Source organism: Shewanella sp. 6_MG-2023 (genome assembly GCF_030547195.1).
In the GTDB taxonomy this organism is placed as follows: domain Bacteria; phylum Pseudomonadota; class Gammaproteobacteria; order Enterobacterales; family Shewanellaceae; genus Shewanella.
This window is the reverse complement of the sequence record NZ_JAUOQU010000016.1, coordinates 1-107,470: the sequence shown is the minus strand read 5'-3', so window position 1 is coordinate 107,470 and position 107,470 is coordinate 1. Positions and strand designations below refer to the sequence as shown.

Sequence of the window (107,470 nt, the reverse complement as noted above, 5' to 3'; positions counted from 1 at the left end):
CACATGGTCAATGATGTTCCCGACATCATCATGACATTTCCCAAATCCCTATGGGTCAGATGTGAAAGAGCGACCTTATGTGCAGATACAACTGCGAGACGCTGCATTCTTTATATAAATCAAAAGGTCCCTGTAAGCTCTGCCAAAACAAATAACATCCATGTTAAACGGCCAGTTCGGCATCCATGCCTCTCGCTCAGAGCGCTTCACACTGTGAAACTTCGCCATGTTTTGGTCAAATTTGTTCCAGACAAATAATGACATTCCCACCATCCTTGGCGGTCAGAAGCTCGCTGCTGCATCTACACCGGGATTATTATCTCTTCGATTTGACTTTATTAGTGGGAATAAAAAGGCTAAAAAGCAGAAAATCTATTTGCCTCCGACTCAATTTGAATTGAGGACTTTGAAGAAAATAGCGTGAGATTGGCATGGATGCCAATATAGCCTCAGTTAAGCCATGGATGGCGCATCTGAGGCGTTAGCATTTTCAAATATGACCGAAGAACACTACAAGCGAAGTCAAAAGCTGGATCAATCCCCGTTGAAAACATGCGATTTTCAGCATTTTTCGTTGGGGCCTGAGGGTTTGTTAAGGGCTTATTTTGTAAAATGTGAGCGCTTTCCCCCTTGACTCTGCTCTTTGCAAAAGAAGGGGCGAAGCGCCACGACGTTAATCCAAACAAAGTTTGGAAAGACTTAAAGAAAACTTGCGATTTATAACTCGTATAAGTGAAGCACCACGACTTTTTTGTTCAAACTGGCAAACTAGATTTGGGTCACTAAATCGTTAGGGAAGTTTGCCGTGGTGAGTTCTGCCAACTTAAACAACTCATGACGTTTCGAACTTTGTTGTCTTAGTTTCAATCTTTATTGTCTAGTTTCAGACTTTAATGTACATCGACAGGAAAATGAATAACACCAAGCGCGCTTAAGCAAATAAGTGCCTTAGTAAGGGTTTATCCGCTGTGTCTCTACTTCACCATACAATGTTGGTAAATGTTCTCCCATTGCAGGTAAGTGAGCTCAATACTCGCTTCACTGTCACAACAGTAAGCGTCACCCTTTGGGCACACCTTTTCAGTGATATCAGCTAATTGCTCAGTAACACAGCCAGATAAGTACTCGTTACTTAATACCATATTGTTAAGTTGTTGCCGCTGCACAAGGGGAATAGCTAATGAATCCTGCGGCGCAATAACGCAATCAGACGACGCTAAAGAGAGTAACGCGGCAGTGATGAGTCCTTTCATATTAACTCCAATATAATTAAATCAATTATACGATAGCCATTGTAGCCACTGCACAGCAAGGTTTTATTCGAATTAGTTGATTATATCCTTTGCGCTAATCGAAAATTACTATAGTGTGGTTATTCAATTGTTTCGTCATTTATATTTTTCTAGATATTTGGCTTAGCTTTAGCTACCCAACTAGGACAAATAATGACGACCCCTGTACGCGTTCGCTATCACACCATTGAAATTGGTGACAACGATATTCACTTATGTACCCTTCGAGATAAACAGCAATTTAGTGACGATAACAACACAGCTAAAGACTTAGGTATTTCTTCGGCGCTATGGCCCATTTTTGGGGTAGTCTGGCCTTCCAGTATGGTACTGGCAAATCACATGCTTGATTATCAAACTCAAGGTAAACGCATTTTAGAGATTGGTTGTGGTATCGGCCTTTCAAGCTTACTGTTAAACCAAAGAGCCGATGATATTACCGCCACCGATTATCACCCTGAGGTTGAAGGTTTTCTATTAAGAAATACCCAACTCAATAACGACAAATCGATAAACTTTGAACGAGTCGATTGGGCTGATGACAACAGTGATTTAGGTCAGTTCGATTTAATCATCGGCAGTGATTTATTGTACGAAGATGAGCATATTGCCTTGCTGGCTTACTTCATTCAAGCCCATGCCAAACGCCAATGTGAAATTGTTATTGTCGATCCCGGTCGTGGCCGAAAAAACAAACTCACCACCAAGATGGATGAATACGGCTTTAGCCATAATCATATCAAACCCATTCACACTGATTATTTAACACAACAATTCAAAGGCCATATTTTGCGCTTTTCAAGAGAGAGCTAGTGCAGTTAAATTTCGCTTAGCAGTCTAGTATATACTCATAAAAAATCACGCTCTGCTCTGTAATGGCTTGCTGGGTAAAGCCCAGCTTTAAAAGTAATTTAGCTGATGCTTGGTTACTTTTGTCTACCCCAGCGATTAATTTACGCCATTGAAGTTGATCCCGGGAAAATTCAATCACTCCTGTGAGTAACTCGCTTCCATAGCCTTTTTTCCAATAATGCTCACCCAGTAAATAACCGATATGGGCTGTTTTTTCATCAGCAAGATACATAAAGACTAATCCCATCATTAAGCCTGTATCAGTCGCATCAACCCGACATAAACGGCTTTGTGCTAGCATTTCATCAAGCCAGTACTCGGCGGCTGGTAGTGAGTTTAGCTGCTGAAAATTAGCAGGAAGATGATTAACCACTGCAGGTGTCAACAACGCCATAAGCTGTATCAAGAGTGCGGATGACTGCGATGTTAACTCTGATGCAGACTCTGACGATGTCATATCAGAAGATATTTCCCTTATTAGCAGCCTCGCTGTTTGCAAATTTATCTTCACCTGATGGCTCCTATTTATGGCCATTAACAAAGCAAACCCCATTAATAATACGGAGTAACTGCAGGCTATCTTATCATTTAGCGCTATTAAAATTTGCTTTGGTTAGTACCAAAGTGACATCTAGCCATCATTAAGCTGCAATAATATGGCATTAACTCAGCCAATCACTACCATCCTCAGCCTAAGTAAGGTATAACGGCGCCATGAAAACTCCTAAACGTATACAACCACTGGTTGATGATGGCCTTATTGACGAAGTCGTAAGCCAATTAATGAGCGGTAAAGAAGCCACCGTTTATATGGTTCGCTGTGGAAATGAAATCCGCTGCGCCAAAGTGTATAAAGAAGCCATTAAACGGAGCTTCAAAAAAGCAGCGCAATATCAAGAAGGTAGAAAAAGTCGCAATAGCCGTCGCAGCCGTGCAATGGAAAAAGGTTCCAGCTACGGCCGTGAGCAGCAAGAAAATGCCTGGCAAAATGCCGAAGTAGATGCCTTGTATAAATGTGCTGACGCCAATATTCGAGTGCCTGTCCCCTATGGCTGCTTTGAAGGTGTGCTGATAATGGAACTGATCACTGATGGTCAAGGTGATGTGGCCCCGCGTTTAAATGATATTGTGTTAAGCGCAGAACAAGCGTTACAAGATCACGCCACCATGATGGGGTATGTCACTCGTATGTTGTGTGCCGGCATCGTCCATGGTGACTTATCGGAATTTAATGTACTGCAAGATGACCATGGACCTGTGATTATCGATCTGCCCCAAGCCGTCGATGCTTCAGCCAATAATAATGCCAAGGTCATGCTAGAACGTGACGTTAACAATATGACCCGCTATTACTCGCAGTTTGCACCTGAGCTTGCTTTAACAAAGTATGCCAAGGAAATGTGGAGCTTATATGAGAAAGGCGACTTACTGCCTGATACCAAGCTTAGCGGTGAATTTGAAGAGGATACCAGCGCTGCTGATGTCAATTCAGTGCTAGAAGAAATTCAAGCAGCCTTTGAAGAAGAACTAGAGCGCCGCGAACGCATTAGTGAGCCTGAAGAGCTTTAACGCCCTCACACTTAATTTCGACTGTAAATAAAAACGGCGCTGATAGCGCCGTTTTAATACTCAAGAGTTAACTCATCGACCTAGTGGTCGTTTTTACCCCACAGCCATGCTGCACCACGCACCCCAGATGATGCGCCATATTCGTTTTTAACCACTAAGGTGTCGCACTCGCGGCCAACCACATACTTAGGTAATACTTTTGGCAATTCAGTGTATATCGCATCAATATTAGATACGCCGCCACCTAATACAATCACATCAGGGTCGAGCATATTAATCAGGTGTGCCAATGAGCGTGCTAAACGATCGATAAAGCGCACAAATGCTTGGGTCGCTAACGGATGACCATCAGCCATCATTTGCGAAATTTGAATGCCACTGTCAGCTTCACCACCAGCACGGCGGAAATCACGAACAAAGCCAGTGCCTGAAATAAAGGTCTCGATGCAATCTTTGTTGCCACAAAAACACGATGTAGAATTAAATTCGTCCGAAGTCATCCACGGCAAAGGATTATGACCCCATTCACCACCAATGCCATTACCGCCGCCATGAACTTTACCATTTATCGCTAAACCGCCACCGCAGCCTGTACCAATAATCACCCCAAAGACCACATCTTTGCCTGCGGCTGCGCCATCAACAGCTTCAGATACCGCAAAACAGTTAGCATCGTTTGCTACCCGCACTTCTCTATCAAGACGAGCGCTTAAATCTTTATCAAGTGGGTGACCATTAATCCAAGTTGAATTCGAATTTTTAACCAAACCCGTTAACGGTGATACCACCCCTGGGATCCCCACACCCAAACTGCCAGTTTGCTGAGTTTCGGCTTCAGCATCATTAACTAAGCCTACTATGGCATCAAGGGTTTCAGGGTAGTTTTTAGGTGTTGGAATACGTTTACGAAATAGCTCTGAACTATCTTCGGCTAGCGCCACCACTTCAATCTTTGTCCCGCCAAGGTCAATACCCATGCGCATCATAGTAACTCTCTCCATATCGTTAGAATCTGTTATTCACCAAAATGAGTGTGCCGCAATAGCTATTATTGAGCTGATAAAAGGCTAACGGTTTCAAGTTAGACACTTTTGCAATGACTCGTTTATATAGCTACCTTGCAAACCATGCTGGTGACGCCGCAATAAAATACGGATTTAAAATATTTTCTTTTTGGTTGTAATCAAGGGACGTTAATTCAGGATAACGCACTACCTGACCACCAGCGCCTTCAACGACAGCTTGCGCTGCAGCGGTATCCCACTCACTGGTTAGCCCCAGTCTTGGATACACATCAGCAATGCCTTCTGCCACCATACAAAACTTTAATGAGCTACCAACACTTTGTATTTGGTGCTCGCCCACATCCTTAAGGAACTCTTCAAGCCCAGGGCTGATATGGGAGCGACTGCCCACCACCACAGGTACAGGGCTGACTGTTTGTTGGCTAATATCTAACTGTTGCTGTTGCCCTTGATACTCAAGCCATGCGCCTTGACCCACAATGGCTGAATAACATTTGTGTAATACCGGCGCGTATACCACTCCTACCATAGCGCGGCCTTGATGAACTAAGGCAATATTGACGGTAAACTCACCGTTGCGCTTAATAAACTCTTTGGTGCCATCTAGTGGGTCAATTAACCAATAAGTTTGCCATTCTTTACGTTCTGACCAAGGGATATCAGCGGCTTCTTCGCTCATGATCTTAATGTCAGCAAATTGCTGAGCTAATGCGTTAACAATCACATTATGACTGGCAATATCCGCAGCGGTCACTGGGCTATCATCTTGTTTTTGCGTTACTTGCAAGTCGGTGTCTGAATACACTTGCATAATTGCATCACCAGCCAATTTGGCAATCTCAACCACTTTAGTGAGATGCTGCTGGGTAAACAGCGGTTTCGTAAATGGCTGCTGCGCATCATCTTGCTCTGAAAAACTAAATACCTTCAAGGTTCATCCTTATGAATACGTTAACCTGTGGTTAACTCAAATCACTTAGCGCTATTATGCCAGTTGCTCACAAGATGATTTATAACTATTTAGTTTGTCTTAGAAATAACAATGTTAGTTAACTTTTCACTAGCATAAATATCAAGGTAGCTCTGCCACGCCTCTGAGTTAATTTTTGCTACTAATATGCAACATCGTTTACAGATAGTAAGCCAAGTGCCCCTTGCATAAAAGGCACAATGGCTTAGCTGCATTCGTATTCAAACTGATTTAAAACAATGTTATTTAGTTAGCTGCACATTATCTACTTGCATAACCACCCCATTTTGATTGCCCCAAGCCGGAAAAATCACTAATGGGGTATCAACTTGGGTTAAATCTAAACTTGAGCCAGCATGGCTAAAAAGGTCTGCAAGCGCTAACTTATAATGGGTCCAAGTGGCAATATCGGGCGTAGTAATGGCAAAGTCACCAGAGCTACAGGGATGGCCACAATCGACCTTGATATTAAAGTCGCGCTGGCTTCGAGGATCTGTCAGCACATTGACATCAAACTCAACAAAACTAAATTGGCTAACATCTTGACCTAATCCGGTGCTTTGGTAATAAACCACGGCTTCATCGGTATTAAAACTAAATTGAGTTACAGCGCCATAATCACCACCAGCATCAACTTGAGCGATATCGACTGAACCATTAGCGGCGTAATGTCCTATGCTATATGGCGGTTTTACTTCATTGTCATAAATAACCAACTCATCCACTTCAACTACTTGATATTCATAGCGCACATTATCAATTTGCAGGCTGATGTTACCTAGCGCTTCAATCACAAACGGATTCACTACCACAGCTAAGTCAGCCACGCTGCCAGGCGAAAACCGATTGCCACTGGCGACTAATTCTGCGATAGATATTTTTACTTCAGTCCAAGTATTAAGCTCTGGCAGAGTGACGTTAATATCACTGACATTAGGCCAACCACTGTCAATTTTAACCAGCAGCTCGACATTATCGTCGATAGATAACAGGTTAATATCAAAGACTAAATAGCCATTATTGGCCCAGTGAGACAAATCGGCTGTGGGAGGGTAAGAGAAATAAGCATTACCCGTCGCGCCCACTTTATCCATTTGCAGCACCTCACCGCGACCTTCTACTGTCAGCGTCTGCAAGGTAATACTGCCATCGGGGTTATAGCTATCAAGCGCTAACCCTTGGGCTAGTGCATCGTCAAACATGATAAATTCTGGTCCTGCGCCAATGTCAGTGCTGGGGGTCGTGATCGCTGGCGGCTGATGGCCTTCTACCACTGCTGCGGCCTCATCAATAGTGGCACAACCACTGCCTGTTGTTGGCGCGACACTGCATTCATACACGCGCACATAATCCACCTCCATGGTTTGTGGAAATACCGACTCATCCACCCCAGTGTTGTTGACATTACCCGCCCAAGTACCGCCAACGGCAAAATTGAGGATCATGTGAAACGCTTGATTGTAAGGTGCATCTTCAGGGGCTTGTTGTAAAATCCCCTCAGCATCAGTGTATTGACTGTACCAACCCGTTGAGCGCTGAGTGGCAAAATGCACATCATCCACATACCAGCGAATTTCATCTTGCTCCCATTCAAGGGCATAAACATGAAAATCATCGGCAGGATTTGCGCCGTGTGGCAAACTGTACTCTGCGCCAGAATAGACATTGCCAGGCCAAGCTTTACCATAATGCAAAGTGCCATGAACCCGGCTTTCAGGTGTCTGGGACTCATCGCCATTGGTGATCACTTTCAGATTAACCGCTTCCATAATATCGATTTCGCCAGAGCCTGCCCAAGGACCATAAACCCAGTCAGTGGGCAACATCCAAATGGCCGGCCAAGTGCCCTGACCTTGTGGCATTTTGGCTTTAATTTCAAAGCGGCCATATTTCCAATCGCCTTTATGGGTCGAATCTAAACGCGCCGAAGTGTAAGGCTGCTGTTTTGAAGTGTCATTGGCATCGTAATTAGGATCGCCCAATGCTACTGCAGGGCCATTAAAATCTTCCCGCAGAGCGGTAATCACTAACTTACCATCAACCACTTGGCTGTTATCAGCGCGCTGGGTATAACATTGTAATTCTTCGTTGCCGCCGCCATAACAGTTATGGGCTAAATTCCATTTAGTGGCATCAATCTCAGCGCCGTCAAATTCGTCACTCCACACCAATGACCAGCTTGCGTTTTCTTGCCCTGAACCCGTGTCTGAATCAGAGTCTGAGCCAGAGTCTACTGGCGCTTGCTCTGATTCAACTTCAGGCTCAGTTTCAGTCTCATTATCTGAGCCACATCCTATTAGCAGCAGCGCAGTTAAACTCGCCGCGCTAATGACTTTAGCGGATGAAAAAGCCTGGCTTAGAGCCAAATTTAACGGTAATTTTCTATTGAACATTCTTGATTCCCCAATCGCAAAATATCTAAAAAATTCCAGCAAAATGCCCTACAAACTCAATTGTAAGCTCAACGTCATTGGTGGATTAACATGCCCGCTAAGAGGATCTTAGCGGGTTAACTCATTCAGGTTTGATAAATACTTAAACCAGAATGCCTACTGCCGCTAACGATTACTGCTCGTTAGTGGCACATGAAATAGTGGCTTGTTCAGCGCCATTTGGCACTATAACTAAATCACTAAAACTCACTTCTGCTGCGCCTACCGTTGAAAGGTAAAACGGCGTATTGATTTTGCCAAAGTCCAGTTGCTGCTCTTTAAAACATTGCAAATCAACACTGATGGTTTGCCATGTATCAATGGCGACGCTATTAAGCTGCTCGGTAATATCAACATCAGCGCGGCAATCTCTATCGCATGCCATACCCAGTAATAATGGCTGCTCAAGTTTTTTAGCAGTTTTAATCATTACGCTCAGGGCGGCATTGCTATTCGAGTAAGCTCGTAAGTCCCGCGGGAAGTTACTAATTAACCCCACAAAGCCTAATCCTGAGCCGTTAAAGCTAATTAAGCGGGCATCTTCTTGAACTTGCTTATCAAAGGTGCGCAGCGTAACCACATCATTAGACTGAATACTACTACTGACTGTATCCATTGACGTTTCTGTGCCTATCATCAAGCGCCAAGGTGCTTTTACAGCACGTTCAAATAATGGTAATGCTTCAAGCTTATCATCGGTAGCAAAGTTATCTTCAGATAAGGTGTTAGCGACCACATTACTCGGAACCTCAGTGTTGATGTCAGCGCCATAATGCAAGCCATAGCCATAGCCAAATAAAGGCGCGTAGTCTTTATCAAACACATTCACTTTGGTTTGTTGCGGGCGAGTCGGCCAAGAGAAAGACAATTTACCTGCAAAGTTTTCATTAACCTCGCCATTAGCTTGGCTCAATAACACTTGAGCCACCCCGTCACCTTCAGTACCAGGAAGCCAAGCTGCCACAAATGCATCAGATGCATTTAACTCAGCATTGACCCACATAGGACGGCCACTGATAAACACTGCTACCACAGGAATACCTTGGGCTTTAAGCGACTTTAGTAAAGCTAAATCACGTTTATCACCACGCTGATATTCAAGGTTATCAATATCACCATTGCCTTCGGCATAAGGCTCTTCACCAAATACCACAATCGCTACATCGGGCTTATTCGCAGCCTCAAATGCACCATCAACGCTTAACCAAGTTTGACCACCTGCAGCTTTAACCGTTTGCTCAATACCAGCATAAATTGAAGTTGCACCAGGAAAGTCTTCATTTAAGTTATCAGTACCCTGCCAAGTAATACTCCAGCCACCCGATTGCTTACCGATGTTGTCTGCAGCATCACCTGCCACTAAGATTTTGGCACTAGGCGAAATAGGTAAAATGTTATTATTGTTTTTCAGCAACACTAACGATTCTCGTACAGCTTGTCTGGCAACGTCGCGATGCTCTTTGGCACCAATTAACTCAGTTTTACCTGAAATGGCACGATTAGCAGGGCTTGGTTTTTCAAATAACCCAGCGCGGATTTTTACCCGTAAAATACGGCGCACCGCATCATCGATACGAGATTGCGCAATCACACCGTTTTTGACTTGGGCAATGGTATTTTCATACAAAGGCTTCCAAGCACTGGTTGGCACCATGTACACATCTAAACCAGCATTGACGGCCTGTGCGCAAGACTCATTGGTGCAACCTGCCACTTGTCCGTGACCATTCCAGTCACCAACCACAAAACCATCAAAGCCCATTTTGTCTTTTAATACATCGTTTAATAGATATTTATCACCATGAATTTTACTGCCATGCCAGCTATTAAAAGATGCCATCACCGTTTGTGCTCCTGCAGTTAAGCCGCCCACATAACCTTGGGCATGAATATCAAATAATTCCTGCTCAGTCGCTAGGTTATCGCCTTGATCGATACCTTTTTCAGTGCCGCCATCGCCAAGGAAATGCTTTACGGTTGAAATAACATGCTGGTCTGATAAAAAGTCTTCGCCAACGGCGCCCTGCAGGCCTTCAACAATTGAATGAGAGTATGACTTTACGATTTGTGGGTCTTCAGAATAACCTTCATAAGTACGACCCCAGCGGTCATCCCTTACAACGGCCACTGTTGGCGCAAATACCCAATCAATACCGGTTACCATGACTTCTTTGGCGGTAATGGCAGCTATTTGCTTAATTAACTCAGGATTATTGGCTGCGCCTAAACCGATATTGTGCGGGAATAAAGTCGCGCCAATGACATTGTTATGGCCATGGACTGCATCTGTGCCCCACGTAGTAGGTATCGCAATACCATCTACACTGTCATCCATCGACGCTTGATACATTTTTTCAGCAAGTTCAATCCAGTCTGATGGCGTGGCATGTTTATCATCATTTGGATAAGCACCGCCGCCATTTAAATAAGAGCCGAAACCGTATTTACGCATATCTTCCACAGTAATGTCGCGAATTTCAGGCTGGATCATTTGCGCGACTTTTTGCTCTAAGGTCATGGTCGCCATCAGCTTATCGATACGCGTTTCAAGGACAACATCTTTAGCAAATGGAATAGCAAGTGTTGGCCAAATATCAATATTGGTTGCCGCTGTTGCTTTTATGATAGAAGCTTGTGCCACAGTTTCCGCTGCGCTAGTAACTTCGCTACTAGACTCTGTCGTTACGGGTTTGACTTCATCTTGACCACACGCACTTAAGCCAACCAACACCGTCAAAACCTGCGCGGGCAGCGTTAATCGCTTAAATGTATTCATTGAGTTTACTGTTCTCATAATCACGCCTTTTAAAATCGTTTTTTATGTAATTTGTTTATGTAAGTTTTTTGATACAAATCATACAGTTCTAAAATCAAACGCTTTGTGGTCGTGTAGCCTTGCTACCCACTAAGCCGTAATAAGCAATAAATGCATAACAAATTAACGGCAATGCAAATGCTAATTGAATGCCTAAGCTGTCAGCCATAATGCCCTGCAGTAATGGCACTATCGCGCCGCCGACAATAGCCAGGCACAACACCCCTGAACCTTGGCTGGTATATTGCTTTAAATCTTGTAGCGCTAAACTAAAGATGGTTGGGAACATAATCGAGTTACATAAGCCCACTAATAATAAGGCCCACATCGCCGTGGTGCCTTCTGCAAACATGGCAACAGCGACCAATAGCACCGCACAAGTGGCATTAAAGGCCAGCACTTTACCTGCTGAGATTTTTTGCATCACTAGCGCACCAATAAAGCGACCCACCATTGCGCCGCCAAAATAGTAAGCAATATAGTTAGCCGCCTCTGCTTCAGTAAAGCCGCCAATATCTGGCTGAGTTAAAAAGTTAATTAAAAAGCTGCCGATACCCACTTCTGCGCCGACATAAACAAAAATACCCACAGCCCCTAAGACTAAATGAGGATATTTCCACGCACTGCCGCTACTTGTCCCTGAGGTATTTGTTGGTTTAATCCCTAACACTGGTAATTTTAAAATCATAAAGACAACCGCTAACACACATAAGGCACCCGCTAACATCAAGTAAGGCACCTGAACGGTGCTGGCATGATGTACTGCTTCAATGGCAGGATCGCTGTTGTGAGTTAAGCTACTTAAAATTAACCAACTGCCAAAAAATGGCGCCACTGTGGTACCAAGAGAATTAAAAGCTTGAGTCATGGTTAAACGTGATGATGCGGTTTCAGCAGGACCTAAAGCACTGACATAAGGATTGGCTGCAACCTGTAAAATGGTAATGCCTGACGCTAACACAAAAAATGCGCTTAAAAACATCCAGTAAGATGCATAACTTGCTGAAGGGTAGAACATTAAACAACCAACACAAGCAATAGCTAAGCCGGTAACAATCCCTTTTTGATAACCAATTTTTCCCACCAAATGCCCTGCGGGAATTGAGACAATAAAATAGGCGCCGAAGAAACAAAACTGCACCAACATTGCTTGGGTGTAGTTAAGTTCGAACATATCTTTCAGGTAAGGAATAAGAATATCATTGAGGCAAGTTAAAAAGCCCCACATAAAAAATAATGACGTTAATGCCACCAGCGCAAAACGAAAATTTCCTGTTTGATGAACATTGCCAATATCACTATTGATTGGTTCAGCAACCCCATTTGAAGGTGCACTAGCCATAACATTTCCTCATTTATTGTTATTTATTTTGGGTAAATGACTATCAATTAAATTAACATTTTCATTGATAGGCACACCAAAGATTGTGTAAATCAATTATTGACCTTTTGTTAATTAATCACTAACCTCGATGTAAGCGCTTTCATTTTTAACATACCGATAACGAATGTCAACGATTTTTCGCAGTAAAAATCGGATTTTAAACTGCTAAGCACACTGAGACTCGCACTTTTAAGTCACTCTGACCTAAACACGCGAAAAACTTATTAAGCGAATGAAAAATATGAAAATATCTTTACCATCAAATTCAAAAATGCACACAAAAGAGTTCACTTTTGGGGTGGCAACTGCTTCTTTTCAAATTGAAGGCGCCGCCGATACCCGCCTCCCTTGCATATGGGATACCTTCTGTGCAACGGCCGGTAAAATTCGTGATGGTTCAGACGGGAAACACGCTTGTGAGCATGTGGCATTATTCAAAGATGATGTGCAATTAATCGAATCTTTAGGCGTTGATGCCTACCGATTATCAATTTCTTGGCCACGAGTCATTAAGCAAGATGGTAGCCTCAATCAACAAGGTGTCGACTTTTATATCAACTTAATTGATGAGTTAAATAGCCGCGGTATAAAGGTTTACGCCACCTTGTATCATTGGGACTTACCGCAGCATATTGAAGATCAAGGTGGCTGGCTCAATCGTCAAACCGCATACTTATTTGCAGACTACGCAGATAAAATCACCCAAGCTTTAGGTGACAAAGTCTATTCTTACGCCACCTTAAATGAACCTTTTTGCAGTTCATACTTAGGTTATGAAGTGGGTGTTCATGCCCCAGGGCTTGCCAGCAAAGCATTTGGCCGTCAATCAGCCCATCACTTATTACTGGCCCATGGCTTGGCTTTAAAGGTCATTCAACAAAATTGTCCTAATGCATTAAACGGTATCGTGCTTAATTTCACCCCTTGCTATCCATTAACTGACACTGATGCCGATATAAAAGCCGCTCAAACCGCCGATGATTATTTTAACCAGTGGTATATGAAGCCAATAATGGACGGTGAATACCCTGCAATTATTCATGATTTTGATGATGCAGATAAACCTGACATTCAAGCAGGTGACATGGAGATTATTAAGCAGCCACTGGACTTCTTAGGGATTAACTTTTATACCCGCGCAGTTTATAGCACTTGTGATAAAAATGAATTTGTTCAAGTTGATATGAAAGATGCCCCTAAAACCGATATAGGTTGGGAAATCTACCCAAGTGCATTTACTGACTTACTGACTAGTTTAAATAGTACATATACATTACCGCCTGTTTATATCACTGAAAATGGTGCCGCCATGGACGATAAAATTGTTAATAACCAAGTTGATGATTTAGATCGTCTTGAGTATTACCAAGCTCACTTAAACGCTGTAAATGATGCAATTAACCAAGGCGTTAATGTCGTCGGTTATTTCGCTTGGAGTTTAATGGATAACTTTGAATGGGCTGAAGGCTATTTAAAACGTTTTGGAATCGTGTATGTTGATTATCAAACTCAGCAGCGCACCATTAAAAGAAGTGGCTTAGCTTATCGCGACTTTATCAGTCAACGTCAATAAAGACTGTGGGTTAACTTTGCACCACATCTAAGTTAACTAGAACAATATTTAAAGCCGATAACTAAAAACAGCACAACCATAATAATGACCCGGAAGAGGTTCGCATGATTAGCGTTAAAGAAAAAATAGCCTATGGATTAGGTGATACCGCCAGCAATATTGTGTTTCAGACCGTAATGCTATTTTTAACTTTTTTCTATACTGATATTTTTGGCATTTCACCGGCCTTTGTCGGCACCATGTTCCTAGCAGTTAGGGTAATTGATGCGATTACCGATCCTTTGATGGGCGCCTTAACCGACAGAACCAATACCCGCTGGGGTAAGTTTAGGCCTTACTTACTGTGGTTTGCGCTACCCTTTGGATTAATCAGTGTGCTGGCTTTTACGACACCTGATTTAGCTGAAGAAGGCAAAATGATCTATGCCTTCGTCACTTACACTGCGTTAATGATGGTCTACACCGCCATTAACATTCCCTATTGCGCTTTGGGCGGAGTGTTAACTGCCGATCCTAAAGAGCGTGTGTCAGTACAATCTTATCGTTTTGTTTTTGCCATGCTAGGCGGATTAATGGTGTCAGGATTGACGCTACCATTAGTTGAGTTTTTCGGCCAAGGCGATCAAGCCAAAGGTTATCAGCTGACCATTGCCGCCATGAGTTTTCTTGGCGTGATCATGTTCTTACTGTGTTTTGTCGGCACCAAAGAGCGCTTACATCCTCCGCAAGATCAAAATTCGACGCTTAAAGCAGATTTCAAAAACCTATTAAAAAATGACCAATGGCGCGTGCTTTCTGTGGCAGCAATTTGCTTATTATCTGGCATGGTTTTAAAAACCAGTTTAGCGATTTATTACGTCAAGTATTACCTCAACTTACCAGACATGATCACCTGGTTTATTACTTTAGGCATGATTGGAAATATTTTCGGCTGTATTTTGGCGCAACCACTCGCTAAAAGAGTGTGTAAAGTAAAAGCCTATATCACCATTCAAATCATTGCCGCCATTTTATGCGTCGCCGCGTATTTTGTCTCAAGTGAGCAAGTGGAACTCGCCTTTGCGCTTTATATTCTATGGGGCTTTACCTTTAATATGGGTACCCCGCTACTATGGGCCAAAATGGCTGATGCGGTTGATTATGGCCAATTCAAAACTGGGGTAAGAATTACCGGGATGATTTATTCATCGGTTATTTTCTTCATCAAATTAGGGGTGGCAATTGGCGGTGCTGCTGCGGGTTGGTTACTGGCAATGTATGGCTATCAAGCTGATACTGAGTTAACTGAAACCACTAAACAGGGCATTTTAATTTCATTTACCTTATACCCTGCTATTGGCTCAATTATCGTGGCTGTGGTTATGCGCTGGTACACTCTTGATAATCAGGAAGTTGAAAGAGTGCATTTAGCCATCACTAAATAAATAGCTAAATAAGAAGTAGTTAACTAATTAGCTACTTCGAGATATTGAATATCGTTAACTGCTTCTCGATAATGATGAATACAAATATCAATATAAAATCCGTATTGCTGAAGGTTTAAGGCTTTATTGCCACATAAAATAAAGAATTAAGCACTAAGTGAAGGTTTTTTTAGTGATTATGCTAAATAGTTCATGGTAGGCTAATCGCCGCTTAAATGATTATCTAATACGGAAAGCTTAAATAGGGATATATGGCAACAATATATGATGTATCTGTCTTGGCGGGTGTTTCACTTGCGACTGTGTCGCGAGTGATGAATAACAACACCAAAGTCAGCGACAAGACCAAACAAAAAGTATTAAGCGCAATGGAGCAATTGGGTTATCGACCTAACTCTATCGCGCAGTCATTAGCATCTAACCGCTCAAACAGTATTGGGGTGTTAGTGTCTCAATTAGATGGCCCCTATTACGGCCCTATGATGACCGAAATTGAAACAGCCCTCAGAACGGCCAATAAACACGTTATTATTGCCGCTGGTCATAGTGTCGAATCCCAAGAAAAAGAAGGCGTTGAGTTTTTAATGAGTCGCGGTTGTGATGCGTTAATTCTTGATGTTGAAGCTGTAGACGATGACTACCTTATAAAGCTTTGCCAAGGCCCAACGCCCATTGTATTAATTAACCGCTACATTGAAGAAATCAGTGATGCCTGCGTTTACTTAGATAATGAACTGGGTGGCTATTTAGCCACTAAACACATTCTCAGCCATGGACATAAAGCTATTGCTTATATCTCAGGCCCTAAATTTAAACTCGATGCCAAGGACCGCTTGCGTGGCCATCAACGGGCATTAACAGAATTTGATCTCAAGTTTGATGAGCAATTGTGCTTTGAGGGTGACTTTAAAGAGCACAGTGGCAGTTTGGCGATGGAACACTTACTTAGCGTCAATAAACCCTTTACTGCTGTGGTATGTGCCAATGACCAAATGGCCTCTGGTGCTATTGCTGTTTGTCTTGAACGCGGCATGAAGATCCCCCAAGACTTATCTTTTGTGGGTTACGATAATATTCCTTTCCCGCAATATATCTCCCCGAAGCTCACCACGGTTAATAACCCAATCCACGAAATGGGTAAAATGGCGGCATTTTGGGTATTAAAACATGTTTATAATAATACCAGCGCCAATGTAGAAAATACCTTTACTCCTCAGCTGGTGGTTAGAAACTCTGCGACAGCGCCAATCAAATAGATGATAACTAAAGCACAGCATATTAATTGTTATCAGTGGTGATATAGCCACTGATACAACTGGGTTATAACCCTCCTAGTACCCGCACACGCTAATCTTTTAAACCTATAAGTCAGCAATCCTCAATAGTAAGCTCATTAATCGTCAGCCCTATCGCTAATGCTGCCTGCCAAATACCGTTTTTATCGCTGCAATTGCGGCATTTTTTGAGCTTTTTAATTATCAATCTAGATTACTCTTTTTACTCTCTAACAGCCTAATTAACTGATAAAAATCCCCCCTAAAGCCAAGCTAAACACTGTTCACTAAAGCTGCAATTGTACGTTTTTAAGAATCAGCTTCCATTTATGGCAATAAACAGCTCCCAAGCACATATTTTTACAAATTTATGTAAGCGCTATCACAAAAAATATTTTTATCTAACTATTTTAAAAAAGCAATAGAAACACAATTTACCAGATTAATAACAATAACTTACTGGAAACCCCTAACATTTTCACAAAAAAAATGGTTAATGAGTTGTAATCTTTATGCTAAATAATGTTGACGCTGTTAACAAATTAATCTAGTTTTATGTAAGCGCTTACATAGTGTTTTACACAAAGCCTTAACCAAGCGCTAACAAAATGATGAATAAAGAACGTTACGAATTAATCGTAACCCGAATAAAAAATCAGAGAGTAGTAGCCTGAATTCGAAGTCGAGGGGAGACTTAGATGAAACCTAGAACATTTAGAAAAACCAGAATTGCCACTAGCTTGTCGGTAGTACTGAGCGCAAGTACCATGATGCCAGCATTTGCAGCAGATGAAGTTGTTGCCGATGAAAACATCGAAGTACTTAAGGTCACTGGTATCCGTGGTAGCTTAATTAAATCGATGGATTTAAAACGCAGCTCTAACGGTGTTGTTGATGCAATTAACGCAGAAGATATTGGTAAGTTCCCGGACAGTAACTTAGCAGAGTCTTTACAACGTATTACTGGTGTATCAATTGACAGACAAAACGGTGAAGGTAGCCGCGTTTCTGTGCGTGGTTTTGGTCCAGACCAAAACTTAGTGATGCTCAATGGCCGTCAAATGCCTGTGACAACCGGTTCTCGTTCATTTGATTTTGCCAACATTGCCTCAGAAGCCATTAGCGCTGTTGAAGTTGAAAAAACTAGCCAAGCTAAAAACTCAACTGGTGGTATGGGCGCAACAATCAATGTTCTAACTCATCGCCCGTTAAGCTCTCCTGGTTTAAAAGCCAGTTTCGGCGTGAAAGCCGTAGATGATACTTCTACCGATGAAGGCTCTATCACGCCTGAACTTTCTGGTATTTACTCAAATACCTTTGCTGATGGCAAATTCGGTATCTCAATTTCAGCCAGTTATCAAGAACGTGAAAGCGGTAATCAGCAAGCCCAAGTGGGTACCGGCTGGCGTAGCTTCCCTGGTATTGTTGACCAAGATTGGGGTGGCAGCAATGCTGAGTGGGGCGGCGTACCAAAAGATGACAATCAAATTAACCGTCCAGGTGAAGGCGATGTTTACTCGGTACCGCAAACCACAGTCTACCGTTTTGAAGAGCAACAACGTGCCCGTACCAACGGTCAGTTAGTATTGCAGTACGAACCAATCGATTCTCTTCGTGCTACGTTAGATTACACTTACATGCAAAACGACATCGATACTCAATCACATGATGTATCGGCATGGTTTAACTTTGTTCCAACTCAAGAAAGTACTTGGTCTGATGGGCCAGTATCTTCGCCATTAGTTTACTCTGAAATCTATCCTGATGGCGGCGCCGATTTATCTATGGCGGCAGGCGATTATGGTACTCGTGATGAAAGTGGTTCAATTGGCTTTAACTTAGAGTGGGATGCAACTGATAACTTATTCTTATCATTGGATTACCATAGCTCTGTGGCAGAACGCTCACCGAACAATAAAAACGGTAGTAGTAGTAACTTAAGTACTGCAGCGTTTATTCGTACTAGTGCGGCAACTGACTTTACTGGTGATGTACCTGTACTTGCTGTCGGCGGCGGTAATCAAGTTCGCCCAGAAGACATGCGCGTAACTGGTTCGGTATTTGGTAATGCTCGTAATAAATCAGAAATTGACCAATTACAAATTAATGGTACTTACATCTTTGAAGAAGCCGGTAGCATTGACTTTGGTATTGCAGCAACTGACGTAAACAACCTTTCGCAATCCGTAAACGTACAACGTAATGACTGGGGCGGCGTTGGCGCTGAAGGGGACTTTGACCCAGCTTGGTTCCCAGCAGGCAGCGTGCAAGATAAATTTGACGGTTCACAAGGTGACTTCTCAGATTATCAAGGTTCAGCATCTATTGACCCACAAGATGTGATTTTCTTATGGGACTTTGAAGCAGTTCGTGCCCGCGCTGCTGAATTATATGGTTCAACTGCAATTGGTGATTGTGGTAATGGTTTCTGCCCATCAACAGATTACGCCAGCGATACTAACCGCTTTACACAAGAAGAGTCTCAATCAGCTTATATCCAATATAACTACGAAGGCGACATAGGTGACATGCCGTTTGACGTTCACTTTGGTGTCCGTTATGAGCAAACAGATGTTGAATCAAACTCTGCTGTTTCATCATATGATGAAGCAACTTGGATTGCGGAAACTGAGATTGCCCTTGGAAGCAGTGGTTCTGGGAATGACAATCGAGTGACTCAAAACCAAACGGGTGAATATGATTACTTCTTACCCAGCTTTAACTTCAATATTGAAGTGGTAGAAGATGTCATGTTACGTGCTGCGTACAGTGAAACAATTGGTCGCCCTGATTATATCTCGATACAAGGTGGTACCACAGTTGGCACACTTGCAAACCGTGGCGGTGGTAGTGGCGAAGCAGGTAATCCAAGCTTGTTGCCGTTAGAGTCTGAAAATATTGACTTTTCAGCTGAGTGGTACTATGACAATGCCAGTTATGTTTCAGTAGGTTATTTCAGAAAAGATGTGACTAACTTTATTGATAATAACGCTTATAACTCTGACATTTATGAGATTCCAGATCCATCAAATGGGGTATACGTTCAAGAAGCCATTGCTGCAGGGGCAACAACAGCGAATGAACAACGTCAGTGGATTTATGACACTTACGGTGCAACAGATCCAAACGTTACGATAAATCCTGATAATGGCAATATTGAAATTACCGGTAATCCTGGTGACCCAAGTATAAACTTCATTATCACCGCGCCAACAAACACCAATGAAAGCTCTGTGATTGATGGTTGGGAATTTGCAGTACAGCACTTCTTTGGTGAGTCAGGCTTTGGTTTACAAGCTAACTACACCTTAGTTAATGCCGGTGATGATTTTGATAATACTAACTTAGGTCGCCCTGACAGTGTCTCTCGTGCAGCTGATGCGCCACAAAAAGTATTAACGAATATCAGTGATACTGCCAACATTGTTGCTATGTATGAAGACTATGGTTTCTCAGCACGTTTAGCGTGGAACTGGCGTGATGAGTTCTTAAACTCTACCGGCAATGATACTGGTGCTAACCCCACTTATACTGAAGAATACTCACAACTTGATTTTAATATCGGTTATGACATTGCGGCAGTAGAAGGCTTAACCGTGTTCTTCGAAGGTCTTAATATTACCAACGAAAACACCCGTACCCATGGTCGTTCGTACACAGAAGTACTTAACTACACCCAAACAGGTGCACGTTATAGCTTAGGTGCGCGTTACACATTCTAATGTGTATGTAAATCTATCAAAAAGTAAGGTCGTTTGAGGTGACCCCATGGTCACCTCTTTTTTTAAGCTACATCCATTAGCAACAAGGACGTTGCACTTTTTTATCAAACTACTGAATACAGATTTCACTAACTATCCCTTGTAAGTGACTGAAAATTATTCGATGCTGTTTAAGTTAACAACTAAGCCTTAAAGATATTAATAAAAACAATAGGCCCTTTTATGGAACAAGCGATAAATCATATAGTCATTGTCGGTGGCGGCACTGCAGGTTGGATTACAGCAGGTATTCTGGCTGCTGAACATAATGCTGATAATGGCAAACTATCGCCCTCTCCCAAGCTCAACATTACCCTTGTAGAATCCCCTGATGTTGCCACGATTGGCGTTGGCGAAGGCACTTGGCCTTCAATGCGCACCACCTTAAAAAAAATCGGTATCAGTGAAACAGAATTTTTAATCAGTTGCGATGCCAGCTTCAAGCAAGGTTCACGGTTTATTAATTGGACCCATTCGCTGACTGAAAACCACAGCAATAACCCAAGCAATAGTCCAAGCAATAGTCCAAGCAATAAAAGCAGCGATCATTATCTACACCCGTTTAGCCTGCCGATGGGCACTAACGAAATTGATTTATGCCCCTATTGGTTACCCCACCGTGACCAAGTCAGCTTTGCTGATGCTGTCGGTCAGCAAAACCAACTGAGTCAGCTATTTTTAGCGCCTAAGCAAATAACCACTGCTGAGTATCAATTTCAAAATAATTACGGTTACCATTTAAACGCCGGTAAATTTAGTCAACTGCTACAAAAGCATTGCACTGAAAAACTCGGCGTCAGCCATATACGCGATCACGTCACGGCTATTCATAAAAAAGACAACGGCGACATTGGCTATTTAGCCACTAAACACTCAGGTGAAATTGCAGCTGACTTATTTGTTGATTGCACTGGGGTGAAATCATTACTTTTGGGCGAGCAACTTGAAGTGCCATTCATTTGCCAAAAGGCAGTGTTATTTAATGACTCAGCCCTAGCGGTACAAGTCCCCTACCCTGAGCCTGAAACAGATATCGCTTCATGTACCCATTCAACCGCGCAAACTAATGGCTGGATTTGGGATATCGGCTTACCCACACGCCGCGGTGTTGGACATGTGTACTCGTCGAGTCATACAACGCAAGCTGAGGCGGAGCAACAACTGATCGATTATCTAAAACCGACCGCGGGGTTAGATGTTGATAATCTCAACATTAGAGCGCTTTCCATCGCCCCAGGTCATAGGCAGGTGTGCTGGAAAAACAACTGTATGGCTATTGGTATGGCTTCAGGCTTTATTGAGCCCTTAGAGGCATCGGCATTAGCCTTAGTTGAATGGAGCGCTAATACCCTTGCGCAGCAACTCCCTGCTAACCGTCAGGTGATGGATATTGTATCGGCTAGAGTGAATAAGCGTTTTCAGCAACATTGGCAACAAATTATCGAGTTTTTGAAATTGCATTATGTGCTGAGTAAACGCAGTGACAGTGACTATTGGCATGATCATCGTGAATCATCCACCATTCCTGATAGCTTGCAAGAGCAGTTACAACTATGGCAGACCCAGCCTCCAAGCCGTCATGACATTCAACATACTGATGTGCTGTTTCCGGCTGCGAGCTTTCAATTTGTGCTTTACGGAATGGGCTTTGAAACACAAATGCCAAACCAATTAAAACCTTCTTTACAAAATAGAGCTCAGCAATTATTTGCCGACAATATCAAACGTACCCAAGGTTTAAAGCAAGTATTACCGAGTAATCGAGAATTACTTAATAAAATCCAACAATATGGGTTATCTCGTATTTAGCACCCAACCCATTGATAAATTATAACGACAACATAAACAGCAATGACTGTACTTGATTAGGATGTCAGCATGAACAAACCAGTATTACTCAATAGCGTCGACCACAAAGATTTGAAAATCAACACTGAGCGCTCAGCAAAGTACGGTGATAATTTATGGTACACGGTAACTTTCCCGTTAGAATTTCGCAGTGTGCAGGCTAATTATCCGATCTTTTTTCAAAAAGACAGCCAAACGGGTCAATTCTATTCGGTGGCGTTATTTGGCTTCCAACACAAAGAAAACCTGTTCTTACAAGATGGTAAATGGAATGCATCATATATCCCACTAACCGTGCGTCGTCAGCCATTTCTAATTGGTCAACAAAAAGTGACTGAAGATGGCGTTGAGCAGATGCAACGAGTGATCCACCTCGACCCTAACCACCCTCGGATCAATGAAACTGAAGGCGAAGCCTTATTTTTCCCTTATGGTGGTAATACCCCCTATTTAGATGAAGTAGGCGATATGCTTGAGGCGATTCACCATGGTTTAAGTGACAGTAAACAGTTCATCGATACCTTAATCAAATTAGAATTACTGGAGTCTTTCACCCTAGATGTGCAATTAGATAATGGTGAAAAACATCAAATGATTGGTTTTTATACCATTAATGAAGACACCTTAGCGGGGTTATCAGCAGAAGTGCTTGGCGAGTTGCATCAACATGGCTATCTCAATGCCATCTATATGGCGCTGGCATCACAATCTAATATCAGACAATTACTTAATTTCAAAAATGCCCAAAACAGCTAAATCTCATTAAATTGGATTTACAACAAAAATTAAGTTCTTGATAGGATGTAAGGTAATGAGCATGGCACTAAATCAGACAGCAAAGCAGACGGTAAAAGTCATAGATGATTGTCCATTAGAAGATATTCAAGCTGTGATTGAGGCAATGAATATTGAAAACACCGTTCAGCCCGTTATCTTTAAAGGTGCTTGCCGCCATTGGCCGCTGGTTCAGGCAGGTTTAGATTCTGCTAAATCAGCCGCTGACTACCTGTTGTCTTTTTATCAAGAAACGCCGGTTACTGCCTATTATGTTGCGCCTGAACATAAAGGCAGAGTTTTTTATAATGAGCAGGTCAATGGCTTTAATTACCAAGCCAGCCAACTCAACTTAAGACAAGTGATTGATAAGTTATTTGCCCACCAAGATGATCAATTGCCGCCAAGTATTTATATGGGCTCCACCGAGATAAACCATTTTTTGCCCGGACTTGCGGCTGAAAATAGCGTTAATATCGACCCCATAAAACCACTCACCAGTGTCTGGCTTGGTAATCAATCTCGCATCGCTGCCCACTTTGATTTTCCACAAAACCTCGCTTGTAATGTTGTCGGAAAACGCACCTTTACTCTTTTCCCACCTGAACAGGTGGCCAATTTATATATTGGCCCGATGGAGTTTGCCCCCGGCGGACAAGAAATTAGCATGGTGGACTTCGATAATCCTGACTTTGAGCGTTTCCCTAAATTTACCCACGCATTAGCGGCCTCACAAACCGCTGAATTAGAAGCTGGTGACGTACTCTATGTTCCAAGTATGTGGTGGCACCATGTGGCGGGTAATCAAGCCTTTAATGTGCTTATTACCCACTGGTGGCGTGACAGTCCAGGTTATTTAGGTAGACCCAATAATGCCCTAGCCTTGGCGATGCTGAGTTTACGCTCATTACCAAAAGCGCAGCGCCAAGCATGGAAAGCCATGTTTGAGCATTATGTTTTTGACCATGATGACGACGATGTAGCGCACATCCCTAAAGAGGCTCAAGGGATGCAAACCAAACCGCTAGATGAGCTCAATGCACGTAAATTAAGAGCTGATTTAATCAATAAATTAAAACGCTAACCGCTTTTGCCAAGCAACTTATTTTAGCAAATACGTCTTTAATATCATGATATTACAAGCAAATACAGTTTAAGGAATGCCAATGAACATACCAAATAAACCCATTAAAAAGGTCGTCATCGCCGGTGGCGGCACCGCAGGTTGGATGACAGCTGCGGCATTAACTAAGTTATTAGGTAAAAACCTTGAAGTAGTATTAGTTGAGTCTGATGAAATCGGTACTGTGGGTGTCGGTGAAGCAACCATCCCAACACTGCATATTTTTCATCGCTTATTAGGCATTAAAGAACAAGATGTCATGGCGGCCACCAATGCTACCTTTAAACTGGGCATTTCTTTTGAAAACTGGCATGACGTCGGCAAAGATTATATTCACTCATTTGGTTTTTTAGGCAAAGATTGCTGGGCTTGTGGCTTTCAACATTTTTGGCTTAAGGGTCAGCAACGTGGGCTAGTCAGTGAAATTGGTGATTATTGCACCGAACATTTGGCCGCCCGCGAAGGTCGATTTGCCGTGTTACCTAATCAAGATTACAACCATGCCTATCATATGGATGCCAGCTTATACGCCAAGTTCTTGCGGGTTATTGCAGAGCAGCACGGTATTAAGCGTATTGAAGGCAAAATATCAGCGGTACAGCAGCACCATGATAATGGCCATATCAGCGCGTTAACACTGATGTCAGGTGAAGTGATTGAAGGTGACTTATTCATTGATTGTACCGGCTTTAAGGCCTTATTAATCGAGCAAACCCTTAATGCAGGTTTTGATGACTGGAGCCATTGGTTACCTTGTGATAGCGCCATTGCGGTGCAAACAAAAACCACCAGCAAGCCCATTCCCTATACTCGTTCAATTGCCCGAGAATCCGGCTGGCAGTGGCGCATCCCGCTACAAAGCCGCACTGGCAACGGTATTGTGTTTTGCAGTAAATACATCAGTGATGATGAAGCTAAAGCCACCTTAATGGAAAACATTGAAGGTGAACCATTAACTGAACCACGAGTGATAAAGTTCCGCACCGGTAGTCGCCGTAAAACCTGGGATAAAAACTGTGTCGCTATTGGTCTTTCTTCTGGCTTTTTAGAGCCTCTAGAGTCCACCAGCATTCATTTAATTCAGCGCGGTATTGTACGTTTACTGCAAATGTTCCCTTCACAAGGCATTGTTGAAGAAGATATCAATGAGTTTAACCAACAGACTCGCACAGAAACCGAGAATATTCGTGACTTCATTATCTTGCATTATAAAGTCACTGACAGAGTCGATACACGTTTTTGGCGTCATTGTAAGAGCATGGACGTACCTGCCTCATTGCAACATCGTATCGATATGTTTGATGCTTCAGGTAAAGTCTACAAACACGGTAATGAGTTATTTGGTGAAAGCTCTTGGATACAAGTAATGATGGGCCAAGGTCTAGCGCCGAAACAATATCACCCGATTGTGGATATGATGGAAGATGCAGAACTTGAAAGCTTCTTAGGCAATATCAAAGCAAAAGTGAAACACAAAGTGGCTAATTTGCCTGATCATTATGAGTTTGTGCAGCATTACTGCAAATCAAAAATGCTTTAACTCATTCTAATCGCTTGATAGGTATAGATAACGGATCCGCATATTATGGTCGATGTAACATCAGCAGCACCTAAGTCAGATAAACATATGCCAGATAAACATAAGCCGGCTGGCAGCAATAACTTAAATGCTATGGTGCTGGTCAAAAAGCCCATCAAGCCGCAAGTGGTTTATATCGGTGAGTTAAAAACACCGGTGATTGTGATTGATGACTTTACTGCTGATGTATCTGAGCTTCAGGCCTGTGCCAGTCAAATCGATTTCAATCTCGATATGGGGTCTTACTACCCTGGTGTGCGGGCAAAATTACCTAAAGACTATGTTATTGAAGTGCTTAATCATATATTCCAGCTAATTTATGATGTGTACAAGGTGCCAACCAATTTACGAATTAAGCCTCAAGCGACCTATTTTTCGTTAATTAACCGTCAGCCAGAAAGCTTAACCACCTTGCAGCGGATCCCCCACTTTGATACCCCTGCGCCCTACTATTTTGCCATTTTACAATATTTGAACGACCAGCCCCACGGCGCCACGGCGTTTTTTAAACATAAACCCAGTGGTTTTGAACGTATTACTCAACAAAACATGCAGCAATATTTTAATGCTGCCGAGCCCTATTTACAGCAAATAGCCCCTAAACCTGCCAAGTATTTTGTTGAAAGTAACGCCTATTATCAGCAACATCATCAAATTGAATACAAGCAACACCGTTTGGTGATTTACCCCGGTAACCTATTACACTCGACCTTGGTAAACCTTGATACTGACATTGACAGTAATCCTGATACTGGTCGGCTAACCGCCAATATTTTTATCAATATTGAATAATATCTACAGTAATTATCCGCCAAGTCAGTGATTGAACAAGCCGTATGCCTTAATACCTAACAAACTAACATTGTACAAACGAGTACATGACTAAAACATTAATAGCAAAAGCCAATCCAGCAAGGAGCCTGTGATGACACCGAAAACACCAACAGCTATGAAAGGGCTTACAAAAAAGGTTCAGCTAGCGTTAACACTTACTGCGGCTGCAACAAGCCTTATCAGTGTTTCAACAAATGTTGTTGCATCTTCGGTGAATGCCTCATCACAGTCTCAAGCTTCATCACAAACTCATGCCTTATCGGTTTTATCAATAAGTGAACAACGTCGCTTACAACATCGTTTGTCCAATGTAGAAGCTGAAATTGTGCGCCTTTTACCGCAGCTTACTTTAGAAGAGAAAGTTTCACTGGTGCACGCTGGCGGTAAATTTCATATCCCTGCTATTGAGCGATTAAATATTCATGAAATGTGGATGTCAGATGGCCCCCATGGCGTCCGTTATGAAATTGACCGAAACTCATGGGCGCCTGCTGGCTGGACCAATGACTACTCCACTTACTTGCCGCCATTAACCGCTGTTGCAGCAAGTTGGGACCCGCACATGGCAAGCTTACACGGCAATGTTTTAGGCGCCGAAGCCCGTCATCGCAACAAAGATTTAATCCTCGGCCCTGGGGTTAATTTAGCCCGTTTACCTTTGTATGGGCGTAACTTTGAATACATGGGTGAAGACCCATACTTGGCTGCTACATTAGTCGTGCCAACCGTTAAAGCCATTCAAGCTAATGATGTCGGTGCAACTGTTAAGCATTATGCGTTAAACACCCAAGAGTTAAACCGCACAGGCGTTAACGCCATACCCGATGAGCGTACCTTACGAGAAGTGTATTTACCGGCATTTGAAGCCGCAGTAAAGCTCGCTAATGTGCACGCGATTATGGGCGCTTATAATGAATTTCGTGGTACTAATGCTAATCAAAGTAAGCATCTCATTAAAACCATTTTAAAAGGTGAATGGGGCTACGAAGGCGTGCTTCTCACAGATTGGAATGTTGATATCAATACCTATGACGCCGCCATGAATGGCCTTGATATCGAAATGGGTACTGACGTAGCCAGTTACGATGAATACTTTTTAGCAAAGCCGCTATTAGAGATGATCAAAGCGGGCAAAGTGCCTGAGGCTGAATTAGACGATAAGGTTCGCCGTATTCTAAGAGTTCAGCTCAGTATCGGTATGATGGATAAACAACGTTTATCAGGCGAGCGCAATACCCAGGCCCATCGTGATGATGCAAGAACCATTGCCACCAACGGTGTTGTCCTATTAAAGAATGATAATCGCGTATTGCCACTGGATAGCAACAAGGTAACAAACATTCTGGTTTTAGGCCCTAATGCCGATAAGCGTCATGGTTTCGGTGGCGGCTCATCAGAAGTCAAAGCCCTATATGAAATAAGCCCACTTGATGGTCTTAAAGCTAAGTTTGAGCAAGCAGGAAGCAAGGTAAAGATTGAACATATGCGCCCTGCCAGTAGTCAATTTATGCCCATTCCCAATGATTACCTCACCACACGACATTGGACTGGCACGCCGTCATGGCAGATTAATTACTTTACCGATACCAAGATGGAGCAATTAAGCAGTGAATCATGGATTGCAGACCCACAGTTTGATTCCAAGGGCAAAGCGCAAATCATCGAAATCAAAGCTAACATTAAGCCAATGGAAACGGGCAACCATACCTTAAAGATTAAAGGTAGCGGCACAGTATCGTTAACCATTAATGATAACCGCTTAGTCAGCAGTACTCAGGTCACTGATGCAAAAGTGTTAAGCCAAGATATCAAGCTAACCGCAGATGAAACCTATGCATTTAGCCTAACTTATCAAGGTGATGAAACCGTCACTTTAGGCTGGGAAACACCTAACAACTTATATAACACAGAAAAAGAATATCTCGCCGCAGCGAAAAACGCTGATGCAGTAGTTTATTTTGGTGGTTTGAGCCATGCTGATGATCGTGAATCTATTGATCGCCCTGATATGAAGTTGCCAGGTCAACAAGATGAAATTATCGCTAAGCTATTAACAGCTAACCCAAATACCGTGGTATTTATGATTGGAGGCTCAGCGGTAGAAATGCCATGGGCAGATGATGCCAATGCTGTGTTATGGGGCTGGTATGGCGGTATGGAAGCTGGACATGCTTACGCTGACATCCTATTTGGTGATGAAAACCCCAGCGGAAAGATGCCGATAACATTACCGAAAAAACTCGCTGATACCGCGCCAATTGCCCTAAATGATTATAACGAAAAGGAATCACGTTATAGCGAAGGTGTATTTATTGGTTATCGCTGGTTCGAGCAACAAAATATCACCCCACAATTTCCTTTTGGCCACGGTCTATCCTATAGCGATTTCACCTACTCAGACATTCAACTTTCAACTGATAATATCAAAGCTGATGACACGATTACTGTTACTGCAACAATAACCAATAGCAGTAACATCGCTGGCGCTGAAGTGACTCAGTTATATTTGCATGATCTTAACGCCAGTGTCCCGCGACCTGCCAAAGAGTTAAAAGGCTTTAATAAAGTGTGGCTCAAAGCCGGTGAAAGCAAACAAGTGAGTTTCAACTTAACCACACGAGACTTATCTTTTTGGGATGTAAAATCCAATGATTGGCTCGCTGAAACCGGTGAATTTGAAGTGATGATTGGCGCGTCTGTCGCTGATATAAAGTTGCGTAAAAAGTTTACCTACACGCAGTAGCAAGCTGAATTAAATAACGACAACTGATAGATATAAAGGGTGAGCAAATAGCTCACCCTTTTATTATATTGTTGAGTTTACGCCTTGAGATTCAACTGCTGCAATAATAGCGCGGTAATTTCAGCGGCCAGCTCGTTTTCTCCAATCTCATTGAGTATTTCAATCGCGCACTCTGCAGTGCATAACCCCCCTTCTACTTGATTGCGCCTTAATTGATATAAAGATGCATGTTTCGGCGTTAAGCTGACTTTTTCAAGCGCCTGTAAATAAGGGCTGCGGTTATACATTTTGCGCGCTTCTTGCCAGGTGGCATCGATGATCACTAGCGCATCAAACTGAGCTAAAGCTGACGGTTTAGAAGTAGTAGATGAAGGGATAACTGCAGCCTTAGACGACTTTTCTGAAAAAGCCTCATCATCAACCTTTAACGGGTTTGTCTCCTCTTCAGATGGGAACACTAAAGCCACTTTTCCTGAGGCGATCATTTGCAATAACTCATCACTTGGGGATTTACGTTGCCAAGTGATCACCGGCGCAGCATCAGCCAAGACTTGCGTAACCCACTGGCCAGTATTGGTTGCTCTGGTTAGCTCTCGCTCATGGGTTAATAACACTATTTTCATATATAAGGTTTCACAGTTTTCAAAATATCGAATCTCTGCCAAACTGTTCTGGCAGCTTAATTTTACTAGCTTACAGGATTGCATATTGCAGGCCTACTGCTCTGCAGCCATTCGCTGCTTGCGCTAATCATTGACTAATTATCAATTAATACAAAAAATTAATCCTCAGGCTGCATCAATAATTTTTGTAACTAACTGGCTATCTTTGTGCCGCGAGGCTTGAGTGTTTTGTAACATTCAGTAAAAATTGCTTTTCTCAATACGTTAATTACACAATTGGCTGTTATCATAGCGCTAACAACTAACTTTTATCATTTGGTGAGTCATTTCACCCCAAAGAGCATTCAATGAAGTTAAAAATACTAGCAGGGATAGCACTATTTACTAGCTTTTCTACCCAAGCCGCTTGGTGGGTGGAACCTACAGACTTGCCGCTTAGAGCAGATATACAATTACTTTCTGATACTGGCGTTATTATTCAGCCTGTGACTACCTTTCCTTTGATGTGGTCTGGGATAAAAAAAGATTTAGATAATGCTGCTGACAGCCCAATGTCGGTGCATCAAAAAGATGCTTATCATCGTGTGATGCGCGCTTACAATAAAGATCATCAAGCTGTGACTTTAGGTGCCAGCTTAAGTGGCGCCAATGAAAAAGCTCGCTTTATTGGTTACGGTAATGACTATCGCGACAAAGCTGAAGTTGAATTTACAGCAGAAGTCACCCAAGACTGGTTTAGTGGCCGCTTAGCAGCGAGTTACCATTACGACTCAGCAGATGGCAATGAAACTCGCCTAGATAATAGCTTTGCAGCAGTCAAACTGGGTAACTGGATTGTCACTGGCGGCGCAGTGCAAAAATATTGGGGCCCAAGTTGGGACTCAGGTTTAATCCAAACCACCAATGCCAGACCTATGCCAGGCATTACCTTTTCTCGTAATGACAGTAATGCCTTTGAAACCCCTTGGTTAAACTGGGTTGGTCCGTGGACCTTTACCACCAGCTTTAGCCAAATGGAAAGTGATCGCTATGTGCCTGACACCCTGCATTGGGGCGCTCGTGGTACCCTAAGACCCATTTCAAAATTAGAAATTGGCTTTTCTTGGACCATGCAATGGGGCGGTGAAGGCTACGGCAACAGCTTGTCTGATTGGTGGGATGGCTTATTTAATGGCGGGATGTCTGAAGGTGAGCTTGAAAACGGTCAAGAAAACATGCTCGCAGGTTACGATTTTAGATGGTCTGATACCGCTTGGGGCGTACCTTATGGTATTTACTACGAGCGCATCCACGAAGACTATCACAATGGCAAACATAAGCTGATTAACGCCTCAAACATGGGTGGGGTTGATGTTTTTATTGCCTCACTTAACACCCGTTTTTTTGCTGAATACTCAGATACTGCAGCTGCCTGTGGCGAAGACTCTAACGTCTACAACTGCATGTATGAACACGGCTTTTATAAAAGTGGTTATCGTTACTATGGCCGCAGCTTAGGCAGCACCTATGATAATGATTCTCGCGTTGTGGTGTTAGGTGGTATTACTCAACTACAACATGGCCAAAGCTTATCGACTAAGTTTCGTTATGCCAAACTTAACTTTGATGGGGTAGACACTGGTAACCCAACTGGTGGAAATCCGGTATCCCCTGGCCGTTATGAGCGTTTGTTGCAGCTTGATGCCAGTTACCACCGACCATTTTATGAAGGTAAGTTAAAACTTGGCGGCACTGTTGGCTACAGTGAGTATCCTGAAGTTGATACCAGCAGCGATTGGGAAACCACCGTTTACGCTGGCTGGGAACGTGATTTTTAATTGCTAACCACAATAGCAAATTAACACACTGAAATATAATAAAGCCCATCATTTGATGGGCTTTTCTGTATTTCCTATGTAACTAAAGCTAAAACAGACTCTTTAAACTACAAACCTTTATCTTCCCATTGCTGCTTTTTACGATAGATAGTCGAAGGGCTTACATCTAATAAACCCGCGGCTTTTGGAATATTACCGTCACATTGCTCAATAGCGGTTTCAATGGTCATTTTTTCGATTAACCACAATGGCTGTATATCATCATCAACGACCTGAGTTTGTTGATTAGGAGCTGTTTCTGTTGTTTTTTGTAGGGCCTGTTGAGCCGCATTTTCAAAGCCTGACTCGCTTGCATAATGCGCCTTTGCCTCTACTGGTGCGGCTGAGGTGTTTAAATCTGTCATCGACAATGACACTGCGGTGCTCATTTGCGCAGTCATTTGCGCAGGTAACATGGCCAAAGACACTTCTTCGGCTGTGTTAAGCACTACAATTTGCCTGATCACATTCTGCAGTTGACGCACGTTACCTGGCCATGGGTAATTGACAAAGCAACGTTTAACTTCGGTAGAGAAACGTTTAAAAGATTTGCCCTCTTCTTTGCTGTATTGCTTCAACAGCTTTTTAGCAATAGACATCACGTCTTTGCCCCTTTGTCTTAAAGGCGGCAGTTCTATAGGGATAACATGTAAGCGATAATATAAATCTTCCCGAAAGCGTCCTTCTTGCACTTCTTTCCATGGGTCTCGGTTGGTGGCACTAATAAAACGCACATCAACTTTTTCTTCTTTAGTGCCGCCTACACGCTGAAATACCCCAGTTTGAATAAAGCGTAGCAATTTACTTTGCAACTCTAAATCCATTTCACACAGTTCATCAAGAAACAAAGTGCCACCATCAGCACGAGTTGCTGCGCCATCACGATTACTCACAGCGCCAGTAAACGCACCTTTGGTGTGACCAAAAATTTCGCTTTCAATTAAATCTTTCGGAATTGAGGCGCAGTTTAAAGCAATAAAAGCTTCTTGTGCTCGTGTTCCTGCTTGATGGATCGCTTGGGCGCAAACCTCTTTACCTGTGCCACTTTCGCCCATCACAAACACTGACGCTTTACTGTTGGCCACGCAATCAATGGTGTTATATACGGTTTGCATGGCTAAGGAGTCACCAATAAAGCCATGAAAATTGGTTTTTGGGAGGCTATTTTCATAATTGGTCACAAGTGCCAATAAGTCTTTTTGCTTCAGAGCATTACGCACAGTAATTGCCAACCTTTTACTATCAAAAGGCTTAACTAGAAAATCAAACGCACCGGCGCGCATGGCATCTACGGCTAAATCAATGGTGCCATAAGCAGTGATCATAATGACGGTGATCTGCGGGTAGTCTTGCTGAACTTTGGTCAAAATATCCATTCCCGACATATCCGGCAATTTAATATCTAACACTAATAAGTCTGGTTGTTTACGGGCAAGTTCTTTTAATGCATCTTCACCAAAATTAACCAAGGTGACTTCGGCGCCTTCGGCACAAAGGTATTCGCTGTACAATGCGCCTAATGACATACTATCTTCTACAAGAACGGCACTAAATCCCATGGGTAACTTCCTTATTTAATTATTTATGACCGATATCAAATCGTTGCTCAATTAACGTCAAGCTTTGCTCAGCAACCACAAATATCTGCTCAAATAATGCGGCTAAAGGTTCATCTTCGGTTCTGGCTGCGGCCTCAAGTAAAATGGCTACTTCAGATAACTTTTGCGCCCCAAAACTGCCTGCACTACTTTTAATGGTATGAACTTGATCTTCAATCTCTGCTCGGCTTCCATTGGCAGTGATGGTTTTTAAAATATCGATACGCATCTTAGTTTCATTATGAAATACCTTCATCATTTTAACTAAGCTTGCTTCACCTACCGCTTTTAGTAACTCATCAAACACCTGCTGATCCAACAACACATCATCAGCTATTGTTTCATTTATGGTTTCAGTTATAGTTTCATGTGTGGTTTCAGCTATTAAGCCATTTGAGGTGTCAGCTAATAGGATTTCATTTACCTCAGCTGTTGGCTTAATGTGAGTTTCTTTCTCTGCAGCAATATCACTAACCTCGTCACTAACCTCATGAGTTATTTCCATCGCGTCATTAGCATTGCCCTTCACCTGAGTTAACCAGTAATTTATCCCAGAGATCAAATCCTGCTTTTTAACCGGCTTACCAATAAACCCAAGCATGCCGGCGTCTTTACATGCTGCAACCTCTTCACTGAATACGTTGGCTGACATGGCCAAGATAATTTGATCAGGCTTACTGGCTAAAATTTTACGGCACGCTTCAAGGCCATCCATTTCAGGCATACGAATATCCATCAAAATTAAATCAAACTCTTGCTTTAACCCTATCTCTACCGCTTCTACACCGTTATTAGCATAGGTCATGACTGCGCCGCTATTGGTCAATATCGTACCTGCGACCATTTGGTTTACTGGGCTATCTTCTGCGAGTAATAATTTACAGCCATCAGGCAGGGTTAATTTACTTTCAATGATCTGCTTATCACTCTTTTCTACATTACTGGCATTACTGGCATTACTGATTAAGCTTAGTAATATCTCTCGGCTTAATGGCTTGCTGACAGACTCGACTATGCCTAAGTCAGTACTGCGCGCCTGCACTTGTGTATTCACCCCAGATAACAAAGCCGTGATATAGCCTGTCTTAGTCAAATAGCGATTTGATAAGCCCTCTACGCTTTGATGTTCACAGTCTAAAATACAGCTTTCATCGAGCATGATGACATCAAATTGGCCGTTGTTGCTTGATTGACTATCAAGCTCGCTGAGCTGATGCGCAAAGCATGTCTCGACGCCATATTGGCGGTATTGCTTTTCAATTAACTCACAAAGGGTCATATCGGGGTGAATCACTAACACCCGAGGCGCTGTTGATAAAGCAATATCAACAGTTGTTATTTCAGCAGGTTCATCAAGTACCACAGTTAATGTAAACTCACTTCCTTGGCCTAGTTGGCTTTGAACGCTGAGGTTGCCCCCCATCATTTTAGCCAGTTCAGAACATATGGCTAAGCCTAAGCCTGTACCTGCATAACTGGTGGTATGCGTGTCATGAACCTGAGAAAACTCTCTAAATAACTTCTGTTGTGATATTTCACTGATCCCAATGCCTTGATCTTTTACCTTACAGCTCAGTTGCACCTTGCCGTTATCGCGGTTGATAATCTCAATCTCAACAGCAATACACCCATCGGTTGAAAACTTAATCGCATTATCCACCAGGTTTTGCAGCACTTGCCTAATACGCTGCGCATCTCCGATTAAAATTTGAGGTACATCTCGGTCAATAACACTGCCAAGATGCACTCCTTTATCATGGGCTTTATGGGACAAAATCTGTAACACTTGCGCGACTAACTTATCAGGTTGAAACTCTTTAGCTTCCAGTTGCATTTGCCCAGCTTCAATCTTCGAGAAGTCCAAAATATCATTAATGGTACTTAACAAGACTGAGCCCGCTTCTTTAGCCGCGCGAGCATACATGCGCTGGCCCTTTTCAAGTTGAGAGTCTAAAAGCAAATCAACACTGCCAAGTACGGCATTCAGTGGTGAGCGAATTTCATGGCTCATAGTGGCTAAAAATCGTGACTTAGCTTCACTGCCCGCCTCTGCTTGCTCTTTGGCTAATCTTAATTCTTCTTCTCTGGATTTTTGCTCTGAAATATTGCGTAAAAAAGCGGTGAAGAACATTTCATCACCTAATTGAATGGGGATCACCCGCAATTCAACCGGAAACTCCTCGCCAGCTTTATTATGGGCAGGAACTTCGATGCGATTATTCAGCACAGGCCCTTCACCAGTGCGGCGGTGATGCTCCATGCCATTTTTATGGGCACTATGGAAACCTGCGGGAATAATTAAATCTTCCAGCCTTTCACCTAATGCCTCTTCGCGCTCATAGCCAAACAGTTTGACCGCCGCAGCATTAAACTCAACCACTCTGCCGCTAATATCAATAGAGATTAACGCATCATGGGTGGCTTCAATGGTTGCCACCAAAATAGATTGAGTTCTGGCAGCGGTTTGTTGCTCTTTTTTAAGTTCGGTTAAATCTTTGATAAAGCCTAAAAATAGAATCTCACCATCAATTTGCATTTTTGAAATGGTTAGCTCGATAGGAAATAAGCTGCCATCTTTATGCTGCGCTTTTAACTCACGACTGTTACCAATAATTTTTGCATCACCCGTTGTAAGATAATGCTTGATATAGCCATCATGCATAAAGCGATCTGCCATCGGCATTAAAATAGACACATTTTCATCAATAAGCTGTGCTTTTTCATAGCCAAATAACTTACTGACGGCATTATTCACTTCATTAATCACGCCGTTAACATCAATAATGACAAAGCCATCAGCCGCTGAATCTAATATGGTATTTAAGCGAACATTGGCACCTTGTAAATCACTGCGTTTTTCATCCAAGTTTTTAAGCATGGCATTAAAGGCGTTAGTCGTATCGGTGATATCTTGGGTGCCGGGCTCAACCACTTGCACCCCTGATTCCCCTTCAAGCACCCGCTTTGAGGCATGCTGAATATTAAAAATATGTCTGATGAGCTTAAGGCCCTGATACCAAGATAAAAATGAAATCAAAATGATCACTAAAATCATTAATGCGCTATATTTCAACGCCACTGCTTCAACGCTATTATCAAATTCATCGGTATTAACAAGTACGCTTATTTGAATGCCAGTGCCATTATTAGATACTGCCACCACCTCAACCGTATGCTCTTTTGGGGTCACAGCTTTAATGATCTCAAACATGCCTTGGCCATTACGCTGAGCCGAATACAATAGCTTATCTGCTTTGGATACTTCGATTGAATCAATATGGCTAATGTGGTGGGCTTCTAAAGATTGTTTAAGCAGTAAGATGGACTCGCGGGCCTTATCAGGGTTAATACTATTAGCCACCAGCTGCGCTGCAAGTTGAGCTTGCTGCCTTGCTTCTTGCTGATTGGTCTCTTTGATAACAGCTAAACTATTAACAATTAGCATCAGTAATAGTACGACTTGCATTAATCCAATGGCAATTATCGCTTTTAATCTAAATGACAAATTCCTTCTCCTGATGCATTTTGCAAACAGCGCTGTTTAACCCTGTCAAAAATCTATTCCAAAGCAAATGTTTACTACATTATTACTCACTATGAATTACCTGTTCGCATTTTGCAAAAAATTATTCCCAATCTGAAAATGCAAATAGTAATTCTTACTAGAAAGCTGCTTAACCACCTGATTTTATCATTTAAAAATTATGGAACAGCTTTTGCTTTAATAAGTTATTAAACAAACTTAATAGAGAATCGCCATGCAAAATGCTAATGCGTCAACGTCGACTATCTCCATCCTGTTAGTGGAAGACACATTCAGTGAACGCTATTACATTGCCAGTTTAATTCAAAGTTTTCAGCCGGAAAATGTACAGTTTGAGATGGTGCAATGTGAAGATGGCTTAACGGCACTGGAGAAGTGCCGTACCCAGCAGTTTGACTTAATTGTCAGCGACTGGCGCATGCCTAGGATGAACGGTGTTGAGCTGTGTAAAAGACTAAAGACCAAAACAGATCCCGGTTACTTCTTGCTTTTAACCGGTAACGATCAAACTCAAGACATGATTTATGCTATGGACTCAGGTGCTGATGATTACATTACCAAACCTTTTTTGGCCTCAGTATTAAAAGTCAAAATTCAAGCTGCAGTAAGGCTCATTCAAGCAAAAAAGTCGGTACTTGAAAGTAAGCAACAGCTGCAAAGTTTACTTTCTCAAAAACAGTCTGAACTGACCCAAGCTGCGATTTTGCAGCAATCCTTACTGCCAAAAAATAATTTAGCCTTCAATAATTGGACTATCCGACATTATTTTGAACCCGCAGAGGAACTTGCAGGCGATATTTTGCAATGCTTTGAAATTGATGAACAGTGGATAGGCTTCTATGTTATCGATGTATCGGGTCACGGTGCCAGTGCTGCTATGCTCAGTTTTACCCTCGCCCAAGGCTTATCACCCCAAAGGATGAACTGGCAGCAATCGCCAGAAAAGGTCATGAATGCCTTAAACAATCTCTTTGATGATCCTGGTAATTTGGGCCAGTTTGCCACTGTAATGATAGGTAAAATCAATATAAACACCCATGAATTACAACTGTGTAATGCAGGTCACCCATTACCATTAATCATTTCTAAACTCGATGTGCAAAGCATCGATGTGCCCACAGGTATGCCAATTGGTATTGATAAACACTGCCAATACCAAAGTGGTCAATACCAACTTTACCCGGGTGAGCAACTACTGCTGTTTTCAGATGGCGTGTATGAAGTTAATCATCCAAAGTTTGGCATGTTTGGCTTAGAGCGCTTAAAACAGCGCTGCTTATCAGCTAAAGCCATGCCAGCGGCGAATTTATTGAGTCACTTAAGTTACTTACTCAACCTTTGGCAGCAGTCGCAACCCCAAGATGATATGTCACTGCTACTATTTACCGCACCCGATTAAAAAGTTATAGCAATCATTGTGATGATAACTGTATGCCAATTATTGCTGATTATAGAGTTAGATTTAGAACGAAGATAAGCACTTAAATTAACAGCTTATATTTTTGAATTAACCCACAGTGACCCACAGCTTAAGGAGTTAATATGAATAACACTCAATTGAACATAAGCATCAATTCAATGACAGCAGATCAAGTTTATGACGAACTAGAACAGTTTTTGATCAGCAATAAGGTTGAGCCATTACAACGCTTCAAACTCATCAGTTGTGCACTCGAAGCCACCAATAATGTGCAACAGCACAGCGCTGATGACGCTGAAGATATTAAGCTGTTATTACAGAAAAACGATAACAAGTTGATTATTGATATATTAGATAACTCAAACTTTACCCCACTAGCCCCCCCTAGCACTTGTCCTAACAAACACAAAGCCAACGGCCGCGGCTTATGGATAATGCATCAATGGATGGATCAGGTGCAGCAACAGGCAACGGTATTAGGCACTCACTTGAGATTAAGTATAAACTTGGGCTAATGCTTTGGGCTGAATGTAAACCAATAGCGACACAACTTTTATAAGCATTAGCGATAACAACATAGTTAATCCAGCTTTGCATGGCTAAGGATGCCAATTCGCCGATTTCAACTTACTGAATAATGTTCAGTCCATTCGGGTAATAAAGGTTTGCTCGTCATCCACAAAAGCCACAAAGCCGCCGTGATAGATAAATACCCGACCACGCCCCTCAACTATGCAGGCAAGTTGTGGGTTCAAATCTTCTTCGTTATCCTGACGTTGAAAAGTGCCAGTATCTGTGATTACGCCGCTGAGTGCAGGCAAATATCCATAAGTGCGCTTGGCTTGATCAATCAGGTTCAATTCGCTGGCGGTTGAGAAGCAAAAGGGGATCGCACCAGCTTCTTCAATAAATAAAGTTTTAAGTTCTTCAAAAGCTGTAATCACCAGCCAGTCGATGCCGTTAACATGATGGATAAACATAGATTTTCTCGGTTATTCTAATGCGGATATTTTATCACTACTAGGAAAGAACCTAGTAGATATTTAGTTGCTAAAGTTATGTCCAGACATTCATAAACCAACTTGAAATACGTCTTTGCCCAAATACAAGTTAGCAAACACTCTATATCAAACAATCCATATCAAACAATCTATATCAAACCAAAGCCGTTTTATCGAAAATTCATATTATCTGTACTTAGGCTGACCCTTCCCTGCAATATAAACTAAATCAATACTGCGAATTGCAAATACTAGGTCGTGAATTTGTAATCAGTGCTTTTGCATTCTGCAACGACATAGTTTTAAACCGCAATTAAAGCTTAGCAATAAGCAACACACAGCCAGACGACAGCAAAACAAAACCTCAAACCACTGATTAATAACAACTAAATAATTGGCACGCATCCTGCTAACTATAGATTAAGCAGAGGATAAATGATTAATCCACCCATTCAATTTTAGACGTCATTTATCTCATCACAATTTAGTTAATCAAAGTTAGCGCATCAATAGATGTTTAGGAGCAGGTTATGAAATTTGAAATCAAAGTAGCCCAACATGCAAGTGTAGTAACATTACCTATCAGAATGTTTATGGCTCATACCCCAACTTACCGAGCGGCACTGGTTGATTATATTGATAGAGGCCATACCCGCTTAGTTATCGACATGCAGCATTTAGAGTACATCGATTCAAGTGGCTTATCTGTGCTTATCTCCGCCCGTAATCAAGCGCTTAATTATCAAGGCAACATCGTATTACTGTCACCTAGTCCTGCGGTACGTTCATTAATTGAATTAACGCGCCTACACCATATTTTTGAGATTTTTGAAACTGAGGCGTTAGCGTTAGATTTTTTGCGTCATAGCAGCATTGTTGAACCCTCTGACTTTGATGAACAAATCATCTCAGAGTTAGCAAGCTAAGCAGGAACCACTAAATCACGGACGTAAAGGGGAACAGAAATGAACATATTCAAATCACTACTTTCTATCGCTATTATCGCAGGCTTAACCGCTTGCGTGACCCCTATGCAACCAGCTGAGCAAGATGTTTGTGATTTAGAGCAGCAACTCACTAGCTGCCATTACTTTGGCCAAAAAACGCCTTATAACAGAAAGGTCAGCGCTGTGACCTCAAACCATACGACTTTCCCTACTGCGCCAATTTTCGGTAATAAGTCGATGGTGGTTGATACCCAGCAAGCGTTGTCATTATCTGTAGGGGATAAAATTTCGGTAAAAATACTCAATGGTGATGAATTTAGTAAAGATGTGGAAGTAGATGCCGACGGCAATATCTATCTGCCTTATTTACCGCCAATTTCAGTTACAGGACTGACTCTTAATCAATTAAACAATCAAATCAGAAACATATTAATCGATGAAAATCTGATGTTGGCCCATGCGGTGCGTATCAGTATATTACCTATTAGCTGGGCACCTATTGAAATCACCACCTCTGGCGCAGTATTTGAGCCAGGTCAGCACATGATCAACAAAAAACTCCCCATTGAACTTAAAGATGATGGCAGTAACTTTGCTGGTGACCAAGCCATTCAGCGTAATGTAGCCGCCGCGGTGAAGTCTTCTGGTGGGGTGCGCCCAGATGCTGATATTTCAGCAATTAAGGTCATCCGTAATGGTCAGGTTTTCAATATGGATTTACGTGGTATGCTAACGGGAGAGAAAGTACCAAACATGACTTTAATGGCTGGCGATCATGTACATGTTCCTTCGACGCATTCATTTAATGATCAATTAGCCAGACCTTCTCAGTTGACAACACCAGGGATCAGGGTATTTATGTCAAACTTAACGCAACCTGCAAGTTCAAATAGTCAGTCAGCAGTAGACCGTGAAGCAACACGCTTTCCTTACGGCACCCGCTTGCTAAATGGCGCCATTGCGGCCAACTGTGTCGGTGGTGCCCAAACCACCAATGCCAGTCGTTACGTTATCCTAGTGACTAAAAATCCATTATCTAATCAAATAGATATTGTCGAACGCTCAATTGATGGCTTAATTCAAACGGCCTGGAATAATGAATCAAACCCAGTATTACTCCCCGGTGATGGACTTGCCTGTTATGACTCTCGCGTAACTAATATCCGTGAAATAGCCAGAACAGTAACTGAATTGGTCGTGCCAACAACCCTTATCGGATGGTTGTAAGGAGACAATAATGAGCCAAGGAAACTGCAAAAGCGGCAAAGGCGAACAGAGCCAGAAACAAGCAGACTCTGGGGCAGGGGCGCACACAAGCTCCAGTGCTGATACTGACGTTAAGCTTGAAAATGAAACCCAAAGCGCACAAAACACTGACATCGAAACAGAGCAAGATTACGCCAGCTTTTCAGAACTTGCCTATTTATATTGGATTAAACGCGCCACATTAGAAGGCAGCCACTTAACCCCTAAAGCCCGTAAACGCCTGTACATCAAAACAGCCTTGATATCACTGCTCATTGTCTGGCTGTTGGTGGCTGTTTTTATCGCGCTAACCCCCACCAAATACGAAAGTAAATGGGTGGTCATATTACCTGGGGTCGCAGCGGGGTCTTCCCTAAGCCTTGACAGCCTTGGTCAAGCAAGTAGCTCCAATAGCTCGCCTTATATGAGCTCGGCCATTGATCCAAGAGAGAATTTTAAAGCGATTTCCATGAGCAGCTTGCTGATGCAAACCGCTGCGTTTTATTTAAAAGTGCCTAGCAATGAAATACCAAAACCCAAACTTAAACTCCCCAGTCAAACGGGCTTAATGGAGTTTAGTATTAATGGCGCATCGCCAGAGCAAGCTCAAAAACGTGGCTGGGCTATGTATCGTTCTTTACAAGACATTCTTGATGATCTGCGTTTTGATGAAAATAGCCTGCGCGAGCGAGGTATTCAACGTAGCCTGAAAAGCTATAACGCCCGAGTAAAGCAAACACAAAAGCAATTACTGGATTTTCAATCTGAGCGAGGCCTAATAACCCTTGATCAGTTTAAAGAGTTAGCCATCACCATTGAGCGCTTACGCCATAGTAAAGTGACCCTTTCAGCGTCACTGCAAGGTTTAAATGCCAGCTATGAACTCTATGAAAAACACCTTGGCATTAATGACTCACAAGCTGCGATTTTACTCAAACTCAACAATGATAAGCTGTTTCAGCAGTTACTTGAAAAACACAACACCGCCAATACCACTTACATTGAAAATGCTGGGCGCTTGGGTCGTCGTCACCCGACATTAGTCACCCTAAAAGCAGAGTTAGACAGTATCTTCGATAGTATGAAGCAGCGCTTTAATACCATTATTGGATTTCAAGATGAGAAAATTTTAATGATGCTAACGGTGGATGATGTTGATGGCCGCGCAGTGATGATGCAAGAGTTCATTACCATAGCCTCAAAACGACAAGCGACGCAATCAGAAGTAGATTCACTGATCGCGCAAATTGATCAGTGGGAGCTACGCTTGCAGCACAGTAACGATGATGCCGCCAAGCTTGCAGATTTACAACGTGAACACCAGTTAGCCACTACGGTATTAACCTCTGCGATGGCAAAATTGGATGTGGGTAAATCAGATATCTACTCGGCTTACCCCATGTTGCAATTATTTTCGCCGCCGAGTTTAGCTCATTCTCCCAATAAATTAGCCAGCATACTAATTATCTTTGGTGGGTTAAGCGCTTCTTTCATGTTACTGCTAGGGTTGAGCATTTTATGGATCCGCAAACCATTGTTGCGCAAAATGTTGACGAAAAAATAATATACAACAGCATTGTTTATAGTTATTTATTTTGGCTGTTTGGTGCTTTATATGTCATTGCACCTGTGATTGCATGGGTGCTATTTGCACGCTTACTTTATAAAAAAATTTCAGGTCAGCAAACATATAGAATTAGCATCAGCCATTATGTTTGGGTGTTTGGCATGTTGTTCATGCTTATTGCCTTAGTGGTCGGCCACCTCGATTTTGGCTTAGGTATTGGCAAATTAATTAAATCATCTATTGGCTGGGCCAAAGGCTGGGCCTTACTGGCAATATTTCCGCTTATTGGCTGCTTATCTATTCGGCCTGAAATTATTTATCGCGCCTGCTGCAGAGTCTGCAAACATACTATTTTGCTGTTCCCGCTGTTTTTAATTGCTTGGAAAGTTGGCTTGCCCAGCACCTTATATGTGTCGCCACTGAGCATTATTGGTGGCCCAGGGCCTGAGTTTTTCAGCGTCAGTTTATATGAAATCGACCCTGGCAGCGGCGTTCCCCGCTGGCGTCTGTTTACCCCATGGGCACCGGCATTAGGCATGCTAGGTAACTTATATTTTATTTTTGCCGTACAAGAAAAGGATTCACGTTGGAAAAAGTGGGGCATTGCAGGCAGCTTACTGATGGTATTAATGTCGCAATCCCGTCTTGGCTTGGTGTGTTATTTCGCCTTAATCGGCTTTTTCACCCTATTTAAACTTGTGCGCTCACCTTTACTGTACTTTTTACTTAGCCCGTTAATGTTACTTATTGGGGTTGTCGGTGAAGCCACTATCAACAAAATACAAATCAGTATTGCCGCCATAAAAGCTGCCCGCGCCGATTCAACTCGCGTTCGTCAAGCTTTGGCTGATATTGCCGTTGAAAGGTGGATGAATGAAGCGGTGATCTTTGGCCATGGTATCGTTGAGCGAGGGCCGCACATGGTGGAATACATGCCCATAGGCTCGCATCATACTTGGTATGGATTATTGTTTGTTAAAGGCGTTGTCGGCGCTGTAGCGTTAGCAATTCCGATGTTAGTCACCTTCTTGATATTATTGATCCGATTATTTAGTCAGCCTATGGCCAGAGTCGGCATGGCAATTTTACTGATGTTAAGTTTATATACCTTCGGCGAGAATTTAGAAATTCTAGCCTATTTATTTTGGCCGGGATTAATTGTATTAGGTATGACGCTGCGAGCTGAAGAGCCAGAAGCCGTACTCAAAAAAGCCGCTGCCTTGAAGGACTAATCATTGTGTTTTGTTACCTAAGTGGTAACAAAACACTGTCATCACAGCGGCTATGGCTTACGCCATTAAATAATTTTTATCACTTGATCAAATGCAAGACGCGACTTAGGTAAGCTGGCATTGTAATCTTCATCACTATGATGGTAACCGATAGCTAAACCAACATAGCATTCATAACCATCTAATTCTTCGGCAAAAATATCACCGATAAGTTTACTATCAACCCCTTCCATTGTGGTCGAGTCGATACCTAAACGGGCTAAAGTATGCAAGGTGTTACCCAGTGCAAGATAAGCTTGAGAGCGTGTCCACGCCTCGTTATTGCCCTGTGCATCGGTATTTAATTCAGCAAAAGAGTAACCACCAAAAGCTTGCTCGCGATTTTCAGGTTTTGTGCGACCATCTTCAATGCCCTTATCAACCACTTTGGCATAATCGTCACGGGTATAGTGAGGGTTATGGGCAAATAAAATAATATGAGAACAGGCTTTAGCATGGGGCTGATTGAACTGATATTTATTGGCGAAAGTGTCGTGCATTCTTTGTTTTGCTGCATCACTTTCAAGCACAATAAACTTCCAAGGCTGTGAATTAATTGAAGATGCTGAAAGTCGCATCGCCTCACAGATCACCGCTAAATCTTCTTTTGAAACACGCTTTGAAGGATCATAACGCTTTGCTGTATAGCGATTGTTTAAGTCTTCAATAATTGGATGTGTCATATTTACTGTCTCCACTTTCATTAATATTCCCGGCTTTCATCCACGGGATATGCAACTGCCGAATGCCATAAGTTATAAAGTATTCAATAAAATCATTACTTTGCTTAGCTAAGCTAAATAAACTCAAAACAAATGCTTATTTAATAAGTTACTTTTAACTTTTTATGTAAAAAACTATTATTAATTAAGCACTTTATATGGTTATAAGCTTATTTAACCCCGCCATAGCAAACAGAATTAAAATAACTTCCTAACGACATAAGAACGTTGATAATAGTCGCTAGGTCCCTATGCTTAAAGGGGCTAATAGTTGTTACATTATCAACAATTTTTTGGTAATAGATGATTAAACCCCATAGCATGCACAGCTATCACCCCTCTTTAAGCGCTAACCGCTAAAGTGACGCAGAAGTCAGCCCTTGATAAGAGCTGATAAAAATGGATAACACTCACATAGATAATGGCAGCTGGTTACTGAGATAACTTCTGCTGCACATACGCGCACCAAGCCATAGAGTGTCGATTTGGCACATCAGTGTCGCCCCTTACACCTAACTTAAATTCAATCACCGACTGCCATTCATCTGAGCCTAAGTCAGGCCCATGACCTTGACCATCGCCTGAAATCAGTTGTTGATCTACTTGCTTAAACCAAGCTTGAGTACACAAGCTACTTTCAACTGCTGCAGTTGATTGCGCACTTGATTGCGCACTTGATTGCATAGTCGATTGCTCAGTTTGCTGCTTTGGCACATCTTGGCTACAGCCTGATAAAGTTAATCCAGCTAACAAGGTTAAGCTCGCTGGCAGCAAACCCATGCTCATCAATAAAGAGGTCGATTTGTTCATTTGTCCATCCTGTTAGTTTTGCCTTTCACTCACTTGCCAATACACGCTGGCACCACTATTAGCTAGAGTGAATAGCTAAAGTAAATAGCTAAAGTGAATAGCTAAATCAATCCTAAACGGGTTAACGCCATACATCAAAGCAAACCAATGAAAAGCGCTTTGATGCTCTCAGTTAAAGTATTGCAAACTGCAACGGCCCTATCTCAATTTGCTAAAACACCTCAGCAGCACTTACCCCGTAAAATAATAAAACCCAATTAAAACATGCATATAAAAGTTGGCACGATAAGTGTAACTCCCCTTGTATGCAGTCATCTAGTCCTAATTTGAATTTGCAAACAAGATCAAATTAGCTAACAAGATCAAGGGTACAAATAATGCAAACAACCACTAACTCACTAGGTCCTAAAACGACCGTCAATCAAATGCTGAATCAAGGCATTCGTACATTGGGTAAAAACCTAATGTGGTTGGCGAGTGCTCAGTTTAGTGGCCGCATTGTGAGATTAGCAGCTAGCGTGATAACCGCGAGATTACTGACACCAGAAATCTTCGGTCAAGTGGCCATTACCTTAACCCTATTTGAATTAATTTGTACTCCAACTCGCCGCATTACTTCAGCAGCACTTATTCGCATGAATGATACCGAGTTTAAAGACAACTTAGCCAGCGCCAATGTGATTAACTTCGGCGCCTGCCTTATTGCCTTTACACTAATGAGTTTAATCAGCTTACCACTGGCTTATTACTACCAAGACAGCCAACTTGTTCTGCCTATCTTGTTTGTTGCCAGTAGTTATTTATTACTGCCATTTGGCATGTTGTACGCCACGGTGAACTTACGTAACAACAATATGCGTAAAGTGGCTAGCGCCAACCTTTGGCAAACCGTGGGCGATGGCATCTTAACTGCAATACTTGCACTGAGCGGCTTTGGCTTGTGGGCCATTATTATCCCTAAAGTGGTGATGGTATTGGTCTGGATTTACCTGCATAAAAATGGCAATCCGTTACCGACTTTTACCCAAAAAGCATCCGTTAAAAATGTTAAATCAATCCTTAGCTTTAGCATTCCGGTGAGCTCAAGCGATTTGATTAACACCCTAAGACAAAGCATTGATTATCTGGTCATTGGTTACTTCATGGGGGTTGAGGCTCTGGGGGTTTACTTCTTTGCTTACAACGTCAGCTTGGGGATCAGTTTAGGGCTAGTTCAAAGCTTTGGTACCGCGTTTTACTCGCACCTTTGTAGCGACGATAAAATCGCGAGCAATGTAGCAAATAGCCAACAAGTTGCTAAGCAGAAGTTTCGTCACAGTGTGATGGCCATTAGCGCGATTACCGCCCCTATCATCATCTTACAAACAACACTTGCGCCCCTTTACGTGCCATTTGTATACGGTGAGCAATGGTTAACAACCGATGCCATTTCAGTGTTCATCTTCTTATGTTTAAGCGGCCTTGTTCGCCCAATGGCAGAAGCCGCCAGTCAGTTATTACTTGCCCACGGCCATAGCCGTTTAAATTTCAAACTCAATTTAGCTATCACCGCTTTGTTAACCCTGGTGATCAGTGTTGCAAGTCAGTTCAGCTTAAGCACAGTCGCACTGAGTGTGATGGTGACTTACTTAATTATTATGCCTTGGCTTTGCTGGTACAGCAGCCGTATCTCATTTAATCAACCAACTGTTACAAACAGTTAAGGAAAACATTATGTCTCCTAGAATCTCAGTAGTAATGCCAGTTTATAACGTTGAACAGTTTGTTAAATCGGCTATTGAATCAGTATTAAAGCAAACCTATGACAACTTCGAGCTATTGATTGTTGATGATCGCGGTGATGATAATAGCATGCAAATATGTAAACAATTTATCGGCGATCCAAGAGTACATATCATCCGTCATCAAACCAACAAAGGTTTAGCAGCGGCAAGAAATACCGGCATCCGTCATTCATTAGGTGAGTTTGTGGCCTTTATTGATTCTGATGATTTATGGCACCCTGAAAAACTACAGCGCCATGTGGTGCATTTAGATAAGAACCCCAACGTTGGATTAAGTTTTTCACGCTCAAGCTTTATTGATTATCAAGGTAAGTTTATCGATTTTTATCAAATGCCAAAACTTTTTGACATTGATGCTGCCCATTTATTATGCCGTAACCCTGTAGGAAATGGCTCAGCGCCGGTTATTCGCCGCAGCACCTTAAACGACATACGCTTTCAGCCAGCAAGCAGTAAAAATCGCCACAGCTGCTACTTTGATGAGAACTTCCGCCAATCAGAAGATATTGAATGTTGGTTACGTATTGCTGCAACCACCTCTTGGGAAATTGAAGGGCTACCAGAGCCATTAACTTACTACCGCCTTAATCATGGTGGCTTATCAGCAAACCTTGAGAAGCAATATGCCTCATGGGAGAAAATGATTGAAAAAGCCCGTGGTTTTGCTCCTAAATTATTAAAGCAACATGAAGAGTCTGCTCGCGGGTTCCAATTACGGTACTTATCAAGACAAGCTATTCGAATCGGTGATGGCGGCGCTGCTGTAAAGCTGTTTAACCGCGCGATGAAAGCATCACCTAGCATTATAAGAAGTGAAACCTTTAAAACCGTCACCACCATGATTGCCGCATATGCGCAGTGGATAATACCTGCTTGGGGTTATATCGCTATCGAAGCTGTTGGGCAAAAATTTATCGGCATTTTACAAAAACTACGTATTTCACGTGACGGCGTTTCAAGTGAATTTATGCAACAAAGTAAATTGTAACCCGCAGCTCTTATCTCATCTTCCCTGTTCTGGCTTTGCAGTGCGATTCGCATTCTGCAAAGTCAGCTTTTTATTGCAAGCCCCTTGCTAAAAAACCACCGAAAAAAAACAGTTAAAAACACAATAACACACTATTAATTAGATACTTAACAAATATGGAATAGTTCGTGCTTTAACAAGGTATCGAACGATTAATCATTGCATTTTATGAGGTACGGTATGGACGCTCATCAATCAGTAAACACTCAAACCCAGTCGCAGGCATCAGACTCAACCTTATTGTCAGTCCGCGCTTTTGATTGCTTTATGGCGATAATATTACTGGTTTTAATGCTACCAATAATGGTGTTTAAAACCTTAATACTTGCCTGCTCAAAGCAAGCTATTTTTAATGCTATCTACATTCATGTAAACGATCGCCAAGTTGCGCTGTATCAATTTAGCCAAGGGCGCTTTTCAAGACTGCCGTTTTTATTGGGGATCATTAAAGGCGATATTGGTTTTTTAGGCAGTGCCTTTGAGTATTGCGTGTTTGAGCCAAGTTCAACCAATAGCCGCCCTGGTGTTTTTTCCATTGAAAAAATGCAGCGCAATATGGGGATTGAACATATCAATAATGCAGCCCCTGAATTTAGCAGCTTATTTCATTACCTAATTAACCTAAGTAAGTGCCTAATTTGCCGTTTAATTGTTGTCTCTACTGAGCTGAATTACCCTGAGCAATTCAACTTACTTGGGGTCAATATTGATAATAATAAAATGGCTGACAGTGTTGAAAAACTGGTTAAAGCAGCGCAGCACTCTGTGGGCGATGAAACCCAACATTTTGCCTTTGTAAATGCAGACTGCTTGAACATTGCCTCAACAGACAGCTCTTATAAAAATATTCTCAATCAATGCCAGCAAGTTTTTGCTGATGGTAGCGGTATTCGTATTGCTTGCCAGCTACACGGTATCGGCCTTAAAGACAATGTGAATGGTACTGATATGCTGCCGTTACTGTGTCAACGCGCCAGTGAGCAAGGGATAAAACTGTTTTTCCTGGGGGCAACTGCTGGCACCACTGAAGAGGCGGCAACCAACCTTAAACAGCAGTACCCTGATTTACAGATAGTGGGCTGTCATCATGGTTATTTAAATGAAAGCAACCAACAAGAGGTGATTGAGCAAATCAATCAATCAGGGGCGCAGCTACTACTCGTCGGCATGGGGGCGTCAAAGCAAGAACATTGGATTGAGCAACATAAATATCAATTAAAGGTGGGCGCAGCCGTTGGGGTTGGTGGACTGTTTGATTACTTCGCCAATAATGTTTCTCGTGCACCTATTGCTGTCAGACAAGTAGGAATGGAATGGATATGGCGCTTAGCACAAGAGCCACAACGCATGTGGAAACGCTACGTGGTGGGTAACCCGCTATTTTTAGCGCGAGTGTTAAAGCAAAAACAACAGCTAAATTTGGCCTCAGCCACCAGCCAAGCTAAGGCTCAGCCGCTATCAGCTATTTCAAATCACAACCGTCATTGGTACTTCTTTAAAATCAAATGTGGCCAATTTGCAAAACGCACATTCGATATTGTTGCTGCTAGCATTTTGCTAATTTTATTAGCGCCAATATTTGCGTTAACCGCATTAAGTATCCGAATTGAGTCGAAAGGGGCGATCTTTTTTTCACAAACACGCAGTGGCAAAAATAACCAAGCATTCACCATGTGGAAGTTTCGCTCAATGTATATTGATGCCGAGCAAAGGTTAGAAAAAATCAAACAAAACAATGAAATGCAAGGTGGCGTCATTTTCAAAATGAAGCAAGATCCGCGTATTACCACCATAGGAAAACTTATCCGCAAAGCTTCAATCGATGAGTTACCACAACTTTGGAACGTGTTAATTGGTGATATGTCACTAGTTGGCCCAAGACCTGCACTACCTAATGAAGTAAGCCAATATCAGTTAAGCGACCGTCGCAGATTAGGGGTAAAACCTGGCATCACCTGCATTTGGCAAGTTAGCGGACGCTCAGATATTCCTTTTGATAAGCAAGTAGAACTGGACATTGATTACATCTACAAACAATCGCTTAAAGAAGATATCACACTGTTATTAAAAACTATTCCAGCTGTACTTTTGGCGCGTGGCGCCTACTAGGAGACCTTATGCAAGCTATCGTATTTGCCAACCGCAATGGAAATGAATTAGCGCCGCTAAACCAGCAATATTGCCCAGCGCTATTACCGCTAGCAAACAAGCCTCTAGTGGAGTACACCCTAGAAGATTTAGCGGATGCAGGCATAAGCCAAGTCAAAATGGTGATTTGCGCTGATGCAGAACAACTGGAAGCCCAAATTGGTAATGGCCAGCAATGGGGTTTGAATATTGAGTATTTTTTAAGTAAGCCACAAGAAGCAGTTAATAGCGTGCTTGCCAGAATGCATATCGATAACACCGCCCAGGCATTAGTGGTTCGAGGCGATATATTAAGAAGCCCTTGCCTAGAGCGTTTTGTGGCATTTTCCAGCATGGTACCCACCAAATTTGTTCACGCAACAATGGAGCAGCGTAACCCTGGAATGATGATGCTACCCGCTGGCTGGAAACACAATCAATTGCTTAACTGGCCACTGCAAACCACAGCGGTAGATCATGATGATAGTATCGCCCAAGTGCTTCATGGTCAGTGCTTTTATTTAGACAGCTTATCAGGCTATGTGGCAGCCACTGAATTTGTGATTTGTAGCAAAATATTTAGCAGTAAAGGTCGCAAACACCAAACAGGCTCAAGCAACCAAAGCCTTATGGTTGAAGCCCAATGCGAGCTGCCGCAATTAGATAGCGCCGAGGTGTATGGCGCAATTGGTGAATACACCAAAGTGTCTCATAAAGCTCAATTAACTGATGCGGTGGTGGTGGGAAAATACTGCTTTATTGAAGATAGCCAGATCCAAAACAGTATTATTTTGCCTAATACCTATGTTGGGCCGCAATTATCGGTTAACAATAAAATCATTTCCCAAGACTTGATGATAGACCCACAAACCAGCAGTTGGAGCAAAATTGAAGATCAAAGTTTAATCGCCACATCGACCCAAAGCGCCAGTAATTACCACACGCTAATGCAGCGTGGACTAATGATGATGTTTTATATCTTACTGTCACCACTATTACTGACCTTATTTGTGGGCGCATTGATCATCAAGCCCAATAAACCACTGCTGACTGAAACCGTGATTAACAACCACAATAAAGCCGTTAAAGCGCACAAGTTTAATTTTAACAACAAGTTTTTTTCACTACTGCCACAACTTTGGTTAGCAGCCAAAGGCGATTTAGCCCTATTTGGCGCATCCAGTAAACATAAGCATTTGCATGACAGCAACACCACTTATGGCGTCTATGGTCCGGTGCAATTGAACTTTGACCAGCACACCCCTGATGAAGAAATACAAATGGTTGAAATGGAATTTGCCCAAGCGCAAAAGCCACTTTACCTAGCAAACATATTGCAGCAAAAGTTTCACAGCAAACAAGCTGACATCATCATTAAAAGCTAAATTGATTTTAAATTAGAGATTGCAGCTAATTACTGATTAAAAAGGATATTCATTATGAAAACCATCATTACATACGGTACATTTGATTTATTCCACTTTGGCCATGTGAGATTATTTCAGCGCCTAAGCAAAATGTGCGATCAACTGATTGTTGGGGTTTCTACCGATGAATTTAATGCCCTAAAAGGCAAGGCAGCTTTCTTTAGCTACCAGCAACGGGTAGAAATTGTGGCGGCTTGTAAATATGTATCAAAGGTCATTCCTGAGCATAACTGGCAGCAAAAATCAGCTGATGTTAGCCGTTTTGATGTTGATATTTTTGCCATCGGCGATGATTGGCAAGGTGAATTTGATTTCTTAAAAAGCCAGTGCGAAGTCATGTACCTCACCCGTACCGACGATATTTCAACCACTGAGATTAAAAATAACCTCGCGGTTAAATCTGTTAATGCGGCCTAAGCTTATTAGCAGTTTAGTGCTAAACTTTGTATTTAAAGGAATTTACAGTCAAGGAGACATTGCATGAGCCAATTTATTGCCAATAGCATCAAATATGTCATGACTCAAAGCGTATATTTTTTATCTGGCTTAACGCCAAGAACGCGCAAAGCAGTGATGGGGTGTTATAAAAATAAATTTGCCGATAATAGCAAATACCTGTTTTTACATTGGCAGCGCACAAAAACAATCCGCGCGATTTGGATAAGTGGCGATGGCGATGTTATCAGCGCATTAAACCAACAAGGCTATGAGGCGTATCACCGCTGGAGCGCCAAAGGGATTTATCATGCGTTAACCGCTGAGTTTTATTTCTATACTAGTTATATTGGTGATATTAATCAGTATTTTGCTAAAGGTGCCACCAAGGTTAATTTATGGCATGGCTCGCCGCTAAAACGTATTGAGTATGATATTAACAACGGCCCCTTATTAACGATTTATCACCCTAAAAGCCTGAGCGAAAAGCTTAACTCTGCAAGTTTATACCACCAGCAAAAAGTAAAGCCTGATCATATGATTGCCCCCAGTGATTTAGTGGCCAACCTTTTTGCCAGCGCCTTTAACATCAACCTTAACCAAATGCTCAATTGCGGTAATCCGCGCACTGATTATTACAGCCACTACCCCGAATCAAATTCCTTAGCTGATGAACTTAAGCAAATTAATCACGCTGACAGTATTATTCTTTATGCCCCGTCATGGCGTGACGCCTCTGCCCTTGCTGAAAAACAATCGAATCCTTATTTGCAAGCATTTGATTTTGAGTTGTTATCGGCTTATTTAGTTGCTAATAAGCAGCTATTTTTATTACGGCTTCACCCTAATGAAGCCCAACTTGGCAATGATATATCCAATTACCCTAACATTATTAATATCAGTGATTGGCAAGATACCTATGAAATTATTAATGAGGTTGATCTATTAATTACCGATTATTCGTCTTTGTATATCGATATGCTGCAAAGCCAAGCGGATATTGTGTTTTATCAATTTGATCAGCAGCAATATAGTACTGACAGCCGCCAATGCTATAACTATGCAGCGTCTATTCCTGCTGCGGGTAGGGTGATAACTGAATTTAGCCAACTTATGGCTTACCTTGCTACGTCGTTGGATAAAAACGATGCTAGTCAGCAAGCTGAGCATAAAAAAAATAGAGCTGAGTTATCTCAGCTCTATTGGCAATATCAACATATCAATGTGTTTGATTGTTTGGATGAATTTGTTAAGGCTAAATAAAACCCCATCAATGACTTACTAACAAGCGACTAGCGACTAGCGACTAGCGACTAGCGAAGCAGTGACAGTAAATCATCTGCATTACCTGTCCACTGGCTTTTAGCGCTGCCTGCAAGAATGCTATCAGCTAGGCTTTGTTTGTGCTGCTGCATCTCTTGAATTTTTTCTTCTACCGTCCCTTGGGCAATCAGTTTATACACAAATACAGGGTTGAGCTGACCGATACGGTGCGCCCTATCTGTGGCTTGCTTTTCGGCAGCCGGGTTCCACCATGGGTCAAAATGGATCACGGTATCGGCGGCGGTTAAATTAAGCCCTGTGCCGCCCGCTTTTAGGCTAATCAAAAACACCGGAATTTCACCTTCTTGGAAGGCGTCAATTTCAACCTGACGGTTACGGGTCTGCCCTGTAAGCTTGCTATAGCTTATGCCTAAATCAATCAACTCTTGCTCAATTAGCGCCAACATACCGGTAAACTGGCTGAAAATAAGGATTTTACGGCCCTCTTCAACCATCTCGGGTACATTTTCAGTCAACCAAGTGAGTTTGGCGTTATCTTTGACGTACTGCGCTTGCTCTAGCTTCACTAAGCGTGGATCACAACAGGCTTGGCGTAGTTTAAGCAATGCATCTAAAAACTCAATGTGACTGCTTGATACACCTTGTTTAGCAAACAATTCACGTAATTTTTTCTCCATCACTAAACGGATACTTTCATATAAATTACGCTGATCTTTTTCTAACTCTAAGGTTTGAATGATTATGGTTTTTTCTGGTAGCTCCGACATTACTTCGCTTTTGGTGCGGCGCAGTAAAAACGGCGCAATACGATTGAGCAATATCGCCGATTTTTCAGTATCAGCTTGCTTTTCAATCGGGCCTCTAAATTCTTTATTAAAGTAATTATGCTGACCTAATAATCCCGGTAAACAAAAATCCATTAGTGATTTTAACTCGCCTAAATGGTTTTCAAGTGGCGTACCTGATAAGCATAATCTAAATTGGCCTTTGAAGGTTTTAAGCGCTTGAGTGACTTTTGCTTGGGCATTTTTAATCTGCTGTGCTTCATCTAAAATAATATGCTCAAAGCTGTATTCGCTATAGAACAATTCATCACGCAAGATCAAAGGATAAGTGGTCACAATCACATCGTAATCTGCAATCTGCTCAAGTAATGCCTGACGTTTACTGCCGTGTACCACCAGCACTTTTAAACTTGGGGTAAACTTTTGTGCTTCTTTAAACCAGTTGCCCACTAAACTGGTGGGACAAACAATTAAGCTAGGTCTAAATGCCCGTGGATTAACTGCGCTGCTTTGTTGCTTTGATTGTTTCGCTTTAAGTAAAAAAGCGAGCGTTTGCAGGGTTTTACCTAGCCCCATATCATCTGCAAGAATACCGCCTAATTGGTATTCTTTTAAGAAACACAGCCAGTCATAACCTTGCTTTTGATAGTCACGTAAGGTGGCATTAAGCCCTTCTGGCAGCGGCGCTGACTCTATGCCTTTAAACTCGGTAAGTTTATTGGCTAACTGTCTAACGCGCTCACCATTAAGTAACCGAATATCGCTTTCTGATAACTCATTCAATAAGTCAGCCCGATTGCGAGGGACTTCTAGTTGGTCGCCACCACCACGCTGGAATAACTCTTGGATAACCGAAATAAGCGGTTTAATGGTTTTGGCTTTAATCTTCACAAAGCGGCCATTAGGCCCTGGCAGAATGAGCTCCTGCTCGTCATCTGGCTCGCCATTTTGCTGCAGCCAACGGGCAACTAAACTTAATAAAGGTACACTTTGGCCATCAATATCAGCATTAAGTGACAGTGAGAACCAGCCGCTGTCTTCATCATCGTCAAGGTCAACTTCAATGTCGGCTTCAACAATATTAAGGTCAAACTCTGGGGCAAACTCTACGTTATAGCCTAAGTCTTCTAAGGTCATCACCCCAAAGGTGGTGAGCTGGGCCCACTCATTCACCATATCAGGCATTAAGCCTAAACTGTAAAAGCTACTGGCATGATTATAAGTCAGCAGGCTGTTATCAATAAGTTGCAATTGCAAGCTTTGTAGTATCTGCACCACTTGCGCTTCTTGCTCAGGATCACGATGAATTTGATACTGGACTTTACCTTGCTTAATCAAGGTGATTTTTTCGCGAGCTAATTTGCCTGACAACAGCATATCGCCATAGCCAAACTGCAGCTGTAATACCGGCTGCATAACTGCGCTGTCGCTTAATTGCACCATGGTAAAAGTCAGCTTTGCGACTAATGGCTGCTCAATTTCATAAAATTCAATTTCACTGGGTACAGGGACACTTTTAGGGGAAAAGTGACGCAACATTTTATCGCTGATATCGTCGACTTTATCTAATGGCACTGGCGGCATTTGTTGCAATAGCTTTAATTTTTCAACGCTTAAGTCAGTATCCAAATGACCAATCTTTAGATAGTCTAAATCCATAAACATCGGTGGATTGGTGGCAATAAACTCCCAGTTTTCAAGCTCAGGCATGGTCATACTGATTTGCGTATGACGGGTATCAGTTTCTTGCCAAATAAAGTCTGGGGTTAATGCGCGGGTCATCTGAATTGGGGTGCGGCTTTCTTCCCAAAAGCAACTGCCAAGTTGGATCATCTTATTTAATGCCAGTGCGCAAATTTCACCTTCAAGATAGATTTTTGAGGCACTTTTTGAAGACGATAATAATAAGCTGATGATTTGGCTATCTTCAGCGTTAATCCACCATGGCAGATGATACTTCACATCATTTAACGCAACTTTACTGCCTTTGTTGTACTGCAGTTTTTTGTTTAATTTACTGCGTTTAAACTCAACAAAAATACCATGATGATCGCTTGATAACACAAAGATTATCCGTTCTTTATCTTCATCATCTTCGGTCTGTGTGAGGGTATCTTGCTTATCTAATTGTAAAATCCATTGGCTAAGACGCTGCTCTTCAACTGGCTTTTTATCCACTAACGCCAGTAACGCTGCGGCAACGTGCTTACAATTGCTAGCAACAGGGCAAGTACAATGAGATTTCATCACGATTTTATGATTGACATTGACCAAGCTGATGTCTTGACGATAAGGCTCGGTGGCGGTTCCTACCACATAGGATTCAACATTGTGGTTATCTTGACTGGCGTGAACGTCGAGTACCCGCCCTTCAATCAAATAATTCTGCGCCTTTTGCAGTTGAGTAGATGAAAATAGCTTAGCAACAAGTTCTAAGGTAATTTTTATTGGAAGATTAAACAATTTGGCAGACATGCATTATTCCATACGAGCAGTAGCAAAAGATGGCTACACAACAACGAGCGTAACCATCCATTCTATGGAAGATGCCTGTAAAATTCTACCGTGACATGCGCTTTAATTATTTTTTTTAAGGCTAATATCATAGAGTGCGTAAGCTAATTGATGCTAGCCTTGCAACTAGCCTTGTAATAAGTGCTCTTCAATGGCTTCAATTGCACGGGGTTTTCCTACCACCATCACAATGTCACGGCGCTCAAACACCCAATCATCCGGCGGTGGACTTATCTCCTCACCTTTACGTCTAACAGCTCGTGCTTCAACACTAAACTGCGACCAGTCAATATCGGTGAGTTTCTTGCCGATAGCATCTGCACCTGTATCTAACGCCACAGCATGCAGCAGTTCCAAGGTAAAGTCAGTTTCGGCGCCAGTGAAAAAACCATGTAAATATTGGTAGTGATTACGGCGCTCAGACTCTAAACGTTTAATAATTCTTGGTAGCGGCACGCCACATTTATACAGCACTTGCGACACCAGCATTAAACTGCCTTCGAGCTTTTCTGGAATAACTTGAGTGGCGCCAGCTTCTGTTAAATTTTCTAATTCAGCATCATCTGTAGTGCGAACAATAATTTTAGTTTCAGGGGCTAATTTACGTGATAATGCTAAGCAGTCTTCAACTTGCCTTGACTCACCAAAGGTGATCACCACCATGCTGGCTCGGCGAATACCAATTTGCTTTAACAAGCCCATTTTACAGGCATCACCAAAATAGACCGGCTCGCCTGCAGCGCGGGCTTCAGAAACACGTTTGGGATCTAAGTCCAGCACCACAAATGGCACCGCTTCGGTTTTTAAAAAACGCGCAATGGTTTGCCCTACACGGCCATAACCTAATATTAATACCAAGTCGCCATCATCAGGGCTGGGTAAAATGAATTCTTCATCCATTTGATCTTTACTATTGGTTTTACCCTCAATTTTTGCGGCAATATCAACACAATGCCTGACTAACCAAGGTGCGATGGACATGGATAACACCGCCACCATCACTAAAATGGTACTCATTTGAGTTTCTAATAGCTGATAATTAACCGCCAAGGCTAATACCACAAAACTGAATTCGCCCACTTGAGCCAAACTGATAGCCGTACTTAATGCCACTTTAAATTGCTCGCCCCCAAGCTTTAATAAACCAAACACCACTAAGATTTTGGTCATTAACACTGCAATGAGGATTAATAAAATTTGCCACCAAAACTCAACAACAATAGCAAAATTTAATAGCATACCGATGGAGATAAAAAACAGTCCCATCAGTAAATCTCTAAATGGTCTAATATCCGCTTCTAACTGACGTCGATACTGACTTTCCCCTAACAGCATCCCCGCTATAAAGGCACCTAACGCCATGGATAATCCCAGCCACTGGGTAAACGCCCCAGTAACTAACACCACCACTAAGGTTGATAATACAAACAATTCGTTAGAGCGAGAGCGGGCTACTTCATCAAAAATACGCGGTAAAATCCATTTACCAAATGACATCAATGCTAAAAAGGCCAAAATACCAGTGAACAGCCCCCAAGCGATTTCAACAGCGCCCATGGCTTCACTGCTAGGAGATAACAAAGGTAATACAATCAGTAGCGGTACCACGGCAATATCTTGAAATAACAGCACACTGACAGAGAGCTCGCCATGTCGGCGACGCATCCAGCCTTGATCATTAACCAGTTTTAGCACAATCGCCGTTGATGATAGCGCCACAGCAGAGCCAATCACCACCGCAGCAACCATATTTTGACCGAATAAGTAGGCGACTAAACCGGCAATTAATGCGGTGAATGTCACCTGAGCACTGCCTAAACCGAATACTGTGCGGCGCATAGACCAGAGCTTAGGAACCGAAAACTCTAACCCTAGGCTAAACATCAGCAGCACCACACCCAATTCTGCCACTGAATGCATTTGCGCTTGAGTAAACCAATGAAAGCCACTAGGCCCGCTGAAAACCCCGGTTAGCAGATAAGCTAAGATTGGCGGTAACCCAACTCGGCGTAACAAAGAAATTGCCACAATCGCAATGACTAGCATTGAGAGAATATGGATGAAAATACTGTGCTCCATAAAGGCATGTTCTCCGAGTCAATAAAATAACGATTAGATAAACAGTCTATTAACAAAGTGACAAATTAACAATAACCTTATGAAAATGGTAAATAAAAAATAACAGGCATAGTTATTGCTTAATAAATTTATCAAACGGATAACAATTAGAAACTTGAAATCATCATTGGGATAATAGCTATGGACTACGCAGTAACGTCACAACCATACCCGAAGTTAACTATAAGTAAATCAGAAGCTTATTATAAAATAACCGATGAAGAACCTAGGCTTAATTTACTGGCAGTGTTACAGCAATTACACTCAAATTTAGACCCTGAAAGCGTTTTTGCCCGCTATGGCAAAAGCATCGGACAAGTTTTGCCGATCCGCGGCATCCAGCTTAATCACCAATTAAAACTGAATTGGGGTCGTTGCCAGGGACTCAGTATTCAGCGAGTGATCACCGGTTTTGGTGAGCCCTATAGCATTAAATATTACTTATCTACGCCACTGACACCAAGTCAAACAAGATTGTTAAACACCTTAGAAGAACTGTTCAATCAGCCATTACATAATGCCTACCAATATGCGCAGATGTCGAACCAAGCGATGTTTGATGCCCTGACTGGGCTAGGTAATCGCTATTATTATCGGCAAAGTATTAAGAGTGCACTGGCAAGAGCTAACCGAAAACAAGCTGATATTTCTCTGATTGTGCTGGACTTAGATAACTTTAAAAACCTCAATGATCAACATGGTCATAAACTGGGGGATACGGTATTAAAAGAGTTTGCTGATTTATTAAATGATGCTATCCGCAATACTGACCAAGCATTTCGAATTGGTGGTGATGAATTTATAATTATAGCCCAAGGAAAAGAACATACGATGACACCTTTGTGTGAACGTATTATTGCGGCAATAAATAGCCACCCATTAACCAGTGCATTTAAGGTGCAATGCAGTATTGGGGTGGCTGAGTTTTTACCACCACAAACCCAAGACAAACTTTATGAAACTGCAGATATGGCGTTGTATGCAGCAAAAGCCGCGGGTAAAAACGGCTTTAAATTAAGTATGCAAACAAACGCCTAACTCGTTATGGCTGGCAAGATAGCGTTTATCAACCCAAAAACCAATGGCGGCAACTAAGGTGTCATTGTAAAAAATAAGCGGTATTTTATGCCTTTGCCAAGGTGGCACGGCTAGCTCCTGCCAAACTTTTTTAAGCTCACGGCCTTTATCACGAAAATGCGGCTGACAGCGAATACTGCCTTTGGCGCCAAATGAGATAGTCACTTGCTCCGTTGTCGCTAACCTTAGTCTTACTCCCGTTTGCGTTAAACCAATAGCGCAGTCAGCTAGCTGATTCATCTGCACGGTTAAACTCAATTGCTTGCCAGTACACAATGACTGAATATTGCCAATCAACTCAACATCATCTGGCTTTTCATTACTAACAGGCACCACAAATGCCTTGCCAGCAAAACGCTTTATTGAGTAATCACCACAAAAAATATCCACCTTGGCATCATCAGCGGCATAGATCAGCTGCTGTAAAATTTGTTCCAGCTGCGATTGAGACGGCAAATTAAACCCTAAAGATTGAATAAAGCCCCGCAGCAACAGGGCTTGCCATTGAGGTGTTTGGTCTGACAATTGCTGTAATTTAAAAGCGGGCAACTCAAATGGTGTTGCTGTATCAAGCCATGCGGGTAAGCGCGTATCAACTTCATCTTCAATCACTTGCTGCTGCTCAGCGCATAATTTAGCACTGCGTGATGCGGTGGTGGCAATACTTGGCCAGCGAGCTTTTAATCTCGGAATGATGTCATGGCGCAGAAAGTTACGGTCAAATTGCTCATCTTGATTACTTTCATCTTCAATGTGCTTAAGTTGGTTATCACTGGCAAAAGCTTCAATTTGCTGGCGAGTAACATCAAGTAACGGCCTAACAATCCAACTTTGATGATTAAATGGCTGCATGGCGCCCATGGCCGCTAAGCCCTTGGGCCCTTGACCACGTTTGAGGGCTAACAGTAAGGTTTCCAGTTGATCATCTTGATGATGGGCGGTGAGTAATATATCGCCTTGGTTAAGGTATTTTTTGAAGACGTTATAGCGGGCATCTCTGGCGAGCGCCTCTAAACTTTGCCGCGCAGCTTTATTAATCGCTACACGTTCTATCTGTATGGGTAACTGATAGTGCTTAGCCTGAGTGAGACAATGATTGACCCAATGCTCTGCATTGTCACTAAGTCCATGATGAACATGGACTAATAAGCAAGGGATATTAGGGTGCTGCTGGGCAAACTGGCTTAAACCATAGGCAAGGCATTCAGAATCAACCCCGCCGCTGTAAGCTAATACTAACTTAGCCTGAGGCTGTGCGTTTAATAGCACTAGCGCATGCGCTTGTATCGCTTTGCAAATATCTACGCTCAATGGATGCCTCTATTGCCCAAATGGCTCAGCAATGTGAGCCCGAAACCAAAGCCAGTTTGCTAAATTAATTAAACACGATTTTGACGTTTTTAGAGCCCACTAGACTTTCAATTGCCAGCATCAGTTCATCGGTTGGATTCACCCGCCATTCATCACCAAGGCGTAATTGGCCTGCTGCTTGTTGCTGCTGATAATTAATGATAACCGGCACACTGCCGTTTTTCCATGGCGTTAATGCTTGCTCAAATTGCTCAAGCCAAGTTTGATTGATGTCATCAGCAGTAATGTTTATTTCCACTGCATTGGCAAAGTGGCTACGAGCCTCGCCAATTTCAATGATGTTGCGGGCAGTCATGCGATTGCCACCAGCAAAATCATCAAAGCTGACCTCACCTTCACAGATCAAAATTTTATCTTTTTCAAGCAAGTGATTAAACTTTTCAAACGCTTCAGTAAATAGCATCACTTCTAAGCGTGAGCTTTTATCATCTAACGTCACCAGCCCCATTTTTGAGCCACGTTTGGTTACCATCACTCGAGTGGCAATAACTAGCCCCGCGGCCTTCATGGTTTTACCGCGGTCAGTCGGATGGACGTCTTTTAAACGCCCTGAAGTGTACTGCTTCAGCTCTTTTAAGTATTGATTTATCGGATGACCTGTAAGGTATAAACCTAAAGTATCACGCTCACCTTCAAGCCAAACTTTATCAGGCCAAGGAGTACATTCAACAAAGTTTTGTTTATTGTCTTCTGGTTCAGAGTTAAGTAGGCCAAACATATCGTTTTGGCCAATAGCTTCAGCTTTGGCATGCTGGGCCGCGGCCAAAATCGCTTCTGGTAAGGTGGCAATCATCGCCGCGCGGTGCGGACCTAAACTGTCTAATGCACCGGCGCAAATCAGTTTTTCGATGACGCGTTTATTGAGCTTTTTAAGATCAATTCGGGCGCAGAAATCAAATAAATCAATAAATGGTCCGTCTTTTCGGGCATTGAGAATCGATTCCACTGGGCCATCACCAACCCCTTTAATCGCACCGATCCCGTAGACAATGTTAAGCTCGTCATCAACGGTAAATTTGAATAAGCCTTTATTCACATCCGGTGGAATAAGCGGTATGCCCATGCGTTCACATTCATCGACTAAGATAACGATTTTATCTGTGTTATCCATATCTGCTGACATTACCGCCGCCATAAACTCGGCAGGGTAATGGGTTTTAAGCCATAGGGTCTGATAGGAAACCAGTGCATAGGCAGCTGAGTGAGATTTGTTAAAACCATAACCGGCGAATTTTTCAACCAAGTCGAAGATCTTCATCGACAGGTCGCCATCAACACCGTTATTGATAGCCCCCTCTTTAAAGGTGCCGCGCTGCTTTGCCATTTCTTCTGGTTTTTTCTTACCCATTGCACGGCGTAACATATCCGCGCCACCTAGGGTATAACCGGCAAGAACCTGGGCAATTTGCATCACTTGTTCTTGATACAAAATAATGCCGTAGGTTGGTTCTAGTAGTTCTTTTAATGACTCATGTTGATATTCTGCATCTGGATAAGAGACCGCTTCACGGCCATGCTTACGCTCAATAAAGTTATCTACCATGCCTGATTGCAATGGGCCTGGGCGAAACAGTGCCACAAGTGCAATCATGTCTTCAAAACAATCGGGTTGCAGACGTTTAATCAAATCTTTCATACCACGGGATTCTAACTGGAATACCGCTGTGGTTTCATAGCGCTGAAGTAATCTAAACGACTTAGGATCGGTTAAGTCAATGGCCTCAATCCTGACGGGCTCTTTGCCCTGCTTTGCTAGGCGCGGGTTAATCATTTGCAGCGCCCAATCAATAATGGTCAGGGTTCTTAAGCCTAAGAAATCAAACTTAACTAGCCCTGCGGTTTCTACATCATTTTTATCGAATTGCGTTACTGGGTTTAAGCCTTCAGCATCACAATAAAGGGGCGAGAAATCAGTGATAACTGTCGGTGAGATAACCACGCCACCAGCATGCTTACCGGCATTACGAGTAACACCTTCAAGTCGTCGACACATGTCAATCAGCTCACGGACATCTTCATCAGCGTTATACGCTTCTGGTAATGATGGCTCCACTTCAAAGGCTTTGGTCAGAGTCATCCCGGGCTCTGCAGGGATCATTTTTGTTAACCGTTCAACAAAACCATAGGGGTGACCGAGTGCACGGCCAACGTCCCGTACCACAGCTTTTGCCGCCATGGTACCAAAGGTAATAATTTGTGATACCGCATCTCGGCCATACAATTCAGCAACGTGATCGATAACTTCATCACGTCTATCCATACAGAAATCGACATCGAAATCAGGCATAGAGACACGTTCTGGGTTTAAGAAACGTTCAAACAGTAAGTCGTACTCTAGTGGGTCAAGATCGGTAATTTTTAGTGCATATGCCACTAATGAGCCCGCACCAGATCCACGACCCGGTCCAACAGGAATATCGTTATCCTTACCCCATTGAATAAACTCCATTACAATAAGGAAGTAACCAGGGAAGCCCATTTGGTTAATCACTTTTAGCTCAATATCTAGGCGTTCATCATACTCGGGACGCTTTTCTAAACGTACCTGTTCATCAGGGAATAAAAATTCCAGCCGCTCTTCTAGGCCTTTTTCCGACACTTCGACGAGAAAGTCTTCAATGGTCAAATCGCCCGTTGGGAAGTTAGGCAAGAAATATTCGTGTAAACGTATAGTCACATTACAGCGTTTGGCGATTTCCACACTGTTTGCCAGTGCTGATGGAATATCAGCAAATAACTCACACATTTCTTCTTCTGTGCGTAAGTATTGTTCTTTACTGTATTTTTTCGGTCTGCGAGGATCAGCTAAAGTAAAACCGTCATGGATCGCCACCCGTATTTCATGGGATTCAAAATCATCGGCCTTTAAAAAGACCACCTGATTGGTCGCCACAACAGGTAGATTGCGATCAGAAGCTAATTTTACCGCCATGTGCAGATAGCGTTCTTCATCAGCTCTGCCAGTTCGCAAAAGCTCTAAAAAGTAACGATCTTCAAAATGGGTTTGATAGAAATTTATCAGCTGATCAACTTGGGTTTGGTTACCTTTTAATAATGCCTTACCAACATCGCCTTCTTTCGCCCCAGAAATAATCAAAATGCCTTTATTAAACTTAATCAGCCACTCTTGATCGATAACCACTCGCCCATCTATTTGGCCACGTAAATAGGCCTCACTGATGAGCTGGGTTAAATTTTGATAACCGTCGTTATCTAAGGCGATGATAGTTAAGGCGCAAAACTCTTTTTCAAAACCTGGGACTTTCATCCAAAAATCAGCGCCAACAATCGGCTTGATCCCTGCCCCATGACAGCCACCATAAAACTTTACCAGACCACAAAAGTTATTTTGATCTGTTATCGCTAGCGCCCCCATTCCAAGCTCTTCGGCTTTGGCAATAATAGGTTTAACTTTTGCCACGCCATCTGACATGGAAAAATCACTGTGAACGCGAAGATGAACAAAACGAGGATCGGACATAGATTATAGTATCTTTGAAATGCGTGATTAAAAGGAAAAAACTGCTAGCCAGATTAACAAACTAACCCCAAATTTAATAGAACAGATTAGGGCTATCATCGCTAAATAAGCCGATTAAACAGCGCCAATGCCGTAGGCAATACTTGGCAATGCTGTCTAATGCTATATTGTTATAACCAAAGCGGTTTAAGATTCAGATTTTGCCAGTACTGCCATGACTGGTTTAAAACTTTTGCGGTGTTCAGCTAATACCCCATGTTGTGCTAATGCTTCAAAATGGGCTTTAGTTGGGTAACCTTTATGATTGGCAAACCCATATTGTGGATATCTGGCATCAAGCTCAGCCATTTCCCTGTCGCGGGTTACCTTGGCAATAATCGATGCGGCGCTTATTGCTGCCACCAAGCCATCACCTTTGATAATGGCATGACTAACGATTCCAAACTCTGGACTACGATTCCCATCCACCAACACTCGCTCTGGGGTAATAGTTAAGCCTTGCACTGCCCGCTGCATAGCCAGCATGGTGGCATGGAGAATGTTAAGTTCATCAATCTCTAATGGGGATGCACGGCCGACACTAATGCATAAGGCTTTTTCACTGATTTCAGTAAATAGCAATTCACGGCGTTTTTCAGTTAATTTTTTTGAGTCATTTAAGCCTGATATCGGATTATTAGGGTCTAAAATAACTGCTGCGGTAACCACATCACCCACTAATGGGCCTCGGCCAACTTCATCAACACCCGCGACCACGCCGCGGCTAATGTATTCAACTTGTTCGGGGGTAATACCCATTATTACTGCAGGAATACGACTCACAAATCACCTCTAAAATTGCCATAAAAAAACCTGCTTGAGCGAATAACATCACTCAATCAGGCTTTAAAAATTACTGATATTAATCGAGTAAGTTAATTACCGCGTCAGCAGCTCTATCGCTGGCATTGCAGCGTAAACTGCGATGAATTTGCTCAAACTCTTGCTTAAGCGGCGTAAAATCTGCATTTAACTGCTCAATCACTGCAGCTGAAATATTCTCAGGATTACACTCATCTTGAACAATTTCAGGAATAAGCTTTTTGCCCGCGAGCAAGTTTGGCAAAGAGTAATGCTCAACTAACATCATGCGTTTAGCAATTTTGTAAGTCAGCGCATTAACCCGATAAGACATCACCATAGGCCTTTTAACCAGCATGGCTTCAAGTGCTGCAGTGCCTGATGCTAGTAAAATAGCGTCAGCTGCGGCCATGACTTCCCTTGATTGCCCTTCAATTAAATCGATAACCAAATCTGGTGCATACAGCTCAAGGGCGGCAATAAACTGCTCCTTACGGGCCTTATTAACCAGTGGCGTGACAAACTTAATATCTGGATAAGCTTGCTTAACAATCAGCGCCGCTTTAATAAAAGGTTCAGCTAACTGTTTTAGCTCACCACCGCGAGATCCAGGCAAAATGGCTAAATATTCTGCATTAGAGTCTAAACCTAGCAGTTTACGGGCAGCTAACTTATCGCTTTCAAGCGGAATATCATCCGCTAAAGTATGACCGACAAAGGTACATGGCACCTGATGTTTGTCATAAAACGCTTTTTCAAAAGGTAATAACGACAACACCATATTGGTGGCTTTTTCGATTTTGAAAATACGTTTTGGACGCCAAGCCCAGACCGACGGACTCACATAATGGACCGTTTTTATGCCTTTATTTTTTAACTTGAGTTCAACCCCAAGGTTAAAATCTGGCGCATCAATACCAATAAAGCAATCAGGTTTTGCGGCACAAATTTGCTCAATCAAACTGGCGCGCACTTTAAGTAAACGCGGCAGCCTTGCTAACACTTCAACAATCCCCATAACGGCAAGCTCTTCAAACGAAAAAAAGCTCTCGAAACCAAGAGCCTCCATTTGAGGACCACCAATGCCAATAAAGCGCGCATCTGGGTAGTGATTTTGTAGCGACTTAATTAAGCCTGCGCCTAAAATATCGCCGGAGATTTCTCCGGCGACCATAGCAAATATACGAGGGGTATTATTTGTCATTATCAATACTATCGAATGATCCCGCGAGATGAACCATTAATGAATTCAACCATGCCTTTAACGTATTCATCGGCTTCAGCGTCTTCAGTAATTTCAGCTAATGCTTCTTCAATCGTTAAATTTTTACGATATAGCGATTTATAGGTACGACGAATAGCATGTTGGGTTTCTTTAGTGAAACCTCGGCGCTTCAAACCTTCAACGTTCAGACCTCTTGGGATAGCTGGGCTACCGGCTGCCATCACAAATGGCGGCACATCTTGAAAGATGGTTGAAGAGCCTGCAGTAAACGCATGGGCACCAATATGTACAAACTGATGTACACCAGTCATGCCACCTAAAATAGCCCAATCACCAACATGTACATGGCCTGCAATAGAAGCATTATTTGCCATGATAATATTGTCACCTAACACACAGTCATGAGCGATATGCACATAAGCCATAAGTAGGTTATTTGAACCTATACGGGTTTCACTATTATCTTGAATGGTACCGCGGTGAATAGTCACGTTTTCACGAATGATATTATTATCACCCATGATTAAAGTTGTTGGCTCACCAGCATATTTCTTATCTTGGCATTCTTCGCCAATTGAAGAAAACTGGAAGAAACGATTGCCTTTACCAATGACACTTGGGCCTTTGATAACGACATGTGAACTAACCCAAGTATCGTCGCCAATTTCAACGTCAGCGCCAATATAACTCCAAGGGCCAATCGTGACATTGTTACCAATTTTTGCGTCTGGGTGAACGAATGCTAACTTATCAATCACTTGTTGATCTCTCTGCGTGCACACATGATTTCGGCTGAACAGGCTAGCTCGCCATCGACGAATGCTTGTCCTTCAAATACACCAATTCCTCGGCGCTCTTTAATCATTTTAACGTGGAAATGAATCTGATCACCTGGAGATACCACCCGCTTAAAACGTGCTTTATCAATACCAGCAAGTAAATATAAGACATCTGGTGATGGATCTGGACTCATGGTTTTAAATGCAAGCAAACCTGTTGCTTGGGCCATCGCTTCAATGATTAATACACCAGGCATTACTGGTTTAACTGGGAAGTGACCTTGGAAAAAAGGCTCATTAAAGGTGACATTTTTAATCGCATGTAAAGACTCACCTACGGTGTAATCTAGAACACGGTCAACTAACAAAAAAGGGTATCTATGAGGAAGATACTGAAGGATCTCTTCAATATCCATGGTATTTAATTGGTTTGACACGCTAATTCCTCGCAATGGCAATCATGCCATGACTTCTAATCTTGTATTTTCTTTTCAATCACTTTGACGCGATTAAATAATTCATCTAAATGACGGAAACGAACAGTATTGCGACGCCATGATTTGTTATCCATTGCAATTGTAGCAGATGAATACAAACCTGGTTTACGAATTTCGCTTGTCACATTGGTGCTGCCAGAGACATGGGTGCCGTCTGCAACCTTCAAATGGCCTGCGATACCGCTACCGCCACCAATAATACAGTACTTACCAAGAGTCGCACTACCGGCTAGGAATGAGGTTCCTGCAATAGCGGTATTTTGGCCGACAACACAATTATGGGCAATTTGAACTTGGTTATCGATGATAACGCCATCATGAATTTCTGTATGAGATAAAGCACCACGATCTACTGTGGTATTGGCGCCAATTTCTACATTATCGCCAATTCTTACACCACCAGTTTGTGGGATTTTGATCCAGTTACCGCGCTCGTTCGCATAGCCAAAGCCATCAGAACCAATCACGCAACCAGAATGAAAAATACATTGCTGACCAACAATCACATCATGATAAAAAGTCACATTGGCTTTTAAAATACAGCCAGAACCTATGATAGATTGCTCGCCAATAACACTACCTGCAGCAATTTGTACGTCATTACCAATAATGACATTGGCATCGATGACAACATTAGCCCCTATAGCGACATTCTCGCCCAGTTGCGTTGAGGCATCGATTTGTGCCGAGGGGTGGATACCTTTGGTAACTTTTGGGGTGGTATCTAAAAGTTGTGCTACCCGTGCAAAGCCCACGTATGGGTCTTTTAACACTAAAGCATTGCCGCTGTAATCTTCGGCATCTTTTTCACTCAATAACACCGCACCCGCTTGAGAGGTCTCAAGCTGGGCACGATATTTACTATTGGCTAAAAAAGAAAGTTGATCTGAGGCGGCATCTTCTAGGGTCGCAACACTGGTGATCACCAAAGTGTCGTCGCCTTTAACAGATGCGCCTAATAGCTGACCAAGCTCTTTTAAAGTCACGGTTTTCATTAGTTGCCTTTACTTAACGCTTGAACAACTTTATCACTGATATCAGCATCTGGCTTAACGTAGATAACTGCACCACGTTGCAATACGATGTCATAAGACTCTTTTGCAGCAATAGTATTAATCGCTTCTTGTACTTTAACTAAAAGCTTGTTTTGCTCTTCACCTTGACGACGACGCATATCTTCATCAAGTGCTTTGCCTTTTAATTGGAAATCAGACTTTAGTGATTCCATTTCACGTCCAAGCTCAGTTTTTTGACTTTCGCTCATTAACGCGCCATCACGTTGTTGCTTTTCAACTAATGTACGCATTTGTTCTTGCATTTTTTGTACGTCAGCAACTCGATCACCAAACTCAGTTTTTAGTGACTGTGAAATTTGTTCACGTTGAGGCAGTTGCTCAAATACTTCGCCCATATCAACCACAGCAATTTTTTCAGCATGTGCCATCATAGGTGCACTTAAAAATGCCATTGTTACTAACGCGCGATTTAACATCTTTTTCAAAATAGACTCCTTGTTATTATCAGCAAAACTTGCTGAGTGTATTTGTTTTAGAACGTTTTGCCAATGTTGAACGAAAATATCTCTGTTTCATCATCTTCGTACTCTTTAATCGGCCAAGCCAAGCTAAACACCATAGGTCCCATTGGTGATAACCATTGGACGCTCATACCCCAAGAGGCACGGATCCGACCTGGGTCGCTATAATCTTCCAGTTTGTCAAACTCATCCGCTGGAAGGTATCTATACGAGTCATAATCAAACTCGGTATCCCATACGTTACCAGCATCAACAAAGAAACTAGTACGTACTGAATTAGAATAAGCCTCATCCAAGAAAGGCGTTGGAACAATCATTTCCACACTGGCAGTCGCAATGGCATTACCACCAATAGAACGACCAGAACTCACTTGAATTCGGTTAGGATCACCTGGCAGTGTACAGCCGTCACCTGATGGATCTGGCGCACATGGCTCACTACCACGATATAAATAGAACGAACGAGGGCCGACAGAATTAGACTTAAAGCCACGTAATGAGCTACTACCACCTGAGTAATAGTTTTCCCAGAAAGGCAAAATTTGATCATTATCATTAAACTTACCATAACCATTGGCATAACCTAAGCGCGCTCGCGTTAGTAACACAAAGCTGTGGTTACGGGTTAATGGTAAGTAAAAGTTGGTATCAAAGTCAGTTTTAAAATACTGCAGATCCGACCCTGGAATGGTTGCTTTCGCACTTAGGCGCTGCGATGAACCATCTGTTGGGAAGGTGCCGCGGTTTAATGTACTGCGATACCAACCACCATTTATCTCAAAGTTATCAAAGGCTAAATCAGAATTCGGGTCATCAGACTCACGGTAAACATTATAGAAACGTAATGCTTGTTCGTAAGCAGAGATTTCTGAAATCGCGTTATGACGATAGCCGATACCACCATTTAAACGGTTATTTTCGTTTATCGGGAAGCCTGAGTTTACCGCGATGCCATAAGATTTATTCTTATAACGCTCAAGGTTAGCCTCGTTTGCATCAAACTCGTTCCAGAAGATACTGCCGCCTAAGCTCACACCATCTTTAGTAAAGTACGGGTCAGTGTAAGAGAAGTTAACGTTCTTAGAATACTTATTGGTATTTAAGTTAATACCCGCTTGGTTACCCGTACCTAAGAAGTTACTTTGCTGTACACCAAACTGCAGACTTAAGCCTGATTCAGTACCATAACCCACACCGGCGTTAAATGAACCAGATGGCTGTTCTTTCACATTGAAAGCCACATCCACTAAGTCATCACTGCCAGGTACTTGTACGGTTTCAGTATCAACTGTTTCAAAGTAACCTAAACGGTTTAACAATACTTTTGACTGCTCAACTTGAGCTGAGTTTAACCACGCACCTTCCATTTGACGTAGTTCACGACGCATTACTTCATCTTTAGTAACTGTGTTACCGCTGAAGTTAATTGAGCGCACGTAAACACGTTTACCAGGGTTAACATTAATGTTTAATGCAACCTCTTTGGTTTCGTCATTAATTTCTGGATAGGTTTTTACTTCAGGATAAGCATAACCAAAACGGCCTAAATACTTGCTGTACATTTCTTCGGTGAAGGTAACATCACCACCGTTGTACATATCGCCTTCTTTGATCGGCAAGATAGCCTTCATCAACTCTTCACGGCCCATTAAATCACCGGTTAAGTTAACTTCAGAGACCTCGTACTTATCACCTTCATCAACATTGATGGTGATGTACAAGCCTTTTCTATCAGGGGTCATTGCCACTTGGGTTGATGTTACCGCAAAGCGAATATAACCTTGGTTGTGATAGTAGGTTTTTACCGTTTCTAAATCAGCTTCAAGCTTTTGCTTTTGATAACGGCGCTCACCAAATAAGTCCCACCAAGCAACGTAATCTTTAAGCTCAAGTAAACCAATTAATTCAGAATCTGAAAAAACGGTATTACCCACTACGTTAATTTGGCGAATTTCAGCCGCTAAGCCTTCAGTGAAGTTAAATTTAAGTTCAACACGGTTACGAGGTAAGTTAATGACTTCTGCTTCAACTTTCGCGCCGTATTTACCCACACCGTAATAGAAATCTTGCAGGCCTTTTTCGATGCCTGACAACATGGTTCTATCAAGTGACTCACCGATTTTAATACCTGAGCCGTCTAAGCTTTCTTGTAACTGCTCATCTTTAATATCTTTGTTACCTTCAAAGGTAACAGCACTGATAGTGGCACGTTCTTTAACGGAAACAAGCAATACGCCATCTTCATGGCTAACACTGATGGTTTCGAAGTTGGTTGAGGCATACAAGCTTTTAATGGCTTGCTGTAATTTTACTTGGTCTACCGTATCGCCCACTTTAACGGGCAGGTTTAGCAAGGCAGCACCAAGTGCGACTCGCTGTAAACCATCAATCTGGATGTCGGTCACTTCAAATGGTTGGAAAGTTTCCGCCATACCATTGCCTGAAAATGACGCGCCGACTAAAATCATCGAGGCAAAAAGTTTATTCAATCTCATAGAGCACTTCTAATTATTTGTGTTCCCTGCTCAGAGTCTGGAAAAATCATTAAAGAGTGCAACACTCATCAACAATAACAGCATCGCTGCGCCAAACCTGAATCCTATGTCCTGTACCTTCTCCGGTACAGGCTTACCCGTAATCACTTCGATAAAGTAATACAGCAAGTGTCCCCCATCGAGCACTGGCAAAGGCATTAAATTAATGATGCCTAAGTTCACACTGATGAGTGCGATAAACCCAAGAAAGTACACAAATCCATAGTCTGCACTGGTACCAGCACCTTGAGCTATAGAAATAGGACCACTTAAGTTTTTCACCGACACATCGCCGGTAAACAGTTTTCCAATCATCTTAAAGCTGACAACCACCAGTTGCCATGTTTTATCAGCGGCTGCTGTGAAGGAATCTACTATGCCATACTCAAGCTGGAAGCGCATACTTTCCGGCCAATCAATTTGAGTAGGACTTACCCCGACCATGCCAATCATTTGGCCTGCAGCATTGGTTTGTGCTTGCGGGGTGACATTAAGGGTTAATGCTTGATTATCACGTAATATTTTTAGCTGCACCGTTTTATCGGCAGACTTTTGTATCACATCTACAAACGCATTCCAATCGCGGTATGGTTTACCATTGATGGCAGTAATTTCATCGCCAACCTGCATACCAGCATATTCTGCCGCGCTACCTTTGGTGATCAAGGCTATTATAGGTTCAATGGCTGGGCGATAAATACCTAAACCAATTGCACTAATTGGCGATTCTTTATCGGGGTCAAATGTCCATTGGCTAATATCAAGCGTATGGGATTGACCAAGCTGGGCATCTGTGACGGCTGCATTAAGCGGTGTAAGACTGATCTCTAACGAATCGCCGCCAATATGACTCACTAACGCTAAATTAACTTCTTCCCAGTTTCTGACTTTTTGACCAGATACCGATAAAATTTGCATTGGCTCTTTAATGCTTATCTGCGCCGCAGGAGTATTGGCTTTGGTGGTATCAATAACAGGCTTTAAAGAAGGTACGCCAATGATGTACATAAGGTATAAGGCAACAATGGCGAACAAAAAGTTGGCCATGGGCCCGGCTGCCACAACCGCAATACGCTGCCAAACGGTTTTTCGATTAAAAGCTTGGTCGAGTAATTCCTCTGGGACTTCTTCTACTCGCTCATCAAGCATTTTGACATAACCGCCAAGCGGGATCATCGCCACAACGTACTCAGTGCCGTCTTTACCAACCTTGCGCCAAATGGCTTTACCAAAGCCAATAGAAAAACGTTCGACTTTTATGCCGCAACGGCGTGCAACCCAAAAATGTCCGTATTCATGAACTGTAATCAAAATACCTAATGCGACAATAAATGACCCTAGGTTCCATAAAAAATCTAACATTGTTCTCCTAAGAACTAGTTAATTGATTTAATTGCTTCATGAGCAATAGCACGTGCTTGTGCATCTAACTGTACAATATCTTCAATCGTCGATAACGACGACTGCGGCACTTTTAATAAACACGCTTCATTAACTTTAGCGATGTCAGTGAACTTGATTTGTTCAGCTAAAAAGGCTGCTACGGCAATTTCGTTAGCGGCGTTAAGTACTGTTGTCGCCTCTTGCCCTTGCTCACAAGCCTGCATTGCTAAGCCTAAACATGGGAAACGATTGAAGTCAGGTTCACAGAAGCTCAATTCTCGGACTTTGAAAAAGTCCAAAGGTTCAACTCCAGCGTTAATTCTTTCAGGAAAAGACATACAATGGGCAATAGGTGTACGCATATCTGGGTTACCCATTTGTGCGAGCACTGAACCATCTCGATATTGCACCATAGAGTGAATCACACTTTGCGGGTGAATAACCACTTTCAATTGCTCAGCCTTAGTATTGAATAACCAGCGCGCTTCAATAAACTCAAGACCCTTGTTCATCATGGTGGCTGAATCGACTGAAATTTTAGGTCCCATTGACCAATTAGGGTGATTACACGCTTGTGCTGGCGTCATGGATTGAAGCGCGGCTAAATCGGCGGTTAAAAATGGGCCACCAGAGCCTGTCAGTAAAATATGCGAAATACCAGATGCGGTTAAATCACAGTGCCCAAGGTTGGCTTGAATATCGGCAGGTAAGCACTGAAAAATAGCATTATGCTCACTATCGACCGGCAGTAAGGTCGCGCCACTTTGCACTGTAGCCTGCATAAACAATTCGCCAGACATGACTAAGGCTTCTTTATTTGCCAGCAATACCCGTTTGCCCGCTTTAACTGCGGCAAAGGTTGAAACAAGACCTGCTGCGCCGACAATCGCGGCCATAACCGTATCAACTTCAGAAGCCGTGACAAGACCTAATAACGCATCCTCACCTGTTGTCACCTTAGTGGCAATATTAGCAGGTATACGCTGCTGCAGCGCCTTAGCTGCAGATTCATCGACCATATGTGCATATACTGGTTTATGCTCGATACATAATGACAACATTTTATCGACGCTGGCATTGGCAACGAGACCATAAACCGCATATTGCTGTGGGTTTTGGCTAATAACACTTAACGTACTTGACCCAATGGAGCCAGTAGCGCCTAAAATGACCATATTTTGCATTGTATTAAATCCAGAATGCGATGTAGATAAGAGTGAAGATCGGTAGTGCAGCCGTTAAACTGTCCATTCTATCGAGTACTCCACCATGGCCTGGTAAAATAGTACCTGAATCTTTTATATCAGCAGCACGTTTAAACATGCTTTCAGATAAATCACCAAAGGCTGAAGCTAAAGCGGTTATCAGCGTAACGGTAATCACTAAAGCTAATTCTTGTTCTGGTGAGTAATACATCACCCCACATGCGACGACCAAGGTTGCTAATAAGCCACCAATCAAACCTTCAAGGGTTTTATTAGGGCTAACATTGGGCATCAATTTATGCTTACCAAATGCGCGACCAGCAAAATAAGCACCTGTATCAGCGGCCCAAACAACTAACATGACTAAAAAGACTAAGGTGCCGCCAAAATAAGGGTCAACATTACTGCTGATTGATTTGAGCGTAATGAGGGCAACAAAACAGGGAATAAGTGTTAGCTGACCAAACATCGACTTCAGCATTGGGCTGTTTTTCCATATGCTGTCAGTTTTAGGAAATGAAATAACTAAAAGTGCGCTTAAAAACCACCAAAAAGCACCAATAGCAATAATAGAGACAAAAATAGGGTGTAATTGGCCTTTAAGCCACATTGCATCCACAGGTACGATAAAGTTTAACGCTAATAAAATAACGGTGACTGTGACGGTAAATGTCCACTGGGTCACTTTACACTCAGGGTCAATAAAGCTGCCCCACTCTTTTGCGCCGATCATGAATACCGGCACCAAAACCCAAGCAAAATACTCTGCAGGCAGAAAGAAAATGGCCCCTATAACGAGAGGAAGTAACCATAATACTGTTATAATTCTTTGTTTTAACAAAAGTTTAGCCTCTTAATTCTTTATATAGCGCGAATTTCTTCGATTTGACTGCCTGTCAAACCAAAGCGGCGCTGTCTACTGGCAAATACAGCAAGGGCATCTTTAAACGCTTGCTCATTGAAATCTGGCCATAAGGTGTCAGTAAAGACTAACTCCGCATATGCAGCCTGCCATAAAATAAAATTACTGATGCGGTAATCACCGCCTGTCCGGATCATCAAATCAACTTCATTTTGTCCGTGCATGCACAGTTGTTGATTTAATAAATCTTCAGTTAACTCATCGGATGCTAAATCACCTTGGGCGACTTTATCCGCTAACTTTTGTGTCGCTTGTAAAATATCCCAGCGGCCACCATAGTTAGCAGCAACATTAAGCACTAAACCAGTATTGCCTGCCGTTTTTTGTTGTGCTTCATGGATCTGTTTTTGTAAACGTGCAGAAAAGCGGCTGATATCACCGATAATATTTAAACGCACTTGATTATTATGCAGTAGTTTGATTTCGCGCTGTAATACAGTGAAAAACAATTCCATCAGCAAACTGACTTCTTTATCAGGACGACGCCAATTTTCACTGGAAAAAGCAAACAAGGTTAACGACTCGATTTGTAACTGGCTCGCCACACTGACAGCCCGACGCACGGCCTTAACACCGGCCTTGTGGCCGAACACTCTTGGTTTACCTTGTTGCTGAGCCCAGCGGCCATTGCCATCCATAATGATGGCAACATGTTTAGGCAACGACTGTTTAACCACATCAGATAATTGCCCAGGCAATTGCTCTGATGAATCAATATCGGTATCTAATTGTGTTTCTGGCTCAAATCCAACAGTGGATGACATCTATTACAACCCTTTCAAATAGACAAACGCCGTGTAGTATAACCTTACACGGCGCTTCAACTCTAGCTTTGCTATGAGGAGAATTAGACTTCCATCAATTCTTTTTCTTTAACAGCTAAAATTCCATCAATATTCTTGATGCTAGCATCGGTGAACTTCTGAATTTCATCTTCGCTACGGCGAACATCATCTTCAGTACACTCTTTTGCTTTCTCAAGCTTTTTAATTTCGCTGATAGCATCACGCCGAACGTTACGGACTGCAACACGGCCATTTTCAGCTTCACCACGAACCACTTTGATGAAATCTTTACGACGCTCTTCAGTCAATGCTGGTAATGGAATACGCATTGAGTTGCCGGCAGTCATTGGATTTAAGCCTAAATCAGAGCTCATAATCGCTTTTTCTACAGCTTGCACCATAGTAGCATCAAATACAGTTACATTTAGCGTACGTGAGTCTTCGATACCAATATTAGCAACTTGCTTAAGTGGTGTCATAGAACCGTAGTAAGAAACCTGAATTGAATCAAGTAAACTTGGGTGAGCACGGCCGGTACGCACTTTGGCCATTTGGTTTTTAGTTGCTTCAACACATTTGCTCATACGTTCTTGAGCATCTTCTTTAATTGTATTAATCACGTTAAATATCCTTTTGGTCACAAACACTTAATACCTGAACGGCACCTTGATAATGGTACACGGGTTGCCCTATGTCGATACCCGTTCAAGTTAAATTTCTAAGCCTGATTTAGCTTGATTTTTTAGCGCTAATATACGTGCCTTCTTCTTCACCCATGATAACACGGCGCAATGCACCTGGCTTATTCATGTTGAATACTAATATTGGCATGTTGTGGTCACGGGCTAGCGTAAATGCTGCTAAGTCCATTACCTTAAATTCGTTTTCTAACACTTCGTTGAAGCACAGAGTGTCGTATTTAACCGCTTCTGGATCCTTCATTGGATCAGCTGAATAAACACCATCAACTTTAGTGCCTTTAAGTACAACTTCAGCTTCAATTTCAATGCCGCGTAAGCAGGCTGCTGAATCGGTTGTACAGAATGGATTACCGGTACCCGCTGCAAAAATCACAACACGACCCGATTTTAATAAACTGATTGCTTCAGCCCAGTTGTAGTCATCACACACACCTTTTAAAGGAATGGCTGACATCAAACGTGCATTTACATAGGCACGGTGCAGTGCATCACGCATTGCAAGGCCGTTCATTACGGTTGCTAACATGCCCATATGATCGCCAACAACACGATTCATACCAGCTTGCGCTAAGCCTTCACCACGGAATAGATTACCACCACCAATTACAACCCCAACTTGAATACCTAACTCAACCAGTTCTTTGACTTCTTGAGCCATACGATCAAGTACTTTAGGGTCAATACCGAAGCCTTCTTCGCCCATCAAGGCTTCACCACTTAATTTTAAAAGAACGCGTCTAAATGCAGGTTTTGGATTGGTGCTCATAACTTTTTCCTAATTATAACAAAACCGCAGCGGTTGCTGCGGCTTTAGGGTATGAAGAGATGTTGAATTACGCTTTTTTAGTAGCGGCGATTTGTGCAGCAACTTCTGCAGCGAAATCTTCTTCTTTCTTCTCGATACCTTCACCCACTTCTAAACGAATGAAGTTAGATACTGTTGCGCCTTTCTCTTTAAGAATATCGCCAACAGTTTTCTTAGGCTCCATGATGTAAGCTTGACCAGTAAGAGAGATCTCACCAGTAAACTTCTTCATACGGCCAATAACCATCTTCTCAGCGATTTCTTGAGGCTTACCTTCGTTCATCGCGATTTCTACTTGAAGCGCTTGCTCACGAGCAACAACATCAGCAGGTACGTCAGTTGGATTAACGAATTCAGGCTTAGAAGCAGCAACATGCATTGCGATGTGCTTAAGTGTTTCAGCGTCAGCTTCACCCGTTACAACAACACCGATACGGTCGCCGTGACGGTAAGTCGCTTGAGTAGCGCCATCGATGTACTCGATACGACGAACGTTGATGTTTTCACCGATTTTAGCTACTAAAGCAACACGAGTTTCTTCAAACTGTGCTTTTAGCTCTTCGATTGTTACTTTAGATGCAGCAGCAACTTCAAGTACTTCGTTAGCAAATGCTAAGAAGTTACCGTCTTTAGCAACAAAATCTGTTTGGCAGTTAACTTCTAATAATGCTGTGTAGCCTTCAGCTTGCTTGATTAGAATTGTACCTTCAGCAGCAATGTTACCTGCTTTTTTAGCAGCTTTTGCAGCACCGCTCTTACGCATGTTATCAATCGCTAGCTCGATATCACCGTTAGTTTCAGTCAATGCTTTTTTACAGTCCATCATGCCAGCGCCAGTGCGGTCACGAAGTTCTTTAACTTGGGCAGCAGTAATTGCCATTGTTAAGTCCTCAAATTTGATTCGTTTAATATTTCATCTATAAAACAGGGGCCTAAAGGCCCCTGTTCACCAATTAATTATTGGCAAATAAGGGAGATGGTAACCATCAACCTTATTAAACAGTTTCTACGAAACCGTCTTGCTCAGCTTGAACAGCTAAATCTTGACCACGGCCTGAGTTAGCAGCTGCAGCAACAGAAGAAGTGTACAAACGGATAGAACGCATAGCATCATCGTTACCAGGAACGATGTAGTTAACGCCATCTGGAGCAGAGTTAGTATCAACAACAGCAACAACTGGGATACCTAAGTTGTTAGCTTCTTTAATAGCGATATGCTCGTGGTCAGCACCGATAACGAATAATACGTCAGGTAAGCCGCCCATGTTTTTGATACCACCAAGAGATTTTTCTAACTTCTCTAGCTCGCGAGTACGCATTAACGCTTCTTTCTTAGTAAGCTTGTCGAAAGTACCGTCAACAGACTGGCTTTCTAGCTCTTTAAGACGTTTGATTGACTGACGAACAGTTTTCCAGTTAGTCAACATACCGCCTAACCAGCGGTGATCAACGTAGTACTGGTCACAAGAGATTGCAGCTTCTTTGATAGCTTCGCCAGCAGCGCGCTTAGTACCAACAAAAAGAACTTTACCTTTCTTAGAAGCAACATTGCTAATGAAAGCTAAAGCTTCGTTGAACATTGGTACAGTGTGCTCAAGGTTGATGATATGAACACCATTACGTGCACCGAAGATGAAAGGTTTCATCTTAGGATTCCAGTAACGAGTTTGGTGACCGAAGTGAACACCAGCTTGAAGCATGTCGCGCATTGAAACAGTAGTCATTTTATATACCTTAATTTGGGGGGTTAGACCTCCACGGATCCCATACCTTCGACCCTTGCCTAAAATAGACTAAGAGCACCCCGAAGAATGTGTCGATACGTGTGTGATTTAGTATTTAGTTAAATTGCCATCTATAACATGTATAATGGCCGCCATATTTTACTCTTAGTGAAGCAATAAGTGAAGAAAGCTTTGATGCTTAGTTCACTTTTATGTTTCGGTAAGACTTATACATAACGGCGCGCTTTATATCATAACTGGGTAAAAAGTACAAATTTTGCCACATTTTAAATGCGCTTTTTTGACAGCGACAACGGTAAGAGAAAATTCATGAGCATAGTTATCAAGACAGCAGAACAAATCGAAAAAATGCGTGTAGCAGGTAAATTAGCCGCTGACGTGTTAGAAATGATAGCCCCACATGTAAAAGTGGGAGTAACGACAGATGAGTTGAATGAAATCTGTGCTAAATACACTGAAGAACATGGAGCTATCTCTGCACCGCTGAACTATCACGGCTTTCCAAAATCAATCTGTACTTCGGTAAATGAAGTCGTGTGTCATGGTATTCCTGGCCCTTACATATTAAAAGACGGTGACGTGCTCAATATCGATATCACAGTGATCAAAGATGGCTTTCATGGCGACACCTCTAAAATGTTTTTAATTGGTGATGTTAGCCCTAAAGACAAACGTCTAGTTCGTATTGCTCAAGAAAGCCTTTATTTAGCCATTAAGAAAGTCAAGCCGGGTGCTAAGTTAGGTGAAATTGGCACTGCTATCGAAAAGTTCATTAAAGCCAGTAAATCTGGTTTAGACAAATACTCAATCGTGCAAGATTATTGTGGTCACGGCATCGGTGAAGGCTTTCACGAAGAGCCACAAGTGGTCCATTATAAAAACAACGACAAAACGGTTTTAAAAGAAGGCATGTGTTTCACAATCGAGCCAATGATTAATGCTGGACGCTACACAACGGTTTTAGATAAAGAAGATAACTGGACAGTGACCACTTCAGATGGTAAAAAATCAGCACAATGGGAACACACATTGCTAGTGACTAAAACCGGAGTCGAAGTACTCACACTACGTAATGAAGAAGAATTCCCAAGAACGCTTTAATTTTTAGGTAAAAAGGACGTCAATGAACACTGCGCTGGTAGCTAAAAACACCCTAGTCGATCTAAACCAGCGCTTATTGGCGCAATTTGCTCAAAAGCAGCCAATAACTGAACTCGTCAAAGAGCGATGTGTATTTGTTGATGAGCTATTAAAACAAGCTTGGCAATCGTTTTATACTAATGATCAGACGATTGCGCTCATTGCGGTGGGTGGATACGGCCGCGGTGAATTACACCCCCACTCTGATATTGATTTACTGATCCTGACCCAAACCGAAGCCAAGAACCTGCAAGCCCAAGAGCTTATCAGCCAATTTATCACTTACCTTTGGGATTCTGGCTTAGAGATCGGTCACAGTGTGCGCACCATTGAGCAAACCCTTGAGCTTGGCCTTAGCGATATCAGCACTGCTACTAACCTGCTTGAAGCTAGATTGTTATCTGGTGACGAAAGCTTATTTGATCAATTATATGACGCGATTCGTGAACATGATTTTTGGCCTTCTGACACATTCTTTCTTGCAAAAAAACAAGAACAGCAATATCGACATGCTAAAGCCAATGCCTTTGATTTAGAACCCAATATCAAGTCATGTCCCGGTGGCTTACGCGATATTCAAACTATAGCATGGGTGGCTATGCGCCACTTTGACGCCGCGTCATTACAAGAATTAGTCGGCTACGACTTTCTTGAGCCCATTGAATTAACCGAGTTACTGGAATGTCAGGATTTTCTCTGGCAACTGCGTTTTTCACTGCACATGATTGCTGGCAGAGATGAAAATAGGCTGCTGTTTGACTTACAAAGACAAGTTGCCGCAGCAATGGGTTATGAGGATGGGACTCAGCTCGCGGTCGAGCAAATGATGAAACGCTATTACCGCACAGTAAGACGGGTAATGGAATTAAATGAGATGTTGCTGCAGTTATTTAAGCGTGCAACCTTGCATCAAACTGCGCCGTTAACCATTCAGCCAATCAATGAAAACTATCAGCGCCGTGGTCACTTCATTGAAGTGCTCGATAATCAACTGTTTGAGCAACAACCTGAACAAATTATTAATTTATTTTTGTTAGTGGCCAAAAATTCTAATATCCAACGCATTTATGCCCCAACGCTGCGGCTTTTACGTAAAGCACGACGTGGCCTTAAGGGGCCATTACAAGATAACCCAGAGTGCAGAAAATGCTTAATGAGTATTTTAAAGCACCCTCGTGGCATAACAGCTTTATCCTTGATGCATAAACACGGCATATTATCTTCATACTTACCCGCATGGCGTAACATCGAAGGTCAAATGCAGTTTGATTTATTTCATGCGTACACGGTTGATGAGCACACTCACCGCTTACTGCTCAACATTGACCGCTTTTCGCAAACTGAGCAGATAGATGAATTCCCCTTAGGCGCGATTTTAATTAATCAGTTGCCTAAAAAAGGCTTATTAGTTTTAGGCGCTATATTCCATGACATTGCTAAAGGACGAGGCGGCGATCATAGTAAGTTAGGCTCTAAAGACGCGCTGGATTTTTGTAAGCTTCATGGATTAAACGATCATGACGGCCGTTTAGTGGCTTGGTTGGTTGAAAACCATTTAGTGATGTCAGTCACCGCACAGCGCCGTGATATTTCAGATCCTGATGTGGTGGCCGTTTTTGCAGATAGAGTCCAAGATGCGGTGCATTTAAGTTATTTATATTGCTTAACTGTGGCCGATATTTGCGCGACAAACCACAAAGCATGGAATAATTGGAAAGGCTCGTTACTGCGGGATTTATATTTTTCAACTCAGCGCGTGTTAGCCAGAGGCAAAGAAAAGCCCATTGATGTGGCTGAGCGAGTCCAAGAAACCAAACAAAAAGCGCAAAAAGAGCTGCTACGACGTGGCGTAAAACAAAAAAATATTGATGCGTTATGGCTAAGGTTTAAAGACGATTACTTTTTACGTCATCAACCTAATCAGGTTTCATGGCATACAGAAGCCTTGTTGAAACACGACAAGCAAAAACCATTGGTGCTTATTTCAAAGCATACGACCCGTGGTGGCAGCGAGCTGTTTGTTTACGCCAAAGATAAACCCAAGTTATTTGCCACTGTTATGGCGGTGTTAGACAATAAAAACATTAATGTTCATGATGCTAACGTTATGACATCAAATGATGATTACGCCTTAGATACATTCGTTATCCTAGAGCAAGATGGCAAACCAATCAGCCAACTTTCCCGCATTCAGTCGATTAAAAAGTCACTTGAGAAGGCGTTAGCAGCACAAAAACCTAAACCGTCAAAATTTAGAAAGCTGTCACGGATCATGAAACCTTTTAATGTTCGTACCCAAGTAAGTTTCCTACCTGGGACTAACCATGATACAAGTATGATGGAACTAATCGCATTAGACTTCCCGGGCTTATTAGCCAGCGTCGGAGAAGTGCTGCATCGCTGCGATATCACCTTATTATCAGCTAAAATTACCACCATTGGAGAGCGCGCCGAAGATTTCTTTATCTTACAAAATAATGCCGGCAGCGAGCTCAATGAAACGCAACAAGCGCAACTATCTGAAGCCCTCTTAGGAGCGCTTTCAACACCTTTACCACAATAAACTAATCGGGAGAAAGTAATGGAGGCATTACGCCAACGCATAGAAGCTGCATTTGAGGCTCGTCAGGACATCACACCTAGCACGGTAGAGCCAAGTGTTCGTGCAGATATCGAAACTGTTATTAGCATGCTAGACAAAGGTCAGGCTCGCGTAGCAGAAAAGATTGATGGCGAATGGCATGTACACCAGTGGTTAAAGAAAGCGGTACTGCTTTCTTTCCGTATCTTTGATAATCAAGTTATCGACGGTGGTGATACCAAGTACTTTGATAAAGTGCCGCAGAAGTTTGCTGACTACACAGCTGAACGTTTCAAAGAAGAAGCAATTCGTGTTGTACCACCTGCAACGGTTCGTAAAGGCTCATTTATCGGTAAAAATACCGTATTAATGCCTTCTTATGTCAACCTAGGTGCATTCGTTGACGAAGGTACTATGGTCGATACATGGGCGACTGTGGGTTCTTGTGCACAAATTGGTAAGAACGTACATTTATCTGGCGGAGTGGGCATTGGTGGCGTTCTAGAGCCACTACAAGCAGGTCCTACTATCATTGAAGATAACTGTTTCATTGGCGCGCGCAGCGAAATCGTTGAAGGCGTAGTTGTTGAAGAAGGCAGTGTTATTTCAATGGGCGTATACATAGGCCAAAGCACACGTATTTTTGACCGTGAAACAGGTGAAGTACATTACGGGCGTGTACCTGCAGGCTCTGTTGTTGTTTCTGGTAACTTACCTTCTAAGTGCGGCACTTACAGCTTATATGCTGCTATTATCGTTAAAAAGGTTGATGCGAAAACGCGCGGAAAAGTGGGTATTAACGAATTACTGCGTATCGTAGATTAATCGTTAGTCACCCAATTAAAAGGGCTTCTATTGAAGCCCTTTTTAATGGGTAAAATCTGCCAACTGATGATTAATTAGCTCATTTAATGATTAACTTTTCCATTGGTATACAAGCAAGTTCAAGGCCTCTTGGGGAATGGTAAATTGAATGCTTGTCACCTTTAAAACCACAAGCGCGATAAAAATCAGCTGCATTTAAAGAAGCATCCAATATTAATTTTTTACAGCCTGCTTCAATTGCGACGGTTTCGAGTTGTTGTAACATCGCCCTGCCAACACCTTGACCAAAAGCACTGGGGTGCACAAACATCCCATCGACCATGCCAGTAGCAACAGCGAAACTTTTGCCGGCATCATGGTTAACGTCAATCATGCCAACACCTACCACTGCATCATTGACCACAGCAACATAGCCATGCTCCGAAAATGCATCGACAAATGTTATTGGCAGCTCACCATCCGTCCAAGCTACCAGCATTGCGTCATCATAATGCCCTTTGCATTGGCTTAGTATTGCTTGGTTTCGAATATCAAATGCCACTGTGGCATCATGGCGCTGTGCTTTTCTGATCTGCATCCTTGCTCCGTGTAAATATCATGCTTAATCATTACACATTATTGTTTTACTGATATAAAAACAACACATCAAGCTTGATAAATTGACCTTGATAAATTGACCTTGATTAATTGACCTTGATTAATCGACGTTGAGTGCGGTTAACTCGCGGCTTTCAGTTTTTCGACATTATCGGCAATCTCCATAAAGCTGGGATTTAAATTCACATCAATGGGGAGTTTTAAGGTTCGCACAATATCATTAGCCGAAATTAAGCCACGAATAACGTGGGCTCGTTCGTCAACCACTAAGCAGTGCTGATGCTGGGAATGCTTCAGCGTTTCAATGACATCAATAATTCGCGCTTTAACCAGTTCCACATAATCAATGGCTTTTAGCTTATTTTTTGGCAACATAAAGTCACTCAATAAAAGTTGATCTCGCGAAAAACCTGCGGCGACCTGCTTAAGCATTTCTTGGCTATGAAGCATTTGTAAACTCACCAGCCCCATAAAATGCCCTTGTTGATCAATGACAATTTTTAACCTGACATGGGATTGTTTCATTAAATGTTCAACGTCTACCGCAGCGGTATTCATTTCAATTACAAAAGGTTTTAGCTGGCTAAAATCAGTAAACACCGCAGCGGCGGCTGAATAAATATTGATATGCTCAGACACTTCAGGGCGGGCAAGCTCATCGACTTTGTCAACTGAATATAAATTTAGTGTTTTCATTAAAAACTTCCTTTTTTGACAAAACAACCGATATTTCTGGGTGTTATCGAGTCTAATTGAGGGAAGTTATCAAGCTTATTACAATTAAAGCTTCTAAATTATAATCACTTGCAATGACTTCATAGTTTAATTTGCCACTATCAGGTTTTGGCATAGGCAAACTTGATAGTGGTATACGACGGCTTAATTTAGACAGGTTAACCTGTAAATTATAGTGCAAAATGTATAATTTAAAGGTTTAAAACAATTATAAGCTCTTTGGTTGACCTTACTTTAAACGCTCAGGTTGAACCATCAGGCTATTGGCTTCATCAGACAACCAAATTTCGCCATCAGTAATACTCACCTGTAATTTCATGTTGCGGTTAACAAACACTTCCATTGCTGCAACACTTTCTTCAGCTATATTAAATACACTTAAGTTTTTATAGCGTTGCAGTGCTTGTTCATTTTGCTTCCACCAAATAGGCACACTGCGACCACTGTAGGTGATTAGCTGAACCTGCTTTGACCGACCACAAGCTTTACGCAGCCACTTCTCATCAGCTTGGCCAAATTCAATCCATAAATTGATTTCATCAGATAAGCTTTTTTCCCATAGCTCAGGTTCATCTTCAACACACAGCCCTTTGCTAAATTGCAGCGAGTCCGACGCATTCATAATAAACGCTAAAATTCTCACCATCATGCGGCTATCCGTTTCTGAAGGATGCTGGGCAATGGTAAGTTGATGATCGGCATAGTAATGTCTATCCATATCAGCGATTTGAATTGTTGCTTTATAGACGGTAGCTTTAGGCGCCATGGGAGTTCCATACAAATAAAAAAACCGAGTCTAACCTGTTTAGCACAAGTATGAAACTCGGTTTAGAATATGTTTTTAGCTCAGTCAATTTACCATTAAGCTAGGCAGTAAATATCCCCACAAAAATGGCTATAAAGCCCCAGGTTGAAGATGCTTCGCCATGGGGAAATGTGCTTTAAATTTTTTTAACTTTTCAGTGTCTAGCACCAATAGCATGCGCTCGCCATGGTGATATTTTGCTGCAATTTCACTGAAATTAGGGACAGCTTCGCGGCTAGCATCACGTCTTATAAGTTCATTAATATCGGTACTAACGCCATTTTCAGTCAGCGGACTGTCCCGATAAATTACTTCAATTTTCTGCAATAATGGCATAGCGGCAATAGGCAATAAGGCCGCGTTATCGTTTTCATCTAACAATAATATTTCGCCATCGGCAGCTAAACTGCTAAATGCATCTTGATAATGAGCTTCTGTCACACTATCAAAACGATCACTGTTTAGTTTAAAGAATCGCTCCCAAAATAAACGTCTATCTTTACCAGAACTGATTTTTTGCTGCACTTCAGTGCGCTTTGACGCAACAAAATCAAATAGAGGGCTCAATGACTGGGGCAATAGCGTTTCAAGTCGGGAACGAATAGTGCGAGCAAACACTGGCGCGGCGCCAGCGGTACTGATGGCAACGACTAAGCGACCTCTGTCGACGATGGAAGGTGTTATAAAGCGGCAAAAACTGGGATTATCAACCACATTGACCCAAATGCCTTTTTGGGTGGCTAAAACGGCATAGTCTTTATTGAGTTGTTCATTGGCTGTGGCCATGTAGATCACATCATAATCAGCAATATCAGCTGCTTCAATAACGCGCCTATGTAATCGAATTCGCCCTTTTTGATGATAGCTTTGAATTTCTTGAGCGATATCCGGGGCAATAACAGTAATGTCAGCTTCGGTGCGTGACAGCAAATCAAGCTTTCTAGTGGCCACTTCTCCGGCACCAACAACTAGTACCTGTAAATTTTTGGTATCCACAAATAATGGAAAATACTGCATCGATCACTCGCAAAATAATTAAGATAATCAACTATAACCAGTTAATAGTGCCATTGTCATCGTCTTATTTAGTATCAATAATAATGATTCAATCTTAAGACTTTTACAGCGGTAAAAGGTCAATGTTAGTTGTGGGTGGTACTTTGTGGCGAGCTGCATTGCCAGCACAGTTCAAAACTGCCTTCATTCATCTCATGACATTGAAGGCATTGCCATTGCGGACAGTCCATATTATGAGACTCTAACAGCGTTTTAGCTTGCTCGAGTTGATTTTGACAAACCCAGATATCCACAGTTTGCATTTCAGTGGGTAACTCACCAACACCACCGAGTAAAGCTTCACCGGTCAATTCTACCAATATGCCATTTGTTTCAAGCAGCCCTTTCCAAGTATGCGCTTGGAGTAAATTACCGCCCGTTAAGAGTACTTTTCTATTGTCCATTATTATTCCTACTGCATTGCTCTGATGGCAAATTTTTAATCATCGTACTTGTAAATGGTTCTTGCTGTCGAGCATTGATTAAACTTTATACTCATTATATGCTCTTGATAGCCTTTAAAGGAGAATCATATGAATCTGCAAATATCCGGTGTATTTCAAATTACAAATTGGGATGAAGCCACAGATATAGAACACCCTGATGGTGCTAAGCAAACCTCAGCAAGTATTAGCCAAATGTACTCAGGCGATCTTGAAGGTGTCAGCCAGCCCAAATATATCATGTGTTATACCGCAGATGGCAAAGCAGTGTTTTGTGGTTTTGAAAACGTGGAAGTCAGCATTAATGGCAAGTCCGGCAGCTTTGTATTGCAACACAATGGTAAGTTTGAAAGTGGTGTCGCCAGCAGTGACTTCATTATCGTGCCAAATTCTGGCCAAGGCGAGTTGATTAACATTGCTGGTAAAGGCGCATTTACTTCTGGTGAAAAAGGCCAAGCTGAGTACCAAATGGAATTAAGCCAAATATGATGGGGTTTTCTATTAGCCGCTTACACTCTTCGGTTGGCATAATTAAAGCTACTGGGCAGTGGGATGCTGACACTATTTCAGGCACTAAATTTACTCAGTTAGAACAAATGTCCACTGATGGCTGGGTTGCATTGGATATTCATCACCCGACTAACAGCCAGTTCATTGCATCCATTAAAGCTGAAGTTTATAGGCACTTGTTATCCCAGCAAGTTATCCCTGCAAGCAGCTTAAACATCAGTATTTAAATTTAAGAAATACATTCCAATAAAAAAGCCACTCGATTGAGTGGCTTTTTTGTGTTGCGGCTTAAGATTAAGGCATCATTGAAGGTTGATCAGCACCTTCTTTCTCAATCTCAACTGGCATCATATGCTCGCGACAAATACCCAATTTAATGGCTAAGTAACTTGCCACGTAAATAGATGAGTAAGTACCAACAAAAATACCACACAGTAGCGCCGTTGCGAAACCATGGATCATGCTACCGCCCTTAAGGAATAGCGCAATCACCACCACTAAGGTAGTACCTGTAGTAATAATAGTACGGCTCATTGTCTGCGTGATAGACGTATTAACCACTTCATCAGGACCGCCTTTACGCATCTTCAAGAAGTTCTCGCGGATACGGTCATAGACTACGATGGTATCGTTCAACGAGTAACCCACTACCGTAAGCAAACCTGCTAATACCGTTAAATCAAACTCTAATTGTAAAATAGAGAAAATGCCTAAGGTGACGATGACATCGTGAGCAAGTGCGGCAACAGAGCCCATTGCTAAACGCCATTCGAAGCGGAATGATACGTAAATGAGAATACAAATTAACGCCACAATCACGGCTAAGCCGCCTTGCTCTGCTAACTCTTTCCCCACTTGAGGGCCAACAAATTCAACACGCTTTTGAATAACGTTGGCATCAATAACTTGAGCACCGTGCACAATCGCAGCGACTTGATCATCACTTTTTAGATCATCACGAACAGGTAAACGTACTAAGATATCTCGGCTTGAACCGAAATTTTGCACTACTGCTCCGTCAGCGCCATCAGTACTGTATTCAGCACGTAGCTCTAATAAGTCTACTGGTTTTGAAAACTCTAACTCAACAACCGTACCACCAGTAAAATCAAGACCCCAGTTGATGCCTTTTGTGCCTAATGACACAAAAGAAGCCACCACCAAAATCATTGATAAAACACTGATTGGCATTGCATGTTTTAGAAAGTTGATCGTTTTCTTTACTGAAAATATTTGTAACATGGTCAACTCCTTAAATTGATAGTTTCTTAACGCGTTTACCACCCCACATGAGATTCACGATAACGCGCGTTCCCACGATAGAAGTAAACATTGACGTTGCAATACCAATCATCAGAGTAATTGCGAAACCTTTAACCGCGCCCGTACCCACAGCAAATAAAATTAATGCCGTCATAAAGGTGGTAATGTTTGCATCAGCAATGGTTGAAAATGCATTGGCGTAACCTTCATGAATCGCTTGTTGAACACTGCGTCCAGCAAGTAACTCTTCACGGATACGTTCGTAAATCAGCACGTTACCATCTACTGCCATACCAACGGTCAATACCATACCGGCAATACCAGGCAGGGTTAATACGGCACCTGGGATCATTGACATCACGCCAACAACCATCACTAAGTTAGCGGTAAGTGCTAAGTTTGCGATAACACCAAATGCACGGTAATAGATAAGCATAAAGACTAAAACAACTGCCAAGCCCCAAATCATTGCTTGGATACCATTTTCAACATTTTGTGCACCAAGGCTTGGACCAATAGTACGTTCTTCTACAATCGTCACTGGCGCAATAAGCGCACCTGCACGAAGTAATAACGCTAAGCTTTGTGCTTCAGAATGATCAAGACCGTTAATAACGAAATTTCGGCCTAGACGAGCTTGAATGGTAGCAACTGAAATAACTTCTTCAATTTTAGTCATTTTCACTGAGCCATCAGGATTGCGAATACCGCTATCCTTATACTCAATAAATAAAGTCGCCATTGGGTTACCAATGTTGTCTTTAGTGACGTTAGAGAAGATGTTGCCACCTTTAGCATCTAAGTTAATCGATACTTGTGGGCGACTATATTCATCAAAAGAAGGTTGGGCACCGGTAATATGATCACCAGTTAACATCACTTCTTTTTTCAGCACCGCAATGCCACCTGAACGACGAGGAAATACCTCTGAGGTCGCAGGTACGCGGCCATTTGCTGCTGCGCTTTGATCAGTGTTTTGATCAACCATGCGAAATTCAATTGATGCTGTAGCACCTAAAATTTCTTTTGCACGCGCAGTGTCTTGTACACCTGGCAGTTCAACAATAATACGTTCAGCGCCTTGACGCTGTACTACCGGCTCAGCAACACCCAGTTCGTTAACACGATTACGAATAGTCGTCATGTTTTGCTGTAGTGCTTCTTCCTTAATTTGACTAAGGTAGCTATCACTCATGGTGGCATACAGGGCAAAGTTTTCACCGCTGCTACCATCATTAAATACCATTTCATTATTATTGCGAGACTTTAAGAAGCGTTCTGCTTTGGCTAAGTTTTCAGCATCACGGAATTTAATCTCAAGGCCTTTTGCAGTTTTACGAACACCTGCGTAACGAATTTTCTCTTCACGCAATTGGCTTCTAAAATCAGCAATTTTGGCTTCTTCCATCTTACGAATAGCTTCGCCCATATCCACTTCCATTAAGAAGTGAACACCGCCGCGTAAATCCAAACCAAACTTCATTGGTGATCCACCAAGGGCTTCAAGCCACTCAGGTGTCGCCGGCGCTAGGTTTAATGCAACGGTATATTTATCACCTAATGAATCAGCAATGGCTTCTTTAGCAAGCAATTGCTGCTCAGAATTTTGAACACGGACAAGTAATTGCCCATCTTCGAGCTCAGAGCGCTTTACCGCAATGCCTTTACTTTCAAGTAATCCGTTTACTGTCGATAGAGTTGAAGTTGTCACTTCTGCACCACGAGTCGCTACGACTTGTACTGCATGATCCTCACCAAATAGGTTTGGAGTTGCGTAAAAAGCACCAATGGCGATGACTAGCATCACCATGATGTTCTTCCACATTGGGTATTTATTTAACACACCTGAGCCCTCTTGGCTTACAACGACTGGATAGAGCCTTTTGGCAATACCGCTGCAATATAGTCCTTTTTAATGGTGATCTGACTGGTTTCATTAATGCTTAATAAAACATAATCACTATCATCGCTGATTTTAGCAATCTTGCCTAAAATGCCACCGCTTGTAAGCACTTCATCACCTTTACTTAATGCAGACATTAAGTTTTTGTGCTCTTTTACACGCTTAGACTGCGGACGGAAGATCATGAAGTAGAAGATCAAGCCAAAAATAACTAGCATGAAAATCAGTTCCATGGTGCCGCCACCTTGAGGAGCGCCTGCTGCGTTTGCGTATGCATTTGAAATTAACATATTACTCTCTTCTTATTTTCTAAAAAAAATCAGTCAACTATAGTTCTGGTACTTCACGACCCAGTTTGGTGTAAAACTCTGTCACGAAGGCGTCTAATGTACCTGTCTGAATTGCGCCACGCAAACCTTCCATCAACATTTGATAGTAACGTAGGTTGTGAATGGTGTTTAAACGCGCACCTAAGATCTCATTGCAGCGATCTAAGTGATATAAATACGCGCGGGTGTAGTTTTTACAGGTATAACAATCACAATTTTCATCAAGGGTAGAAGTATCATCGCGATGACGAGCATTACGAATTTTAATCACGCCTTCAGAAGTAAATAAGTGACCATTACGTGCGTTACGGGTTGGCATAACACAATCAAACATATCCACACCACGACGGACGCCTTCAACTAAATCTTCTGGCTTACCAACGCCCATTAAGTAGCGAGGCTTATCTTCAGGGATCTGAGGACAAACATGCTCTAAAATACGGTGCATATCTTCTTTAGGCTCTCCAACAGCTAAACCACCTACGGCGTAGCCATCAAATCCGATTTCAGTTAAGCCCTTAATACTTTCATCACGCAAATCTTCGTACACACCGCCTTGGATAATACCGAATAACGAGTTCGGATTTTCTAAACGGTTAAATTCGTCACGTGAACGCTGTGCCCAACGTAATGACATTTGCATCGACTTACGCGCTTCATCATGTGTTGCAGGATATGGCGTACATTCGTCAAAAATCATCACCACATCGCTGCCTAATGAGTCTTGAATTTGCATCGACTTTTCAGGGTCTAAGAAAATCTTCTCACCATTGATAGGCGAACGGAAATGCACCCCTTCTTCAGTGATTTTACGAATATCACCCAAGCTAAATACCTGGAACCCGCCAGAGTCAGTCAAAATTGGACGCTGCCAATTCATAAAATCATGAAGATCGCCATGCTTACGCATGATTTCTTCACCTGGGCGAAGCCATAAATGGAAGGTGTTACCTAACAGAATATCAGCGCCTGTGGCTCTAACTTCTTCAGGCGTCATCCCTTTCACAGTACCGTAAGTACCTACTGGCATAAATGCTGGAGTTTCAACGGTGCCGCGCTCAAAAATCAGACGACCACGACGTGCGCGACCATCAGTTGTATCTAATTCAAATTTCATAAATCACCTTGCCAGATAAACAGTCTGACTCGCTGTTGTTTCATTAAGACATGAGGGCAAATGTTGCAACTTCAAGTGAGGCTACAAAATAAACCCAAAAAAATACCCACCTCTGTGGGCGGGTATTTTAGATCAAAATCAATCGTTACGGGGCTTTTTTCGTTAAAAACATGGCATCGCCATAGCTAAAAAAGCGGTATTTGTGCTCAATCGCATGCTGATAAGCCTTCATCACATTTTCATAACCCGAAAATGCGCTGATTAACATAATCAAGGTTGACTCTGGTAAATGAAAATTAGTCACCATGGCATCAATAACTTTGAACTGATATCCTGGATAAATAAAAATATCGGTATCGCCTTTAAATTCCGTCAACGGGTCATCACCACAGGCTTTCGCAGCGCTTTCTAATGAACGCACTGATGTAGTGCCTACAGCAACAACGCGTTTGCCCGCCGCTTTAGTTTGAGCAATTAAGTCGACAACCTCTTGGCTAACTTCAGCCCACTCAGAATGCATCACATGTTCATCGATGGTATCAACTCGCACTGGCTGAAAAGTACCCGCGCCTACATGCAAGGTTACAAAAGCGATATTAACGCCTTTGTTTTTTAGCGCCTCAAGCATGGCATCATCAAAGTGCAAACCTGCTGTAGGTGCTGCCACAGCGCCGGGGGTTTGGTTATAAACCGTTTGATAGCGCTCTTTATCAGCATCCTCATCGGGACGATCGATATACGGCGGCAAAGGCATATGACCAACTTCTTCAAGTACTTCTAAAATGGTTTTATCATCTTCAAGGGCTAACTCAAATAAAGCGTCATGACGGGCTAGCATTTTCATTTTGTAGCCACCGTCAACAATAATCATAGAGTCAACTTTAGGAGACTTAGAGCAACGAACATGGGCAAGAATACGCTTATCATCAAGCATTCTCTCCACCAACATTTCCAATTTACCACCGCTTGCTTTTTGACCAAACAAACGTGCTGGAATAACACGGGTATTATTAAATACCATCAAGTCACCGCTATTCACTTTCGACAGGACATCGGTAAATTGCTTATCGGCCAACTCACCTGAATTGCCATCTAAGGTCAATAAACGCGAAGCATTTCGCTCAGCCATTGGATATCGAGCAATAAGCTCATCTGGTAATTCAAAAGAAAAGTCTGCTACGCGCATTTTCGATACTCTTTTATAGACAATAAAAACCGCGCTAGTCTAGGACTAGTAACTGCTAATATCAAGCAAAGGGTATGAAATAGTGATCGATTAATGCACGCCAGCGGCTAATGGCTAACGCCAACATTAAAATCAGTTGGGGATCTGGCTTAAGCGCGGCGTTTAAAAAACCACGAAATAGGGTTATTTTGAATTCGCTGATTGTACATTTGCTAAATTATCATCAACTTCAGATACTGATGAAAACAAATTTTTATCGGCAGAATTACATAAACTGTCAGGTTTAAAAGAATGGCTTTCAATCTTGAGGTCTATGTCAACTTTTTTACGTTTTTTAGCAGACTGCTGCCTTAATACTGATTTTATCCAGTTTTTCATCATCCATGATCCCTACAGCCCAAATTTCAACAGGCATAAAATATCTTCCATAAGTACAAATTGTAAATAATAGCCATGACTTTTAAAGAGAAATCTATATGATGAATCTTACAGTCAGTTGTTACTATATTTCCAATTTTGTTGTTTAGTATCATACTGTAAATTTTCAAAAATAAAAGTACAAAATATGAACTTTCTAGCGCACCTACATTTAGCTGATATTAGCGACAGCCACTTAGCAGCCAATCTTGCTGGAGACTTTGCCAAGGGCGATATAAAACACTTCCCAAAGCATTTGCAACAAGGTTTATGGCTACATCGACAAATCGATCAAATTACTGACAGCCATGAATTAATCACCGATTTAATCAAATTATTTCCAAAAAGTTCACGCCGTGTGGCGCCAATTTTAATTGATTTAGTGTTTGATCATTACCTTGCTTTCTACTGGGATGAGTATCATCAGCAATCGTTATCTGAGTTTACTCAAAAGGCATACCATAGCCTGCAACATACCGCCGAACTGCCGGAAAAGCTGCAATTGATCATCCCAAAAGTCATCGAACAAGATTGGTTAATGAGCTACCAAACAAGAGCTGGGCTAAACAAAGCAATTGAAGGTGTGAGTCAACGTATTTCAAAACCTGAGCTTTTTAAGACGGCCATCAGCGACGTTGACAAGTTATATGTTGAAATTGAGATTGCTTTTCGTACTTTCTATCCACAGTTAATGGCCTATAGCCGTATCTATAGCCGTAAGACACCTGAACAATACCTGCCATAACTGATTTGCCGCAATCAAATAGCCGATTAATTGAGGCTATTTTACTTTAGCGGTTGATATCCATTACTGCAGCGCCGTTTATTTGCTAAAATAGTCACCTATTTTTGTAAACCGATGCGACTAAATGCAAATTTTTGACTACCAACCACCTAGTATTCCATGGCTTGATATCCGTTATAAAGACCGAGATATCATTGTTATTAATAAACCTGCCGGCTTATTAGCAAATCCTGGCAAAGCTGCCAATACCCATGATTGTGCTATTACTCGTTTACAAAAACTCTACCCTGAAGCCATTTTGGTACATCGCTTAGACTGCGACACCTCTGGCATCATGGTATTTGCCCGCAATAAAAAAGCCGAGTCTCATCTTAAAACTCAGTTTCAAGATAGAAAAACCAAGAAAGTTTATATCGCTGAAGTAGATGGTGTTATGGGCGCTGACAGTGGCACGATTGATTTATCGTTAGCTGGCGACAAAGAAAACCCACCATTTCAAGTGGTATCAGATCAAGGTAAATCAGCGATTACTCACTATGAAGTCATCGAGCGTTTTGCAAATCATACCTTGGTTAAGTTGATGCCAGAAACAGGCCGTACTCATCAGTTACGTGTTCATATGCTAGCACTTAACCATGTGATACTTGGTGATAACTTTTACGGTGATGACATTACAGCTAAAGCCAAAAAGCGCCTTAGTTTGCATGCGCAAATGCTGACAATTATTCACCCGTACACTCAAAAGCAACGCACTTTTTTTAGCAAACACCCTTTTTGCTAAAAACAATTTAACTGGCGCTAAAATAAGTATGCAGATACAAAAAAACCGACAAGTTGTCGGTTTTTTATTATCTCACATTAGAGGTTGAAGCTTTTTAAGCTTAACCCTTAACCGTTTGCTTTATTCTCAGCCGCTTCACAAGCTGCAGCGGTGAATACCACATCCGTTGAGCTATTTAGCGCAGTTTCCGCAGAATCTTGAATAACGCCAATAATAAAGCCTACAGCAACAACTTGCATCGCCACATCATTAGAGATCCCAAACAAGCTACACGCAAGCGGAATAAGCAGTAATGAGCCACCAGCAACGCCTGAAGCGCCACATGCCGATACTGCAGCAACCACACTTAATAACACTGCTGTTAAGAAGTCAACTTGAATACCTAAGGTATGAGCAGCTGCAAGAGTCAGTACGGTAATAGTAATTGCCGCGCCGCCCATATTAATGGTTGCGCCTAATGGGATTGACACTGAGTAAGTATCTTTATGCAGCTTTAACTCTTCACATAAAGCCATATTCACTGGAATGTTGGCAGCACTTGAACGGGTGAAAAACGCCGTTACGCCACTTTCACGTAAACACTTAAACACTAATGGATAAGGGTTACGTTTGATTTTTACGTAAACCATAATCGGGTTAACCACTAAAGCAATAAAGGCCATAGCGCCTACCAATACTGCAAGTAATTGCGCATAGCCTGCTAATGCATCAAAGCCTGTTGCCGCAATGGTGCCCGACACTAAGCCAAAGATACCAATAGGCGCAAAGCGGATCACAAAGCGTACGATTGCGGTTACGCCATCGCTTAAGTCTGAAATAACTTTCTTTGTCGACTCATTGGCGTGGTGTAAAGCAATACCTAAACCAATACTCCAGGCTAAAATACCAATATAGTTACCGGTAAGCAGTGCATTCACTGGATTATCAACAATTTTAAATAACAAGGTATTTAACACTTCTGCGATACCTTGAGGAGGATTAGTCCCCTCAACGCCGCCAACAAGTACTAATGTTGTCGGAAAGGCAAAACTAAACAGTACTGCAGTTAACGCGGCAGCAAATGTGCCCGCTAAATACAAACCAATAATAGGACGCATATTGGTATGGGCATTTTTCTTTTGATTTGCAATTGATGATGCCACCAGTACAAACACTAAGATCGGTGCGACTGCTTTTAATGCTCCAACAAATAAATCACCAAGGAAGGAAACCTGCCCTGCTGCTGAAGTTGAAAATGTGGCGAGAAGAACACCCAGTACAATACCGGCGAGAATTTGTAACACTAAACTGCCATTAGCTAATCGCGCTAACAGTGATGGATTTTGATTCATTGCTTGACCTATATTTTTATATTTATGGCTTTTATTAAGCTCTAATATTTGTGACTTTTTAAAAATCGAATAACGGGATTTTAATAAGCTCTGATAGGTATATATCGGATGGGATGGCTAAAGTCTAGTTTCGCTGCAAAATGATGCACTAATATTACCGTACATTCCCAAACAAACCACATTTAGCCAACATGTGATGAAATTTAGCGCGTTTCATTATTGGCAAATTATTGTATTAGATGAAAATTGTTATTTTGCCCCTCGGAGAATAGCATCAATTAATTCATGGGCATCAAATTTTGTTAACGCTTCATCGGCGCCAACTTGTTTAGCCTGGCTGACACTAATTTCACTGGATAAAGAGGTATGTAAAATAATATAGGCATTGGCAAGTTGCGGGTTATTTTTGACTTCAAATGCAAGCTCATAACCATCAAGTCCTGGCATTTCAATATCACTCACTAACAAATCTATAGGTTTTTGGTTATCTGCAGCCCGCTGCATGATCTGTAGTGCATCATGGCCATCTGCGGTGACAGAATAAGGGATATTGATAGAATCGAGTGCATCTGAAAGTTGCTTTCGAGCGACTTTAGAATCATCCACTAATAAGATATTCAGTGGCTTTAATTTCTCTCGTTGAATATCTGTCAAAATAGCTCGATTAGCGGCGGGATCATAGGGGAATAATTTTGCCATTAATAACTCGACATCCAACAATTGCACTAATTTGCCATCAAGGCGAGCAACCCCAGTAAGAAAAACCTGATGGCCTAAGTTCGCTGCCGGCGCCTCAATATCTCGCCAGTTACACTCAATTATTTTGTCAATTCCTCTAACCAAAAAGCCTATCACCATTCGCTGGCAATCAGTGATGATAATATTGCATTTATCATAGTCGCTTGGATCTATCTGCTTAAAACCAATCGATGCAGCCATATCAATCACCGCAATGGTTTTACTGCGTATGGTTGCTGCACCTAATATTGACGGATGGGATTTCGGAATAACCGACAAACGCGTGTACGGGACAATTTCGCGAACTTTTAAGGTGCCCAAAGCAAACTGCTGAGTATGGGAAAGGTGAAACAGTAACAATCCTTGTGACTGGCTTGCTTTACTTTTCATAATATTGCCGATTAAAACTGATTATTTAAAGTTAACCACAGCCTTTTCGTCATATCAAATTCAAATCTGAATTTCGGGGGTTAAGTCGCTAATTTGCTTTATCAATTAGAAAACTACAGCTGGGACTCTATTGGCAACAATGCTAAAAAATCAGCTAAAAACTTACGCCAAAAGCCAGCACCGGGCTCTGCATAAATAATTTTATGATGCTGATGGTCAAGCCACACCAGCTCGCCATTTTTTAACACCACTTCATAAGCTTTATCATTTGCTGACAGCGCAAGCCCTGCAAGGATCTTTTTAGCCAGCATCTCATTATCAATAATTAAGCCCATTTCGGTGTTGATCAGTGCTGAGCGGGGATCAAAATTAAACGAACCAACAAAGAGTGTTTGCTCATCAATAATAAAGGTTTTGGCATGTAAACTCGTGCGACTGCTACCTTTCCAACTGGTTTTTTTAGATTTTTGGCCCTTGGCATTGCCTTTTACTTCATAAATCTTAACCCCGCCTTCAATGAGTTTTTGGCGGTACTGCTGATACCCTGCATGAACCGCTAATACATCCGTTGCAGCTAAACTGTTAGTCACTATGGTGACCTCTTTACCCCGTTTTACTTCATTGATTAATGCATGGGTTGCCGCATCGCCTGGGACAAAGTAAGGCGAGACAATCAGTAATTGATGCTGCGCTTGCTCAAAAAAATAACTTAAGTCATCTAATAAAATGCTGTCATTAGGGTTTCTTTCAAGTTTATTTGGCGGATCATACACCACTTGGGCTTCGCCCCAATACCACTGTAACCATTGATTTTGCAGGCGATCTAATAAGGTATTTTTTTCTAAACGAGTAACATATTCATCGGTCATTAAGCTCTTCTCAAGAATGCTTGCTCTGGCATCCAGTTTCGCTAGCACGTTATCTTGCTCAGGATTTGTATTATTGCCTTGATATGGCTCAGCGGCCTTTACCAATTGCTCAATGCTATTAACTTGGGCCGAGTTCCAATAAGTATCAAATTGGGTTGATACCTTATCAACAGCGTCGCCAATGGCCAGTAAATCAAAATCACCAAAATCGACATTCTCATCTGCTGAAAAGTATTCAGCGCCAATATTTCTCCCCCCAACCACTGTCACTAAATTATCAATGGTCAGTGATTTGTTATGCATACGATGATTGAGGCGGCTAAAGTTCCATAAAAATGCCAGTCCACGATACTGACGTTCATAGGATGGATTAAACAAACGCACTGAAATATTAGGGTGAGTTGCAATGGCCATTAAGCCATCGTCGCCATTTGCTGTGGTTAAATCATCCAGCAACACCCTAACTCGCACCCCGCGCTGAGCGGCTTTATAGAGAAATAAACTGAGGATTTTCCCGGTTTCATCATTGCGATAAATGTAGTATTGCAAGTCGATGCTTTCAGTGGCTGCTTCAATCATGGCTAAACGAGCAATAAAAGCATCAATGCCATCACTAAGGGGGTTAACTCCCGTTAAACTTAACTCTGCTTGAGTATCATCATTGCTTTGGCTGCTAGTTTGAGAGTACTGAAGTGAAGAGTACTGAGGTGAGGACTGCGGCAGTTGAGATTGAATGTATTGTGCTAAAGGAGAGTCAGTGACAGGCGCGAGTTTATACTGCTGAGAAAGAGGCTTGAATTCAGCGCGATTGGCGCAGCCAATGAGAGTTAAACACAATACACAACAAAAGAATATGACAGAATTTTTTTTGGGCATTGATGGCTTCCTTTCAATTTGACTCAGGTTTTACTGGGGCTCTATTATCAGGCAGCCTTTTACACTATGGTTTAAGCGTATTGCTAACATGACCGCTATCATAAGCCGTCACAGATGCGCTGTATAACTATGGTTTAATCTTGCAGCGCATACAAGACATCAAATACAAATTGATCCCAACCTTCAGCGCTAAAAGCAATGTCTCTTACACTGCGCACTTGACTCACAGCATGGACTGGCGCTGCGCCATTATCCATTAAGTAATACGCCATCATGATGCCCGTGCGGTCTTTACCGGAGCGGCAATGGATAAGTACCGCAATATTTTGCGCTTCACACTCTCTGATAAAGGCCAACGCTGTTGGCATTTGCGCAACGCAAATAGCCTCATCACCCTCTTGCGGTGGGATATTATTTGAAAAAGGAGTGCAGCAATATTTTAGCCCTAACGCTTCTATGGCGGCAGCTGCGACCTCGTCACCATCATTGACCGATAAAATAGCGCCAATACCTGCCGCTTTTAATTCCGCTAAATCCCAAGGGTGTTTATTAGGGCCACTGCGACCTGCAATGACCCCCTCTGCTAACCAAAATAACTGCTTCATAAAAACGTTAATACTCTTGTTAACTATGAAATGGGGCCTTCACTCGGGACTAAGGCTGAATTAGTCTTGTTCAGGTTTTTTAATATGAGCCCAAAAATCGACATTGACTTCGGCTTTCTTTTTACGCTTTTTCTTACCTGTGCCTTCAGGTTTTGCCATTGGCTTATCAAGCTCTAACAAGTCATCAGGCATTTGCTCATCGGCTTCAAAGCCAGCAACTTGCTCACGCTCTAAACGCAGGGCATTTTTTTTCTCAATCACTTTAAAATGATGGTAATCCGCATGGGCTAATAATGATATCGCTAAACCAACTTCACCGGCACGACCACTTCTGCCAATACGATGCATGTAATCAGCAGGACTTCTTGGTAAATCGAAATTGATAACCACTGGGAGCTTATCAATGTCTAAACCACGTGCGGCGATATCGGTGGCAATTAATACCTCAATCTCACCTGACTTAAATCCATCTAGCACACGATTACGGGCGCCTTGGGCTTTGTCGCCATGGAAAACTTCAGCGCTAATACCCCGTTTTGATAGTTTTTCTGCCAAGTGCTTACAGCTATTTTTAGCATTAACGAAAATCAATGCTTGGCGCCATTTATGCTCTTTGATCAAATGGGCTAATAATGCGGTTTTACTTTCACGGTTTACGGTAAATGCCCGTTGCACTAAGGTGCTTTCTTCGGCGCTTTGCAACTGAATGTCTACTGGCTCAACCAGTAAACTCGCCGTAAGGGTGCGAACTTCCTCTGGGAAAGTTGCTGAAAACAACAGTTTTTGCTTTTTCTCAGGCATTAATTTTAATATTGAAGCCAGCTCGTCAGTAAAACCAAGGCTTAACATACGATCGGCTTCATCAAGCACTAAGGTTTTTACCTTATCAAGCTTAATGGCGTTACTTGAGATTAAATCTAATAATCGCCCAGGAGTTGCCACAAGTACATCTGCGCCGCCGCGAAGGGCCAGCATTTGAGTATTCACTGACACGCCGCCAAACACGGCAACGGTTTTAATGGCGCCATTAAAATGCACCGCATAGGATTTAACGCTATCGGCGACTTGCTTTGCAAGCTCGCGGGTCGGCACTAAAATCAACGCTGAAACAAAGTTACCTTTATTTTTTGACGCCCCAGCAGACTGACTTAACTGCTGCAAAATCGGTAAAGCGAATGCTGCGGTTTTACCAGAGCCAGTATTAGCACCAGCCAGTAAATCTTTACCCGCTAATACGTGAGGAATGGCCTGCGCTTGGATCGGCGTTGGAGTGAGGTACTCAAGTTCAGTTAACCGCGCTAATAATGGCGAGATTAAGCCCATTTCGGTGAAACTAACGGTATTAGTTTCAGATTGCGTCGCTAAAAGGGTGTCAGCATTTAGGCTCGTTTGGGTATCATCTTTGCGATCAGTAGCAGAGGTCATTAATTTCAAGTGCTCAAAATAAGGTATAGCCAGCTATTTTAGCGTATTTATGCCGCTTAAGTTAGCGAAATAGATCAAGCAATGATGAATTACTGCTCATAGATGATGAAACAAGCCGCATTCGATTAATCAGCTGATTCTAATGACAACAAAGCTTGTTTCATTTTAAGGCCATAGGCATAACCGGTTAAGGTACCATTTTTACCAATCACTCGATGACACGGCACGATTATCGCTATGGGATTAGCACCATTGGCAGCGCCCACCGCCCTAACTGCTTTAGGTCGATTAATTTTATTGGCGATATCGCCATAACTGCATACCTGCCCAAACGGCAGCTCTCGCAGCGCTTGCCAAACCTCATGCTGAAACACAGTACCAGTGGCTGCAAGCGTGACGTCAAATTCACTGCGCTTACCGGCAAAATATTCATTAAGTTCTGTGATGGCTTGCTGCACATGTTTTTGAGCTTGCTCAATTGAGTCAGCACTTGCATCGATAATATCGCCACTATCGACAGCGTCAGCCTCACTGACCACTTGCAAATGGGTAAGGCCTAATTCTGAGGCTCGCAGCTTCAAGTAACCCACAGGGCTTAGCTCAATTTGCAGGTAAATCGGCGGTTGATTATTAACTTTCATTACTATTCCATAATTGAAAAGTGACATAGCTGCCCCATGGGCTGACATCCTTGGCAATCTTGTCGCAAAATTGTCGATAGGCTTTACCGGTAAGCGCTTCTGTCTGCCCATCAACCTTCCCATGCTGGCAGCGCAGAACTTTCAAGCGGTTTTTTATCACTAAATCGCCACTTAAAAAGATATCCGGATCGCCTTGACCGCGCATTTTGGCATAGGCAATAGTCCATGGGCCAATACCTTTAACGCTGAGCCAATCATCAGGGCTTGCGTCTGGGTGCTCAGCGACAAACTGACCTAACAAATTAAGCGCGGCTTTGCGTGATGCTGGCATGTTAAATTCAGTTAAACTTGCCGCTGCTATCGCTTGCGGGGTTGGAAATAAGATAAGCTCACGATCTGAAATTACGAGCTTTTTACCATAACTCCTCACCAAGATATTCAGTAGCTTACTTGCCTGTACCACACTCACTTGCTGACCTAATACTGCCCGGCATCCGGCTTCAAACACCGAGGCTGTGGCAGGGATCCGTAAACCCTCTGTAGGGGTTAACCCCATGTCGACAAGTGACTTAAATGATTGATGGATAACCGCCATATCCGCATCTAAATCCAATAACTTACGCACAAACAGCACCACATGATGTAAATAGTCTAAGTCGTCAGCACGTTCAAATTTCACCGTAAGTGACAATTGGTGTTTATCTTTTAGCGGTAATACATCAATGGTGCCGCTAACCTGCCGATGATTAACATTTAAACAAAAACTGCGGCCATAAGCCTTTGATGCCTCATCAAGCCACTCCATGTTTTCAACGCTTCTTAACTGGTAAAACGACCACTGTTTCGACCAATTAAACGGCGGGCGGTAATCTAATAACAGGCTAATACCGTCAGCTTTGGTAGCAACATTTGCCTTGGCGCTATCACGCCTTAATTGGGATGGGGTCAATTGCAACTGCTCCTTAAAAACTTCATTAAAGCGTCTGATACTATTAAAACCTGCAGCTAATGCCACGTCCGTTATTGGCAAGCTGGTTTGATGTAACAGCTGTTTAGCAAACATCAGTTGTCGATAAATAGCATATTTTTTTGGCGAGGTGCCTAGCTGCTTATTAAAGAGTTGGCTTAAATAGCGGCTACTAATACCCAGCCGTTGTGATAATGATGCAAGTGTTTGACCCTGTTCGCCACTTAAACAACCGCCATCAATCAGGGCTATCGCTCGCTGCAAACTGGTTTGAGTGCCCTTCCATGCATTGGATTGTGGCGCACTATCAGGGCGGCAACGTAAACAAGGCCTAAGCCCCGCCTGAGCAGCTTTAATCGCAGAGTCAAAGTAACGCACGTTTTGCTCTTTAGGTGCCGTCGCAGGGCAAATTGAGCGGCAATAAATCCCTGTGGTTAAAACCCCAGTAAAAAAATGCCCATCAAAACGCGCATCACGGCTTAGCCTTGCTTGACGGCAAACATTAGCAGCTAAACTGCACGCCTGACTGCTGGCTATAGGTGCTAAAGACTTCTCGCTGTTTAGCACTGCTTTAGGAGACATGTTATCGTTACCCGTTTATGTAAGCTGGTTAATAGCAGCTTGAAGATTATTAGCGTCACTTTAGCGAATAATGACGCTAGTCACTAGCGGAAAACGGAACTCAACCACTGACCCCATTTAATGCTAGCCTACAAGTATCGAAACAATCTAACTAACACTTAGCTAACAAGTCAGCACCAAGTTAAGGTATCCTCTGTATATATTGCTGTTCCCGTTTCAAATATTGAGAAATAGATGTTTAAATTCTTTGAATCCCTTACCAACCCATTACCTTCAGAAGAACCCAGCCAAGCCCCAAAAGGCGTTTATGCCTTTTGCCGTCATTACACCCGCGGTTTTGAAAAACACTTAATCATCATGTCAATTTTGACAGCGACTTTGGCGATTTTAGAAGTGTCATTATTTGGCTTTATGGGCAAATTAGTTGACTGGTTAGTCACTAAAAACCCACAGACCTTAATGCAAGATGAAGGTAGCACCTTAATATTGATGTCTGTGGTAGTACTGGTGATTATTCCGTTATTAGTGGCTTTGCATGCGGCTATCGTGCATCAAACCTTGCTGGGTAATTACCCTATGGCCATCAGGTGGCAAGCACATCGATACTTACTAAAACAAAGCGTTTCATTTTATCAGGATGACTTTGCCGGCCGCATTGCCACTAAAGTAATGCAAACCTCATTAGCAGTGCGTGAAACCGTCATGAAACTGTTAGATGTATTGATGTATATCATCATCTATTTCACTTCAATGCTGGTGATGATCGCCAGTGCTGACGTGCGCTTAATGCTGCCAATGCTGGTGTGGCTATTTGCGTATATTGCTATTCAGTGGAAGTTAGTGCCAAAGCTAAAAGCCATTTCAGCCAAGCAAGCAGATGCCCGCTCGACCATGACTGGCAGGATCGTTGATAGTTATACCAATATTTCCACCGTGAAGCTGTTTTCTCATACCAAGCAAGAGGCTGAATACGCCCAAGACAGCATGATGGGCTTTCTTAAAACCGTCTACGGCCAAATGCGCCTTGTGACCATCATTAACGTTTTAGTGCAGATCATAAATTACCTTTTAGCATTTACCATTGCGGCGGTTTCAATTTGGCTTTGGGCAGATAATGCGATTACTGTGGGTGCGATTGCTATTGCTGTTAGCTTAGCACTGCGTTTAAACGGCATGTCTCAATGGATCATGTGGGAAATAAGCTCACTGTTTGAAAATATCGGTACTGTCACTGATGGGATGAATACCTTATCAAAACCCATTGAAATTGAAGATAAACCTGGCGCTAAAGATATTGTTGTTAGCAAAGGTAAAATTGACTTTAACGATGTTAGTTTTCATTACGGCGAAAAATCAGGGGTGATTAGCAATCTGAATTTAAACATTAAAGCCGGTGAAAAGGTCGGTTTAGTAGGTCGTTCTGGCGCTGGTAAATCAACGCTCGTTAACTTGCTAATGCGCTTTCACGATGTTGAAAAAGGTCAAGTGAGTATTGACGATCAACCGATTACCGATGTTACCCAAGATTCGCTGCGGGCTAAAATCGGCATGGTAACTCAAGATACCTCACTACTGCATCGCTCAATTCGAGAAAACATCCTCTATGGCGATCCTAATGCTTCGGAGCAACAGCTTCAAGCAGCCATTGCGCAGGCTCAAGCAGCCGAGTTTATTGATGATTTATCAGATCCCTTTGGTAATACAGGCTTAGATGCACAAGTGGGTGAACGTGGGGTAAAACTCTCTGGCGGTCAACGCCAACGTATTGCAATTGCCCGAGTATTATTGAAAAATGCCCCGATTTTACTACTAGATGAAGCCACTTCAGCATTAGATTCCGAAGTTGAGGCGGCAATTCAGGAAAGTTTATATGAATTAATGGAAGGTAAAACCGTGATTGCCATTGCTCACCGACTATCAACCATCGCGGCTATGGACAGACTAATTGTCATTGATAAAGGCCAGATCGTTGAGCAAGGAACTCACCAAGAGTTGATCAAGTCTGAGGGTATTTATGCCCAACTTTGGTCCCATCAAACTGGCGGCTTTTTAGGCGTTGATTAACATTCAACAATAAATAACACACTTTTATGACGCTCACTTTTGACTTCTATCGAAACTGGGCGTTTTTTATGTCATTAAGCGGCAAGAGTTACTTTATCTGCAGCGGTTAAGCTAAGAAAACACAAGAAATATTAAATAAATTTATAACTGATGAATGAGTGTTCATTGAGAGTAAAATATTATGACTTGAAGAGGATAAATCGAAGAAAATGGTGGTCGATACTGGGCTCGAACCAGTGACCCCCTCCTTGTAAGGGAGGTGCTCTCCCAGCTGAGCTAATCGAC

General features: G+C 42.4%; 84 protein-coding genes. 34 read left to right on the top strand and 50 right to left on the bottom strand.

The window, feature by feature from the left end; genetic code table 11:
* Positions 1–974: 974 nt before the first annotated feature.
* Positions 975–1,253: a hypothetical protein gene (locus Q4533_RS11215; protein ID WP_102476198.1), complete on the bottom strand. Its 279-nt coding sequence runs from the start codon at positions 1,251–1,253 to the stop codon at positions 975–977.
* A 192-nt stretch (positions 1,254–1,445) separates the two neighbouring features.
* On the opposite strand from Q4533_RS11215, the gene Q4533_RS11210 reads away from it, so the two are divergent.
* Complete coding sequence (locus tag Q4533_RS11210; RefSeq protein WP_102439792.1) at positions 1,446–2,105, top strand: methyltransferase; 660 nt, start codon at positions 1,446–1,448, stop codon at positions 2,103–2,105.
* A 16-nt stretch (positions 2,106–2,121) separates the two neighbouring features.
* Here Q4533_RS11210 and Q4533_RS11205 read toward each other — a convergent pair whose 3' ends face one another.
* Positions 2,122–2,601, bottom strand: a complete 480-nt coding sequence (locus Q4533_RS11205; RefSeq protein ID WP_303502750.1) for a GNAT family N-acetyltransferase — start codon at positions 2,599–2,601, stop codon at positions 2,122–2,124.
* Between the two features lie 257 nt (positions 2,602–2,858).
* Here Q4533_RS11205 and Q4533_RS11200 point away from each other — a divergent pair, with 257 nt between their 5' ends.
* A complete protein-coding gene (locus Q4533_RS11200) occupies positions 2,859–3,713 on the top strand; it encodes a PA4780 family RIO1-like protein kinase (protein ID WP_102439790.1) in 855 nt (284 codons plus the stop codon).
* An 80-nt stretch (positions 3,714–3,793) separates the two neighbouring features.
* Here Q4533_RS11200 and mak read toward each other — a convergent pair whose 3' ends face one another.
* From mak to Q4533_RS11175, 5 genes are all read right to left on the bottom strand, one after another.
* Entirely contained in the window at positions 3,794–4,699 is a 906-nt protein-coding gene (gene mak / locus Q4533_RS11195) for a fructokinase (protein ID WP_303502749.1), read from the bottom strand.
* A gap of 127 nt (positions 4,700–4,826) precedes the next feature.
* On the bottom strand, positions 4,827–5,612 hold the full coding sequence (cysQ, locus tag Q4533_RS11190) for a 3'(2'),5'-bisphosphate nucleotidase CysQ (protein ID WP_303502753.1): 786 nt from the start codon (positions 5,610–5,612) through the stop codon (positions 4,827–4,829).
* 338 nt (positions 5,613–5,950) lie between these two features.
* Positions 5,951–8,101 (bottom strand): glycoside hydrolase family 16 protein, encoded by a 2,151-nt coding sequence (locus Q4533_RS11185; protein ID WP_303502748.1) that lies wholly within the window; start codon positions 8,099–8,101, stop codon positions 5,951–5,953.
* A gap of 172 nt (positions 8,102–8,273) precedes the next feature.
* Positions 8,274–10,934, bottom strand: a complete 2,661-nt coding sequence (locus tag Q4533_RS11180; RefSeq protein ID WP_303502747.1) for an exo 1,3/1,4-beta-D-glucan glucohydrolase — start codon at positions 10,932–10,934, stop codon at positions 8,274–8,276.
* 76 nt (positions 10,935–11,010) lie between these two features.
* Positions 11,011–12,183, bottom strand: coding sequence for a sugar MFS transporter (locus Q4533_RS11175; RefSeq protein ID WP_303502752.1), 1,173 nt, complete (start codon positions 12,181–12,183; stop codon positions 11,011–11,013).
* Between the two features lie 397 nt (positions 12,184–12,580).
* On the opposite strand from Q4533_RS11175, the gene Q4533_RS11170 reads away from it, so the two are divergent.
* The 10 genes from Q4533_RS11170 (at position 12,581) to Q4533_RS11125 (ending at position 29,272) form a co-directional block, all read left to right on the top strand.
* Positions 12,581–13,912, top strand: coding sequence for a GH1 family beta-glucosidase (locus Q4533_RS11170; protein WP_102439785.1), 1,332 nt, complete (start codon positions 12,581–12,583; stop codon positions 13,910–13,912).
* 104 nt (positions 13,913–14,016) lie between these two features.
* Entirely contained in the window at positions 14,017–15,336 is a 1,320-nt protein-coding gene (locus tag Q4533_RS11165) for a glycoside-pentoside-hexuronide (GPH):cation symporter (RefSeq protein ID WP_303502746.1), read from the top strand.
* 251 nt (positions 15,337–15,587) lie between these two features.
* Positions 15,588–16,592, top strand: coding sequence for a LacI family DNA-binding transcriptional regulator (locus tag Q4533_RS11160; protein WP_102439783.1), 1,005 nt, complete (start codon positions 15,588–15,590; stop codon positions 16,590–16,592).
* A gap of 716 nt (positions 16,593–17,308) precedes the next feature.
* Positions 17,309–20,332, top strand: a complete 3,024-nt coding sequence (locus Q4533_RS11155; protein WP_303502745.1) for a TonB-dependent receptor — start codon at positions 17,309–17,311, stop codon at positions 20,330–20,332.
* Between the two features lie 222 nt (positions 20,333–20,554).
* Entirely contained in the window at positions 20,555–22,180 is a 1,626-nt protein-coding gene (locus Q4533_RS11150) for a tryptophan halogenase family protein (RefSeq protein WP_303502744.1), read from the top strand.
* 69 nt (positions 22,181–22,249) lie between these two features.
* The gene (locus Q4533_RS11145) at positions 22,250–22,975 is read left to right on the top strand and encodes a SapC family protein (RefSeq protein ID WP_303502743.1); all 726 of its coding nucleotides are present in this window, start codon (positions 22,250–22,252) and stop codon (positions 22,973–22,975) included.
* Positions 22,976–23,030: 55 nt separating this feature from the next.
* Positions 23,031–24,077, top strand: a complete 1,047-nt coding sequence (locus Q4533_RS11140) for a cupin-like domain-containing protein (RefSeq protein ID WP_102519047.1) — start codon at positions 23,031–23,033, stop codon at positions 24,075–24,077.
* A gap of 82 nt (positions 24,078–24,159) precedes the next feature.
* Positions 24,160–25,656, top strand: coding sequence for a tryptophan halogenase family protein (locus Q4533_RS11135; protein ID WP_102439778.1), 1,497 nt, complete (start codon positions 24,160–24,162; stop codon positions 25,654–25,656).
* Between the two features lie 45 nt (positions 25,657–25,701).
* On the top strand, positions 25,702–26,487 hold the full coding sequence (locus tag Q4533_RS11130) for a DUF6445 family protein (protein ID WP_241900944.1): 786 nt from the start codon (positions 25,702–25,704) through the stop codon (positions 26,485–26,487).
* A gap of 133 nt (positions 26,488–26,620) precedes the next feature.
* Positions 26,621–29,272: a glycoside hydrolase family 3 C-terminal domain-containing protein gene (locus Q4533_RS11125; protein ID WP_303502742.1), complete on the top strand. Its 2,652-nt coding sequence runs from the start codon at positions 26,621–26,623 to the stop codon at positions 29,270–29,272.
* 77 nt (positions 29,273–29,349) lie between these two features.
* Here the strand turns inward: Q4533_RS11125 and Q4533_RS11120 are convergent, their stop codons facing one another.
* Positions 29,350–29,979, bottom strand: coding sequence for a tRNA-uridine aminocarboxypropyltransferase (locus Q4533_RS11120; RefSeq protein ID WP_303461049.1), 630 nt, complete (start codon positions 29,977–29,979; stop codon positions 29,350–29,352).
* A 263-nt stretch (positions 29,980–30,242) separates the two neighbouring features.
* Between Q4533_RS11120 and Q4533_RS11115 the strand changes: the two genes are divergently transcribed.
* Positions 30,243–31,712, top strand: a complete 1,470-nt coding sequence (locus tag Q4533_RS11115) for a capsule assembly Wzi family protein (RefSeq protein ID WP_303502741.1) — start codon at positions 30,243–30,245, stop codon at positions 31,710–31,712.
* A 107-nt stretch (positions 31,713–31,819) separates the two neighbouring features.
* On the opposite strand, the gene Q4533_RS11110 is transcribed toward Q4533_RS11115, so the two are convergent.
* Positions 31,820–33,310 (bottom strand): sigma-54 dependent transcriptional regulator, encoded by a 1,491-nt coding sequence (locus Q4533_RS11110; RefSeq protein ID WP_303502740.1) that lies wholly within the window; start codon positions 33,308–33,310, stop codon positions 31,820–31,822.
* Between the two features lie 19 nt (positions 33,311–33,329).
* Complete coding sequence (locus Q4533_RS11105) at positions 33,330–36,854, bottom strand: PAS domain S-box protein (RefSeq protein ID WP_303502739.1); 3,525 nt, start codon at positions 36,852–36,854, stop codon at positions 33,330–33,332.
* Between the two features lie 253 nt (positions 36,855–37,107).
* Between Q4533_RS11105 and Q4533_RS11100 the strand changes: the two genes are divergently transcribed.
* Positions 37,108–38,292: a SpoIIE family protein phosphatase gene (locus tag Q4533_RS11100; RefSeq protein ID WP_102439626.1), complete on the top strand. Its 1,185-nt coding sequence runs from the start codon at positions 37,108–37,110 to the stop codon at positions 38,290–38,292.
* A 143-nt stretch (positions 38,293–38,435) separates the two neighbouring features.
* Complete coding sequence (locus Q4533_RS11095) at positions 38,436–38,828, top strand: ATP-binding protein (protein ID WP_102439627.1); 393 nt, start codon at positions 38,436–38,438, stop codon at positions 38,826–38,828.
* A 126-nt stretch (positions 38,829–38,954) separates the two neighbouring features.
* Here Q4533_RS11095 and Q4533_RS11090 read toward each other — a convergent pair whose 3' ends face one another.
* Positions 38,955–39,293 (bottom strand): cytosolic protein, encoded by a 339-nt coding sequence (locus Q4533_RS11090; protein WP_102439628.1) that lies wholly within the window; start codon positions 39,291–39,293, stop codon positions 38,955–38,957.
* A 551-nt stretch (positions 39,294–39,844) separates the two neighbouring features.
* Here Q4533_RS11090 and Q4533_RS11085 point away from each other — a divergent pair.
* The 4 genes from Q4533_RS11085 to Q4533_RS11070 are packed head-to-tail and all read left to right on the top strand — an operon-like array spanning position 39,845 to position 44,305.
* Positions 39,845–40,240, top strand: a complete 396-nt coding sequence (locus Q4533_RS11085; protein WP_076542877.1) for an STAS domain-containing protein — start codon at positions 39,845–39,847, stop codon at positions 40,238–40,240.
* A 39-nt stretch (positions 40,241–40,279) separates the two neighbouring features.
* Positions 40,280–41,488: a polysaccharide biosynthesis/export family protein gene (locus Q4533_RS11080; RefSeq protein WP_102439629.1), complete on the top strand. Its 1,209-nt coding sequence runs from the start codon at positions 40,280–40,282 to the stop codon at positions 41,486–41,488.
* Between the two features lie 10 nt (positions 41,489–41,498).
* Positions 41,499–43,070, top strand: a complete 1,572-nt coding sequence (locus Q4533_RS11075) for an exopolysaccharide biosynthesis protein (protein ID WP_241904064.1) — start codon at positions 41,499–41,501, stop codon at positions 43,068–43,070.
* Positions 43,025–44,305: a capsular biosynthesis protein gene (locus Q4533_RS11070; RefSeq protein ID WP_102519059.1), complete on the top strand. Its 1,281-nt coding sequence runs from the start codon at positions 43,025–43,027 to the stop codon at positions 44,303–44,305. The genes Q4533_RS11075 and Q4533_RS11070 overlap by 46 nt, the downstream gene beginning before the upstream one ends.
* Before the next feature lie 65 nt (positions 44,306–44,370).
* On the opposite strand, the gene Q4533_RS11065 is transcribed toward Q4533_RS11070, so the two are convergent.
* Positions 44,371–45,027, bottom strand: coding sequence for an NAD(P)H-dependent oxidoreductase (locus Q4533_RS11065; RefSeq protein WP_102439631.1), 657 nt, complete (start codon positions 45,025–45,027; stop codon positions 44,371–44,373).
* Between the two features lie 471 nt (positions 45,028–45,498).
* Positions 45,499–45,876 (bottom strand): hypothetical protein, encoded by a 378-nt coding sequence (locus tag Q4533_RS11060; RefSeq protein WP_303502738.1) that lies wholly within the window; start codon positions 45,874–45,876, stop codon positions 45,499–45,501.
* A 377-nt stretch (positions 45,877–46,253) separates the two neighbouring features.
* Between Q4533_RS11060 and Q4533_RS11055 the strand changes: the two genes are divergently transcribed.
* From Q4533_RS11055 to Q4533_RS11030, 6 genes are all read left to right on the top strand, one after another.
* Entirely contained in the window at positions 46,254–47,579 is a 1,326-nt protein-coding gene (locus Q4533_RS11055; RefSeq protein WP_303502737.1) for an oligosaccharide flippase family protein, read from the top strand.
* A 10-nt stretch (positions 47,580–47,589) separates the two neighbouring features.
* A complete protein-coding gene (locus Q4533_RS11050) occupies positions 47,590–48,648 on the top strand; it encodes a glycosyltransferase family 2 protein (protein ID WP_303502736.1) in 1,059 nt (352 codons plus the stop codon).
* Between the two features lie 219 nt (positions 48,649–48,867).
* On the top strand, positions 48,868–50,796 hold the full coding sequence (locus tag Q4533_RS11045; RefSeq protein ID WP_303502735.1) for a WecB/TagA/CpsF family glycosyltransferase: 1,929 nt from the start codon (positions 48,868–48,870) through the stop codon (positions 50,794–50,796).
* Between the two features lie 8 nt (positions 50,797–50,804).
* Positions 50,805–52,199, top strand: a complete 1,395-nt coding sequence (locus Q4533_RS11040) for a sugar phosphate nucleotidyltransferase (RefSeq protein WP_303502734.1) — start codon at positions 50,805–50,807, stop codon at positions 52,197–52,199.
* 54 nt (positions 52,200–52,253) lie between these two features.
* Positions 52,254–52,658: a glycerol-3-phosphate cytidylyltransferase gene (gene tagD, locus Q4533_RS11035; RefSeq protein ID WP_102439637.1), complete on the top strand. Its 405-nt coding sequence runs from the start codon at positions 52,254–52,256 to the stop codon at positions 52,656–52,658.
* A 63-nt stretch (positions 52,659–52,721) separates the two neighbouring features.
* Positions 52,722–53,939 carry a CDP-glycerol glycerophosphotransferase family protein gene (locus Q4533_RS11030; protein ID WP_303502733.1) on the top strand — a complete coding sequence of 406 codons (1,218 nt, stop codon included), beginning with the start codon at positions 52,722–52,724 and terminating at the stop codon, positions 53,937–53,939.
* A 50-nt stretch (positions 53,940–53,989) separates the two neighbouring features.
* On the opposite strand, the gene Q4533_RS11025 is transcribed toward Q4533_RS11030, so the two are convergent.
* Complete coding sequence (locus Q4533_RS11025; protein WP_102439638.1) at positions 53,990–57,220, bottom strand: DEAD/DEAH box helicase; 3,231 nt, start codon at positions 57,218–57,220, stop codon at positions 53,990–53,992.
* Between the two features lie 165 nt (positions 57,221–57,385).
* Entirely contained in the window at positions 57,386–59,338 is a 1,953-nt protein-coding gene (locus tag Q4533_RS11020; protein ID WP_102439639.1) for a monovalent cation:proton antiporter-2 (CPA2) family protein, read from the bottom strand.
* 180 nt (positions 59,339–59,518) lie between these two features.
* On the opposite strand from Q4533_RS11020, the gene Q4533_RS11015 reads away from it, so the two are divergent.
* Positions 59,519–60,415, top strand: a complete 897-nt coding sequence (locus tag Q4533_RS11015; RefSeq protein WP_102476168.1) for a GGDEF domain-containing protein — start codon at positions 59,519–59,521, stop codon at positions 60,413–60,415.
* On the opposite strand, the gene tilS is transcribed toward Q4533_RS11015, so the two are convergent.
* The 17 genes from tilS to rpsB form a co-directional block, all read right to left on the bottom strand.
* A complete protein-coding gene (gene tilS, locus Q4533_RS11010; RefSeq protein ID WP_102476169.1) occupies positions 60,392–61,765 on the bottom strand; it encodes a tRNA lysidine(34) synthetase TilS in 1,374 nt (457 codons plus the stop codon). The genes Q4533_RS11015 and tilS overlap by 24 nt on opposite strands.
* A 64-nt stretch (positions 61,766–61,829) precedes the next feature.
* Complete coding sequence (dnaE, locus tag Q4533_RS11005; protein WP_102476170.1) at positions 61,830–65,306, bottom strand: DNA polymerase III subunit alpha; 3,477 nt, start codon at positions 65,304–65,306, stop codon at positions 61,830–61,832.
* A gap of 186 nt (positions 65,307–65,492) precedes the next feature.
* Positions 65,493–66,104, bottom strand: coding sequence for a ribonuclease HII (rnhB, locus tag Q4533_RS11000; protein ID WP_303502751.1), 612 nt, complete (start codon positions 66,102–66,104; stop codon positions 65,493–65,495).
* A 103-nt stretch (positions 66,105–66,207) separates the two neighbouring features.
* Entirely contained in the window at positions 66,208–67,350 is a 1,143-nt protein-coding gene (lpxB, locus tag Q4533_RS10995) for a lipid-A-disaccharide synthase (protein WP_303502732.1), read from the bottom strand.
* A gap of 8 nt (positions 67,351–67,358) precedes the next feature.
* A complete protein-coding gene (gene lpxA / locus Q4533_RS10990; RefSeq protein ID WP_102439644.1) occupies positions 67,359–68,129 on the bottom strand; it encodes an acyl-ACP--UDP-N-acetylglucosamine O-acyltransferase in 771 nt (256 codons plus the stop codon).
* On the bottom strand, positions 68,126–68,587 hold the full coding sequence (fabZ, locus tag Q4533_RS10985; RefSeq protein WP_076542894.1) for a 3-hydroxyacyl-ACP dehydratase FabZ: 462 nt from the start codon (positions 68,585–68,587) through the stop codon (positions 68,126–68,128). Before fabZ ends, lpxA begins: the two co-directional genes overlap by 4 nt.
* A 35-nt stretch (positions 68,588–68,622) precedes the next feature.
* On the bottom strand, positions 68,623–69,642 hold the full coding sequence (gene lpxD / locus Q4533_RS10980; protein WP_303502731.1) for a UDP-3-O-(3-hydroxymyristoyl)glucosamine N-acyltransferase: 1,020 nt from the start codon (positions 69,640–69,642) through the stop codon (positions 68,623–68,625).
* The gene (locus Q4533_RS10975; RefSeq protein WP_102439646.1) at positions 69,642–70,139 is read right to left on the bottom strand and encodes an OmpH family outer membrane protein; all 498 of its coding nucleotides are present in this window, start codon (positions 70,137–70,139) and stop codon (positions 69,642–69,644) included. Before Q4533_RS10975 ends, lpxD begins: the two co-directional genes overlap by 1 nt.
* 56 nt (positions 70,140–70,195) lie before the next feature.
* Positions 70,196–72,679, bottom strand: a complete 2,484-nt coding sequence (gene bamA / locus Q4533_RS10970) for an outer membrane protein assembly factor BamA (RefSeq protein WP_102439647.1) — start codon at positions 72,677–72,679, stop codon at positions 70,196–70,198.
* Between the two features lie 30 nt (positions 72,680–72,709).
* A complete protein-coding gene (rseP, locus tag Q4533_RS10965; protein WP_102476173.1) occupies positions 72,710–74,080 on the bottom strand; it encodes a sigma E protease regulator RseP in 1,371 nt (456 codons plus the stop codon).
* A 14-nt stretch (positions 74,081–74,094) separates the two neighbouring features.
* Complete coding sequence (ispC, locus tag Q4533_RS10960; protein WP_102439649.1) at positions 74,095–75,285, bottom strand: 1-deoxy-D-xylulose-5-phosphate reductoisomerase; 1,191 nt, start codon at positions 75,283–75,285, stop codon at positions 74,095–74,097.
* 4 nt (positions 75,286–75,289) lie between these two features.
* A complete protein-coding gene (locus Q4533_RS10955) occupies positions 75,290–76,147 on the bottom strand; it encodes a phosphatidate cytidylyltransferase (protein WP_102439650.1) in 858 nt (285 codons plus the stop codon).
* Positions 76,148–76,167: 20 nt separating this feature from the next.
* A complete protein-coding gene (locus Q4533_RS10950) occupies positions 76,168–76,992 on the bottom strand; it encodes an isoprenyl transferase (RefSeq protein ID WP_102439651.1) in 825 nt (274 codons plus the stop codon).
* 83 nt (positions 76,993–77,075) lie between these two features.
* Positions 77,076–77,633 carry a ribosome recycling factor gene (gene frr, locus Q4533_RS10945; protein WP_076542902.1) on the bottom strand — a complete coding sequence of 186 codons (558 nt, stop codon included), beginning with the start codon at positions 77,631–77,633 and terminating at the stop codon, positions 77,076–77,078.
* A 109-nt stretch (positions 77,634–77,742) separates the two neighbouring features.
* Positions 77,743–78,480: a UMP kinase gene (gene pyrH / locus Q4533_RS10940; protein WP_076542903.1), complete on the bottom strand. Its 738-nt coding sequence runs from the start codon at positions 78,478–78,480 to the stop codon at positions 77,743–77,745.
* A 67-nt stretch (positions 78,481–78,547) separates the two neighbouring features.
* Positions 78,548–79,399 (bottom strand): translation elongation factor Ts, encoded by an 852-nt coding sequence (gene tsf / locus Q4533_RS10935; protein WP_076542904.1) that lies wholly within the window; start codon positions 79,397–79,399, stop codon positions 78,548–78,550.
* A 115-nt stretch (positions 79,400–79,514) separates the two neighbouring features.
* On the bottom strand, positions 79,515–80,243 hold the full coding sequence (gene rpsB / locus Q4533_RS10930) for a 30S ribosomal protein S2 (RefSeq protein ID WP_076542905.1): 729 nt from the start codon (positions 80,241–80,243) through the stop codon (positions 79,515–79,517).
* Positions 80,244–80,573: 330 nt separating this feature from the next.
* Here rpsB and map point away from each other — a divergent pair, with 330 nt between their 5' ends.
* Genes map through dapD form a run of 3 tightly spaced genes read left to right on the top strand, consistent with a single transcriptional unit; the run spans position 80,574 to position 84,810 of the window.
* Positions 80,574–81,365 carry a type I methionyl aminopeptidase gene (gene map / locus Q4533_RS10925; RefSeq protein ID WP_076542906.1) on the top strand — a complete coding sequence of 264 codons (792 nt, stop codon included), beginning with the start codon at positions 80,574–80,576 and terminating at the stop codon, positions 81,363–81,365.
* A 22-nt stretch (positions 81,366–81,387) separates the two neighbouring features.
* On the top strand, positions 81,388–83,967 hold the full coding sequence (gene glnD / locus Q4533_RS10920; RefSeq protein ID WP_303502730.1) for a bifunctional uridylyltransferase/uridylyl-removing protein GlnD: 2,580 nt from the start codon (positions 81,388–81,390) through the stop codon (positions 83,965–83,967).
* 18 nt (positions 83,968–83,985) lie between these two features.
* The gene (gene dapD / locus Q4533_RS10915) at positions 83,986–84,810 is read left to right on the top strand and encodes a 2,3,4,5-tetrahydropyridine-2,6-dicarboxylate N-succinyltransferase (RefSeq protein WP_076542908.1); all 825 of its coding nucleotides are present in this window, start codon (positions 83,986–83,988) and stop codon (positions 84,808–84,810) included.
* A gap of 79 nt (positions 84,811–84,889) precedes the next feature.
* On the opposite strand, the gene Q4533_RS10910 is transcribed toward dapD, so the two are convergent.
* From Q4533_RS10910 to Q4533_RS10890, 5 genes are all read right to left on the bottom strand, one after another.
* Positions 84,890–85,387, bottom strand: a complete 498-nt coding sequence (locus tag Q4533_RS10910) for a GNAT family N-acetyltransferase (protein WP_102439653.1) — start codon at positions 85,385–85,387, stop codon at positions 84,890–84,892.
* 140 nt (positions 85,388–85,527) lie between these two features.
* Positions 85,528–86,103, bottom strand: a complete 576-nt coding sequence (locus Q4533_RS10905; protein WP_102439654.1) for a CBS domain-containing protein — start codon at positions 86,101–86,103, stop codon at positions 85,528–85,530.
* Between the two features lie 268 nt (positions 86,104–86,371).
* Entirely contained in the window at positions 86,372–86,908 is a 537-nt protein-coding gene (locus tag Q4533_RS10900; protein WP_102439655.1) for a YaeQ family protein, read from the bottom strand.
* Positions 86,909–87,037: 129 nt separating this feature from the next.
* Complete coding sequence (locus Q4533_RS10895; RefSeq protein ID WP_102476178.1) at positions 87,038–87,964, bottom strand: bifunctional precorrin-2 dehydrogenase/sirohydrochlorin ferrochelatase; 927 nt, start codon at positions 87,962–87,964, stop codon at positions 87,038–87,040.
* Between the two features lie 125 nt (positions 87,965–88,089).
* Positions 88,090–88,407, bottom strand: a complete 318-nt coding sequence (locus tag Q4533_RS10890) for a DUF2007 domain-containing protein (RefSeq protein WP_102439657.1) — start codon at positions 88,405–88,407, stop codon at positions 88,090–88,092.
* Positions 88,408–88,536: 129 nt separating this feature from the next.
* On the opposite strand from Q4533_RS10890, the gene Q4533_RS10885 reads away from it, so the two are divergent.
* Positions 88,537–88,935: a DUF3224 domain-containing protein gene (locus Q4533_RS10885; protein ID WP_102439658.1), complete on the top strand. Its 399-nt coding sequence runs from the start codon at positions 88,537–88,539 to the stop codon at positions 88,933–88,935.
* Positions 88,932–89,183 (top strand): hypothetical protein, encoded by a 252-nt coding sequence (locus tag Q4533_RS10880; RefSeq protein WP_303413671.1) that lies wholly within the window; start codon positions 88,932–88,934, stop codon positions 89,181–89,183. Before Q4533_RS10885 ends, Q4533_RS10880 begins: the two co-directional genes overlap by 4 nt.
* A 67-nt stretch (positions 89,184–89,250) precedes the next feature.
* On the opposite strand, the gene secF is transcribed toward Q4533_RS10880, so the two are convergent.
* From secF to Q4533_RS10850, 6 genes are all read right to left on the bottom strand, one after another.
* Positions 89,251–90,198 (bottom strand): protein translocase subunit SecF, encoded by a 948-nt coding sequence (gene secF, locus Q4533_RS10875; protein ID WP_076542916.1) that lies wholly within the window; start codon positions 90,196–90,198, stop codon positions 89,251–89,253.
* 10 nt (positions 90,199–90,208) lie between these two features.
* A complete protein-coding gene (secD, locus tag Q4533_RS10870; RefSeq protein WP_102439660.1) occupies positions 90,209–92,062 on the bottom strand; it encodes a protein translocase subunit SecD in 1,854 nt (617 codons plus the stop codon).
* A 17-nt stretch (positions 92,063–92,079) separates the two neighbouring features.
* A complete protein-coding gene (gene yajC, locus Q4533_RS10865; RefSeq protein WP_076542918.1) occupies positions 92,080–92,412 on the bottom strand; it encodes a preprotein translocase subunit YajC in 333 nt (110 codons plus the stop codon).
* A gap of 37 nt (positions 92,413–92,449) precedes the next feature.
* On the bottom strand, positions 92,450–93,568 hold the full coding sequence (gene tgt / locus Q4533_RS10860; RefSeq protein ID WP_102439661.1) for a tRNA guanosine(34) transglycosylase Tgt: 1,119 nt from the start codon (positions 93,566–93,568) through the stop codon (positions 92,450–92,452).
* 145 nt (positions 93,569–93,713) lie between these two features.
* Positions 93,714–94,754, bottom strand: coding sequence for a tRNA preQ1(34) S-adenosylmethionine ribosyltransferase-isomerase QueA (gene queA / locus Q4533_RS10855; RefSeq protein ID WP_102476181.1), 1,041 nt, complete (start codon positions 94,752–94,754; stop codon positions 93,714–93,716).
* A 183-nt stretch (positions 94,755–94,937) separates the two neighbouring features.
* Complete coding sequence (locus Q4533_RS10850) at positions 94,938–95,135, bottom strand: hypothetical protein (protein WP_102476182.1); 198 nt, start codon at positions 95,133–95,135, stop codon at positions 94,938–94,940.
* A gap of 184 nt (positions 95,136–95,319) precedes the next feature.
* Here Q4533_RS10850 and Q4533_RS10845 point away from each other — a divergent pair, with 184 nt between their 5' ends.
* On the top strand, positions 95,320–95,916 hold the full coding sequence (locus Q4533_RS10845; protein ID WP_102439664.1) for an ACP phosphodiesterase: 597 nt from the start codon (positions 95,320–95,322) through the stop codon (positions 95,914–95,916).
* Positions 95,917–96,040: 124 nt separating this feature from the next.
* Positions 96,041–96,697, top strand: coding sequence for an RluA family pseudouridine synthase (locus Q4533_RS10840; RefSeq protein ID WP_102439665.1), 657 nt, complete (start codon positions 96,041–96,043; stop codon positions 96,695–96,697).
* A gap of 107 nt (positions 96,698–96,804) precedes the next feature.
* Here the strand turns inward: Q4533_RS10840 and sstT are convergent, their stop codons facing one another.
* The 7 genes from sstT to Q4533_RS10805 form a co-directional block, all read right to left on the bottom strand.
* Positions 96,805–98,028 (bottom strand): serine/threonine transporter SstT, encoded by a 1,224-nt coding sequence (gene sstT / locus Q4533_RS10835; RefSeq protein WP_102439666.1) that lies wholly within the window; start codon positions 98,026–98,028, stop codon positions 96,805–96,807.
* A 249-nt stretch (positions 98,029–98,277) separates the two neighbouring features.
* On the bottom strand, positions 98,278–99,156 hold the full coding sequence (locus Q4533_RS10830; protein WP_303502729.1) for a chemotaxis protein CheV: 879 nt from the start codon (positions 99,154–99,156) through the stop codon (positions 98,278–98,280).
* Between the two features lie 113 nt (positions 99,157–99,269).
* Entirely contained in the window at positions 99,270–100,901 is a 1,632-nt protein-coding gene (locus Q4533_RS10825; protein ID WP_303502728.1) for a phospholipase D family protein, read from the bottom strand.
* 134 nt (positions 100,902–101,035) lie between these two features.
* A complete protein-coding gene (locus Q4533_RS10820) occupies positions 101,036–101,506 on the bottom strand; it encodes a dual specificity protein phosphatase family protein (protein WP_303502727.1) in 471 nt (156 codons plus the stop codon).
* A 60-nt stretch (positions 101,507–101,566) separates the two neighbouring features.
* Positions 101,567–102,829 carry a DEAD/DEAH box helicase gene (locus Q4533_RS10815; protein WP_241900950.1) on the bottom strand — a complete coding sequence of 421 codons (1,263 nt, stop codon included), beginning with the start codon at positions 102,827–102,829 and terminating at the stop codon, positions 101,567–101,569.
* Between the two features lie 227 nt (positions 102,830–103,056).
* Positions 103,057–103,572 (bottom strand): methylated-DNA--[protein]-cysteine S-methyltransferase, encoded by a 516-nt coding sequence (locus tag Q4533_RS10810; RefSeq protein ID WP_102439671.1) that lies wholly within the window; start codon positions 103,570–103,572, stop codon positions 103,057–103,059.
* Positions 103,562–105,121, bottom strand: coding sequence for an Ada metal-binding domain-containing protein (locus Q4533_RS10805; protein ID WP_102439672.1), 1,560 nt, complete (start codon positions 105,119–105,121; stop codon positions 103,562–103,564). Before Q4533_RS10805 ends, Q4533_RS10810 begins: the two co-directional genes overlap by 11 nt.
* Before the next feature lie 234 nt (positions 105,122–105,355).
* Between Q4533_RS10805 and Q4533_RS10800 the strand changes: the two genes are divergently transcribed.
* The gene (locus Q4533_RS10800; RefSeq protein ID WP_102439673.1) at positions 105,356–107,185 is read left to right on the top strand and encodes an ABC transporter ATP-binding protein; all 1,830 of its coding nucleotides are present in this window, start codon (positions 105,356–105,358) and stop codon (positions 107,183–107,185) included.
* Positions 107,186–107,470: the final 285 nt, after the last annotated feature.

Coding starts and splice junctions, on each gene's coding strand:
- Q4533_RS10975 (WP_102439646.1), bottom strand. CDS start 70,139: ATGTTAAATCGCGCGTTAGTAACAATGGCATTTTTAAGTGCACCTATG.
- Q4533_RS11065 (WP_102439631.1), bottom strand. CDS start 45,027: ATGACACATCCAATTATTGAAGACTTAAACAATCGCTATACAGCAAAG.
- Q4533_RS11125 (WP_303502742.1), top strand. CDS start 26,621: ATGACACCGAAAACACCAACAGCTATGAAAGGGCTTACAAAAAAGGTT.
- Q4533_RS10845 (WP_102439664.1), top strand. CDS start 95,320: ATGAACTTTCTAGCGCACCTACATTTAGCTGATATTAGCGACAGCCAC.
- Q4533_RS10900 (WP_102439655.1), bottom strand. CDS start 86,908: ATGGCGCCTAAAGCTACCGTCTATAAAGCAACAATTCAAATCGCTGAT.
- Q4533_RS10895 (WP_102476178.1), bottom strand. CDS start 87,964: ATGCAGTATTTTCCATTATTTGTGGATACCAAAAATTTACAGGTACTA.
- Q4533_RS11040 (WP_303502734.1), top strand. CDS start 50,805: ATGCAAGCTATCGTATTTGCCAACCGCAATGGAAATGAATTAGCGCCG.
- pyrH (WP_076542903.1), bottom strand. CDS start 78,480: ATGAGCACCAATCCAAAACCTGCATTTAGACGCGTTCTTTTAAAATTA.
- Q4533_RS10850 (WP_102476182.1), bottom strand. CDS start 95,135: ATGATGAAAAACTGGATAAAATCAGTATTAAGGCAGCAGTCTGCTAAA.
- Q4533_RS10905 (WP_102439654.1), bottom strand. CDS start 86,103: ATGAAAACACTAAATTTATATTCAGTTGACAAAGTCGATGAGCTTGCC.
- Q4533_RS10815 (WP_241900950.1), bottom strand. CDS start 102,829: ATGGGCTTAATCTCGCCATTATTAGCGCGGTTAACTGAACTTGAGTAC.
- sstT (WP_102439666.1), bottom strand. CDS start 98,028: ATGAATCAAAATCCATCACTGTTAGCGCGATTAGCTAATGGCAGTTTA.
- Q4533_RS11075 (WP_241904064.1), top strand. CDS start 41,499: ATGAGCCAAGGAAACTGCAAAAGCGGCAAAGGCGAACAGAGCCAGAAA.
- Q4533_RS11170 (WP_102439785.1), top strand. CDS start 12,581: ATGAAAATATCTTTACCATCAAATTCAAAAATGCACACAAAAGAGTTC.
- Q4533_RS11215 (WP_102476198.1), bottom strand. CDS start 1,253: ATGAAAGGACTCATCACTGCCGCGTTACTCTCTTTAGCGTCGTCTGAT.
- mak (WP_303502749.1), bottom strand. CDS start 4,699: ATGATGCGCATGGGTATTGACCTTGGCGGGACAAAGATTGAAGTGGTG.
- tsf (WP_076542904.1), bottom strand. CDS start 79,399: ATGGCAATTACTGCTGCCCAAGTTAAAGAACTTCGTGACCGCACTGGC.
- dnaE (WP_102476170.1), bottom strand. CDS start 65,306: ATGTCCGATCCTCGTTTTGTTCATCTTCGCGTTCACAGTGATTTTTCC.
- lpxD (WP_303502731.1), bottom strand. CDS start 69,642: ATGAAAACCGTGACTTTAAAAGAGCTTGGTCAGCTATTAGGCGCATCT.
- queA (WP_102476181.1), bottom strand. CDS start 94,754: ATGCGCGTAGCAGACTTTTCTTTTGAATTACCAGATGAGCTTATTGCT.
- Q4533_RS11180 (WP_303502747.1), bottom strand. CDS start 10,934: ATGAGAACAGTAAACTCAATGAATACATTTAAGCGATTAACGCTGCCC.
- Q4533_RS11205 (WP_303502750.1), bottom strand. CDS start 2,601: ATGACATCGTCAGAGTCTGCATCAGAGTTAACATCGCAGTCATCCGCA.
- Q4533_RS11100 (WP_102439626.1), top strand. CDS start 37,108: ATGCAAAATGCTAATGCGTCAACGTCGACTATCTCCATCCTGTTAGTG.
- Q4533_RS10805 (WP_102439672.1), bottom strand. CDS start 105,121: ATGTCTCCTAAAGCAGTGCTAAACAGCGAGAAGTCTTTAGCACCTATA.
- Q4533_RS11080 (WP_102439629.1), top strand. CDS start 40,280: ATGAACATATTCAAATCACTACTTTCTATCGCTATTATCGCAGGCTTA.
- Q4533_RS11165 (WP_303502746.1), top strand. CDS start 14,017: ATGATTAGCGTTAAAGAAAAAATAGCCTATGGATTAGGTGATACCGCC.
- rpsB (WP_076542905.1), bottom strand. CDS start 80,243: ATGACTACTGTTTCAATGCGCGACATGCTTCAAGCTGGTGTTCACTTC.
- Q4533_RS11045 (WP_303502735.1), top strand. CDS start 48,868: ATGGACGCTCATCAATCAGTAAACACTCAAACCCAGTCGCAGGCATCA.
- map (WP_076542906.1), top strand. CDS start 80,574: ATGAGCATAGTTATCAAGACAGCAGAACAAATCGAAAAAATGCGTGTA.
- Q4533_RS11120 (WP_303461049.1), bottom strand. CDS start 29,979: ATGCAATCCTGTAAGCTAGTAAAATTAAGCTGCCAGAACAGTTTGGCA.
- Q4533_RS11135 (WP_102439778.1), top strand. CDS start 24,160: ATGAACATACCAAATAAACCCATTAAAAAGGTCGTCATCGCCGGTGGC.
- Q4533_RS10830 (WP_303502729.1), bottom strand. CDS start 99,156: ATGAAAAGTAAAGCAAGCCAGTCACAAGGATTGTTACTGTTTCACCTT.
- Q4533_RS11015 (WP_102476168.1), top strand. CDS start 59,519: ATGGACTACGCAGTAACGTCACAACCATACCCGAAGTTAACTATAAGT.
- Q4533_RS10950 (WP_102439651.1), bottom strand. CDS start 76,992: ATGTCATCCACTGTTGGATTTGAGCCAGAAACACAATTAGATACCGAT.
- Q4533_RS11185 (WP_303502748.1), bottom strand. CDS start 8,101: ATGTTCAATAGAAAATTACCGTTAAATTTGGCTCTAAGCCAGGCTTTT.
- Q4533_RS10825 (WP_303502728.1), bottom strand. CDS start 100,901: ATGCCCAAAAAAAATTCTGTCATATTCTTTTGTTGTGTATTGTGTTTA.
- tagD (WP_102439637.1), top strand. CDS start 52,254: ATGAAAACCATCATTACATACGGTACATTTGATTTATTCCACTTTGGC.
- Q4533_RS10885 (WP_102439658.1), top strand. CDS start 88,537: ATGAATCTGCAAATATCCGGTGTATTTCAAATTACAAATTGGGATGAA.
- Q4533_RS11085 (WP_076542877.1), top strand. CDS start 39,845: ATGAAATTTGAAATCAAAGTAGCCCAACATGCAAGTGTAGTAACATTA.
- Q4533_RS11140 (WP_102519047.1), top strand. CDS start 23,031: ATGAGCATGGCACTAAATCAGACAGCAAAGCAGACGGTAAAAGTCATA.
- Q4533_RS11115 (WP_303502741.1), top strand. CDS start 30,243: ATGAAGTTAAAAATACTAGCAGGGATAGCACTATTTACTAGCTTTTCT.
- Q4533_RS10810 (WP_102439671.1), bottom strand. CDS start 103,572: ATGAAAGTTAATAATCAACCGCCGATTTACCTGCAAATTGAGCTAAGC.
- Q4533_RS11020 (WP_102439639.1), bottom strand. CDS start 59,338: ATGGAGCACAGTATTTTCATCCATATTCTCTCAATGCTAGTCATTGCG.
- Q4533_RS11175 (WP_303502752.1), bottom strand. CDS start 12,183: ATGTGGGGCTTTTTAACTTGCCTCAATGATATTCTTATTCCTTACCTG.
- rseP (WP_102476173.1), bottom strand. CDS start 74,080: ATGTTAGATTTTTTATGGAACCTAGGGTCATTTATTGTCGCATTAGGT.
- Q4533_RS11030 (WP_303502733.1), top strand. CDS start 52,722: ATGAGCCAATTTATTGCCAATAGCATCAAATATGTCATGACTCAAAGC.
- Q4533_RS10840 (WP_102439665.1), top strand. CDS start 96,041: ATGCAAATTTTTGACTACCAACCACCTAGTATTCCATGGCTTGATATC.
- rnhB (WP_303502751.1), bottom strand. CDS start 66,104: ATGGGTATTACCCCCGAACAAGTTGAATACATTAGCCGCGGCGTGGTC.
- dapD (WP_076542908.1), top strand. CDS start 83,986: ATGGAGGCATTACGCCAACGCATAGAAGCTGCATTTGAGGCTCGTCAG.
- bamA (WP_102439647.1), bottom strand. CDS start 72,679: ATGAGATTGAATAAACTTTTTGCCTCGATGATTTTAGTCGGCGCGTCA.
- Q4533_RS10890 (WP_102439657.1), bottom strand. CDS start 88,407: ATGGACAATAGAAAAGTACTCTTAACGGGCGGTAATTTACTCCAAGCG.
- Q4533_RS11110 (WP_303502740.1), bottom strand. CDS start 33,310: ATGGGATTTAGTGCCGTTCTTGTAGAAGATAGTATGTCATTAGGCGCA.
- Q4533_RS11050 (WP_303502736.1), top strand. CDS start 47,590: ATGTCTCCTAGAATCTCAGTAGTAATGCCAGTTTATAACGTTGAACAG.
- Q4533_RS11060 (WP_303502738.1), bottom strand. CDS start 45,876: ATGAACAAATCGACCTCTTTATTGATGAGCATGGGTTTGCTGCCAGCG.
- Q4533_RS11200 (WP_102439790.1), top strand. CDS start 2,859: ATGAAAACTCCTAAACGTATACAACCACTGGTTGATGATGGCCTTATT.
- Q4533_RS11150 (WP_303502744.1), top strand. CDS start 20,555: ATGGAACAAGCGATAAATCATATAGTCATTGTCGGTGGCGGCACTGCA.
- Q4533_RS11055 (WP_303502737.1), top strand. CDS start 46,254: ATGCAAACAACCACTAACTCACTAGGTCCTAAAACGACCGTCAATCAA.
- Q4533_RS11090 (WP_102439628.1), bottom strand. CDS start 39,293: ATGTTTATCCATCATGTTAACGGCATCGACTGGCTGGTGATTACAGCT.
- ispC (WP_102439649.1), bottom strand. CDS start 75,285: ATGCAAAATATGGTCATTTTAGGCGCTACTGGCTCCATTGGGTCAAGT.
- yajC (WP_076542918.1), bottom strand. CDS start 92,412: ATGTTAATTTCAAATGCATACGCAAACGCAGCAGGCGCTCCTCAAGGT.
- Q4533_RS11210 (WP_102439792.1), top strand. CDS start 1,446: ATGACGACCCCTGTACGCGTTCGCTATCACACCATTGAAATTGGTGAC.
- glnD (WP_303502730.1), top strand. CDS start 81,388: ATGAACACTGCGCTGGTAGCTAAAAACACCCTAGTCGATCTAAACCAG.
- Q4533_RS11025 (WP_102439638.1), bottom strand. CDS start 57,220: ATGTCTGCCAAATTGTTTAATCTTCCAATAAAAATTACCTTAGAACTT.
- Q4533_RS11070 (WP_102519059.1), top strand. CDS start 43,025: ATGGATCCGCAAACCATTGTTGCGCAAAATGTTGACGAAAAAATAATA.
- Q4533_RS10910 (WP_102439653.1), bottom strand. CDS start 85,387: ATGCAGATCAGAAAAGCACAGCGCCATGATGCCACAGTGGCATTTGAT.
- Q4533_RS11160 (WP_102439783.1), top strand. CDS start 15,588: ATGGCAACAATATATGATGTATCTGTCTTGGCGGGTGTTTCACTTGCG.
- Q4533_RS11095 (WP_102439627.1), top strand. CDS start 38,436: ATGAATAACACTCAATTGAACATAAGCATCAATTCAATGACAGCAGAT.
- Q4533_RS11145 (WP_303502743.1), top strand. CDS start 22,250: ATGAACAAACCAGTATTACTCAATAGCGTCGACCACAAAGATTTGAAA.
- tgt (WP_102439661.1), bottom strand. CDS start 93,568: ATGAAATTTGAATTAGATACAACTGATGGTCGCGCACGTCGTGGTCGT.
- Q4533_RS10820 (WP_303502727.1), bottom strand. CDS start 101,506: ATGAAGCAGTTATTTTGGTTAGCAGAGGGGGTCATTGCAGGTCGCAGT.
- secF (WP_076542916.1), bottom strand. CDS start 90,198: ATGTTACAAATATTTTCAGTAAAGAAAACGATCAACTTTCTAAAACAT.
- Q4533_RS10880 (WP_303413671.1), top strand. CDS start 88,932: ATGATGGGGTTTTCTATTAGCCGCTTACACTCTTCGGTTGGCATAATT.
- lpxB (WP_303502732.1), bottom strand. CDS start 67,350: ATGACAAATAATACCCCTCGTATATTTGCTATGGTCGCCGGAGAAATC.
- Q4533_RS11155 (WP_303502745.1), top strand. CDS start 17,309: ATGAAACCTAGAACATTTAGAAAAACCAGAATTGCCACTAGCTTGTCG.
- Q4533_RS10800 (WP_102439673.1), top strand. CDS start 105,356: ATGTTTAAATTCTTTGAATCCCTTACCAACCCATTACCTTCAGAAGAA.
- Q4533_RS11130 (WP_241900944.1), top strand. CDS start 25,702: ATGGTCGATGTAACATCAGCAGCACCTAAGTCAGATAAACATATGCCA.